Raw genomic sequence first — 88,359 nt, 5'->3', positions numbered from 1 at the left:
CCACGGATTCCCGACCGAACCCCGTGCCGCGTAGCGGCACAGCAGCAAGTCGAGAAGGCCAGAATCCTCGGGCTTCAGCCCGAGGTGCAAGTCAAGTGCTGCTCGCCGTCGTCGTCCTGACCATGAACGCCGGGGAGATCCCCGAGGTCGTGCGGATGGTCATGTCCTCGGCGTTCGGAACCGACGCCGTCTTCGGCGGCATGATCGGCGCCGCGGTGTCCGGCGCTCCCTCTACTCGAACGTCGCCGGTGTCGGCGAAGGCGGCTTCGCCGGTGCGGCGGCCTCGGTCTGCCACCCGGTCAAGCAGGGACTGGTCCAGTCGTTCTCCGTGTACGTCGACACCCTGCTGGTCTGTACGGCGACCGGTGTCATGATCCTGTCGACCGGCGCGTACAACATCCTGCCCGAGGGGCGAGAAGACGTACTCGTCGAGAACCTTCCGGGGGTGGAGGCGGGGGCGGCGTTCACGCAGACCGCCATCGACACAGGCGTCCCGGGAACGGACTTCGGCTCCGGGTTCGTGGCCGTCGCGATCTTCTTCTTCGCCTTCACCTCGCTCCTGTCGTACTTCTACTACGGCGTGACGAACATCGTGTACCTGACCGGCAGTTCCCGCGGTGTCCCGGCCCGCATCGTGCAGGCCGTGGTCCTGCTGTCGGCCTACCTCGGCACAGTACGCACCACCGAACTGGTCTGGCAGATGGGCGACATCGGGTACGGGCTCATCGCCTGGTTCAACATGATCGCCATCGCCTTGCTCCTGCCGATAGGCCTTCGAGCCCGGCGGGACTACGAGCGCCAGATGAAGGAGGGCCTCGACCCGGTCTTCGACCCCGAGAAGGCCGGCATCAAGGGAGCCTCTTTCTGGGAGTCCCAGGAGGCCCTCGTCCGGCAGTAGCGACGGACGGACGTGACGGCTCGCCGGTTCATCCGGCGGGCCGTCACGGCTTGTCGGGTGGGGTGACTCCATCGACGCGATCCGGTGCGGCACCGCGCGGCGTGCGGTGCCGCCCGGCCGCTTCCGCCGCTCCCCTAGAATGCGGTCTGACAATCTGCGGAGGATTCATGAGCGAGAACGCCGCCCAGGCCGCCGGTCCGAGGCCGGTCACCACTCAGACGCGCCGGGACGCGGTGGCGGACGAGCTCCGCCGGGCGATCATGGCCGGCGAGCTGAAGGCCGGTCAGCCGCTGCGGGAGGTCCACATCGCTCAGCAGCTGGGCGTCAGCCGCCCGACCCTGCGCGAAGCCGTCTACCAGCTGATCCACGAAGGGCTCCTGGAGCAGCAGCCCTACCGCGGAGTCGTCGTCACATCGATCGACGAGAAGTTCATCACCGACATCGCGGACGTCCGCGTCGCCCTGGAGTCGCTCGCCGCGCGGGCACTGGCCGACGACCCCGACGGCACCCGGCGGGCCAAGCTGAAGGCCGCCTGGCAGGAGTACCGCGACGCACACGGCGCGCAGGACGCCGCACGTCTCCACCAGGCCCACGTCGCCCTGCACCGCACCATCTGGGAAGCCTCCGACAACACCATGCTGAAGCGGATCTGGCCGACCGTGGAAGCGCAGATCAACGTCGCCATCACGGTCGACGAGAGCACCCGGTCCGACCCCGACCGGGCCCTGCACGTCCACGAACGGCTGATCGACGCCATCCTCGGCGGCGACCCCCAGACCATCGAGGCCGAGGTGGAACGCCACACGCGGGCGAGCGCCGAGGAACTGGTCGAGATGATCGCGGAGCGACAGCGGGCTGGGGAAGACGCCGAGTCCTGACGGCGGGGCAGGCCAGTGCCCTTCGCCGCACGGCCGGGACGTCTCCCCGCACCCGCACCACTGTCCCCGTGGAGCGCGCCGTCTAGGGTGCGAACATGATCTCGCACAGCTACCTCTCCCAACTGTTCTCGCTGGACGGCCGGGTCGCCGTGGTGACGGGCGGCAGTTCCGGCATCGGCCGGGCCATCGCCGGGGCTCTCGCGCGAGCGGGGGCGAGCGTGGTGATCGTGGCGCGCAGGGAGTCGGAACTGACCGCCACGGTCGACGAATTGGCGGCGGACGGCTGCCGGGCGGCCTGGGTGAGCGCCGACCTCAGCACCCGCGACGGGGTGCGCGCGGCGGCGGAGCAGGCGGCCGAGGCGTTCGGCGAGCCCGACATTCTCGTCAACAGCGCCGGGATCAACATACGGCCGCCCATGGGCGAGTTGGGCGAGGAGGTGTGGGACACCACGATGGCGGTGAACCTGGACGCGCCCTATCTGCTGGGCCAGCGGTTCGGGCCCGGCATGGCAGAGCGGGGCTTCGGGCGGATCATCCACATCACCTCCCAGCAGGCGCACCGGGCGTTCGTCCAGAGCGGCGCCTACGGGGTCTCCAAGGGGGCACTGGAGTCGCTGGCCCGCTCCCAGGCCGAGGCGTGGTCGCCCCACGGCGTCACCTGCAACACGCTGGTGCCCGGCTTCGTCATGACCCCGCTCAACGCGCGGCTGTCGTCCGACCCGGAGAAGGTGGCGGCGCTGGCCGCGCGCACACTGGTCGGGCGCAACGGCCTGGCCGAGGACTTCGCCGGGGCGGCGGTGTTCCTGGCCGGCTCCGCCTCCGGCTACGTCACCGGGCAGGCGATCTTCGTCGACGGCGGGTTCTCGGTTCACTGAGCCCAACGGGGCGTGAAGGCGGCACCGGTCGGGCCGTCACGAAGCGTGGAGGGCACCCGGCGGCATCCCAGCGCCGCTGCCGCTGCCGCTGCCGCTGCCGCTGCCGCTGCCTCTGCCGGAGCCTGAGGCCGGTCCGGTGACCGCCCGGTAGGCCGCCTCGTCGAAGTCGGCGGGCAGGCCACCCCCGCTCAGGTCCCAGGCCCACAGACCGACGAAGGCGCCGGTGAACCCCAGGGAGCGGATCCGGCCGTCCTCGATGTGCTCGGCGTGCTCGTCGGACAGCACGGTGGCGTCGTACGGAGTGCCGACGGGCCGCCAACCGCGCCCCGTGTCACAGCGGAAGCGCAACGTGGCCCCGTCGATGTCGAGGCCGAGCCGAAGCCGCGTCGTATCTCCGAGGTGTACCTGGCCGGCCTCGTCGACGCCGATCACGCCCCGGTCGCAGCTCGCCGAGCGCAGCACCGGGCGCCCGTCGTCGTCCGCGGTGACGTACAGGTAGTACCAGTTGTGGGTGTTGTAGTACGCCGTGATCCCGGCCAGGTGCTGGAAGGAGCGCGGCCGGAACTCCACCGTCGCTTCGAACGCGCAGCGGGACGCCGTCATCCTGCGGGCCACCAGGCTGGGCCCGATCAGGTTCTGCGGGGACCGGCCGCCGCGCAGGCGCAGGTGGGACGGGCGTTCGGTGAGGGAGAGCCAGTCGGGCGCCGGGAGCCGGCGCAGTGTCGACCAGTCGGGGCCAAGGACCGGCCGGTCGAACCCGTCGGCCCGGTCGGAACCGGCCGAGCACGGAAGGCCGTTCGCCGGGAGCGCGTCCTCGCCCTCGGCGGCCGGGCCGGGGGCGGCTACCTCCAGGGCGGGCAGGCCGGTCGAGGTGCGCGGCCATCCGTCATCCGTCCACGTGACCGGCGCGAGGGCCGTCTCCCGGCCCAGTACGCAGGGTCCTCGCCGCCCGTGCGGCCGGGCGACGAGGTAGGCCACGTACCACTGCCCGTCGCCGGTCTCCACCAGGCTGCCGTGCCCCGCCTTCTGCAACGGCAGGTCCGGGTGGTCGCGGGCCGTGAGCAGCGGGCCGCGCGGGTCACGCTCGTACGGGCCGGTCAGGGTGCGGGAGCGGGCGACCGTGATCTGGTGCTCGTAGCCGGTGCCGCCGTCCGCGGTGAGCAGGTAGTACCAGGGGCCGCGACGGTAGAGGTTGGGCCCTTCGATCCAGCCGGCCTGCGGCGGCAGGGTGATGGGGCGCGGCTCGCCCGTCAGCCGACGCGCCGTGCGGTCGTAGGGCGTCGCTTCCAGGCCCGCCGATCCGCCGTGTCCCGGCCGCCAGTCGTGAACCATGTTCAGCAGCCAGGTGTCGGCGCCGTCGTGGAAGAGAGAGGCGTCGAAACCGCGTGCGTGCAGCAGCACCGGGTCGGACCACGGACCTTCGATCGACGGAGCGGTGACCAGGTAGTTGGGGCAGTCCGTGAAACCGCCCACGTAGGTCGACACGTTGCTGTACACGAGGTGGAACAGGCCGTCCGCGTAACTGAGGTTGGGCGCCCACACCCCGCCGGAGTCCGGACACCCGGTCAGGTCCAGCAGCCGCGCATCGGCGAGCGCCCCGCCGAGCGGCCGCCAGTGCACCAGGTCCGTCGAGTGGTGCAGACGCACACCCGGGTACCACTCGAACGTCGAGGTCGCCAGGTAGAAGTCCGACCCCACGCGCAGGATCGACGGATCCGGGTGCGAGCCCGCCAGAACCGGATTACGGATCACCCGCGTGCTCTGTTCCCGCATCTGCCTCTTCCTCCGCCCTGTGTACGCCGCCGCCGAGGCGCGCACTAAATGATCACAGCGGACCGTACTGTCGAACGTGTTCGCAGGCAACGGGCACGGCCGGCCGACAGGGCAGGGCGTCACGGGGTTCGCCGGCACAGGTACGGCGGTGGTCGCGCGTCGGCCCGGCCGGCGCCCGGCGTGGAACGTCAGGTGCGCGGGCTGGGCCAGGCCCCGTCAGGAGGGGCAGGGCAGTGGTTACTGCGGCTTCCCCCGGCCGAGGACCGGGCGGGATCGGCTGCGTGGATGAGTTGCCGGAGTGCGCCGAAGTAGATCTCGTGGTCGACCGCGGCGGACAGGATCGTGGCCATGTGGCTGGTCAGTGTCGGGAACTCCTCGGGGTCGAGGGCGGCCAGGGCGCGCCGGGTGGCGGTCAGGGCCGCCTTCGGGTCGCGGTGGTCGACGAAGCTGGCGCTGCCCAGGGTGAGCAGGTACATCCGCCGGTAGGCGGTGATCGCGTCGAGTGGTGTCAGGCCGGCCGCCAGGGAGTCGGCGAGCTGTGGTTCCACCAGGCGCTTCAACAGTTGCGGGCCGAGCCACGGCCGGGGACCGCGCAGAGCGACCAGCCCGGGATGCGCCGTCAGCAGTTCGTACAGCGCGACGAACCGGGTCTCGGTGGCCGTGGCCCAGTCGGTGCCGGGAGGGACCTCGGGCAGGCGGGCGGCGAGATGGTCGGTCACCAGGTCCTGCAGCCCGGCCAGGTCGGTGCAGCGGCGCTGGAGGGAGGCGACCGAGATGTCCAGCGCGACGGCGAGGCTGCGGAAGCTGAGCGCCCCGGGGCCCTGCTGGTCCACGATCGACAGGGCGGTCTCCGCGATGCGTTCGGGAGTCGCACGGTCCAGGGAAGCGGATTGCCTAGGCATGCGAGCCATTGTGCGGTACGTCGTACCGATCAGGGATTGACGGCGGAGGCTGAGCTGTCGCCTCGGCCAAGGTCGGCGGGACGCCCCGGGCCGGGCGTGGGAGGCCAGGCCGGCCGTGGTGGTCAGCGAAAGAGTGGCTCCTCGGGCACTGGTACGGGCGGCTGCTCGGGCAGCGTTGCGGGCGGAGATTCGGTGTTCGGGCGGACAGGGGTCGCGTGGGTGGGGCAGGCGGTGCTCGATCCCTCCGCGCTCCAGCGGCCGGTGTCGGTACGGCCCGTCACGGTCACCTTCGCCGAATCGATGTCCTGGCTGGTGATGAGGTGAGCAATGGCGGCCGTGCAGATCAGCTGGTCGGTCGCGGTGCGGGAAAGGGGGCTTCTGAGGTTCTGGGGCATCTCGATCGACACCGTGTCGCCTTCCGTCCGTACTTTCATCGCGAGGGACGTCTGCGTCGGAGCGGGGGCCGCATCCGGATCCGGCGGGAGTAGTTCCACCGGAAACCCCGGCAGTTCGGTGGTCAGGCCGTCGACCAGTTCCAGGTCGGTCGGGCCGTCGAGCAGCATCGCCACGGCCTTCTCGGCATCGACCGGGTCGGTGGACGTGCGGGGGACGGCGACCAGGGAGGTGCCGTCGCCGACGAAGTAGAGCAACGTGGTCGGCGTGACACCGGTGGCGGCCTGTCCCGCTTCCACCACGCCGGTCGTGGCGATGCCGCAGGCGGACAGCGTGAACAGCGCCGCCGAGAGGAGCGAGCAGCGCAGGAGCGGCGCGGCGGCACGGCGAGCGGGTGTCATCGGGGGCCTCCCGTGGGCCGGTCGTCGTGGCGTCGCAGCGGAAGGTCCACGGTGAAGACGGCACCGCCTCCGGCGTGGTTCGCCGCACGGATGGTGCCGCCGTGCACGCGTACGTTCTCAGCGGTGATCGCGAGTCCGAGCCCGCTGCCCTCGGTGCGGGTCCTGGCCGTGTCCGACTTGTAGAAGCGCTCGAAGACATGGGGGAGGACGCTGTCGGGGATGCCGGGACCGCTGTCCCACACCTCGATGACCGCCCGCGTCTCCTGCCCGGCCCGCTGCCCGGCCGCCTGCCCGGCCGACTGCCCCGTCCCCTGCCCGGTCCCCGGTCCGTGTCCGTATCCGTATCCGTACAGACGCAGCTCCACAGGGCGTGCGCCGTGCCGCAGTGCGTTGCCGACCAGGTTCGCGACGATCACGTCGAGGCGGCGCGGATCGACCCGGCCGCGCAGTGCGCCGGGTTCGGGCAGCCGGGTCGCCACCTGCTCCGACCAGGCGCGGGAGGCGAGTGTGCGGCGTACGGACTCGGCGAGGTCGATCTCGTCGAGGTGCAGGACGGCCGCGCCCGCGTCGAAGCGGGAGATCTCCATCAGGTCGTCCACCAGGCGAGCCAGCTTCACGGTCTCCTCGCTGATCAGCCGTACGGCCGTGCCGGTGTCCGGGTCCAGCCGGGCCGCCTCCTCGTCGAGTACGTCGGTGACAGCCGACATGGCGGCCAGCGGGGTACGGAGTTCGTGCGAGACGTCGGCGGCGAAGCGGCGGGCGCGTGCCTCCATCTCGCGCAGCTCGGCCACCGACGTCTCCAGGGCGGCGGCGGTCTCGTTGAAGGTGCGCGACAGATCGGCCAGTTCGTCGGAGCCGTTGACGGCGAGCCGGGTGTCGAGGCGGCCCTCCGCGATGCTGCGGGTGGCGTGCCGCAGTGCGCGTACCGGCCGCAGCACTCCACGGGCGGCCAGCAGGGCGAGCAGGACGGCGAGGCCGAGGGCGGGTACGGTGGCCCGCTCGACGGCGCTGACCAGGGCGTCGACGTACGCCTGCTCGCTCGTCTGAGGCACCGTCAGGAAGACCTGGACGCCGGATGCGCGGGGGCTCCGTTCCGGCGAGAGCTTGAAGGCGACCGCCATACCGACGACGAGCGAGGCACGGTCGCCGTCGCGCACCCGCTGGAAGACGGTGACGGGGTTGGAGCGCACGGCCTCGCGCAGGGCGGGCGTCAGCTCCTCGAACGGGTCGCCGGGGACAGAGGTGGCGCTCAGGTCGCGGTAGGTGACGAGTACGCGCCAGGTCCGGGACTGCTCGGCGTCCGCGATGTCGGTCGCGAAGCGCTGTAGATCGGACTCGGCCGGGGGGAAGGCGAGGCCGACAGCGATCCCGTCGACCTGGCCGCGCAGCTGCTTGATCACGGTGTCCTGGCTCTGCTGGAGGATGCCGTTGCGGGCCTCACGGAAGGTCAGGGCGCCGGTGACGGTGGCGGTGAGGACGGCGACGAGGCCGAAGGCGATGATCAGACGGGCGCGGAGGCCGCGCAGCTGAGGAGTCTTGAACCTCTCCTTGACCGGGGCCTTCGGCGGAGCGGGAACCTTCGCCGGAGCGGGAGCTTTCACCCGAGCGGGAGCTTTCACCCGAGCGGGAGTATTCACCGGAGCGGGGACCTTCACCGGGACGCGAACCGATAACCGAAGCCGCGTACGGTCTGGACGTAACGAGGCCGGCCCGCCGGTTCCCCCATCTTCGAGCGCAGCCGTTTGACGCAGGCGTCCACGAGGCGCGCGTCGGCGTGATAGCTGTGCTCCCAGACCGTCTCCAGGAGCTGCTGACGGCTGAACACCTGGCCGGGCGAGGCGGACAGGGTCAGCAGCAGCCGCAGTTCGGACGGGGCGAGGGCGACCGGCACGCCCTGCCGGGCGACGGACAGCCCGGCCCGGTCGATGGACAGATCCCCGTGGGTCTCGATCTTCGGTATGCCGTCGGCGGCCGGGTCGGCGGTCGCGCCGCCGGCCGCGCGGCGCAGGACGGCGCGGATACGCGCCTGAAGCACCCGCGCCTGGACGGGTTTGACGACATAGTCGTCGGCTCCCACCTCCAGCCCGATAACGATGTCCACGTCATCCCCCCGTGCCGTCACGATGATGATCGGCATCGTCTGGTCGACGGAGCGGATCGCGCGGCACACGTCCAGGCCGGTCATCCCGGGCAGCATCAGATCGAGTACGACGACATCCGGCCGGAACGACCGCAGCTGGGCCATCCCGTCCTCCCCGCTCTCGGCGGCCGCGACTTCGTGGCCCTGGCGGCGCAGCGCGAGCCCGACTCCCTCTCGGACCGCGCGGTCGTCTTCGATCAGCAGAACACGTGGCATGGGCTCAGTATTCGCACAGGATCGGGCGGGCCAGGGGGTTGTTACAGGATGATCATACGGGTGTCGTTATCGTTTCGTGATCGGGCGGGCCAGGTACGCGCACATCGCCCACCCACTGTGAAGAAGCATGACCACGCACAAGGCAACCCGCTCCCGCTCCAGCGCCCGCTCCCGTCGTCGCAGGCCAGGCCATGCACGCGCCTCCGAGCGCGGTGGCAGGAAGGGGTCCTGGCCGGTCGGCCTGGCCGCGGCGGCCGCGCTGGTGCTCGCCGGTTCGGCGGTCACGGCGTGGACGTCGTCCTCGTCCACGACGGCAGGGGCCGCCGCCGGAGACAGCTCCGACGGCACCGCCGGCCCGGGCACCGCCGGCCCGTCTCCCACTCCTTCTCCTTCTCCTTCTCCTTCCCGAAGCCCTTCCCAGGAGCCGCCGAGCCGCGGCGCGAAGCGGACCCCCTCTGCCCCCGCCACCTCGTCGGCGCCCTCCATCCCCGCCTCCGGCCCCGGAACGTTCACCGCCGCCCCGGGCGGGAGCGCGACCGCGGGACAGGGCAACACCCTGCGCTACCGGGTCGACGTCGAGGACGGCCTCTCCCTCTCCGCCGCCGAGGTCGCCACCGAGGTCGAGCGCATACTCGCCGATCCCCGTGGCTGGACGGCGGACGGCAAGTCCGCCTTCCAACGCGTCTCCAGCGGCCCGACCGACTTCGCCGTACGCGTCGCCACTCCTGGAACCGTGGACGAGATCTGCGGACAGTACGGCCTGGACACCGGCGGTGAGGTCAACTGCAACGTGGGCAAGGACGTCATGGTCAACCTCAAGCGCTGGCTCCTGGCAACTCCCGTCTACGCGAAGGACGTCACCGCCTACCGCGCGCTGATCATCAACCACGAGGTCGGCCACTTCCTCGGCCACGGCCACGTCGGCTGCCCCGGCGAGGGCGAGCCGGCCCCGGCGATGATGCAGCAGATCAAGGGCATGAACGGCTGCGTCCCCAACGTCTGGCCGTACGACGCCGACGGCAAGTTCATCACTGGCCCCGCCGTCTCCTGACCTGTTGTGGCAACTGGTACGCAGGGCATACGCGACGACGGCGTGTCCAGGACCCGTGGGCCCTCGGACACGCCGTCGCCGTCGGGCCCTCCGGCCCCCGCTCGGCCCTCGGCCTACCGCACCGTGAGGTAGGCGCGGTCGACCGTCTGGACCAGGGTGTTCCCGTCACGGTCGGTCAGCTTGGCGCGCAGTGAGACGGTTCCGGGCTGCTCGGGGTGGTCCAGCGACAGGTGGGTACCGTCGACGGCCTCGGCCGTGGTCCAGGTCCTGCCCTCGTCGTAGGACACCTCGAAGGCCAGGTCCTCGGCCGTACGCGCGGTGGCCGCGCCCTCCACGGTGAAGGGCACCTCGAACCTCTCGCCGGCCTTCGCCGTGCTGGTCAGCGACAGCTCGGGGGCGAAGCGGACCACGGACAGCGGCAGCCGGGTCCAGCTGTCCTCGGACACGTTCGCCGACCGGAACGTCCACTGCGCCCGCACGCGGGTGCTGACCCGGTACACCTCGGGGTCCCGGGAGGCGTCGACGCTCAGTTCGTACCGGCTGTCCTCGCCGGGGACGGTGTACTCGGCGATGTCCAGCACATCGCCCTCGGTGGAGATCTCCTCACTGCCGACGCGGAGCGAACTCTCCAGCTTCGCCAGGCCGGTGCTGCTCTCATGTCCGTCGCTGTCGCCGAACAAGGGCAGGTGCGCCTTGATCGTGTTCCCGCTCCGCGCGATCCCGGGGTGCCCCCACCGCGGTTCCCCCTCGGTCGGGGGCAGGATCGGACCGAAGACACCGACGTTGAACCGCGCGGAGTAGCTCTTCTTCGGCCTGTACGCCGTGAACTCTCCCATCTGCGAGTTCTCCGAATCAAACTGGTGTACGTCATATCTCCACTTGACGCCGTTGCCGAGGACGTATTCGGTGGTCCGCAGCGGCAGTTGGAGCTCGGTGGGGGTGCTGAAGTCGGCCCCGAACTCGCCGATGGACGTCAGGGGCGTCGCGATGACCCGCGTGGTCGGGTCCGGGCCGGGCCTGCCGACCGCGAAGTCGATCTCGGCCAGCTGCTTGCGCCGGACATCGGCGGTGAAGCCGCCGAGCGAACCCGTACGGTTCCACGCGAGGCGGTAGTTCACGGTGCGCCCGTCGGCCGACTGACCTGTCCAGAAACCGCTGTACTGGGCGTATGCCGCGTCCTTCGGCGCCTTGGGGCCGATGTGTCCGACCTTGAAGCTCTGGAAATCGGGGAAGGCGAAGACGACCGGCGGGAAGCCGAAGGGCTGCCCGTCGGAGCTGGTGTAGCCCGCGATGAGCTGGGCGTGGTGGTTCTCGGCTCCCGCGTCGGGGACGGTGACGCGCGCGGCCTTGGCCTTACGGGCGTCCATGACGACCGTGGTGTCCTTGTCCAGCCGCAGGGCCGGAGCCAGGAAGAGGGAGTCGGTCGCGGCGGACTCGCCGTCGGCGCCGAGGATCCCGGTGAGCGCGTAACTGCCCTTGGGCAGACGCACCGTGACCTCGCCGTCCGTCGGGTCGGCGAAGTCCCCCGAGTAGTCGCGGTCCCGGCCCTCGATCGTCGTCCAGCCCCTGCCGGTCGGCCGGCCGTCGTCGTCCAGGTGCTTGATGGTCAGGTCGTACGACTCGACCTCGCGCTCCACGCCGAAGGCCGTGCGCACCGAGGTCCCGCCGTCGGCCGAGGCCGCGGTCACCGAGCCGCCGTACGAGCCGTGGGCCTCGCCGCCGACGCGAGTGTCGGCGGTCACCGTGGTGCTCGCCGTACCGCCCGCCGGAACGGTGAGCTGCCGCGACGGCATCTCGAACATGCCCTCCGGCGCGGGTTTGCCGTCCACCCCGAGCGCGTCGACGGCCAGGTCCAGGACGACCGGCTCGGCGCCGAGATTGCGGTACGTGATCTCCTTCGTCACCGGCTCGTCGTCGTTGTGCGGCCACTTCGGGCGGCCGAAGCTGAGTGGCCCCTGCTCGGCGACGACGGTCTGCTCGATCGCCCGGGCCACATCGGTGCTGCCGGTGCCCTGCTGGTACGCGCTGTACGGGCCGGGCTTCGTGGAAGCGGTCAGCGCCGCCTTGATCCGCTCGCCGGTCCAGTCCGGGTGCCGCTGCGCCAGGATGGCGGCGGCGCCCGCGACATGCGGAGTGGCCATCGACGTGCCGCTCAGCGTGGCGTAACCGGGCGTCCCCGAGGGGAACCACTCCTCGATGTCGCTGTCGGTGGAGGCGGCGGCCGTGATGTCGACGCCCGGCGCGGTCAGGTCCGGCTTGACCCCGCCGTCGCCGACGCGCGGGCCGCGGCTGGAGGAGTCGGCGAGCCGGTCGGCCTTGTCCACCGAGCCGACCGTCAGCGCGGACTCGGCGCTGCCGGGCGATCCGACGGTGCTCTCGCCCTGCTCGCCCGAGTTGCCCGCGGCGATGACGAACAGCGTGTCCGTCTCGGCGGAGAGACGGTTGACCGTCTCCTCCAGCGGGTCGATGCCCGGGGTGTCGGTGCCGCCCAGACTCAGGTTGACGACCTGGGCGCCCTCGGCCACCGCCCACTCCATGCCCGCGATGATGTCGGAGTCCCAGCCGCTGCCGAAGTCGTCCAGGACCTTGCCGTCCAGGATGCGCGCGCCCGGCGCGACACCCCTGTACCTGCCCTCCGTCTTGGCGCCCGTACCGGCCACCGTCGAGGCCACATGGGTGCCGTGGCCCTGCCGGTCGACGCTGTCCTCGGAGCCGGAGAAGTTCCGCTCGGCGATCTCCTGGCCCGCCAGGTCGGGGTGCGTCTGGTCGACGCCGGTGTCCAGCACGGCGACCTTGACGCCCGTACCGTCGAACCCCGCGTCCCAGGCCGCCGGCGCGCCCGTCCTGGCCACGCTCGTGTCCAGGGCGGCCTGGCGCTTGCCGTCCAGCCAGACCTTCTTCACCTTCCTCACCGCCGGTGAGCCGGACAGCCGCGCGGTGCCCTGTCCACCGTCGGCGCCGTCGGTGAAGGTCTCCCAGAACGCCGAGTGGCCACGCTTGTCGGCCCGCAGCGCCACGCCGTCGATGGTGGTCAGCCTCTGGTTCACCCGGGCCCGCGCGTCACGGAAGGCGTTCGCGGTGGGTGTCTGGTCCCCGGCGTAGGTGACGATCAGCGGCAGATCGGACCGGCTCGTGTCGTCGTACCCGTACGCGATCAGCTGCGTCACGTCGAACAGCCGCCGGTCCAGCTTGCCCTGGACCACCGGCAGCGCCGCGTCGCCCGGTATGACGAAGGTGTGCCCGTCGACCTCCCGCACCGAGAACGACGCGCCCTCGCGCCCCTCGGCCCGCTCGATTCCGACGACGGAGCCGTCCGTGGCGACCGACACCTTGTCGCCGGTGATCAGCGTCACCGTCTTCGCGGCCTTCGCAGCCGTCTGCGCGCTCTTCGACTCCGCGGCGGACAGGGCGACGGCCTGGCCCGCCCCCGGCATCCCGGTCGCGGTCAGTACGGCGGCCATGGCGAGGGCGCCCAGCGGGGCGGCGGCAGGTATTCGTCTGCTTCGTCCGCTTCGCCTGCCGGAATCCAAGGAACTTTCGGGCATGCTCATGTCATAGGACCTCTCGACTCGGTGACTCGAGTAGTGAAAAAGGGTGGAGGATCAAGGGGACGCAGGGCCCGGGCGGGACGCCGAAGGCCCCGCGCGGTGAGCGATCATGGTCATCGAAGCTATGTACGCGGTGTGATCGGACCGGGCCCGGACGATAACGGAACCGCAACAGCCGACGTCTCTGGGTAAAATTGCCGCAGAGGTGCGAAGTGTCCGCTTGAGGTGCGTTGCACCACTACATCTCCGCTTGTTCGGCAGGGTTTCCTGTCCCAGGGGTATCGCGACTGTCCCCAATCGGGGTCCAATGGTTGGTGAGAGTCAAGCCCTTCCGCACCCCCACCGGTCAGAAGAGGCACGCTATGGATCTATGGCTGATCTGGTTGATCATCGCAGCTGTGTTGGCTGTGGCGGAGATCTTCACCCTTACCGCCGCGCTCGGAATGCTGAGTGCGGCCGCGCTGGTCACGGCGGGGTCCGCTGCGGTCGGGCTGCCGCTGCCCTTCCAGTTCTTGGTGTTCACCGTCGTCGCCACGGTCACCGTGGTGTTCGTGCGCCCCATCGCGCTGCGCCACGTGCTCCAGCCCCAAAGGGCACGGTTCGGCGTGGACGCACTGGTCGGCAGGCCTGCCTACGTCGTCACGGAGGTGTCGGGCCTGGACGGCAGAGTCCGTATCGACGGCGAGGAATGGACAGCCCGTGCCTACGACGAGACGCTGGTGATTCCTCCTGGAAAGACCGTTGACGTCATAGAGATCAGCGGCGCCACCGCGATTGTCTACCCCCGGGACTGAAGCCATGGAAGCGTTCTTCGTTGCTGGCCTGATCGCCGCGCTCATCGCGGTCTTCACCGTGGTGCGGGCGGTCCGTATCGTGCCCCAGGCGCGCGCTCGTAATGTCGAGCGACTCGGCCGCTACCACCGGACCCTGAATCCCGGCCTCAACCTCGTCATCCCTTACATCGACCGCGTTCATCCGGTGATCGACCTGCGCGAACAGGTCGTCTCCTTCAAACCGCAGCCGGTCATCACCGAGGACAATCTGGTCGTCGAGATCGACACCGTCCTGTACTTCCAGGTCACCGACCCACGAGCGGCTTTCTACGAGATCGCGAATTTCCTTCAGGCGGTCGAGCAGCTGACCGTGACCACCTTGCGCAACGTCGTGGGATCGATGGACCTGGAAAAGACGCTCACCTCACGGGACACCATCAACAGCCAGCTCCGTGGCGTGCTGGACGAGGCCACCGGTAAGTGGGGGCTGAGGGTCAACCGGGTGGAGATCAAGGCCATCGACCCTCCGCAGTCCATCAAGGACGCGATGCAGAAGCAGATGCGAGCCGAGCGGGACAAGCGGGCGGCGATTCTCGGGGCCGAGGGGCAACGCCAGTCGCAGATCCTCACCGCCGAGGGCGACAAGCAGGCCGCCGTCCTGCGCGCGGAGGGCAACCGCACCGCCGCGATCCTCCAGGCCGAGGGCCAGTCCCGGGCCATCGACGAGGTCTTCCAGGCCGTGCATCGCAACGATCCCGACCCCAAGCTGCTCGCCTACCAGTACCTCCAAGTACTGCCCCAGCTCGCGCAGGGCTCGGGCAGCACCTTCTGGATGATCCCCAGCGAGGTCACCGCAGCACTCCAGGGCGTGTCCCGCGCCTTCACCGAGGCGCTGCCCCAGTCGCCGGCCACCCGCGAGAAGCCCTCGGACGACATGGCCGCCCAGGCCGCCAGCGACACGGCTCAGGCCGCGGAGGCCGCTGCCAAGGCCCTCGCCGACGCGGCCAAGGCCGATCGCGCCACCCCCGACGCCCTCCCGTCCCACACCCCTCGCTGACTGACGACGGCGACAAGTACCGGACATCCATCACGTCGCCATCGGCCGATGCCGGGCGTGATCGCCACGAAGTCGAGGACGCCGACCCGCGGCGTGCCGTGATGCCGACCCGCGGCGTGCCGTGATGCCGACCGGCCGACACATGATGTGGAGCGGTCGTCACGTGATGGGCACCGGTCGGCAGGTCGGCACCAAGACCGCGGCCTGCTTCGCTGCTGCCGCCGGGCGGGCCGACCGAGCATGCGGCCGAGACATTCGGTGCGCCCGTCATTTCTCGTCAAAACCGCCCGGGATCAACCTGTGACTGACGACGGGCCGCGTCGGTCTCGGTCGTCGGTGGCGCGTCGGTGGACCTCGGATTGGCGATCTTTGGTCTTCTTTTGACGTGACTTATGCTGCACCTTTACTTGTGGAGTGCCGGGAAGCCTGGTCGGCGGCTCGGTCTGCCATGGGCCGGTGTCCGCATGCTGTCGACCGAAGTGGGAGCTGAATGTTCCAGCGCGTCACCAAAGAAATACTTTCCGGCCTGACCGTGGCGATCGTGGCGTTGCCGTTGGCGATCGCCTTCGGCATCACCGCGACCGGCACTTCGGAGGGCGCGCTCGTCGGACTGTACGGCGCGATCTTCGCCGGATTCTTCGCGGCGCTGTTCGGCGGTACGCCCGGCCAGGTGACCGGCCCCACGGGGCCCATCACCGTCGTCGCCACCGGAGTGGTCGCCACGCACGGCCTTGAGGCCGCGTTCCTCGCGTTCATCATGGCGGGCGCCTTCCAGATTCTGTTTGGGCTGTGCAGGCTCGGATCGCTGATCCGCTACATACCCCACCCCGTGGTGTCGGGCTTCATGGGCGGGATCGCGCTGATCATCATCCTGGGCGAGATGGACCAGGTGCAGAGAAGTTTCCTGGTGGTGGCGGGCACGATCGTGCTCATGCTCGTGTCCACACGAGTGATCAAGTCGATTCCGGCAAGCCTGATCGCGCTCGTGGCCATGACCGTGGCCCTGCGGCTCGTGGACTCGCTGCTGCGGGACGTGAGTGTCGGACCGGTCTCGCTCAACTCGGCGATCGACTACATCGGCCAGATCCCGGAGTCGGTTCCCTCGATCACCGTCCCCGAGTTCAGCGGGTCACTGATCCTCACCCTCCTTCTCCCCGCGCTCAGCATCGCGCTGCTGGGCTCGATCGACTCGCTGCTGACCTCGGTCGTCATGGACAACATCACCGGCCACCGGCATCGCAGCAACAAGGAACTGATCGGCCAGGGAGTCGGCAACGCCGTCAGCGGACTGTTCGGCGGCCTGGCCAGCGCCGGAGCGACCGTCCGGTCCGTGGTCAATGTCAGAAGCGGCGGCCGTACGGCGCTGTCGGCGGCCACCGCCAGCGTCATCCTCCTCGTTCTCGTGGTCGGCCTCGGGGCCGTCGTGCAGTACATCCCGCTCGCGGTGCTGTCCGGGATCCTGATCCTCACCGCGTTCGGCATGTTCGACTGGGAGGCCCTGCGCAAGGCGCATCTCTCTCCGCGGGGTGACGTCGTCGTGATGTTCGCGACGATGATCGTCACCGTCCTCGTCGACCTGACCGTGGCGGTCGCCGTCGGCGTCGTCCTCGCGCTCATCGTCCACGCCGTACAGTCGCGCCGCCGCAAAGCCTCGGTCGTCCACGACGGCATCGACACGTACCACATCGACGGACCGCTGTCGTTCCTGTCCGTCGACCATGTCTTCTCCACACTGCGCAACGACAAGTCGGACCTGTCGCTGAACCTGAAGAACGTGAACTACATCGACGTGTCCGGAGTGAAGGCGCTGCTGACCTTCATCGACCACTCGCACAAGTCCGGCGTCGAACTCGGCATCAGAGAGCTGCCACCGCACGTCGAGAACAGACTGGTCGCACTCGCGGACGAGGGACAACGGGACAAGCTCGTGACCGCCTCGAAGACCGGCTGACCACCGAAACCACCTGCTGAGGTCGAACTCGGTAGAAGCGACGGCTCCTGGGCCGTGCCGCATCACCGGGGCATGTGGCATCCACGGGGTGGGGCCTTGCCGCGATTGAGCAAGGGGCAAGGGGCAAGGGGCAAGGGGCAAGGGGCAAGGGGCAAGGGGCAAGGGGCAAGGGGTAAGGGGCAGAAGAGCGCCGACATCGAGGTGCCGAGCGCGAACACCGCACACGCGGGCAGTGCGAGACACCGCCCCAAGCCACCCTCCGTGGTCTCACGTCCCCTGCACCGCGCGGGAGGAGGCTCGCGAGAGGTCGGCGTCCAGGTATTGCTGTGCTCCGGCCGTTTCCGTACCTCTTCCGTGTCCGTGACCCGAACCGCTCGGTCGGCCCGGACAGCTGTCCACGCGCAGGGATGCGGAACGTACACGGCCTGAGCCGGCTGCCGCGCGCACGGTTGCCCACTTCGGCAGCAGCCCGGCGATGGCACAGCGAAGGTGCGGGGGAACAGGGCTGCGTGCCATCGCCCGCCACCTCCGCCGGGGCGGCACACCGTCCAGAGGTGTGCACGCCACCCACTGGCAGGACATGATCACCGGACGCCCGCACAAGCCCCGGCCGCCTCGGGTGCACCGGTACCACCTGCGACGGCGCATCGACGAAATCGACGGCCGGACCATCGTCGTCACGCGAGAAACATGGGGCGCGTCCACCTGTCGGCACGCCCCTGTCTCGCCGAGCGGCGGCAAAGCACGGAGCATGAGGCATCCTGGTTTATCCACATTTGGTGGTATTTGGTCAGGATGTAAGGGTAATCCGTGAGTAAAACGCCCGCCGACGACCCATCGACAAGGGGTCTGCATCGTGCCCCGAAGCCGTACCCGTCAGCTCCGCTCACCGGCCCGGAGGCTCGTCCAAGTCCTCCTGGTGACCCCGGGCTGCCCGCTCGCGGCCCCTGCCGGGAACACGGCGCAGGCGCAGGACACGCCGACCGTGCGAACGAAACTCCACGCTGATCTTCCCCTTCCCCATGGAGGTCGTGCGCCTGGTCGACATGCTCCGGCCGCCCGAGGCCATGCGGAGCGGCGCCCGCGCCGCATAGCCGAACCCTGCTGAGCGCGGTCGCGCGGTCGCTCTGCGGGGAGCCCTCAGCCCCGAGGACGGAGGTGACGGTATGAACCCCTCGATGGACGACCGGCGCATCCTCGCCGAGATCGAGCGGCGTCTCGCGCGGGACGACCCCGAGCTGGTCCGGCTGATGGACGCGATCAATCACCAGTTCCCTGACGAACTGGATGACGCCGACAGCCACAGCCACGGCCACAGTCATAGCGACAGCGACAACGACAGCGGCCGGTATGACCTGTGCCGGCGGGCGATCGTGGCACTGATCATCGCTGCGATGACGGGCCTGATGCTCGCGGCGTTCTTCGCCGAGCCGCACCCGGCCGACGACAACCAGGGACCACCGGCAAACGGACTCGCACCCGCCGCAGCTGTCGATACCCCGCGCCGACGGCCCTCGGTCCCGGACCGGCACCAGGCCAGCACTGTCCGGTCACGGGAGCGCCGCCAACCGAACTCGCTGGGAAGGAGGACGAGTCATGCGTGCACGTGATCTCGCGCGGCCGTACGTCTCGGCCGGCACGGACACCGGTGCCGCAGGACGGCCGGACTGCTCGTCGGACAGGGGTTGCCCGGTCTGCTGGTCGCCGGTCCCGCCGGGCGGTCGCATGCGGAGCTGCCCGCCTGTGACGTGGCCAGGAGGCCGGTTCCCGGCTGCCTCCAGGAGGCCCCCCGTACTCGCCGCCGTGATCGACGAGCGGCACGCCGACCATCCGTGTCGTGCACCAGCAGGACGTACGGTCGCCGGCCGCCTCCCGACGGGAAGGCCCTCCCTGCCCACTGCCGCCCCCGACTGCATGGCTGTGGAACTCGCCGCGCCGATGGCCCGGGCCCGAAGTCCCCTCGTCGCCGTCGTCGAACGTGATGCCCCAGGTCCCTGCCGTTTCCTCGGCGCCGTCACGGCCGCCCACCTGCTGGAGCGGCCCCTCCAGGCGTGAGCGGCCCGTCGGCTCGGAGCGCCCGGGAACGCTCTTCTGGATCATCGAAAGGTCAGCCACATGCCCCGACGCAACGGCAATGACAGAACCTTCCTCGGCCGTGTCCCGCAGCGCGAGCGCACTTTCGTGGCGGATGCTCTGCGCACGGAGACGGTCGGTGGCATGGTGCTGCTCGCCTCGGCTGCCGTGGCGCTGGTGTGGGCCAACACACCCTTCAGCGGAGCGTACGAGGCCGTACGGGACTTCCACTTCGGCATCGACGCTCTGGGCCTGGACCTCTCGGTGGCCCACTGGACGGCCGACGGACTGCTGGCGATCTTCTTCTTCGTGGCCGGCGCCGAACTCAAACGTGAACTGGTGATCGGCGAGCTGCGCCACCGGAACACAGCGATGCTGCCCGTGATCGCCGCGGTCTGCGGCATGGGCGTGCCGGCCCTGGTCTACGGCCTTGTCGCTGTCTCCAGGGGAGGTACGTGGAACGGCTGGGCGGTGCCCATGGCCACCGACATCGCCTTCGCGTTGGGTGTGCTCGCGGTGATCGACACCCATCTGCCGTCCGCGCTGCGCGCCTTTCTGCTGACGCTTGCGATCGTCGACGACCTCGGTGCCATCCTCGTCGTCGCAGTCTTCTTCACCTCGACGATCAGCTTTCCCGCCCTCTTGGGCGCTGTACTCGGGCTGGCGCTGTTCTTCAACCTCCACACCCGACGGCGTGTGCACGGCTGGTACTGGTACCTGCCGCTCGCCCTGGTGATCTGGGGCCTGACCTACGCGAGCGGCGTCCATGCCACGGTGGCGGGAGTTGCCATGGGCCTGCTGCTGCGGGCTACGGAGGACGGTGAAAGCGGCACGCGTCCGGCCGAGCACATCGCGCACCTGGTCCGTCCCGTCTCCGCCGGAGTGGCCGTCCCGCTGTTCGCCCTCTTCGCGGCCGGCGTCAGCGTGTCCGGCGGCACCTTCCGGGATGTGGTCAGCAGTCCCGAACCGCTGGGCGTGGCGCTGGGCCTGGCCGTCGGGAAGGTGCTGGGCATCTTCGGCGGCTCCTACCTCGCCGTCCGCTTCACCGGAGCCCGGCTCAGCCGGGACCTCGCCTGGGCGGACGTGATCGGCGTGTCCATGCTGGCCGGCATCGGCTTCACCGTCTCGCTGCTGATCGGCGAACTCGCCTACCCGAACCCCGCGGACCTGGAGCACATCAAGGCAGGCGTCCTCCTCGGCTCCCTGACCTCCGCCCTCCTGGCCTGCGTGCTGCTGAGAACAAGGAACAGCAAGTACCGGCGGCTTTACGAGGAAGAGAACCTCGACGAGAACGCCGACGGTGTCCCTGACGTCTGCCGGCACGACAACGCCGCCCAGGACACCCCGAACGAGCATCGCCCCGATCAGAGCGGCAACTCCGGCTCCCCATCCGCACGCGAATGGTGATCCGCCGTGCCCAGGAGAGCCACGTCCTACGTCACCCGCCCCGGCGAGCCGGACCGCCCCACGCGGTCACGGCCAGGACGAGGGATACAGAGGTGCGGAGCACCACGCCCTGGGCGTGGGTCGGGAAAAGGCGATCCGGTCGCACGTCCCGCTCATCGTGGGCCGACATGCGGGCAACTGCTGTCCGCCTCCGCCTTCGCCTCTTCTCGGCCGTCGCACATGTGGTGTGGGCCGTGGCTGCCGACACGGCTGCTCGGGGCGGCACTGCTGCCGCGGGCTGATGCTTCGGACCGGGGCGGGACACAAGCGCCCCAACTCCTGCCGGACAAGGACGCGGTCTGGGATCTCCACCATCCGGCCGTCTCGGGTATGCCGCAGGTGTGACGTCACGCCGTGGCCGATGACTCGGTCGGCAGCATCGCCGTGATCTCCCAGCCCTGTCCGGGGCAGGGACCGGCGCGCAGTTCGCCGCCGAGGGCGGTGACGCGTTCGGTGAGGCCGACGAGGCCGAAGCCGCCGCCCCGGGCGGCGGCCGGGAGTCGGCTGCCCCCGCGTCCGTCGTTGCGCACCCTGACCACCAGGGCGTGACCGTCATGGGTCAGGTCGACGGTCACCTCGGTGGCGTCGGCCGCGTGGCGTCGTACGTTCGTGAGGGCCTCCTGGACGACGCGGTAGGCGGCGGTCTGCACCTCGTGGGGCAGATCGTCGGGCACGGCGGGATCGTGGCGCAGTACGGCCTTGGGTCCGACGGGGGCCCCGAAGTCCTCCACCAGCTTGGGGAGTGCCGCCAGGCCACCGCTCGGGCGGTGGTCGCCGGGTTCCGGACCGGCGCCGTCGCGCGGGGTCTCGCGCAGGAGGCCGACGGTGCGGCGCATGGAGGCCAGAGCCTCGGTGGAGGCGTGCTCGACGTTCTTCAGGATCGGCGGCAGCCGGTCCGGCTCGGTGGCGGCCAGCATCTGGGCCAGCTGGGTCTGGACCAGAATCCCCGTGACGTGGTGGGCGACGAAGTCGTGCAGGTCGGCGGCCATGGCGAGGCGTTCGGCGCGTCGGGTCTCGGTGACCGCGACGCCGCGGCGGTGGTCGAGGGTGCGCAGGTAGCCGCCGAGACCGGCGGTGGCACCGGCCAGCACCAGCAGTGTCAGGTCGTAGCCTGCGGTGTCTCCTCTGCTGGGCATGGCGAGGATCGCCACGCCGTTCAGTACGCCGCACACCGCCGCCCACGGTGCGGGGCAGGTGCGCACGGCGACCAGCAGGAGGCACAGCAGGAGCGCGACCTCTCCAGGGCCGTAGGCGGCCTTCCAGACGAAGAGGCCGGTTACCGTCAGTGCCAGGGAGAGGCCGGCGGGCACGCCGGTGCGCACGGCGGGGGAGAGCCACGCGGGCCGCTTCCGGGCGGGCCAGAGGACCGCCGTCAGGCCGACCGGGAGCACTACGACGACCTGGAGCCACAGCGCTTCGCCGTCCCAGATCGCTATCAGCATGTCCAAGCCGACCAACAGGAGCAGCCCGGCAACGGCCAGGGCCCTCGCCCATGCCCACGCCAGCCTGCGGCTGCGTGGCTCGGCGGGTTCGTCCATCAAGGGGGCAGGGTGCACGGCGCCACATTATGCGCCGGACGGGACGGCCGGATCGGCCGAAAGGACAGATCGCGGAGGCGGCGGCGGCCGAACACTGGCCGGTCGGCCGAGGCGGGGCGGACCGAGGCGAAGAGCCGGACGGCGATTCCGCACTTCGCGCTGTCACGGAGCTACGGCTCTATTTGAGCGCCGCGCGTCGAGGCTGAGCAGGAGCAGATCCTCAGCGACCCCGATGAGGAACCGCACAGCGCCCGCCGGTCACACGACGACCGTCAGGACGTAGTACGCGAAGCCCGTGGCCAGCACGGTGGCCACTGCCCCACGGGGTCCTCGGACGCCGGTCCAGGGCGTCTCGAACCGGTGAGTGAGGCGGCCGATGCCGAGCAGGGTGACGGCGATGAGCGGCAGCCAGGCGATCCGGGCGAGGATCCAGGCGACGGTGTCCGGAGCGGTGGTGAGCCCGGGAATCGGGATGTCGAGGAGCGAGCCGGGCACCGCCAGTGTGAGCAGGGCTGTCTGGTGCCAGCAGAAGATCGTCATCGCGGACAGGTTGACGGCCACGACCGCCGCCCACAGCACCTGCCGTCGCCGCAGCAGTGCGTCGAGCCGGTCCCGCAGCAGGATCGCGGCGCCGCACTGCGCACTGGCCAGGGCGAGCACCAGCAGGGACGGCGGGTGGGAGTTGGTGCGGGCCGTGCCGGGCACGCCGACCATGCTGGCCGGGTAGTGGAAGACGAGGAGGAGTACGGCGAACAGCGCGCCGCCGCCGAGCAGCAGCAGCCGGGCGCCGCGCCGGGCGAGCCGCCCCTCGGCCCAGCAGACGCCCAGCTGGTACGCGAACAGCCAGCCCGGGCCGAGGTTGAGCACCCCCAGCCAGGACGGCATGTCCTGCGCCCAGGGGCCGTAGCGCAGCAGGTCCACGACGGCGACCGAGCCGAGCAGCGGCACGGCGGTCCACCCGCCGAGCGCGCGGGCGGCGCGTACGCACCAGGGCGTCAGGGCGGTCACCAGCAGGTAGATGCCGACGAACCACAGCGGCTGGACGACCAGCACCGCCCCGGTGCGCAGTGTCACGGCGGGCACCCCGGCCGCGTACAGCACCGGCAGGAGCACCGCCCACACGGCGGCGACGCCGAGGACGGGGCGGCCCAGCCGGGACAGTCGCCCTCGTAGCCAGGCGCCCGTGGACGCGCCGCGTGCGGCGGAGCGGTGCAGCGACAGGGCGGAGGAGTAGCCGCCGACCAGGAAGAAGATGCCGAGCATCTGCAGCACCCAGCTCGCCGGGGCGAGGAACCCGAAGGTGGTGAGCGGGCTGGCGTTGTGCAGCGTGCCGTCGGGGTCGCGGGTGAGGCCGGCGAGCAGCCAGTGGCCGAGGGGTACCGCGAGCAGGGCGAGGGCGCGCAGCGCGTCGACGGCGCGGTCGCGGTGGGCGGGGGTGCGGGCCTCGATACGGGCGGCTGCCCCGGCCGTCGCGCGGCGGAGCCGCTCCCGGGCCGTGGCCTGCGGTGCGTCGACCATGTGGTGGCGGCTCCGCCGCCCGGCTCGCGTGGTCCCCGCGGCCTGTGCGGGGGCCGTGGGCCCGGCGGCCTGTCCGGGACAGGAGCGCGTACGCGTCGGCACGGGACGGGCGGACGCGGGACGGGTGGGCGCCGGCCGGTCGCCGACGGGCGCGGCGAGCGGGTCCGCCGGGCGGACCGGAGCGGACGGCGGCGGTGGGGCCGAGGGCAGCGGGGTCCGGGCGGGAGCCGCGGGGGCGGTCAGGTCAGACGAGGCCATGGCGGCAGTCCTCCGTGGTGTGCGAGGAGGGGTGGGCGCAGGTGACGGCGCGGTAGTCGCCGAGCGCGATGCCGGCGAAGTTGCGCAGCGAGGCGGTGCCGGGTTCGAAGTAGCCGGTGTGGCCCTCGGCGCGGTCGGAGGAGACGACGCGGGCGCCGAAGGCGGGGTCGGCCGGGTCGGTGCCGTGGCCGAGTCCGAAGAGCTCGACGGCGGGGACGCGCCGGACCCAGTCGGTCGCGTCGCGGGCGGTCGCCCACAGCCGTGTCCCGACGCGCACCCGGTCGGCGTGGTCGAGCCGCATGCCGGGCGAGGCGGCGACCACGAGGTCGGACACCTGCCGCCCGGTCAGCCGGGGGGCCGCGGCGCCGCACACCACCGAGCCGTAGCTGTGGCAGAACACGGCGGGCGGGGGCGCGTGGCGGTTCGTGGCGGCCAGGCCGTCGAGGAACCGTACGAGCCGGGGCGCGCCGTCCTCCGCGAGGCGGCCGGTGGCGGCGTCGTAGCCGACCCCGACCGGGGTCGTGTAGCCCACCCAGGCGATGACCGCCGGGCGGTCGTCGGCCGAGAGCCGGGCCATCTCGGTGCGCAGGTTCCGTGCCATCCGGGCCACGGCGTCGTACGAGCCCAGATCCGTGTCCGACCCCGGTACGACGACCGCGACCCGCCGGGCGGTCCGCAGGTCCCCGTACACCTCGGCGACCTGTCCGCGCCCTCGTGGGTCGAAGGCGAGGATCTGACGCCCCGGTGCCAGGAGCCTGCCGTACGCCGCGGCTCGTGCCCTCGCCTGCCGCCGGGAGCCCGCGGACAGTTCCGGGTCGGCGGCGCGGACCCGTGCCCGGTCCTGTTCGGCGGTGAGCGCCCGGGTGTTGGCGGCGTACCGCAGCTCGGGCGGGGTGCCGTCGAGGTTGCCCGTGACGAGTGGGTGACGGGTCACCAGCAGCGTGCGCTGACTCGCCGTCAGCCCCGCGAAGAACCCGGCGACCTGTGAGGGAGCGGCCGACGCCGGGTCGGGCAACTCCCTGCCGAGCGCGTGGTCGGCCCGCCACGCCCCGGTGCCCGGCGGCGGGCCGGTGACGGCGGTCTGCACCTCGCCCCACGCCCAGCCCACTGTTCCCGCGGCCATCGTCAGGACGAGCGCGCAAGCGGCCAGAGTGCGCTTGAAGCGCCGCATGGTGTGTCTCCCCAGCATCCGTTGAATCCGTCGGCCGCCTCGACGGCGACCTGGTGGGCGGAAGCTAGGGAGAAGGCGTACTGACCGGCGTCACCCCGGGGAGCCAATCTCCGCCTGGCACCTGGGTAGGGGGTGGTGCCCGCTGGTGGGGGTGGTGGCCGGTGTCAGCGCAGCGTGAAGAAGACCGTCAGGTTGTCCTGGCTGTCGACGGGGGGAGCGGCCCCGAGCGGGCGGGTTCCACGCCCCGGGGCCGCAGGACAGTGCAGAGGCCAGTCGCGCAGACCGGCGGTGCGCCTTCCCCGCTGGACGGAGGGTGGCAGGTGGGACGTGGCCGTGAGGCGCCGGCGTCCCTGTCGGACTCAGCTCGTCACACGGAAGGTGGCGTCGCTGCGCCCCGTCGCGGTGGTGATCGGGTCGAGCCGCAGTTGGTACGCGTAGTGCCGCACGTACCGCTTCTGGAAGCTGTACGACTGGAGCCGGTTGATCGTGGTGTTGGGCCGGCGTGCGAGCACGCGGCTCTCCTCGGTGGCCGTCAGGCTCACCAGTTGGATTAGTGATCCGTAGCGATCCCGTGACAGAACGTCACACGCACGCCCGGCGCCCAGGCGATGTCGGGCACCCTCCTCGGTGAGGTCGCGAGAGTTCACCGACCAGCGTCCGGAGGGACGTGCCACGAGGACTGACGGCTTCCGCTGTTCAGCACCAGGGCACGAAGACGACTGGCTCACATCCCTGAGCAACACGGGGGATCCCTAAGCCAATCAGAGACGCTCAGGATCGAGCCGTGGCGCTTCCTGGTCCCGCCCCTGTCGTAGCTTCCCGACGCCGGAATCCGGTAGGTGCCGGAGGGGCGGACGGGTCGGTCGTCAGGGCCGGCAGGTAACCACCCGGATGGTCACGTTCGCGGAACGGGCCAGGCCGGGGCCGTGCGCGCGAGCGCGGCCGGTCATGCCCTGAACCGGCCCTCCTGGCATGGACGGCACCGAACCACCGCCCGGTGCTGCCACTGCCGAAGGAGAACCGGCTCAGGGAATGTTTTCTGGCGGGTGTACTACGCGGGAGTACTACTGGGCGATCTGCCACTTCTGGTTGTCGCCGCCCCAGCAGGACCAGAGCTGGATCCGGGACGTGGACTGGTCCACGTCCAGGCAGAGGCCGGACTGGACGCCGCGGACCGTGCCGTCGGAGTAGAAGGTCCACTTCTGGTTGTCGCCGCCGTTGCAGTCGTAGATGCCGACCCTCGTGCCGTTGGCCGTGCCCCGTCCCAGGGCGTCCAGGCACTTGGCCCCGCCGTAGACGGTGATCCGTCCCCCGGCCGTTCTGGTCCACTGCTGGTTCGATCCGCCGTTGCAGCTGTAGACCTGGACCTGGGTGCCGTTCTGCTGAGTGACTCCGGGGACGTCGAGGCAGCCCGGGACGCCGACGTTCCGCAGCGTCGTGGTGGGCGAGCCGTCGCCGATGCCCCAGGCGTACTCCAGCCGGTCGACCATGGTGGTGTTGCGCACGCTCAGCTTCAGGTCGGTGCCGCTGCCCTGGAGGGCGTAGAGGGAGTACCAGTCGTAATCGGGCCGTACTGAGCGCTTGCCTCCGAGGGCCGGCCAGTAGACCGCGCCCATCCCCTGAGAACGGACGGTGTCGGTGGCGGCGCGCATGTAGCGGACGAAGTTGTCCGTGCTGTTCGCGTCGTTGTAGTTACGGCCGTCGTCCATCGGTGCGCCGAACTCGTCCAGGACGGTGCGGGCACCGCAGGAGCCGATCCGGGAGCTGAACAGGTTCATCCACTCGTCGTAGGACCTGGCGCTGAACTGGAACGCGTACAGGTGCAGCGACACATACGTCCCGTCCAGGCGGCTGTCGCCGCACACGGAGGTGACGTCGCCGTTGTAGCCGTGCCCGCTCACGAAGATCCGCTCCCTGGGGAGGGACGGGTAGCGTCCGATCCAGGTGGCGGCGACATTGCGCCAGTCGGTGGCGCTGTAGCCGTGGGGCTCGTTCATCGGCTCGAAGTAGACCCGGCTGTTGGATCCGTACTTGGCGATGACGGCGTCCCACATCGAGTTGAAGGCGGCCGTGTCGACGATTCTGCCGCCGGAGGACGCCCCGTCCTCCCAGTAGGACAGGATCACATTGAAGCCCTGGGCCGTCGCGGCGTCTATGGCTCCGGCGTATGCGTCACCCCACGTAGTACCGGGGACGGAGTAGGTGTTGATCGGCAGCCGTACGGTGTTGGCGCCGACGGTGCTCTCGAACCCGCTGTAGAGGGCGTCCGCCTTGGCTCTGACGGTCGCGTAGCTGTCGGAGACGCTCAGCCCCTCAAGGACGACCGGGCCGTCGACGAAGTTGTCTCCGATACGGGCCCAGTTCACGCCTTTGAACTGCGTGGGGTCCACAGCCGCCGAGGCCGGCGACGCGCCGGACAGCAGGGTGACGGGCACCGCGACCAGCGTGGTCAGCGCGGCTGCCAGCACCCGGCGGAGCGGGCGCCGCCCCGCGGGTGGTCTGCCGGAGCGGGCACCGCGCGGGGTGCGGGTGGAACGGGAGCGGAACATGGGTCTCCTCTCGGGACGGGCTGCCGTGGCAGCCGCGCTGTTCAGACGGCACGCGGTGGCCCTCGCCGGAGTGGTTCGGGCCGTGGCGAAACCCGCCTGTGGCTCGGTGAACTGAGGGATGGTCAGAGAGGGGCGGGTCGTGCCGGGGCCGACATCGCGCGGCAGTTGCGCCAGACGACGAACAGCACGCAGCCGGGCACCACGGCCAGCCCGAGCAGCGGCGCCTGGTTGACGAGCACCAGGCCGACGGCCAGCAGACCGAGGTTGGCCAGAGCGAACGGCCAGCGGCGCACCGACGCGTACGAGGCCGCCAGCACGGTGTGCCGGACGGTGGCCCGCGGGTCGTAAGCCAGCACGGCCATCGCGACGATGCCGGAACTCGCCGCGACGAGGACCACCACGGCCAGCAGCGGCACCAGCGCCGGGCCCGGTGCCGTGGTGCGCAGAAAGGCCAGGTCGGTGAGGGCGACAGCGGCCAGCAGCACGAACGGCGACCAGCTCAGCAGTGCCCGCCGGAACAAGCGCCGGTAGCAGCGGAACACCTCGGCCACCGACGCCCGCTCGTCCTCGACGGTCAGCCGGAGGTAGGCGAAGACCGCGGCGAGACAGGGCCCGGCGCCGAGCGAGAGCAGGGTGAAGAAGACGGGGTATCGCCAGGGCTGGGGCTCGGTCGACAGGGCCAGCAGCAGCGGCAGGTTGGTGACCGCCACCGCGAGGTTGACCACCAGGACCCGGTGGACGTGGGACCAGATGAGGTCCCAGGAGCCCTGGCTGACGTTGAGCGGGGTCCGACGGCCGTCGACGTGTGTGCTCATCGCCCGCCCTCACTTCATTCCGCTGGTGGCGATGCCCTGGACGAAGTGGCGCTGGCCGAGCAGGAAGACCACCAGGATCGGCAGGACGGACAGCACCGAGCCGGTCATGATCATCGCATACCGGGCGTCGTACACGCCGACGAACGACCGCAGGCCCAGCTGCACGGTCCACAGGTCGTTGCTCGTCAGGTAGATGAACGGACCCATGTAGTCGTTCCAGGTGAAGACGAAGGTCAGCAGGGCCAGACTGGCCAGCGCCGGCTTGGACAGCGGCAGCATGATCCGGGCCCAGATGCCGTACTCGCTCAGTCCGTCCAGACGCGCCGCCTCGCTCAGCTCCTCCGGGATGGTCAGGTAGTACTGGCGCATCAGGAAGACACCGAAGGCGCCGAACGCCTGCAGCAGGATCAGCGACAGGTGTGTGTCCACCAGTCCTATGCGCTGCATGATGATGTACTGCGGCACCATGTACGCCTGCCACGGCACCGCGATGGTGGCGATGTAGGCGAGGAACAGGGCGTCGCGTCCGGGGAAGCGGACCTTGGCGAAGCCGTAGGCCGCGAAGCTCCCGGTCAGCACCTGCAGGAAGGTGATGACGACGCTGAGGAACACTGAGTTCCACAGATAGGTGAGCATCGGGATCTCGGTCCAGATGTCGGCGAAGTTCTCCCAGTGGAAGGACTTCGGGATCCACTGGATCGGGACCGTGAAGACCTCCGAGTCCAGCTTCACCGAGGACACCAGCATCCAGGCGAACGGGACGAGGATCGCGGCCGACAGCATGGTCAGGACCGTGTACAGCAGGACCTGGCCGACCACCCGCCCGGCCCGGGACCGGCCCTGGCGAGGCCGGCTCCCGGCCGTGGCCGGGCCGCCGCCGCTGCTCGGCGGGGCCCCGGCCGGCGCGCTGTCCTTGCGCAGCACGGTGGTGTTCATCGCTCGTGCCTCCGCTGGAGTCTGAACTGGGTCACGGTGATGGCCAGGACGAGGAGGAACAGCACCAGGGAGATGGCCGAGGAGTAGCCGAACCTGCCCTGGGTGATGCCCTCCCGGAAGATGAGCTGCGACAGCACCAGCGTCGAGCGTCCGGGACCGCCCTCGGTCATGACCTGGATCAGGTCGAAGACCTTGAAGCTGGCGACCGTCAGCATGACCAGGACGAAGAAGGTCGTGGGCCGCAGGCCGGGCAGGGTGATGTGCCAGAACCGCTTCCACGGGCCGGCGCCGTCGACCCTGGCGGCCTCGTACAGCTCCGCCGGGATGGTCTGGAGCCCCGCCAGATACAGCACCATGTAGTAGCCCATGTCACGCCACACGCTGGTGATGATCACCGCCGGCATCGACCAGTCGGTGGAGGTGGTCCAGCCCGGCGGGTTCGCCACGCCCACTGCCTTGAGCAGCTGGTTCACCGGCCCGATGTCCGGGCTGAGCAGCATGTTCCACACCACGGCCACCGCGACCAGCGAGGTGATGTAGGGGAAGAAGAACGCGGTGCGCAGCACACCGACGCCGCGCAGCTTCTGGTTGAGCAGCACCGCCAGACCGAGGGAGGCGGCCAGGGTGAGCGGGATGTGTCCGGCCGCGTAGTACGTCGTGTTGGACAGGGCCGCCCAGAAGTTGTCGCTGTCGAGCATCCGGCGGAAGTTGTCGAGCCCGACCCATTCCGGTGTGCTGTAGGAGTTCCAGTTGGTGAACGCCAGCAGCAGTGTCGCGATCACCGGGACCAGGGTCAGGGCGGCGAAGCCGAGGAAGTTGGGCAGGATGAAGCTCCAGCCCACCAGCGTGGTACGTCGGCGTCGCCGCCTCAGAGCCGTCGTGTTGGCGGTCGAGGTCATTCGACTTCGGACTTCACACGGGAGGCCATCTCCTCGATGCCGTCACCGACGGACTTCTCACCCGACATGATCAGCTCGTGCTCCTCGTCGAGGATCTGGTTGATGTCGGAGGACTTGTCGCTGACCGGCATCTCCAGCTTGACCGTGTCCGGGCTCATGGCCTCCTTGGACAGGGCGTCGGCGGGCATCCCCTCGACGCCGAAGAAGTTCTCCATGACCGTGTCGTCGGAGTACGCCGGAACCACACCGATCTTGGCGATCGCGGCCGCTCCCTCCGGACCGGAGGCCCACAGCACGAACTTCTTGGCCGCCTCGGAGTTCTTGGCCTTCTTGTTCACGGCGAAGGCGGTCGGCGAGCCGAAGGTGACGGTCTCACCGCCGGCGGTGATCTGCGGCATCGGTGCCATGCCCCAGTCGACGTCATGCAGGCCCTGGGCCTTCTCCTGCAGCAGACGGGCGGGCCACCAGGTGCCCATGGGCACGATCGCGGCCTTGCCGGTCGTGAGCATCGAGTTGTATTCGATCTGCTGGCTCTTGGCCGTGGAGAACGGCATCGCGGTGTCGGCCTTCTGCAGGTCCACGGCCATCGTGTACTGGTCCTTGAAGAACGAGTAGTCGCCGCCCAGCAGGTCACCGTCGGTCTGCGCGGCGGCGATCGCCTGTATCACCGAGCGCCAGGTGTGCAGGTAGGTGCCGTAGACCTTGGAGTCGCCCGAGCCCGTGGTGAGCTTCTCGGCCAGCTTGGCGTACTCCGACCAGGTCAGACCGGACAGGTCCGCGCCGCTCTTCTCCACGAGTGCCTTGTTGTAGAAGAGCACCCAGAAATCCTGCCGGTAGGGCAGGGCGAAGTAGTCGCCGTCGAGGTCGAAGGCGTCGAGTCCGGAGTACTTGGCCTGGTCGAGCCCCTCCACGTCGGAGCCGACCGACTGCAGCTGGCCGCGGGTGGCGTACCGCGCGTAGTCGGTGACGTTCTTCATGGTCAGCACGTCGGTGGTGTCGCCGCCGGCGAGCATGGTGGTGACCTTGTCGGAGTAGTCGTCGGCGAGGATGTCGACCGGCTGGACGTCGATGTCCGGGTTCTCGGCCTCGAAGCCCTCGATCAGCGCCTTGAACTCGGGGGTGGACGCGTAGTTCCAGAGAGCGATCTTGACGATGGTCCTGCCGTCGGCGGTCGTGGCGGGTCCGTCGTCGGCGCCGCAGGCGGTGGTGAGCAGGGACAGCGCGGCGAGAGCGGTGACGGCTCTGAGGGGGTATCTCATGGTGCGGCTCCTGTAGTCCGGAATGGGGCAGATGTGGGGGGAGGCTCAGGGGTGGGGTGGGCGGCTGGGGGCGCTCAGGCGTGGCGGCCGGAGGCCCAGTCCTCCGCGGTGATCTCGTGGTGCAGGGGCTGTCGCGCGGTCCACCGGGCCAGCTCGTCCAGGGCGTGGTCGGTGAGGCGATGGATCTCCGTGCCGAGCGAGCCCGCGATGTGCGGGGTGATCATCACGCCGGGCAGGTTCCGGAGCGGCGAGTCGGCGGGCAGCGGCTCGGGGTCGGTGACGTCGAGGATGGCGAAGAGGCGGCCGGAGGCGCACTCGGCGGCCAGCGCCTCGGAGTCGACGAGGCTGCCGCGCGCGGTGTTGACCACCGTCGCGTGGTCGGACAGCAGGCTCAGCTCCTTGGCGCCGATCATGTGCCGGGTCTCCGGCGTTTCGGGTGCGTGCAGGGACAGGACATCGGATCGGAGCAGCAGGTCGTCCAGCCCGATGAGGGTGGCGCCCGCCTTCTCCACCTCGGCCGGGTCCGCGTAGGGGTCCGCGACCAGGCAGGTGGTGCCTTCGAGGGTCCTGAGGAGGTCGACCACCTTGCGGCCGATCCGGGAGAAGCCGACGATCCCCACGGTGCGGCCGAAGTTCGACAGGTCGCCGTAGCCCGTCACCGTTCCCCAGCCCTGATAGGCACGCTCTTCGTCGGCGGCGAGGAACGGAGCCTTCTTGCCCGCGAGGATGATGGCCGCCAGGGTGTACTGCGCCACGGGGACCGCGTTGGCCTCCGCCGCACTGGTCACCCGGATCCCCCGGCGCCACACCTCCTCGCCCACCAGGCCCCGCACGCTGCCGGCGCAGTGCAGCACCGCCCGCAGTCCGGGAACCCAGGCGAGCCGCTCGGGCGTGAGCCGGGGAGCGCCCCAGGACGTGATCAGGACCTCCACGTCCACCAGGCGCGCCCGCACCCGCGGGTCGTCGAGGCCGTCGGCGAACAGCGGGTCACCCAGGGCCACCAGGTCGGCCAGACGTGCGAGCCGGGCGGTGTCGAAGTGCGCGTCGAAGCTCTGTCTGCTCATGACGACCAGAGCGTGGGGCTTCGTCTGCATCGGACGTGAGTCCTTCCCTGTGAGCGGTCTGCGCCGGACCAGTGGCTTGCCCTGGCCGGAACGTGCCGACCAGCGGCTCGTTTTGGCCGAAACGCGCTGGAACAGGAATAGTGGTCACCGGCACAGATTCACTACGCCTCGAACACGAACGAAACAAAACGTTCACAGTCGAACAGGGCGTCTTGCTGAGAGGGCGCACATGACCGAAGACCGGCCCTTCGCTCTGCAGCGCAGGGAACGGCTCATGGACGAGCTGCGTCGGCACGGCGCCGTGCGCGTCCGCGACCTCGCTCAGCTGCTCGGAGTCAGCGAACTGACCGTACGGCGCGACATCAACGCCCTGGCCGCCCGCGGCCTGCTCACCAAGGTGCACGGGGGCGCCACACTGCCGACGGATCTCGCCCCGGCCCCGGCGCGCCGGTCCCGCCCCGCCGCGGCGCCTCTGACGATCGGCATGGTCGTGCCGTCCCTGGACTACTACTGGCCGCAGGTCGTCAGCGGCGCCCGCGCGGCCGCCGCCGCACTCGGTGTCCAGTTCCAACTGCGCGGCTCCAGCTACGACCAGGCCGAGGACCGCCGCCAGATCGGCCGGCTGATCGAGGCCAAGCAGGTGCAGGGGCTGCTGCTGGCCCCCAACCTCGACGGCGAGGGCGTCGACGAGATGATCGACTGGATCGGCAACCTTCCGGTGCCGACCATCCTGGTGGAACGGCAGATCCCCTACTGGACACCGACTCCGCGCCAGCTGGAATGGGTACGCAGCGATCACGCGCTCGGCCTGGAGATGGCCGTACGCCACCTCCACGAGCACGGGCACCGCCGGATCGGGCTGGTGCTGGCCAAGGGCAGCCCGACCTCGGCCCACCTCGCCCAGGGCTGGCTCAAGGCATGCGCGGAACTCGACCTGCCCAACGATTTCGTGGTCCGGCAGGGCGTGGCTCTCTACGAGCCGGGCCACCGGCAGAACATCGAGGACATCCTGGACGGGTGCCGCAGGTCCAGGATCACCGCACTGATCGTGCACAGCGATCCTGACGCCATCTCCATCGCCCAGTACCTCACCGAGCAGGGGGTCGCGATCCCCGACGACATCGCGCTGATCGGCTACGACGACGAGGTCGCCCATCTCGCGCAGCCGGCGATCACGGCCGTCCGTCCACCCAAGGCCCGCGTCGGCCGGACCGCGGTCGAGATGATGGTCGCAAGGCTCATGGAGGGCAAGCGCCGCCCGGGGCAGCGCGTGCTCGTCCTGCCGGAGCTGATCCTGCGCGACTCGTCGGTCAAGAGGGCGCAGTCGCTGTGACGCCGTGACAGGCCGCGGCCGGAGGCTGGCCGGTCGGCCGCGAGGAAGGCGTCGGGAGAGGTGCCCCGTGCGTGTCTGCCCGCTGCGGTCACGGTGGAATTCGCTGGGGTTGCGCGGGCAGGCCGGTCTGGTCACGGGCCGTCGGGGGGATGGCGGGCAGGTCGATCTCGATCGTGTGGCCGCCCCGCCGTGACAGGCCGCGGCCGGAGGCTGCCCGGTCGGCCGCGGGAGAGGTGCCCCGCGCGTGTCTGCCGCCGCGGCCACGGCGGAACTCGCCGGGGCCGCGCGGGCAGGCGGGCCCGGTCACCGGGCCGTCGGGGGGACGGCGGGCAGGCCGACCTCGGTGGTGTGGCCGTCCGGCCAGGTGAGTACGGCCCGGTGGCCGCTGTCGGGACCGGGGTGAACGGCCAGGGCGGGGGCGGGCGCGTCCGGGCCGCCCCGGTCGAGGAGCACCACGGCGGCGAGGACGTCGCCGTACGGAACGCCGTCCGTGGCCAGCCACGGCGTCGCGGTGCGGGCGCCGAGGGCGCTGTCGTCCTTCCCGGTGGCGACTCCGCCATGGTGCAGCCCTCGCAGTCCGCGCAGTCGGGACCGCAGGGACGCGGTGCGTGCCTCGGCGTACGGGCTGCCCGAGTCGTGGGTGCCCGACCGGGTCCGGGGCAGGAGGCCGTCGGCCACCGGCCAGCCGCCGATGCGCACCGAGCGCCAGGCGGGGTCCGGTTGCGCGGGCGGGGCATCGACTTGCGTGGGTGGGGCGTCGACCCGGACCAGGCGGACCTCCGTCCCCGCCCGCAGCACCGAGGCGACGGTGACCACCGGACCGGGCGTCGTCGGGCCCTTCCGGCCGGAGCCGTGGTCGGGTGAGTCGTCGGCGCCGGTGTCGACCCAGCGCACCGGCCCCCGGGAGGCAGCGGCGAGCACCCCGCGGGGGAGCTCGCGGGCGAACAGGGTCTCGAACCCGCTGCGGTGACTGGCCCGGCCGGTGTCGTCGAGCACGACGACCGTGTTGTCGACCGGGTCCGCCGTCGACGCGGAGGACAGGGGCGGGACGGTGGCGGTGGAGTAGCCGAGCCGCGCGTACAGCGGTGAGTCCGCACATCGGTCGCCCGGGTGCGCGTGGTCGGTGCCGTGGTTGAGCACCACCGCGATGCCGTCGCTGCGCCGCGCGCCGACCAGCCAGCCGGGAGCGGCGATCACCCGCGAGACGTCCCCGGTCTCCACCGGCAGCGGCAGTTCCGGCACCGTCCAGACCGGGTGGTCCTCGGGCAGCATCAGGCCGAGCATGCCCTTGACCGCCCAGTACGGGGACCCGGGTCCGGAGTAGGACTGCCGCATGGCCGGCCAGGCGGCGTGCCAGCCGAGGTTGAGCAGTCCGTCCCGGTCGGGGGCACCATGGTCGGTGAAGTGCCGGACGATGCCGCCGGCCACCCGGCGCACCAGTCCGGGCGGCTGTCCACCGGCCCCGGTGACCGCGCCGACCCAGAAGGGCGCCGCAGCGGCGAAGCGGTACGTCAGGCTGCGCCCCTGCAGCAGCGGCGAACCGTCGGCGCCGACCAGCCGTACCGCGTCGTCGAGGTACCGTGCGAGGTCCTCGGCCCACACCTCGCGCAGCGCCGGCGGACACAAGGTGCCGTTGACGTCGAACAGGTGGGTCCACAGCAGCGGGTACAGGTGCAGCGCCCAGCCGGTGTAGTGGTCGTAGGCCCGTTCCTGCCCGTCGCTCAGCCAGCCGCCGGGCCGGCGCAGCGCGGCGTGGACGGCGAGATCCTCCTCGATGTCCCCGGCCGACCACGGCCCGCCGACCTCACGAAGGAACGACTCGACGACGATCCTGAACCAGACCCAGTTGATCGGCGGGTACGGCTGCCCGACGACCGTCCCCAGCCAGGCGGTGATCCGCTCACGCACTCCGTCGTCGAGCCGGTCCCACAGCCAGGGCCTGGTCAGCTGGAGCACCAGGGCGATGCTGGCGGCCTCGACCTTGGCCTGGCCGAGTTCGTCCGGGCGGGGCCATGCCTCCGGCGAGTTCGGGTCCGTGCCCGCGGCCAGACCCTCGGCGTACCGCCCCAGCAGGCCCGTGGGATCCGCGCCCCGTTGCCCCGCGACGCGGAAACCGGCGAGCAGGAAGGTGCGGGCGAAGCCCTCCAGGCCGTCGGACACCGGGCCGTTGCGGCTCGCCGGGCCGGGCAGGTCGATCCGGGCCCCGGCGGGGGAGCGGTACGGGCCGACAGCCGTGAGCATCCGGTCGGCGAGATCGGTCCAGTGCTGCCTGGTCCATCCGGTGTACGGCGACAGGACCCGGTCCTCGCTGGGCGACATGACTTCCTCCGTGACGTGCGGGGATTGCCACCTCATCCGTGACTCGGTTCGCAGTCAACGATTCAGATCGCACTCGATCACAAACGAACTCGACCGAACGGGTCCGAATCAACCGTCTGCTGTGGCCCGCCCACGCCGTGAGACGAAGCGCTGTGGAGAGAAGGGGCGGGCCGTGCGGGCCGTGTCGGCTCGCTGTCGGCCTCCGGCGACCTCCGCGGCGATGACGTCCGCGGTCACCGGCGCGAGGGTGACCCCGAGCATGCTGTGACCGCTCGCGACCAGCACGTTGTCCTTGCCCGGCAGCGGCCCGACGACCGGCAGCCCGTCGGGCGTCATCGGACGCAGCCCCGTCCAGCCCTGCGGCTCGGTCTCCAGGGGGAAGCCCGGCAGGTAGGTGTGGGCGGAGTGGGCGATGCCCCGGAGCCGATGCGGATCGATGGTCGCGTCGGAGCTGCCGAACTCCATCGTTCCGGCGAACCGGAGCCGGTCCGACAGGGGTGTGACGGCGACCTTCGCCTCGCCGAGATACACCGAGTGCCGCAGTGTCACCGAGCCGCTGGTGTCGTCGAACCCGTATCCCTTGCCCGGCTGGATGGGCAGAGGCTGTCCGGCCAGCCGCGACAGCCGGCCGGTGTGCACTCCGGCCGCGAGGACGAACAGGTCGCCGTGGACCTCCACGCCCCCGGCGAGCACCGAGGCCACCGTGCGGCCCCGGGACCGGATGTCGGTGACCCGGCTGTCGCGCAGGAACCGGACGCCGAGTTCCCGGCAGCGGTCCTCCAGGCCCCTGACCAGGCTCGCGGGGTCCACGTGTCGTTCCTGCGGGCAGCGCAGGCCGGTCAGCTCCTGCTTGCCGAGAGCCGGTTCCAGGTCCCGGAGTTCATCGCCCGAGAGGGGGACGGCGGTGTGGCCGATCCGCTCCATGGGGGCCGCCGCCGACCGGTATCCGTCCATGGCCTGCCGGGTGGTGAAGACCAGGAGCTGGCCCGTGCGGTGCTGCTCGAAGCGCACGCCGTCCTTCTCGTACTCGTCGAACAACTGCATCGTGCGTTCGTTGAGGGAGGTGAGCGCCTCGGTGCCGTGCTCGAAGTCCCGGGGATTGCAGTGGCGCAGCATGCCGAGCATGAAGCGCACGTGCTCGGGACGGGGGGAGGGGCGGACGTACAGGGGGCTGTCCTTGCGGGCCATCCACCGCAGGGCCTTTCCGACCATCCCGGGTGCGGGCACGGGAGTCGACATGATCGGAACGATCCACCCGGCGTTGTGGGCGGAGGCTCCGGCCGCCCCGTCGGGTGCCGCGTCCACGACGGTGACGGCGAGGCCGTCCTGTGCGAGCCGGTGGGCGGTGGCCAGTCCGATCACGCCCGCACCGACGATCACTGCGCTGTCTGTCATCGTTGTCCTTCCGCGGATCGCAGACCGGTTTTCCCGCCGGGTCAGGGGAGGAGCTTGTCGGCCAGGAGGCGGGCGATGGCCCAGTCCTGTACGGCGACGCCGACGGACTTGAACACGGTCCGCTTGCCGTAGTCGGCGTCGGGGGCGGTCAGCGCGGTGCCCAGCTCGGTGAGGGCGTCCCTGGTGATGGCGCCGGCTTCGAGGGCGTGGATGATCTCGCCGGACTCCTCCAGGATCGCGTCGAGTTCGTCGACGACGACGGTGCTGTCGGCGAGCAGCTCGTCGGGCAGCTCGCGCATGGTGGGGCGGTACGCGCCGATGGCGTTGACGTGTACCCGCGCGGGAAGCGCCGAGTCCGGGAAGAGCGGGCTGGTCGCGTTGGTCGCACAGCAGACGATCTCGGCCGTACGGACGGCGGCCTCCGCGTCGGTCGCGGTGAGAAGTTCCACGCCCGGAAGCTCGGGTTCCAGTGCCCCGACGAGGGCCTGTGCGCGGCTCAGGTCGGCGTCCACCACGGTCAGCCGGCGCAGGGGCCGGACCGCGTGGACGGCGCGGACCTGGTCGGGGGCCTGTCCACCGGCGCCGATCAGGGTGAGCCGGCCGGCCTCGGGAGGGGCGAGGAGGTCGGTGGCGACGCCGACGACCGCACCGGTGCGCAGGGCGGTCACCGCTCCGGCGTCGGCGACCAGGTGGTCCAGGCGGCCGGTCTCGCTCCAGACCACGGTGCCCGCGATGGCGGGCTTGCGCTCGAAGTTCACGCTCAGCGTCTTGAACATGGCGGACGCGGTCGACCGGTGATGAGCCGACATCACCAGGAACTGCCCGTCCCGGAGCGCGGTGCGGGTGGGCATCTCGAACTCCCCGCCGGCGAGATCGACGAAGCCGCGTCGTACGGCCTCGATCGCCTCGTTCATCGTCACGGCCTCGCGGATCTCACGCTCACCGACAGTGATCGTCTTCATGGCACCCCACTTCGTTGAATACGCCTTCCTCCAACGCCTCTTACGGGAGGAAAGCCTCGGTAAGGTATTACACCTTACGTCTTGCGGCAAGGAGTCCAGCTCGTACGGCCCAGGTGTTCCGTGTTATGCATAGGGCATGACTACCTCTCGGCCGGCGGCAGCGCTTGAGCGCGGCACGCAGCTCAAGTCGGTCAGCCTCCGCCAGCAGGCGCGGGAGGCGCTGCGCACCCGGATCGTGCTGGGGCAGATCGAACCCGGACAGGTCGAGAGCGTCATCAACGTGGCCTCCGAACTGGGAGTCTCCATCACGCCGGTCCGCGAGGCCGTCATGGATCTGGCCAATCTCGGCATGGTGGAGATCATCCGCAACCGGGGTTTCAGGGTTCCGGTGCTCACCGACCACGACCTCGAAGAGATCTTCCGCCTGCGCACGATGCTGGAGGTCCCGGCCATGGTCGAGCTCGCCGAGCGCGCCGACCGGGCGCCCGTGGCCGGGTTCCGGCAGCTCGCCGAGCAGCTCACCGACTCCGCGCGCGAGGGAGACCTCGTCCCCTTCCTGGACCTGGACCGCCAGTTCCACCTCGGCATGCTGGAACTGCTGGGCAACCGCCGCCTCGTGGCGATGGTCGGCCAGCTGCGCGACCAGGCACGTATGGAAGGCCTGCAGAAGCTGGCCGACCAGGGTGAGCTGACCCAGTCCGGCGAGGAGCACATCGCCATCGTGGAGGCCATCACCGCGGGTGACGCGGAGCTGACCGCGGAACTCATGCGCAAGCACCTCACCCACAGCCGCGGCATCTGGGCCGGCCGGACGGAAGGCAACGCCTGACACCGCCGGGAGCCGGTCGGGGAGCCCCGCTCGGCCGGTGAATCGGATGCGGACGGCCTTGCTCGTGGTGGCCAGGGGTGTCGGCCGATGATGGCAGAAACCGTGCGTCCGGTCCGGACTCCGCTGCCCGATTCGGCCGAGCGACAGAGTCGGCCCGACGGGCGAGCCGGTCCAGGAAGCCGGTGAGGGTCTGCGCGGTGAAGGCGCCCCCGTGACCGGTGAGGTCGTCGCCGGGTCCGAGCGTTCCACGGCCTGCGGCGGTGCCCCCCTGACGTGAACGGATGCGGGCTCCGGCAGCCGGGAGGAGTATTCCTGCACGGCTCTTGCGCCCATGCAGGTGAGGTGTAATACATTACCCGCCACGCGTTAAGGAACACGAGCTGTTCCCGGCGTCGCGGGGAGGGCGACCACGAGGTGCGGCGCTGACCTGCCAGGGCGCGGTAGTCCCAACCGGCTGAACGGAGTGAAGCTGATCATGGCGCGTCAGACATCCGGCGCGAAGCGAGAGGTGTTTTCCAGCCGCTTCGCGTTCGTGGCCGCCGCCATCGGGATGGCGGTGGGTACCGGCAACATTTGGCGATTCCCCCGCGACGTCGGAGCGGGCGGTGGCGGCGTGTTCATCATCGCCCTCGTGCTCGCCAACCTGGTCTGGGCAGTCCCGCTGCTGATGGCGGAATCGCTGCTCGGGTCCCGCAGCAGACTCGGCACCATCGGTGCGTTCCGTGAGTTCATGGGCCGCAGATTCGCCTGGATGGGCGGATTCATGGCCGTGGTCACGATCGGCATCCTCTTCTATTACACGGTGATCTGCGGCTGGGCGATCCGCTACTTCGTCTACGCGGTGAGCGGCAAGTTCTCCTCGGGCTCCGGCAGGGAGCAGACACAGCAACTCTGGGACGGCTTCATCGCGAGTCCGGCGCAGACGATCCTGTTCCACGTGATCGCGGCCTTCCTCGTCGGTTTCGTGGTGATCCGCGGCCTGAGGGGCGGTCTGGAGGCCGTTCTCAAGTTCACCGTGCCCGCGCTGTTCGTCATCCTGGTGCTGCTCGCGGTCCGTGCCATGACCCTGTCCGGGGCCGGCGAGGGGCTGCGCTACCTGTTCGTGCCCGACTGGAGCCGGATGCTCGACGGTGAGATGTGGCTCGGCGCGTTCGTGCAGATGGCCTTCTCCACCGGTGCCGGCTGGGGTCTCTACCTGACCTACTCGGTGTACATGCGCAAGAAGGAGGACTTCGCGCTCAACGCGGGCATCGTGGTCGCGGGTAACCATCTGGCCTCGCTGCTTGCCGGGATCGCGGTCATCTGCACGGTCTTCGCGGTGCAGTCGCCGCAGTACGCGCAGGAGGCGGTCTCCGCCGGCGACCAGGGCCTGATGTTCGTCTACCTTGCCGCGCTCTTCGGCCAGCTGCCGGGTGGCACCTGGTTCTTCGCGCCGCTGTTCTTCCTCGTGCTCGTGCTCGCCGGCCTGTCCAGCCTGATTTCCATGATGGAACTCGCCGTGCGCAACGTGATCGACTTCGGTATCAAGCGCAAGACGGCCGTTACGGCGATCGTCCTCGTCACGCTCGTCGGGGGCATCCCGTCCGCGCTCAACCTGGACGTCCTGACCAACCAGGACAACGTCTGGGGCGTCGGGCTGCTGATCAGCGGGCTGTTCGCGGCCATCGCCATGATGCGCTACGGCCTGGAGCGCGCCCGCCGCACACTCGACCTCGCGAGCGACTTCAAGGTCGGTGCGTGGTGGAAGGTGCTGATCGGACTGTTCCCGCTGATGTTCGCCACGGTGTTCGGCTGGTTCATGTACCTCTCCGTCACCGATGACTCGCAGACCTGGTACGACCCGTTCCAGACGTTCAGCATCGGCACCATGGTGCTCCAGTGGACGGTCCTCCTGGTCGTGATGCTGCTGCTCAACAACCTGTTCGCGCGGAGGATCGGCCGCGGCGCAACGGCCACCGACGACGAACAGTCGCCCGCTCATCAGGGAGAGGAGGTCTGACCCATGGATGCGGAAACCCTGATCTGGACGCTGATTCTCTTCGGCGGGACCGTGCTGGCCGTGGTCTGGCTGAGCTACGCCGCGTGGCGCAAGGACAAGGCGAAGGCCGACGGTATCGAGCAGAACACCGAGTGAGCCGACCCGGACCTCCCCGGGCACGAAGTCGGCCCGGATGTCCGTGAGTTCGGCTATCAGTACGGCGCTCCCCTCCTGCCTCCCCTCCGGAGGGGAGCGCCAGGCTGCCTTGTGGGGCGGCCTGACCGCAGACCCTGAGTGCTTCCTTCGGCGTCTGCGGGGATGGTCACGGAGCGTATCCGTGATCTGCGGATTTGGGCTCTTGACAGTCGCTGGCGAGCCCCTAATGCTCGGTGAGGTATTACACCTCAGGCCTGATATAGGTCGGCCTGTCCGCCTAGCCCGCACACAGTGCCGGGCCGGCCGCCGGTCAACGGATGGCCCACATCGGAGATAAGAACCTTGGCAAGCAAGAAGAAGGTCATCGAACTCGACGATGTCGTGAAGAAGTTCGGTGACCACACCGTGGTCGACCATGTGTCGATGTCCGTGGCCCAGGGCGAGGTCGCCGCCATCATCGGGCCGAGCGGCGCAGGGAAGAGCACGCTGCTGCGCTGCGTCAACCTGCTCGAACGGCCCGACAGCGGCACCATCGCCGTCGCCGGCACGAGCATCGACGCGGGCAGCCAGATCAAGTCCAAGGACCTCGCGAAGCTGCGCAGTGTCGTCGGCATGGTCTTCCAGTCGTTCAACCTCTTCCCGCACCTGACCGTGCTGCGCAACATCACCCTCCCCCAGGAGCAGGTGCTCGGCCGCAGCCCGGCACAGGCCCGCGAACGCGGTCTCGCGCTGCTGGAGCGCGTGGGGCTCGCGGACAAGGCCGACCAGTACCCGAACCGCTGCTCAGGAGGCCAGCAGCAGCGCATCGCCATCGCGCGCGCCCTGGCACTCGACCCCGAGGTGATGCTCTTCGACGAGCCCACCTCCGCCCTCGACCCCGAGCTGGGCCTTGAGGTGCTGACGGTGATGCGGGAACTCGCCGACGACGGCATGACCATGGTCGTGGTCACCCACGAGATGGAGTTCGCCCGCGACGTCTCCGACCACCTCGTCGTGATGGCCGACGGGGCCGTCATCGAAGAGGGCAAGCCGGCCGACATCTTCGCGGCACCCTCGCACGCGCGGACCCGGCAGTTCCTCAGGGCGGTGGACCGCGATGGGGTCTGATCTGGTTCTCACCGTGCTCAGGGGCGTGCCGACGACGCTGCTGCTGACCGGCGCGAGTCTCGGGATCGGCATCGTGGGCGGCCTCCCGTTCGTCGCGGCCCGCGTCTCGGACCGAAAGCTGCTCCGCTTCCTGTCCCGTTCCGTGATCGAGGTCTTCCGGGGCATCCCACCACTGGTGTGGCTGTTCATCATCTACTTCGGCCTGGGCACCACACTGCCCTGGATCGAGCCGCTGGAGGCGTCGATCATCGGCATGGGACTGATCTCCTGCGCCTACATGGCCGAGATCTACCGCGGCGGGCTCGCCGCGGTGCACCACGGCCAGTGGGAGGCCGGCAGGGCCCTGGGCATGAGCAGCCTGGCGATCGTCCGCAAGATCATCGCCCCGCAGGTCTTCCGTATCTCCGTGCCCGCGACGGCCAACTACGGCATCGGCCTGTTCAAGGATTCGTCGATCGCCTTCACCCTCGGGGTCACCGACATCCTCTACTTCGCGAACCAGCAGTCGCGCACGACCGGTGACGCGATCAAGCCGTTCCTGGTCGCGGCCGTCCTCTACATCGTCCTGTCGGCGGTCAGCGCGGCGCTGTCCCGCTCCCTCGACAAGCGCCTGCAGCGAAGGGTGGCCCGATGAGCTTCCTCACCGACTGGACGGATGCCTTCCCCCAGCTCCTGGACGGGCTCAAGATCAGCGCCCAGCTGGTCGCGGGCAGTCTCGCCCTCGGCATGCCGCTGGGGCTCCTGCTGGCACTCGGCTCGGCGTCGCGCATCGTGCCGCTGCGCTACCTGGTCATCGCGCTCGTGGAGATCGGACGCGGCACACCGGCCCTGGTGATGCTGCAGATCGTCTACTTCGGCCTGCCCGAGCAGGGACTGTCACTGAGCTCCTTCGTCTCCGCGACCCTCGCCCTCGCCCTGACGACCGGCGCCTACGCGAGCGAGATCATCCGTGGCGGCCTGCAGTCCGTTCCGCAGGGCCAGCTGGAAGCGGCGGACGCCCTCGGCATGAGCCGACTGCGCACCCTGCGCTTCATCGTGGTCCCCCAGGGACTGCGCGTCGCCATCCCCGCTCTCATGGGCCTGTCCATCCTGATCTTCCAGGCCACCTCGCTCGCTTACTCGATCGCGGTCCCGGAACTGCTGGCAGCCGCCTACTCGTACGGCTCCTCCACGTTCAAGTACCTGACCGTCCTCTCCCTCGCGGGCCTCATGTACCTCTCCATCACCATCCCCGCCAGCTGGCTCTCCGAGCGCGTCGAGCGCCGCCTCGCCCGGCATGTCTGAGAACCCCGAAGCGCCGGCTGCCGTCGGCCGGGCCCGCGCAAGGGCGGACACGCGCCGCCGGCGGGCGGCGTATCCACGATTACCCGCGGCACGGCGCCTTCGGCCGCGCTGAACGCGATCAGCGGCCCGGCCTTTCACTGATCGACACAACCGGAGCCTCACCCCCGACGCCGGGACAGGAACGCGAAGCCGTTCACCCGGACACAGAAACACCAGGGAGAAACATGAACATCAAGTTCCCCGCAGCCATGGCCGCCGTCACGCTCCTGTCCGTGGCCACGCTCTCGGCCTGTGGAGGCGAATCCTCCACGGCGGCGGCCGTCAGCGACGACTGCACGCCCAAGCACGAGTTCAAGACGATGAAAGCCGGCACTCTCTCCGTGGTGAGCTTCGACATCCCGCCGTTCACCAAGGTCGAGGGGAACGACCTCAAGGGCGTCGACGGGGACATCCTCAAGGCGATCGCCAAGATGGAATGCCTCACCCTCTCCGTCAAGGCCGCCGGCGCCGCCGCCGTCATTCCGACCGCGCAGGCCGGACGGGCCGATCTGGCGGCCGGAGACTGGTACCGCACCGCCGAGCGGGCGAAGGTGCTCGACCTGTCCGACCCGCTCTACCTCGACGACATGGCGCTCGTGTCGGAGGAGGGCGTGTCGGCCATCCCGGACCTCAAGTCCAAGGGATTCACGGTCGGGACGGTGGAGGGCTACCTGTGGGTCGCCGACCTCAAGGACTACCTCGGCAGCAAGCTGAAGACGTACCCCTCAGGCGTGAACTGCTACCAGGACCTTCAGGCCGGCCGCGTCGACGTGTGCGTCGACGCCTATGGCGCCGCCGTGTACACGACCAAGGGGAAGGACCTGAAGGTCGAGAAGGCCGAGCCCTTCGACAAGGTCGCCGCTTCCGTCGAGGCCGCCCAGTCCACCTTCCCGATGCCCAAGGGGCACGAGGACATGCTGAAGGCCATCAACGAGGACATCGCGGAACTGCGCAGCAGCGGCGAACTCGCGAAGATCCTGACCGACAACGGCCTGGAGGCCTCCGCGGCCGAGGTCGGTGACCCGCGCCTGATCGGCTGACCAGAAACTCCGGACGCGGGGTCCGGTAGGACAGCCGGAGAGGCGACGACCTCTCCGGCTGTCGCCCTCCCGGCATGACACACATCCATGCGAAGAGGCACATCCACGCGAAGAGAAGGGGTGACGGGATGAAGGTGGTCGGCATCGACTGCTTCGGCTACAACCTGCGCTACGCCCACGGCGAGTACGTCATGTCGGGCGGCCGAGCGGCGACGTCCGAGATCGGCACGCTGGTCCGCCTGCGCACCGACGAGGGGCTTGAGGGGTGGGGTGAGATCACGCCTCTCGGCAACCGGTACCTGCCCACCCACTGGGCCGAGGTACGCGCGGCTCTGCACACGATGGCCCCGGCGCTCCTCGGCCAGGACCCGACCAACGTGTCCGCGATCCGCCGCACCCTGGACGGCGTCCTCCTCGGCGGCGGCTACGCCAAGGCCGCCATCGACGTCGCCTGCTGGGACCTGCTCGGCAAGGCCTGCGGGAAGCCGGTCGCCGCTCTGCTCGGCGGTGTGCTGCAGCAGGACTTCCCGCTCTACGAGGCGGTTCCCCTGACGTCTGCCGAGGAGATGGCCGACTTCGTGGTCCGCCGTGAAGAGGCCGGCATCAAGCGCTTCCAGCTCAAGGTCGGCAACGATCCCCTGGAGGACGCCGGCCGCACGCGCGCCGTCGTGGCCGCGGCCGCGCCCGACACCCTGGTGGTGGCCGACTCGAACGGCGGCTGGAACCTGCGAGCGGCCCAGATCGCCGTGCGGGCCATGGCCGACCTTCCGGTGTTCATCGAGCAGCCCTGCCGCGAGACCGACGACTGCGTCTTCGCGATGCGCCACTCCAGCCTGCCGCTGGTGCTCGACGAGTCCATCCTCACCGCGACCGATGTCTTCCGCGCCAAGTCCGACGCGGGAGCCGTGTCCATCAACATCAAGATCAGCCGGGTGGGAGGGCTGACCCAGGCGGCACGCATGCGCGACCTCATGCAGGACCTCGACCTGATGGTCTCCGTCGAGGACACCTGGGGCGGCGACATCGTCAGCGCGGCAGTGAGCCATCTGGCGGCGAGCACCAAGCCGGAGAACTTCCAGAACGCCTCGTTCATGAACGACTGGACCGACGGACACGTCGCCGGACACCAGCCGCGCTCCCGGCACGGGCGCGGTGCGGCGCCGACCGGCCCCGGTCTGGGCATCACCGTGCGGACCGACGGACTTGAGTCCGTTTTCCACATCGCCTGACGCTCTGGGGAGGCAGAGCTGCTCGACCCGCTCGGTGAGGGCACCGGACCGCGGCCGCCACTCGGAAAGCCGGTTTCCGGTCCACCGCTGTGGCGGTGCGTCGGCCCGCCCGGCTGCGAGGCGGGCCGGATGCCGCGTCGCGCTATCAGGGCTGCTGGCTGCGGAAGAAGCTCTCGAAGAACGCGGCCTGCGCCGGTTCGGCGACCTGGATGGGCCGCCAGGCGTCACCGAGCTCCATGGCGGTCGGCGTGCGGCCCAGGAGGGAGCCCAGGTGGGCAGACCGGAGCCGTTCGGGTCGCCGTGCGTGTGCATGACAGTGTGACACTCGGCGGCCACCCTGCAGTGCCCGCACGCGTGATCCACGACGGCGGCGCCACGCTTTTTCTCCGGGCGGCCCGTGAGGCTGTTCATCGGCGGGGTCTGTCAGCTGAGCCAGACGGTGATCTTGAGAGTCATGTTGCTGTAGCGTCCGAGAATGCAGACGTTACTGTTTAGTTACTATTTATATGGATTTCTACACGAGCCTGGGTATCGGGCCCGGACATCAAACCTAATAATCAAGCCTTGATACAGCGCATTACCGACGAAGCGCAGGAGCGGCCGATGCGCGACATCACCTTCTGGGACGACACCGGCGAACTCCCCGAGCCCGCCGGCGAGGCGGACGCTCTGGTGGATGTCCACGGCCTCGTGATGGGCTGGAGTCCGGGGGCCCGGCGCATGCTCGGCCACACGGCGGACGAAGTGATCGGACGCAGCGGAGCCGGTCTGCTGCACAGCCGCGCGGACGTAGAGGACCTCGTGCGGCGGTGCGTCGCGGACGGCGGTGTCCGGTCGGAGCCCGTGGTGCTGCGCCACCGCAGCGGGGAGCCGCTGGAGGCCGAAGTCTGGGCGCGTCCCCTCGTGTCGGCGACCGGTGAACGCCAGTGGCTGGTCCAGGCAGCGGGCGCCGAGATGGCCCGGACGTACAAGTTCGGCCGCGCGCTCCTGAAGGGACTGTTCACCGACTCCCCCTTCTACATCGACGTCTTCGACACGAAGCTGCGTTTCGTGGCGCAGAACATGAGGGCGCAGCGTCGCGCCGGGATGTTCTGGGCAACGGAGAACGCCGGACACACCATGCGCGAGAAGGCTCCTCCCGGCATCATGGACATGGACGCCTTCGAGGCCCGGCAGCGACAGGTGCTGGAGAGTGGCGAGGCCCTCATCGACACGGAGGTGAGGGGCCACATCGTGCCCGGCTCCGCGCCCCGCGAGTACGTCTGGTCCGAGTCGATCCTCCCCCTCAGGGACCCCTCCGGGGAGGTGATCGCGCTGGCCCACACGGTCTCCGATGTGACCCAGCGGGCCCGGTCGCGTGAACGGCTGGCGCTGGTGAACGACGCCAGTACACGGATCGGCACCACTCTGGACGTTGGACACACCGCTCGGGAACTGACCGACGTCGCGGTGCCGCAGTTCGCCGACGTCTGCTACGTCGACCTGCTGGACACCGTATTCGATGGCAACGAGCCGGTGAGCGGGCGCCCGCCGATGCCCGTGGTGCTGCGCCGGGTCGCGCATCGCAGGGGCGGGGGCGGTGGCGGTGGCGGGGACGGCGACAGGAACCTGGACGCGGACGGGCTCGGCGCGGTGGCGGTGGGGGATGTCGACGCGTTCGCGACGGCGCCCGGCTCGCCGTTCATCGAGGCTCTGACACACGGCGAACCCGTGCTGCTGACGGGGGACGAACTGCTCGCCGTCGCCGCCGTCGATCCACGGCACTGGGCCCCGTCGACGCGGGGGCCGCACGTTCATTCCTGGCTGCTCGTACCCATGTTCGCGCGCGGCATCGCCCTGGGCACGGCGGTGTTCGTGCGTTCCCGCAATCCCTTCCCGTTCGAGGCCGACGATGTGCTGCTGGCCCAGGAGTTCGTGACCCGCGCGGCGGTGTGCGTGGACAACGCGAGCCGTTACAGTCGGCAGCGGACGACCGCGTTGACCCTGCAACGCAGCCTGCTCCCCCAGCACCTTCCGACACCTTCAGCGGTGCGGGCCGCCTCCCGGTACCTGCCGGCGAGTGGGCACACGGGACTCGGAGGCGACTGGTTCGATGTGATCCCCCTGTCGGGTGCGCGGGTGGCGCTCGTGGTGGGCGACGTGGTCGGGCACGACCTGCAGTCCGCCGTGACCATGGGCCGTCTGCGGACCGCGGTACGCACACTCGCGGACCTCGATCTGGCTCCCGACGAACTGCTTGCCCATCTCGACGACCAGATGAACCGGTTCCTCGACGAGCGTGGCGACGAAGGGGCCAGGTCGGGTGAGGCGTCGGGAGCGACATGCCTGTACGCGGTCTACGACCCGGTGTCGCGCCACTGCGTCATGGCGCGGGCGGCCCATCCCCCGCCCGCGGTGATGTCGGTGGACGGCAGAGTGGAGTTCGTCGACCTGCCCGGTGGCCCGCCCCTGGGTCTGGGCGGCGTCGTTTTCGAAGCGAGGGAGATCAAAGTCGAGGACGGGGACCTCTTCGTCCTCTACACCGACGGCCTTGTGGGGTCCCGGGAGCAGAGCCTTGACGACGGGCTTGAGCGGATGTGCGACATCCTCTTGCGCACGCCCGCCTCGGCCGACCCGGAAGACGTGTGCAGCGCCCTGGTCCGCGACCTGCTGCCCGCGCGCCCCCAGGACGACGTGGCTCTTCTCGTAGCGCGCATGCGCGGCTTCGCCCCGGACCGCCACGTCACGTGGCACATCGAGGCGGATGTGGAACAGGTGTCCTGTGCAAGGGAGCTGACAGAAAGCCAGCTGGCGCAGTGGGGGCTGGAGGAGGAAGTGTTCGCCGCGGAGCTGGTCGTCAGCGAGCTGGTGACCAACGCGATCCGCTACGGCAAGGCACCGATCACCATGCGGCTGATCCGTGCCGGCAACCTGATCTGCGAGGTCTCGGACGCCAGCAGCACCTCACCGCACGTCAGGCAGGCACAGGAGACCGACGAAGGGGGGCGCGGCCTCTACCTCGTCGCACAGCTGGCCCGGAGCTGGGGCACCCGGTACGGCGTACGAGGCAAGACCATCTGGGCCGAGCTGGCACTGTCTCACTGACCTGTACGGGGTGGGTCGGCCCGGACGACGCCCGGTTTTCCGGGTCCTTCTTCGTCGCCAGTGCCGTCACTGCCGTGCTGTGCGCGGTCGCGGCAGGGGTGCCGGCGCCGGAGCGAACCCCGCGGGGACGGTAGAGGTCGAAGCAGAGGCAGCCGTCACTGACCGCTCGCTCCTCGCGCACGCCGGAGGACTGTAACTGCAGACAGGCGGGTGCCTGGCGGTCCGCCTGCCGGATTCCCTTCCAGGACGCCGGGGCGGCGGGCGGCGCGAACCTCAACTCCCGTACGGGCGGCGTCGCGTACCGCAGACCGAGGAACGCGTCGGCGTGGCCGCTCGTGACGCCATGGACGAGACCGCACGCAGAACGGTCGACAATATGCGTGCCGAGCATATCCTCCTCCGCGAGGAAAAGGTGATAACTATCGCTGATAAGTGGAGTAGGAACTGTGGACTTCTCGGGGGTGCCGGCGCCGACCTAGCCTGGCGAAAACCTGATGACCAGAGGGTGTCGCCACGTGGCCGCGAGCGGCTGCGTCCAGCATTTCGGAAGGAAGTGCAGGTCATATGCCCCACACCGTCGACTGGTCGGTCGCGATTGCCGGCGAGTGCATGGTGACCCGGCCGTTCTCGATGCACTCCGAGAGTGAATTCCTGGGTATTCGCGAGCTGTTCGACAGGGCCGATGTCGCGTATGCGCATCTGGAGATGAACTTCGGGCGCTTTTCGGAAGTCCACCCGGGCCGCGGCGACTGGTTCGGCAGTTACATGCTGGCCGATCCCGGCATCGCACGGGAATTGCGCTGGCTCGGCGTGGATGTGATGTCGACGGCGAACAACCACAGTCTGGACTTCGGCGCGCGAGGTCTGTTGTCGACGACGGAGGCCCTTCGGGGCGCGGGCCTGGCGGGCGCGGGCACGGGCCGGGACCTGGACGAGGCGCGGACTCCCGCCTTCGTCGAGACTCCCCGGGGCCGGATGGCGCTGATCTCGACGACTTCTGGCAATCGGCCGCACGAGTGGGCGGGCCGCCCCAAGGAGACCATGCCTGGCCGGCCGGGCATCAACCCGCTCCGGGTCACGACGACCTACCTGGTACCGCCGGACGCCGCGCGGCACCTGAGGTCGGTGGCGGACCGGCTGAACATCCTGCGGACGAGCAAGGACTGCAAGCCGGGCAGGACAGGCCGGACGCTCACGGCGGACGAGTTCCAGTACAACCTGCCGGGCGGACAGTCGGCCGCCGGCGAGATGGTCTTCCGCGAGGGCGACACGTACGGGATCCTCACCGAGTGCCACCGCGGCGACCTGGAGGGGAACCTGCGGTCGATCCGGTCGGCGGCCGCGATGGCCGACCTGGTCATGGTCGCCCATCACTTCAACATCTCCGAGGGGCCGCGCGGCGACCGCCCGCCGCGCTTCGTCCGGGAGTTCGCCCATCGCGCCATCGAGGCCGGGGCGGACATCTTCCTCGGCCACGGCTGGCACAAGACGCTGGGCGTCGAGATCTACCGCGGCAAGCCCATCTTCTACGGTCTGGGCAACTTCTTCGCCCAGTCGGAGTTCCTGGAGCGTGTCCCGTACGACAGCTATGAGACCTGGGGGCATGACGTCGACGCCCTGCCGACCCTCACCCCCGACGTCCACCCCCTGCACCCGGGGCTCGACACCCCCTCCACCACGTGGTGGAGTTCGGCCGTCATCGACGTGCAGTTCACCGATCACCGGCTCACCGACGTCACGCTCCACCCCGTCGAACTCGGCCGCGAGGTCTCCAAGGAAGCGAAGATCACCCGTGGCACCGGGAAGTCGGCGCAGCACCCCCTGACCGAAGGCCGGCCACTGATCGCGGACCAGGTCAACGGCGCCCGCGTGCTGGAGCGGTACCAGCATCTGTCCGCCGAGTACGACACGACGCTTGAGATCGACGGGCGCGTGGGCAGACTGCGGCTCGGGGACTGACACCGCACGATCACGGACCCGGAGGTTCCGCGGATGAGGCGCACGTTGTGCCGGTGGTCGGTCGCGAGCCCACGCCATCGGCGACGGACATCCCCGAGGGAGGAGGTGCGAGCACATGGTGACGCTGACTCAGCCGGACACCTCCCGGCCCCGTGAGACCAGGACACCGGCCAAGGCTCAGTGGGGTCCTCGGGCTCTCATGGCTCTCGTCATCCTGCTCCTCGCCGTCCTGGTCTTTCTTCCCACCGCGCTGGTGTTCGTTCGCGCCGTTTCGGAAGACCCCCGCAACCCGTTGTCCACCTTCACGCTCGACGCCCTGGCCAACTCGTACGGCTCCGCCCGGATCTGGCGGGTCCTGGCCGAGACCATGGCCATGTCGGTGGCGTGCGGCGTCCTCGCCACGGCCCTGGGCGGCGCGCTGGCCTGGGTCCTGGCCCGCACCGACGTGCCGATGAGACGGTTCTTCGAGGTCGTCGTGATCGCGCCGCTGTTCCTGTCGCCGTTCATCGGCGCGCTGGCCTTCCTGGAACTGGGCGCACCGCGCACCGGCCTGCTGAACCAGCTCGCGCGGGACATCGGCCTGCCGGGCTGGATGTCGGTCAACGTCATGACGTTCGAATGGCTGATCATCATCCTGGCACTGCACTACGTGCCGTACGGCTACCTGCTGGTGTCCGGAAGCCTGCAGAACATGGACGCGAGCCTGGAGGAGGCGTCACAGATCAACGGGCGGGGCACCCTGCAGACGGCGCTGCGCATCTCCCTGCCGGCCGTCCGCCACGCGACGCTCTCGTCGGTCATGTTCGTCACCATCAGCGCCACCGGCATGTTCTCCGTTCCGGCGCTCCTGGGCGCAAAGATGTCCTTCCAGCCCCTGGCCGTGACGGTCTACCGCGCCACGAACGGCTACCCGAGCGACTACGCCCTCGCCGCCGCCCTGGGCACGATGCTGGTGCTGCTCAGCGTGCTCGGCCTGTGGCTGTACCAGCGCGGTCTGCGGCAGTCGTCGAAGTACGTCACCGTCACGGGCAAGTCGCAGAACAGGAAGCGGATACGCCTGGGCAGGACCAAGTACGCCGTGGTTCTCCTCCTCGTCCTGTACGCCCTCGTCACCACCGTGCTGCCGTACGCCGCCCTGTCCCTGCGCGCCTTCAGCACCTCGACCAATCTGGACGAGATCCACCCCACCACCCAGGTCGTCAGGGACGTGCTGACCACACCCGAACTGAAGAACGCGCTGGGCAACACGGTGGTGGTGTCCGTCGCGACGGCCCTCGGGGCGGTGGCCGTGGGCATCCTGACCTCGTACGTGACGGAGCGGGTCCGGCACAGGGGTTCCGGCCTGCTGAACTCCGTCGCCATGTCGCCGCTGGCCGTTCCGGGGATCGTCTTCGCCACCGGAGTGTTCGCCCTGTACCTCGGCACGCCGCTCTACGGCTCGCTCACGATCATGGTGGTGGCCTATGTGGCGTCGTACCTGCCGCACGCGACCCGAGTGACGGGCAACGGCTTCGCGCAGATCGACAAGTCCCTGGAGGAGGCGTCGCGGATGTGCGGGGCGGGTCAGACCCGCATGCTGCGCACCATCCTGCTGCCACTGATGCGGCCGTCGATAGCCGCCGGCGTGATCATGGTCTTCCTCTTCACGGTCCGTGAGATCAACACCGCGATCCTGCTCTACACGCCGGACACCATGCTGCTGTCCATCCTGTCCTTCAACTACGCCCAGCAGGCGTCGTTGCCCGCCGCCGCCGTCGTCGGGCTCCTGGAGACCGCTCTCATGATCGCGTGGATCGTCGTCATGCGGGCCCTGCTCCGGCCCGGCAAGCTGCACCACCGCGCCTGACCGGTGCGGACAACGCCGCAGAGAGACACGAACGAGGTGAACAGATCGATGGACGCGCCGCACCGGAACCCGTCGCCGGACCACGGCCTGGCGGTGAAGGGGCTCTTCGCCGACTACGGCAGCACGACGGCGGTTTCGGACGTCAGCCTGGAGATCGGCCGGTCCGAGTTCGTCACCCTCCTGGGTCCCAGCGGATGCGGGAAGACGACGACGCTGCGCTGTGTCGCCGGCCTGCACACCCCGAAATCCGGGCACATAGCCCTGGGCGGCAGGCGGCTGTACTCCTCGGACGTCAACATTCCGCCGCACAAGCGGGACATCAACATGGTCTTCCAGTCCTACGCCGTGTGGCCGCACATGACGACTCTGGAGAACGTCATGTACGGCCTCAGGGCGAAGAAGGTGCCGAGGGCTCAGGCGCGTGCCAGGGCCCGGCAGATGCTGGAGCTGGTCGGGCTGGCGGAGTTCACCGGTCGCCACGCGACCGACCTCAGCGGCGGACAACAACAACGCGTCGCCCTCGCACGCGCGTTGGCGACCGAGCCCAGCCTGGTCCTCATGGACGAGCCGCTGAGCAATCTCGACGCCCGGCTCCGGGCCCGGATGCGTGACGAGATCCGGCAGATCCAGCGCAGGACCGGTGTCACGGTGCTCTACGTGACGCACGACCAGTCCGAAGCGCTGTCGATGTCCGATCGCGTGGTCGTGATGAACCACGGTGTCATCCAGCAGGTCGGCGACCCCTGGGAGCTCTACCACCGGCCCGCCAACGGGTTCGTGGCGACGTTCGTCGGCGAGGCCAACGTCGTCCCGGGTGTCGTCGCCGGAGTTGGAACCCGCACCTTCTCGGTACGGGTCCCCACGCTCGGGCCGGACACGGTGCTCGATGTCGCCCGCGTCACGGCGGCCGACTGCCCTGCCGCGGGTGACGCGATCTCTGTCGTCTTCCGCCCGGAATGGGCGCGGGTGTCGAGGGAAACGGGTCCGATTCCGACGACACTCGACGGCAACGAGTTCAGGGCCCGCCTCGTCTCCAGTGAGTTCCTCGGCGACCATTTCGAGCGTACCTACGAAGCCGGACAGCACCGGCTGCGCGTCCAGGCCGTCACCGGACCGACCTCCCGGCCCCCGCGGATCGGAGCCGAGCAGACCCTGCTCGTGACGCCGGAGAACCTGACCTGGTTCCCCGCCGACGACGCCGGGCCGCGCGGGGACGGCGACGGGGAGGCGGCCACGGACGCAGGTGTCTCCGCCGGAGTGCCGACCGAGGTGCTCGGCGGCTGACCCCGGCAGGTCCGGTCCGGTTCAGACGAGGGACGGCGCCGCGGTGCGGGACGCCGGGTTCAGTGAGGACCCGACCTTGGCCGGCAGCATGCCGAGGAACACCCGGGCGGCCTGGGGAACCTCACGATCGGGCGGGGTCAGGATGACCGCGCCCCGCAGGAGGGGAAGACCCGGTGCGGCCACGGCCCGCAGGAGTCCGGCGCGCAGGTCCTCCCGCACGCAGAACTCCGGGAGGACGGCCAGGGCCAGCCCCGATGTGACGTAGGTACGCATCGCCTCCAGGCCGCGTGATTCGAGAACGACGTGCAGCGAGACGCCGACCTTCTCGGCCCAGCGTTCCACCAGCTGACGCGTGCGCATCCCGTCCGCGAAGGTCGCGAAGTCCGCGTGTGCGAGACAGTCGATCCGATCGGACTCCGGCAGCGAGTGGATACGGTCCTCAGGCCGGGCGTAGAGGTACATCCGCTCCTCTATCGTTCCGAGAGCCGGAAACTCGCTCGGCGCCGGATGGCGGCAGATGCCCAGGTCGGCGCGGCCGTCGGACAGGACTTGTGTGCACGCCTGCCGCGACGGCTCGTGCTTGATGACGACGCGGACGGACGGTGCCGTCTCTTTCATGGCCATGACGGCCTCGACGAGCAGGTGCTTGATGTGGTCGGAGTCGCTGACGACCGTGAGGGTCGAGTTCTCCGGGAGGTCCTTCATCCGCTCCAGCCGGTGGTGGAACCGGTCGGTGCGCGTCAGCACCTCCTCCGCGAAGCCGAGCAGCTCCCGCCCGGCGGCCGTCAGCTCGGACCGCGCCCCGTGCCGGCGTTCGAGCAGGGTGCAGCCCAGCAGGCGTTCGAGGTGGCGTATCCGCTGGGACACGGCGGGCTGGGTGAGCGCCAGCTCAGCGGCCGCGGCCCGGAAGGACCCGGCGCGAGCGAGGGTCTGGAAGGTGAACAGCTGGTCGAACGTCAGGCCCGCGATGAGCCTCTGGCGGCTGGTGTGGCGCCAGTTGCCATTCGGGAACGCCATGTCTTCCTCCTGTCGCCGGGAAGGCCGCGGCTGATCACCTGCCGAGGGTGGCGTTGACCTCGCTGACGAAGTCGGCGAAACCGTCGCCCTGCAACTCGGGTTGGGTGGCCATGCCATACCAGATCTCGGGCTTCGCGTACCACGGTTCCTTGGCTATGTCGCGCTGGTCCACCCATCCGGTCCGGGTGCCGGTGCCCGAGCCGTAGGTGGCCATGAGGTCGTGGCCCTCGTCGGACGTCGCCCATTCCATGAACAGGCGGGCGGCGTACGGGTGGGGTGTCGTCGTCGGCAGCCCGATCATCCAGAGGGCGGCGTTGGTGGGCTCGGGGTATGCGTATTCGATGGGAGCACCGTCGGCGATGTAGGCGTTGTACAGGGTGTCGGTGCCGAACGTCGCCGCGTACTCGCCCTTCACCAGTTGCTCGGCGATGGGGATCTGACTCTCGAAGAGAGCCGGATCGTTGCCGGCGACGCCTTCCAGCCACTTCCACCCGTAGGTGTCGGCCTGGTGGAGGACGACGTTGGCGTAGTTGCCCGCCGTGGTCGCGCCGCCGGTGTCGCCGAGCGCGATCCGGCCCTTGAACGCGGGATCGGCCAGAGCCGCCACGGGGTCCTGGCGCAGCAGTGTCCGCTGCTCGGGCGTGGTGACCTCCGTGTTCCATGCCACCGCCCCGATGCTCTGGTGCAAGGGGTAGACGAACCCCGCGAGCCCGGTGCCCGGCAGGACCTCGGCGAAGTCGTAACCGCTGTAGTTCTCGGTCTTGTAGTCCGTGATCCAGCCCTCGTCCTTGGCGTCCTGCCAGAGCTGGTACACGTTCTGGATGACGATGTCGGCGTTGTCGACACCGCCGTTCACTTCCTGGGCCCATTTCTGGAAGAGGGTGGTGCTGCCGTCCCGGTAGAGCTTGACCTGTATGCCGTACTTCTTCTCGAAATGCTTCACCCAGGCGGTGGTCGACTTTTCCGTGGTGGCGGCGTACAGACTGACCTCGCCCTCCTCCTTCGCCTTCGCCACCAAGGCGTCCATTCCGTCCGCTTCGGCCGCGTTCTTCGGCAGGTTCTCGGCGCTGCCGCTCCCGGAGCCGCCGCAGCCCGCCAACAGGAGGGAACTCGCGGCCGCGATCCCGATGAGTACGCTTCTGAGTTTCATGCTGACCAGCCTCCAACTCCGGGTTATAGCCAGGGGGAAAGCCGCAGGTGCCCGTAACCCGCCAGAAACAGTAGGGCTGTGCGTCGGGGCCGGTAAGCGTCGGGTTTCTACTCGACTGATAAGGCTGGTCTTATCGTCCGAGCGGGGGCGGACGGTCCGTGCCCTCTGGTCGACTCCAGAGATCGTCGACAATATTGTCCGCAGTCATCGACGTGAGGGACAGTACACGTAAGTACCGCGCGTGCGGAACGGTGCGGACGCGACGACCTGTACCGCACTCGCATCCCTCCTCAGAGGAGCCCGATGGACGCGCCACGGCCGACCGTTCCCTGGCGGGATCTGCTGCCGACCGCGCTGATCCCCAACGTCCTCCACGGCGCCGGTCAGGGTGCGGCGGTGCCCGTCACCCTGCTGGCGGGGATGCGGCTGACCGAGTCCTCGGCCGCCGCGGCCGTGGTCGCCGCCATGCTCACCGTCGGGCAGCTGGTGCTGGCGTTGCCGGCCGGATGGCTCGTCTCCCGGTTCGGGGAGCGGTCCGTCATGCTCGGGTCCACGGCGGTCACGGGCGCCGGCGGCCTGGTGGCCCACCTCGCCTCATCCCTGTGGGCCCTTGCGTCCGGTGCCCTGCTGATCGGGAGCGGTGTGGCCGTCTTCATCACGGCCCGCCATACGTGGGTCACCGTGGCGGTACCCGTCGAGGTGCGGGGGCGCTCGCTCTCCGCCCTGGCCGGGGCCACTCGGCTGGGGCTGTTCGCCGGCCCGCTCCTCGCGGCCGGCGCCATCCGGCTCACGGGCGACGTCCGGGGCGGCTTCCTCGTCGTCGTGGCGACGTCCGCCCTCCTGGCCGTCATCGTCGCCCTGGCCCCCTTTCCCGAGGGTGAGACGGGCGAGGACGACATCGGGGCGCGTCCGAGGGTCCTCCACACCATCTGGGAGCGCCGGAACGTTCTGCTGACGCTCGGTCTGACCGTCTCGGTCGTCAGTACGATGCGCGCCACCAGGCGCATCCTCGTCCCGCTCGTCGGTGCCGCCGTGGGCCTGGACGAGGTGACCATCACCCTCGTCGTGGGCATCGCCGCCGGGCTCGACTTCTCCCTGTTCTACCTGGGCGGAGTCGTGACCGACCGCTGGGGACGGCTCGCGGTCGCCGTACCGGCCCTCATGGCCTTCGCGGTCTCCCATCTCGGCCTCGCGCTGGCCCCCCAACTGCCCGCCGGCCTGTGGTGGTTCCTGGCCTGCACCACGCTGATGGCCATGGCCAACGGCTGGAGCGGTGGCGTCGTCGCCACCATGGGGTCGGATCTCGCCGACCCGCGAGCACCCGCCCCCTTCCTCGGCTCATGGCGGCTGACGACGGAACTCGGGCCCTCCGTGGCGCCGTTCGTCATCGCCGCGCTGGCCGGTGCGCTCTCGCTGTCCGCGGCGTGCGTGGCACTCGCCGTCCTCGCGGGGGCGGCCGCCGCCATGCTGCCGCCTCATGTACGCAGATATCTGCCACGCGGACGGCGTTGACCTTATCGGCCGATCACGAATGCTTTCGCGCGCGGCATTGCACTTCTTCCCCCGCGCTTCCGACCATGGCGGGAAGCCGGAAGGAGTGAGGCATTGAGACCGACAGGGCAGAGAAAAGTCGTCAGGAAACGGACCGCCGCGGCATCGCTGGCCGGAATTCTCGTCGTGATGTCCCTGGGCGCGGCATCTCCGCCGAGCGCAAGTCCTGAACAGGATATTTCCGTTGTCCGCGCTGCTCGGGACACGAACGGCACCGTGCTGCGTCTTCGAGTGCACGCGAAGTCGCTGGAAGGGAACCTGGCGGGGGACTCACCGGACCGTGACGTCTCGGTCTACCTGCCTCCCTCCTACAAGTCGAACCCCCATCGGCGATACCCGGTCCTGTACATGCTGCACGGGTTCACGAACACCGATCTGAGCTACTTCGGCGCCGGGGCGTCGACACACATCCCCACCATCGCCGATCGCACGATCAGGGCCGGCACCGCACGAGAGATGATCGTCGTCACCCCGAACGCGATGACCGTGTACGGCGGCAGCAACTACTCCAGCGGGGCGACCACCGGGGACTGGGAGAGCTTCATCTCGCGTGAGTTGGTGTCGTATGTCGACAAGCGTTTCCGCACCATTCCGCGGGCGAAGGCACGAGGGCTCGCGGGCCACTCCATGGGCGGCTACGGCGCGATGAGGATCGGCATGAAGCACCCCGACGTCTTCTCGGCCCTCTACATCCTGAGTTCGTGCTGCATTTCCCCCACGAGCAACATCCCGGACACTCCGGAGGAGATGGCGGCGTTCGAAGCCTTCAAGGAGCGTCCCGACGACTACACCCAGATTCCCGCCAACATCAGGACCGCGGTCGCCGCGGCGGCATCCTGGGCGCCCAACCCCGCCAACCCGCCCCTCTATTACGACTCTCCGGTCAAGAACGGTGAACTCCAGGCGTCGGTGATCGCGCGGATGACCGCCAACCGGCCACTGGCCATGGTCGACCAGTACATCAACAACCTGAGGAAGCAGCGCATCGCGTTCGACGTCGGTGATCAGGACACGAACATCGCCGCCAATCTCACCGAGTTCGACCGCATCCTGACCTCGTACGGCGTGCCGCACACGTTCGAGGTGTATCCAGGGAATCACGGCAATCGTATCCCCGAGCGGTTCGAGGAAAAGGTCCTCCCCTTCTTCTCGGAGCATTCGCTGCGGACTTCCGGACCGCGGAAGGAGTCTTCTTGAGCGAGGCGAACGAGTCCGCCGGAACCGAAGTCCGCACCCATGCCCAGGAGTTCGCCGACGCCGTGGCGCTGACCGGGTGCACGCATGTCTTCGGACTCATGGGCGACGGCAACATGCACCTGTCCATCGCGCTCGAAGACCGGGGCGTTCGTGTGGTCGAGGTACGGCACGAGAGCGCCGCGGTGGCGATGGCCGAAGGATACGGCTGGTCCTCGGGCCGCACCGGCATCTGCTCGGTCACCCATGGTCCGGGTCTCAGCCATGTGGCGACCTCGCTGCTGGTGGCGGCCCGCAACCGGTCGCCGCTCGTCGTCTTCGCGGCCGAGACACCGACCGGCTACCAAGGGGCCCAGACCTTCGACCAGGCGTCCTTCGTCGCCTCGTGCGAGGCGGTCTACCGCACCATGACACCGGGGGAGCACCCGGCGGACGTCCTCGCCGAGGTCATCGCCCTCGCGCAGGCCGAGTCGAGGCCGGTCGTCCTCGGCGTGGGGGCCGACCTTCTCACCTCTCCCGTAACCGGACGGGCCGAGAAAGACTCGGCGTACCGGCCGCGCGCGGCACCCACGGCCGGTGACGACCTCGCCGCGGCCGAACGGCTCGGCCAACTCCTGACCGATGCGGCACGGCCCGTACTGATCGCGGGCCGAGGCGCGAGGGACGGCGCCGCGCCGGATCTGATGCGGGCGCTCGCGGACCACTTCGGCGCCGGGCTGGCGACGACACTGCCCGCCAAGGGGCTGTTCGACGGGCACCTTCTGGATCTGGGCATCGCCGGAGGTCTGGCCCACCCGGCGGCCGAACGCGTGCTGCGCCGCGCGGATCTGGTCGTGGCCGTCGGTGCCTCCATGGGCCGCAGCACCACGCAGTCGACGCGCCTGTTCGCGGACGCGCACATCGTCAAGGTCGTCGACGACGTACCCGGGACGGGAAAGGACGCACCTGAGGCGGGCAAGACGGAGACGCTCCGCGGAGACGCGGCGGGTACGCTGAAGCACGTGCTGTCCCTGACCAGGCCCGCGACCGGCACTCGGCAGCAGTGGTTCGATCCGGTCGGCCCGTCCGCCGACTGCTGGTTGGAGGACCTGCGCGACTTCTCCCCTCCCGTCCCCGACGGCACCGTCGATCCCCGGCGTACGGTCGCGGAGATCAGCGAGCACATCCCCGAGGACACCACCGTGGTCATCAGCAACGGGCACTGCTCGGGCTTCGCCGCGGCGTTCCTCACCGTGCCCGCACGGGGCCGTTTCTTCGCCGCGCAGGGCTTCGGGTCCATCGGACAGGCGCTCACGACGGCCGTCGGCGTGGCTCTGGGTTCCCCGGACCGCAAAACCGTCGTCTTCGAGGGGGACGCCGCGTTCATGATGCACATCCAGGAGCTGGACACGGCGGCGCGGGCCGGAGCGGATCTGACCGTGTTCGTCCTCAACGACCAGGCCCTCGGCACCGAGTACCAGCGGCTCAGGAGAGAAGGCGGCGACGCCGGGGCCGCCATCGTGCCGCCGCCCGGTCTCGCCACGCTCGCGGCCGCGTTCGGCGCCCGCTCCTCGACCGTCGACACTCCCCACGCCCACACCCTCGCGGAGGCGGCGCTGCGCCCGGGCCTCGCCGTCGTCGACGTACGCACGGCCCGTTCGGTGCTCAGCCGGCACATGAGGCTGCCGCACCCGCGGCCTACGCCGGACGAAGGGGCCCGACGATGACGGACGAAGCCACGGCGGACGTCTACGACAGGCTGGAGGGCACGGCCCGCACCTGCACGGTCCCCCTGCACACCTACGGCGGCCGGGTCCGGTTCGGCGGGGTGATCGACACCGTGCGCTGCTGTGAGGACAACGTGCTCGTGCGCACGGCACTGTCGCGGCCCGGGCACGGCCGGGTGTTGGTGATCGACGGTGCGGCCTCGCTGCGCACCGCCCTCCTCGGCGATGTCCTGGCATGCCTGGCGAGGGACAACGGCTGGTCCGGTGTCATCGTCCACGGCGCGGTGCGTGACGTGGCCCGGCTGCGCGAGACCGACTTCGGAGTGGCCGCCCTGGGGTCGAACCCGCGCCGCAGCGGCAAGGCCGGTACCGGCACATCGGGAGAGCCGGTGTGTTTCGGCGAGGTCGTGTTCACGCCCGGGGACACGGTTCATGTGGACGAGGACGGTGTGGTGCTGGTGCCCCGCGAGGCGAGCTGAGGATGGGCGGAACACTCCAGTTCGCGATGCAGTTCACGGTCGTCGAACCCGTCTTCACCCGCCGGCACGCCCATCGACTGATCGAGCTGGCCCGGATGGCGGACGACTTCGGCCTGCACTCGATCGGAGTCGGTGACACCGGCTTCCGCCTGAACGAGGCGGCGGCCCGGGTCACCCTCCTGGCGCTCGGCACCACACGGACGTATGTCGGCATGCGCCCGACCAACCCCTGGACCCGCGACCCGCAGATCACTGCGGCGTTCCTCGCCACGATCGACGCCATGACCGAGGGCCACGCCTTCATGGAGATCGCCACGGGCGACTCCGCCGTGCGCAGTGTCGGCCGCGGCCCGGCGACCCGGGCCCGGCTGGAAGAGTACGTCACCTGCGTCCGCGATGTCCTGGCGACCGGGCACGGACGCTTCGGGGGACGCGACATCCGCGCCTTCGGGGACAAACGCCGTCCCGTGCGCATCTCGGTCGGCGCCGAGGGCCCGCGCATGCTGGAACTCGCCGGAGCGATCGGTGACGCGGTCTCCATCGGGACCGGACTCACGCCCGAGGTCGTCACGTGGTCGCTGGAGCAGGTCGAGCGTGGCGCACGCCGACGCGGCCGGGACACCGCCGGTGCCGAGCCGTGGTTCACCGTCCGCAGCGTCCTCGACATCGACCGGGAGGCCGCTTGGAACCGGGTACGCCCTTCGCTCGCCTCGATCCTGCACCACAGCATGCGAAGGGGTGTCGAGGGTCGGCTGGTTCCCGAACGCCACCACGACGCCGTCCGGGAATACGTACGGCAGTACGCCCTCGCCGATCACCAGCGGCCCGGCGGGACCAACGAACTCCTCATGGAACGCCTCGGGCTCACCGAGTTCGCCATGACCCGATGGGGAATGGCGGGGAATCCGGCGGACTGGATCCGGCGCATCTCGGATCTCGCGGACTCGGGCGTCCGCCGGATGTGGCTGGCCAACCGTGGCAGCCTCCCGCAACTCGAATGCGCGCTGAGGACCTTCGGAGAACAGGTGTTGCCCCGAGTCCGTTGAACTCGCCCGAGCTCGTCAGGACTTCTACGTGCTTTCTGCGTGCGGGAGTGCGGGAGTGCGGGCGTGCCGGGAAGGGTGGGCCGGGCGAACCGGTGTCAGCCGAGCCAGAAGTCGCAGTGGTGGTCGGCCGCGTACGTGGTGATCACCTTGCTGGCTCCGGCGGTGCGCAGTTGCAGGACCGGCCAGTCGGAGCCGCCGTTGTAGCGCGGCCAGTCGGGCTCACCTTTGGTCTTCGGGGCGCCGCTGTGGGCGAAGGCACCCCAGTAGCGCATCATCTGGTCGGACAGCTTCTCCTGCCGGGCGGTCAGGGGGCGCTCGCCGAGGGTGAAGTCGAAGAGGTAGGCGAGTTCGGCGCTGTGCGCGTTGGACATGTCCTTGCCGGGGATGGTGAAGCCGTACAGCGTCGGCGAGGTGGGGTCGTTGAACTCGTAGCGGTAGACGGTGCCCTTGCTGGAGATCAGCTGCGCGGCCCGCTGGTTGGGGCAGGCGCGCTGGGCGTCCGTCCGTACCTGGGTGATGGCGTTCCACGGGCTCGTGAACTTCTCCAGTGGGTACAACCGCAGGACGCGCTCGGCCCGGTCGCCGTAGGTCTCACGGACCAGCTTCTCGTAGCCCTCGGCGGTGAGGTCGGCGAGCGAGTCGGAGGCGAGACGGTTCTCGGAGCGGGTGTTGCCGGTCATCACCGGTACGGCGTTCCAGCTGCCGTCCGTGAAGGCCTCCTCGAAGGACTTCGGCATCAAGGAGCCACCGACCTTGGAGCCGCCCAGGTAGTCGCTCTGGTGCGCGATCAGTGTGCCCGGCCATGCCTTGCGGAGGCAGGAGACGACGTCGGCCTCGTCCGTGCAGCCGACGGACTCGGCGAACCCGACACCGCTCTGCTCGCCCTCGGCGAGTGTCGTGGGGGACTGGAGGCACTGGGAACTCTGCACCACGGCCTTGTCGAACAGGCCGCGCGCGGACGGCATGGCCATCAGGCCGCACACGGCGCCGCCGCCGGCCGACTGGCCGTAGACGGTGACGTTGCCGGGATCGCCGCCGAAACGGGCGATGTTGTCCCGGACCCACTGCAGGGACGCCACCTGGTCCATCCGGGCGTAGTTGCCGGATCCGCCCGGGGTGACGGCGCTCAGCGCCGGGTGGGCGAGGAAACCGAGCGCGCCCAGGCGGTAGTTGACGGAGACGACGATGACGCCGGTCTTGGCCGCCATGGTGCCGCCGCCGTAGATGACGCCGGTGCCCTGGGTGTTGGCTCCGCCGTGGAACCACACCATCACGGGCAGCCGGGCGCCGGACCGGGTGCCGCTCGGGCGGTAGAGGTCGAGGTAGAGGCAGTCCTCGCTGACCGCCTGCTCCTCGCGCACGCCGGAGGGCTGGAACTGCGGACAGGCGGGTGACTGGCGGTCCGCCTGCCGGACGCCCTTCCAGGACGCCGGCTCGGCGGGCGGGGCGAACCTCAACTCCCGTACGGGTGGTGCCGCGTACGGCAGACCCAGGAACCGGTCGGCCCGGTCGGCCGTGACCCCGCGGACCGGGCCGCTGTCCGTCCGGACGACAGGGGCCGCGCGGCCCCGGCCGGGCTCACCGGCGGAATCCGCCGTGGGGCCGGAGGCTCCCAGGGCCACGGCGGGAACGAGGAGGGCCGCTGCCAGAGCGGCCAGGCGTTGTTTCAGGGCACGTCCGAGCACACGAACCTCCAGAAGAAGGGGCCACGCCGGGGCCGACGGGGTGAGTCGGTTGGGCGCGGGTGGGCTGTGCCGACTGCGAACGTAACCGCGCGGCAATATTGTCAGCAATATGCGTGACGAAAATTTCTTCATCCTTTGAAGCTGATCCGGGTGCTGCGGACCAGGACGTGACCTGCGCATACGAAGACAGTTCGGAAACTGAAAACGTGGGTGTCGAGAGCTCGGGCGTCGCTTGAAGTGTTGACCGCTGGGCTTCTCACGTCGACACTCGGTCCGCATCCGTCCGATGCCCGAGCCGGTGTGACCCGGTGTCAGCCGGCCCTGTGTCAGGGGGCGTCGGGCGGTGCGCCGATGACGTGCACCGCAGGGAAGGGACACCCGCATTGCACCAGCCCCGCAACGCCATCCCGTCCGCTCACAGCCCCTCACACCGCACCGCTCACAGCCGCCGCGAGGTGCTGAGGCTCTTCGGTCGTACGGCGTCCGCCGTCGCCTTCCTCGCCCTGCTGGAGCCGGTGGCGACGGCGAGACCCGCCGCCGCGGCGACTTCCGCGAGCGACCGCCGCCGGGTCCGCGCCCTGCTGGCCCGGCTCACCCTCGACGAGAAGATCTCCTGGTCCACGGGGCCACCGACCCCGAACGGCTCGGCCAGGCCGGATACCTGCCCGGCGTGCCCCGTCTCGGCATACCGGAGCTGAGACTGAGCGACGGTCCGGCCGGCATCAACGTCGCGGCCTCGGCCACCGGCCTGCCCCCGGTGTCCACGCTGGCCGCCTCCTTCAACCGCGAACTCGCCCGCGAGTACGGCGAGGTGATGGGCCGCGAGGGCCGCGCCCTGCGCATGGACGTGCTGCTGGCCCCGCAGATCGAGCTGTCCCGTGCCCCCTTCTTCAGCCGCGACAAGGACCAGACCGGCGAGGACCCCCACCTCAACGCACAGCTCGCCGCCGCGCAGATCGAGGGCGTCCAGGCGCAGGGCATGCTCGCCATGGCCAAGCACTACCTGGCCAACAACCAGCGCAACGGCGAGTTCAACCGCGCAGACCCCACCGACCCGGCGACCAACTTCGACTTCCGCGTCGACGACCGCACCCTGCACGAGATCTATCTGCCGGCCTGGGAGGCGGCGGTACGCGCCGGGGTCGCGGCGGTGATGGCTGCGTACAACCACCTCAACGGCGAGTGGAACGCCGAGAACCGGACGACCCTGACGGACGTCCTCCGCGGTGAACTGGGCTTCACCGGGTTCGTCACCTCCGACTGGAGTGCCACCCACAGCGTTTCCGTCGAGGACGGCCTCGACATGGAGATGCCGGGCGGCTCCTACTTCGGTGACCCGCTCAAGCAGGCCGTCCAGGACGGCACCATCCCCGAATCCGCGCTCGATACGGCGGTCTCCCGCGTCCTCGGCCAGTACGACCGCTTCGGCCTCCTGGACGGCAGTCGCACACCGGCCCGCCGAACCGTCGACATCGCCGCCGGCGCCCGCACCGCGCGCAAGGTCGCCACCCAGGGCGCGGTCCTGCTCGCCAACGACGGCGGACTGCCGCTCGGCCGTACCGCGCTGCGCTCCCTGGCCCTGATCGGCCCGACCGCCGCCCAGGTCGCGGTGTCCGTCTGGGGGGAGCGGGCGTACGGCTTCGAGGACCGCATGGTCTCCCCGCTCGACGCGCTGCGGCGCACCGTGCACGTCGAGCCGCGCCACGCCGTGGGTGTGGACCTCACCGGCACCGTCGTACCGTCCGAGGTACTCACCCCGGCCGACGGCACCGGGCACGGGCTGACCCGCGTCCCTGCCGCGGGCGGCGGTCAAGTGACCGACGCCACCGTGGACTTCACCGGCGACAGCGCCTTCCCGGTCGGTTCCTCGTACGTGTGGACCGGCACCCTGACCCCGCCGAGCGGCGGCGAGTACCGGCTGATGATCCAGGCGTGGCGGGGGAGTGCCGAACTTCACGTCGACGGCACCCGCATCGCCCGGGCCGCGGCCCCCCGCGACGACTTCGCCCGCAAGTGGTCGAGCATCGTCCCGACCACCGACGGGCTCGACAACGGACTGGCGACGGCGACGCTCACCGGCGGCAGGGCGTACCAGGTGCGGATCGCCCTCACCGGCTGGGCGGCGACCGTCCACGACCGAGGTCCGGTGCAGGTGCGGTTCGCCTGGAGCACCCCGGAGCAGCGCGCGGCCGACATCAGGGCTGCCGCCCGCCTGGCGCGGAAGGTGCACACGCCGGTCGTGTTCGCCTTCAACGGCTCCGCCGGTCCCACCGGCGGAGGCGGCGACCGCACCAGCCTCGCCCTGCCCGCCCACCAGGACGAGCTGATCGACGCGGTGGCCGGGGCCAACCGCCGTACGATCGTCGTCCTCAACGTCGGCGACCCGGTCACCATGCCCTGGCGGGACAAGGTCGGCACCATCCTGCTGTCCGGATACGCCGGCCAGGAGGGCGGCTGGGCCACCGCCGATCTGCTGCTCGGCCGTGCCAACCCGAGCGGCAGACTCACCATGACCTACCCGAAGCGGGAGGCCGACCACCCGGTGCTCGACCCCGCCCACCCGGAGCGGTACCACGGCGTGGACGGTGTGGTCACCTACAGCGAGGGCGTCTTCACCGGCTACCGGCACTTCGACCGGGCGGGCATCGAGCCGCTCTTCTGCTTCGGCCACGGCCTGTCCTACACTCGGTTCGGTTACGAGCGGCTGTCGGTGCGACCGGCCCGCGGCGGCGGTCTCGACGTCACCTTCACCCTCACCAACCGCGGCCGGCGCAGCGGGGCCGAGGTCCCGCAGGTCTACGTCGGCCCGGCGCCGGACACGCCCGTCGAGATGCCGGTCAGGACCCTGGCCGCCTTCGACCGCGTGGAGCTGCGCCCCGGCGAGTCACGCCGCGTCACCTTGCACGTCGACGAACGCCGGCTCTCCTACTGGTCGACCGGCGACCGGCGGTGGGTCCTCCCCGCCGGTCGCCGCACGGTCCAGGTCGGCGCCTCGTCCCGCGACATCCGCCTCACCGGAACCGGCCGGCCACGCTGAGCCGACCGGACCGGTGTCCGCCGTGACTCACTTGTGCTGCCGGAAGATCCATTCGCGGATGCCTTCGATGTTGTAGGCGATCTTCCAGGTGTTGAGGTGGTTGTTGAGGGAGTTGTCCTCCTGGTCGCTGGGCACGACGGTGCCCTGCTCGAAGGCGACGTAGTTGATGTCGGTCCTCTTGGCGACCACCTTCCGGACTTCGGTGGCGAACTCCTTCCGCGTGGAGGTGCCGTCCCATACCGCGCGGGTGACCTTCGCGCCCTCCGCTTCCAGGGCTTCGGTGATGGCGTTCTGGCCGGGGTAGGCGTTCTCGTCGCCCTGGGACACCGTGATCCACAGCTTGTCGTTGGCCATCGGGGCGACCAGGCTGGTGTCCCACTGCCCGGCGACGATGTAGGAGGCGGCGAACAGGTCCGGGTACTCGATGTCCATGACGATCGACATGATGGCGCCCATGGACTGCCCGGTGGTGTAAAGGCGCTTCTTGTCGATGCTGTGGGTGTCGGCGACCTCGGTCACCAGCTTGACCGTGGTGTCGAGCATGTCCGTCACCGTGTAGCCGCCGTGGTCGTCGACGACGGCGCTGGGGTACTGCGGCGCGAGCACGAACGCCGGGCGCCTGGCCTGGTCCTCGGGGCTGGCCCAGCAGATCGCTCCGTTGCCCTGGATGAGGGTGGTGGTGGTCTCCGAGCTGAGTACGGCGGCGTCGTGCATGAACAGCACCAGCGGGTAGGACTTGCTCTCGTCGTAGTCCCTGGGCGTGAACAGGTTGTACTCGAGGGTCTCGCCGGTGTCCGGGTCGGTGAAGGACAACTGCTCGAAGTCGTCGACGATCAGGTTCTTCACGGCGGTTGTCGTGAACCCGGTGGAGCTCGCCGCGTAGACGGTGCCGCGGGTGGTGGTGACGTCTCCCGCCTGCACCACCGTCGCCACCGCCTCCTTGACCGTCGGGCCCGAGCCGCCGCCGCCGGGGCCGCCGCTGGGCGCGCCGCTCGGGGCACCGCTCGGGGCACCGCTCGGCGGGGTCCCGCCGCTGGGGCCGCTGCTCTCGAGCAGGGAGGCGGCCTCGTCGTCGGGGGACATCTCGACGATGACGTACCGGCAGTTGCGGCCCTCCTTGCGGCCCTTCGTGTGACCCTTTGTCACCGGGGTGGGCGAAGTGGTGGCGTACACCCTGGTGATGGTGCGGTCGGCGACGGAGAACGTCTGCGTGGAGAGCTTGGAGCTCTTGATCGCCGTGTCGTACTCCAGCGCGACGGCGGTGAGCTTCAGGCCGTCACCGAAGACCTCGGTGATGGCGGTGGCGCTCTTGACATGCTCGCTGCTTCCGGATTCCTCGGCGGCCGAGGCGGAGCCATAGGCCGCCACGCCTCCGATAACGGCCAGGGAGGCCCCTGCCGAGCTTGCTATGAAAGAGCGCCTGTCCATTGTTCTTTTCCTCCTGGTCGATCGGCTGTTATGTCGTACAGCCAATAGCGATGTTCTGTGAGATTCCTGAGCGTTTTCTTAACGCGGGTTGTGATTTTCAGCGGCGCAGGGAGTCGAGCATGTCGCCGATCTTCGCGGCGACCTTTTCCGCCGATCCTTGGGCATATGTGGAGTCCACTGCCTCATAGGTGATCCGGGCGTAGCTGCGGGCATCCGCCATGTTCTTCGCGCCGCCGTCGAGCATCGACAGCACCGCGGTGTGCGGGAAGGGGGAGTGCTTCTTGATGCTCAGGCCGGTGCCGGCGGAGAGTTCCGGTGCCACCCCGGCGAACACTCCGTCCCCGATCTGGAGCACCCAGATGGGCACTTCGGCCGTGCCGTTGGGGGTGAAGGTGTAGCTCTTCGTGGGAGCGGTGGGGTGTCCCATCATGATCGCGTCCACGGTGACGGAGTCGGTGACCAGCTTCAGCGCCGCGCGGGAGCTGGTCTTGATGGTCTGGCCGACCCGGACGGCCTCGGTGCCCAGCCGCTCGCCCTGCGCCGTCAGCAGTAGCCAGCCGGCGTCGGCGGCGTCGGTCTGGGACCACTTCTTGTCCTTGTCGATGGTGTACCGCTTGGACCGGAAGGCCGGTGACTGGTCCCCACAGGCACCGACCAGGAAGAACCCGACGACGTCATCGCCGTACTGCTTCTCCACGTGCGCCACCGTCGCGCCCGCCAGATCGGCTGTGACCGGATGGTCGCCGCCCGCCATGACCGAGTCCAGCATCACCGAGGACTGCACGGCGTAGTTGACCAGGACGGCGACCGGGTTGCCGTCGGTGTCGTCGAAACGGGTGACGCCGACGCTCTTGTCGGACGTGCCCGCCTCGCCGGTGCCCAGCCACCAGCCGTCGGCGGTGAGGACGTCGCGGTTGACGTTGACGTCGCACTTGCCGGTGCCGAAGCCGACCCGGGCGGGCTGCAGTGCCGTGACCGCCGCCGTGACCGCGGTCGTGGCGGCCTGCGAGACCAGCTTCATGAACGGGGACGAGACCCCGCTGCCGGGCCGGATGTGCGGGGTGGAGAACGTGTGCGTGACGGTCACGACGATGTCGGCCGGCGCGACACCGGCCGCGTCGGAGACGATCGTCCGCAGCGCGGCGACCGCCTCCGGGCTGATCGACGTCAGGTCCAGGACCACCAGGGCGACGCGGCGCGAGTCGTTCTGCAGCAGCAGGATGCGTATGTACAGGTCGTCGTGGACCGTGGTGAAGCCGTCCAGCGGCAGCATCGAGGACGGAATGTCGATCACGGCCTTTCCGGCCCCCGCCTTCAGACCCGACGCCCAGGTGCCCGCGGCGTCCGCCGCCGCTGCCTGGGTGCCGGCCGCCACGGACGCGGCCGCCATCGCCGTGGCGACGGAGCCGCCCAGGAATGACCGCCGGTGCAACAGTCCACTTCCATGCCGGGCTTTCTCGCTCTCGTTCTTCGCCGTCACAGGGGTTTCCTCCGAATCGGAATTCCGTGGTTAATGGTCTATTTTTTTGCGCGAATATTTCCCGCCTTGCTTCCAGAATGGGAATAGTCGGGAATGGGAAGAGTCGGGAAATGTGGCGTGTGGATCGTTGCAGTGCGCGCCCTTCGGGACGTCTACGACTGAGCTCGTCGGTCCGGTGAGTCCCCGGCCGCGACCTGGTCGGTCTGCTTGTGCTGCCGGAAGATCCATTCGCGGATGCCTTCGATGTTGTAGGCGATCTTCCAGGTGTTGAGGTGGTTGTTGAGGGAGTTGTCCCATGGCATTCGTCTGTGAGGTGGTTGTGGTGACGCCTTGATCCGCGATTGCTCTCAGCCGGACAGGGGACGCGAATCGGCGCTGCGACTGTCCGGGGAAGACTCGGCCGCCACCTGCGGTGTCCGCGGTGTGATCCGGTGGGCGACCACGGCCAGCGCGGCGACCGTGGCGGCGACGAGCAGCGGATGCCCCACCAGCCGGGTCTGGATGCCCTCGAAGGGGTCGAAGGGGGTGAGCGTGGCGCGTTCGAGCATCCAGGACACCGAGAACACCAGCCCGACGACTGCCACGCCGATGCGGAACGCGGGGTAGAAGGCGGTGCGGGCCAGGGCGATCAGCGACGGCATCATCAGCGCCACGACGAGCAGCTGTGTCAGCTCGATACCCAGGTTGAAGCCCAGCAGCGTGGTCACCAGCGACCCCCGGTCGAGGCCGAGTTCGCCGATGAGTGAGGCGAACGCCAACCCGTGGACGAGTCCGAACCCGGCGGCGATGAGCACCTCGCCGCGGGCCACCAGCGGCCGGATGGCGTGGATGGCGGAGACCGCGATCGAGAGGGCGATCAGTGTTTCGACGGGCCTCGTCGGCAGGTTGATCACTCCGGCTCCCGCGAGCGCGAGCGTGAGCGAGTGGCCGACGGCGAACGCCGTGACGACGTGCACGACGCGGACGACGCCGCGTCGTGCCGACGGGGCCGCGCGCCATCGGCCCCCGACGGCCACCAAGGGGGCGGGGATGAGCAGCATCAACAGGAACAGCAGGTGGTCGGCGCCCTCGCCGACGTGCTCGATGCCCAGGCCGGCGGTGGTGGCGAAGCCTCGTACCCATGAGCCCTCGCCCGCGGGGACTTCGAGGCTCTTGGTGGTGAAGTCGAAGATCCCGAGGGTTTCGGCGTCGTCGGTCTTGAGGATGCCGCGGCCGAAGTCGTACCGGACGGTGGCGATGACCTTGTGGGTGAGCAGTTCCTCGACGATGACGTCGTAACGCAGGTCGAAGTCGGTGACGTTCCCGTCGGGTGGCCGGATCGTGAGCGGGTGGACGAGGTGTGCCGTCCCGTCGATCGTCCGGACCGTACCCGTGCCGAGCGTGACCGGCCAGGAGCGGCCGTCCTCGCCCACGGCGCTGATGTGCCGGGCCGTGTAGCGCTTGAGGAAGGTCCGGTCGGTGCCGAGGACGCTGTCACGGGTGAGGTCGCGGTGTACGGCGACGGCGAGGCGGTCGACGGGCAGTTGCACCTCCCCCTCCACCCGGTCGTCGCGGATGTCGAGGAGGACGGCCGAGGTGCTCATCGGATGGGCGCCGGCCGACGGCACGGGGCCGACGGCCGGCACGAGTGCCGCGAGAAGGAGGGCGAGCAGGAGACGGCGCACTGGAAGCAGTTCCCGCCCTGTCAGTTCCAGCCGTAGTCGGCGGTCTGGTCGCGGAAGATGGTGTGCTGGTGGACCCCCTCGACCACGATGCCGCCCTGATTGGAGAACTCGATCCAGACGGAGGGGCCGTCGACCCGCACATAGGTGTTCTCGTCGTCGATGGCCGTCGCGTCGCTCCAGCCCAGGTACGTCTCGTCGTACTCGGAGACGTACGTGGCGATGAGCGCCTCGGCGGCCTCCTCGTCCAGGTCGTCCACCCAGGTGCGGATCATCGCGGTGACCTTGTCCTGCTGCTCCTGGGTGAGGTCGCCGACGACGACGCCCTCCGGGTCTGGGAAGGGGCCGTCGCTGCCGGGGCCGAGCAGCAGGTCGTCGAAGCTGCCGCTGATCTCGGCCTGCTCCAGCTCGCTGTCGCTGAGCGAGGCGATGGCCGCCATGGTGGTGTCCCGCTTGTCCTTCAGGGGAGCGTACGACGTGCCGTCCAGCTCGAACTCCGACGGCTCGACGGCGGTCAGGGTGGGCGAGAGGCTCACGTCATCACCGGAGTAGGTGATGTTGTACGCCGCGTGATGGCCGCCGAACTCGACCATGAACTGCTCGGTCTCGCTGGGCTCGCCGAAGAAGGCCAGGTAGTACTTGTCCACGCCGAATTCGTCACCGTTGCCGGGTCCGCCTCCGTTGCCGGACTCCTGCACCTCCTTGAGATAGACGTCGGCCTGGCGTATTTCCTCCAGCTCCTCGTAGCCCTGTTCGCTGAGGGCGGTCTCCATGACCTTCAGGGCCGCGGCCTTCTGGTCGTCGTCGAGGTCCTCCAGGGGGATGCCGTTGCGCTCCACGAACGTGGTCGGGAAGTTCGACCAGCCCGTCGTCTTGGCGTCGTCGTCGAAGTCGTAGAGCGCGGTGTCCTTCTCGTCGTCGGAGAGCGTCTCCAGGAAGGTGTCGGCGGCGGCCACGACCTCGGCGGTGTTCGCCTTTCCGGCGCCGGTGCTCGCGGCCGTGCTCTGCCCGGAGGCCGTCGTCTCGGACGAGGAGGATCCGGAGTCGCCGGAGCCGCAGCCGGTGATGCCGAGGCCGAGGCACGCGACCAGGGCGATGGCGTGGCGCACGCGTGTCCGCTTCCTGCCCTCTCGGTCTGCCGGCGATGTGGGGGTGGTGGAAGCGGCGGGGGGAAGGGGGGCGGTGGACATGGATCTCCTGGAGCGGTTCAGATGGGGACCTCATCGTGAGCGAAGCGCCTGTGACGTCCATCGGAAAACCATGGAAGTTGGGCAAAGTCCGGGCCTCTGTGCCGGGTGAGAGCCGAGAGGCGCAGGTCGGCCAGGCGGAACTGATAATCATTACTCGCAAGTTTGTCTGAGATCGGCGCGAGCGGTGGGTCATCATGTGGGCGTGCCGAACCATGTCCTCATCGCCGACGACGATCGTGCGATCCGCGAGTCCCTTGCGCGGGCACTGGAGTTGGAGGGGTACGATGTCGTCACCGCCGTCGACGGGGTGGAGGCGTTGAGCCGAGCCCGTCGGGGCTCCTTCAGCGCACTCGTGATCGACGTGGTGATGCCGCATGTCGACGGCATGGCCGTGTGCCGCGTGCTGCGCGCCGACGGTGACCGGACCCCGATACTGATGCTCACCGCCCGGGCCGAGACCCAGGATCGGGTCGACGGACTGGACGCGGGCGCCGACGACTACCTGCCCAAGCCTTTCCTGGTCCCCGAACTGCTCGCTCGGCTGCGGGCGTTGCAGCGCCGGGCCGCGCTGGCACCGGCGGGCCAGAGGGCCGAGCCGGCCGATGCCGTTCTGTGGATCGCGTCGCTGCGCATCGAGCCGGACGCGCGGCGCGCCTGGTGGGCCGACGGGGAACTGGACCTGTCGAAGACCGAGTTCGACCTGCTGGAGCTGATGGTGCGCAACGAGGGGATCGTGTTGGACCACTCGACGATCTACCACCGCATATGGGGCCACGACTGCGGGCCGCACACGAACAACCTGGCGTGCTACGTCAGTTATCTGCGGCGCAAGCTCGCCGCCGCCGGCGCGCCCGAGCTGATCCACACGGTGCGTGGCGTGGGCTACGCGGTGCGGCGGCCATGAGTCTGCGCTCGCGGTTCACGCTCTCCTTCGCCGTGGCCGGCACCCTGGTGGCGGCGTTTGTCGGTGTGCTCAACTACCGGGCTGCCTCCGAGCATGTCATCGCGCAGGCCAATCGCACGCTGCAGCTGGTCACGATGGCCGTGGCGCACGACCAGACCAGGCAACAGGCCCTCAGCGACGCGGACACGCGGGGACAGGCCCCCGCCCCGGGGCCGGACCGGCTCGGCACGGCCGGTGCGGCGGAGCAGGCGATCGTGCAGGTCGTGGCCCCTGACGGCACAGTCACCCATCTGGGCGGCCCGGACGTGGCGCTACCGGTGTCCGACTCCGTACGCGCCCTCGCCGCCTCCGGTGTCCCCGGGCAGGGGAAGGAGACCATCGAGATCGTCGTGGACGGCGACGTCTACTGTCAGCGGATCGTCGCGCTGGGCGGGGACCGCGGGGCTCTGCAGGCGGCCATCCCGATCGGCCCGACACGCGACGGGCTGGAGAGTATGGCCAGGGAGATCGCGGGGGGCGCACTCGCGGTCGTGCTCGCCGCGGCCGTCGCGGGCTGGCTGCTCTCACGACGCATCACGCGGCGCCTGGTGCGGCTGGCCGGGGCCGCCGAAGAGGTCAGCGGTGACTGCCGTGTCGCCTGGGAGGTCTCGGTGGACGGACGCGACGAAGTCAGCCGGCTCGCGGCGTCGTTCAACAGGATGCTCGGCCGGCTCGCCGCCTACCGGCAGGCACAGGAGAGGCTGGTGCAGGACGCCGCCCACGAGCTTCGGACCCCGCTGACCAGCCTGAGTACCAACGCAGGCGTGCTGCGCCGCGTCGGCGAACTCTCCCCGGACGCCCGTCAACGGCTCCTCGACGACGTCGAGGGTGAGACGCGCGAGCTGAGTCACCTGGTCGACGAACTCGTCGAACTCGCCCTCTCCCGGAGCCGCGACGAAGCCGAAGAGCCCGTCGAACTGGCCTCGGTGGCGGGCCGTGCCGCACGGTGCGTGTACCGGCGCACCGGCCGACTGGTGCACATCGACGCCGACGACTCGGTGGTCCACGGCCGCCGCCTCGGCCTCGAACGCGCAGTGGGCAACCTGCTGGAGAACGCCGCCAAGTTCGACAGCGACACCGTGGAGCCCATCACGGTGCACATCCGCCGGGGCAGGATCACCGTCTCCGACCGAGGACCGGGCATCGCCGACGCCGACGCTGCCCGGGTGTTCGACCGCTTCTACCGTTCCGACGCCTCTCGCAGCCTGCCCGGGTCCGGGCTCGGCCTGGCCATCGTCCGCGATGTCGCCGAGACCCACGGCGGCACCGTCTTCGCGGGAACCCGGCCCGGCGGAGGGGCCGCGGTCGGGTTCACCGTGAACAGCTCCCGGCTGCTGCCGGACGGCGCACCGGACCCCGCCGAGCCACTGGGCCGTCCGGGGCCGGGGTGAGGGCCGCACGCGCGGTCGGCTCGGCAGGCTTGGGTTGTCCGGGTGCCGGTGGGCACGCCGGCCCCGCTTACCGCACCGCGGCCCAGGGGGCCGACGGCCGGTTCGGCCGGCTTCCCGCGCCGGTGCGGGGAGAGCCGACGGTGCGAGATCTCGACGCCGCGTCGGGCGCGTGGGAGGATCTTGCCGCTACGGGCAGTCGGCGGTGAGAGCCTCTCCGCGCGGCCGCCGCTTCCGAGCAGCACAGCCGACAAGTCGCCCCCTGACCACCTGGATCTGTAGATTTGTACAGCCGGGGCATGCAGCCGCCAGGTGCGCCGACGGTGGCGCCGGTGCTCATGAGCCTCGCAGGCGAGGACCGTATGTTCGAATTGAGTGCGCCGATCATGACCACGTTTTTGGTGTACGTGGCCGCCATGATCGGAACAGGCGTCTGGGCGTACACCCGCACTCGCACGTTCACCGACTTCGCCCTTGGAGGCCGCCGGCTCAGCGCGCCGGTCGCCGCCCTGTCCGCAGGGGCGAGCGACATGTCCGGCTGGTTGTTCCTGGCGCTTCCCGGAGCGGTGTACGCGGCCGGCATCGGCGCCGGCTGGATCGCCGTCGGACTGGTGGTCGGCACCTACCTCAACTGGCTGTTCGTCGCTCCGAGGCTGCGCACCTACACCGAGCGCGCCGGGAACGCCGTAAGCCTTTCGGCCTATCTGGAGGAGCGGTTCGAGGACCGCACCCGGGCGCTCAGGATGGTCTCGGCCTCGGTCACCCTCGTGTTCTTCACCGTCTATGTCGCCAGTGGTCTGGTGGCCGGCGGGCTGCTGTTCGAGCATGTCTTCGACGTCCGTTTCGGGCTCGGAGTGACCCTGACGGCCCTGTTGATCGTCATCTACTCGTGCTTGGGCGGCTTCCTCGCCGTGAGCCTGACACATGTGATGCAGGGCACGCTGATGTTCCTCGCCCTGCTCGTGCTCCCCGTGATCGGTGTCGGGGCGCTCGGCGGCTTCGGGGCACTGCGCGACGCCCTCGACAACAAGGCGCCGGGCGTGCTGGACGTGGGGGCCGAGGTCGACTTCGCGGACGGCCGGTGGTCGGCGGGCGGGTCGCTCGGCGCCGTAGCGATCGTCTCGCTGCTCGCCTGGGGCCTCGGCTACTTCGGTCAGCCGCACATCCTGGCCCGCTTCATGAGTGTCCGCAGCATCCGTGCCATCCCCGCGGCCCGCCGTATCGGAACGGGGTGGGTCATCGTCGTACTCGGCGGTGCCACGCTCGTCGGCCTCGTCGGGATCGGGCGAATCGGCGTGCCGCTCCACGACCCGGACACGGTGTACATCGTCCTGAGCCGGACACTGCTCGATCCCTGGGTCGCCGGGGTGACGCTGATCGCCGTACTGGCCGCGATCATGTCGACCGCGGACAGCCAGCTTCTGGTGTCGTCCGTCGCCCTCACCGAGGACTTCTACCGCGCGCTCCTCAACCGGCGGGCCTCGGACAGGGCGCTGGTGTGGGTCGGCCGCGGCGCCGTCGTCGCGGTGATCCTGGTCGCCTTCGTGATCTCGCTCAGAGCCGACGGGCTGCTGAGCATCGTCGCCTACGCCTGGGCGGGCTTCGGGGCGGCCTTCGGGCCGGTCGTCCTCCTCTCGCTGTACTGGCCGCGCATGACCTGGGCGGGGGCCATGGCCGGCATCGTGTCGGGGGCGGCCACGGTGCTTCTCTGGGAGGAGATCAATCCACTGCTCGGGCCGCTTCGGTCGGGCATCTACGAAATGGTCCCGGGCGTGCTGGTCGCCACGGTCGCCGCACTGGTCTTCGGCCGATTCGTCGGCCGGCCGCCGAAGAGGGCGTTCTGGCGGATGCCGGGCGGCGGGGTGAACCAGCTGATGCTCACACCGTTCCTCACCGAGGCACCGGTCGGCATCGCCGTCCTGGACACGGACCTGCGCTACGTCTGGGTGAACGAGCCGCTGGACCGACTCATCCCCCTCGGGCAACGGCTCGGGCGGCAGGTGAAGGACGTGCTGCCGACGCTGGAGGCGGAGGCGTTCGAGCAGAGGATGCGGACGGTCCTGGAGACCGGGGCTCCGGTGATGGACTACGAGTTCCGCGGCCCCAGTTACACGGACCCCGACCGGGAGCGCGCGTCCTCCGCCTCCTTCTTCGCCATGAAGGACCGCCAGGGCCGGCAGGTGGGCATCTGGTACATGGTCATCGACGTCACCGAGCGCTGGCGGGCCCAGGAACGCCTGGCCCTGCTGAACGACGCCGGTGCCCGGATCGGCAGCACGCTGGGGGTGACGCAGACCGCGCAGGAACTGGCCGACGAGGCCGTGCCGTCCCTCGCCGACTTCGTCGCCGTCGACCTGTTGGACTCGGTCATGAGAGGCGAGGAACCGGCCCCCGGACCGGTCGGCATGACGCCCGTCATCCGCCGCGCGGGGCAGCAGTCGGTGCGCGAGGGCTGTCCGGAGGCGACGCTGGACGTGGGGGAAACGGTCCGGCGTGCCCTCTCGTCGCCCGTGACCCGCTGCCTGCTGGAGAGCAGGACCCTGGTGGAGCGGATGCTGGACCGCTCCACCAGCGCGTGGGTGACCGAGGACGAGTCACTGGGCGCCGCCATCCGCACGTTCGGCATCCACTCGCTGATGGTGGTTCCGGTGCGGGCGCGCGGCGTCACCCTGGGCGTGGCGACGTTCGCGCGGTCCCGGCGCCACGGTCCCTTCGAGGAGGACGACGTACGCCTCGCCCAGGAACTCGTCTCCCGCGCGGCGGTGTGCGTCGACAACGCGCGCCGCTTCACCCGCGAGCGTACCGCGGCCCGTTCCATGCAGCGTTCGCTGCTGCCGCAGGGGCTGACGGGAGGGTCCGCACTGGACGTGGCGTCCTGGTACCTGCCGGCGGACGCCCCCAGCGGTGTCGGCGGCGACTGGTTCGACGTGATACCGCTCTCCGGAGCCCGGGTCGCGCTGGTCGTCGGGGACGTGGTCGGACACGGCATGAACGCGGCGACCACCATGGGGCGCCTGCGCACCGCGGTCCGTACGCTCGCCAACCTGGACCTCCCCCCGGACGAACTGCTGGCCCACCTGGACGACCTGGTCATCGGCCTCATGGGGGCGCACGACAGCAACGAGCCGACGGCCGAGGACGAGACCGACGGCGCCGGCTTCATGGGGGCCACCTGCCTGTACGCCGTGTACGACCCGGTCAGCAGGCGGTGCACGCTGGCCCGGGCCGGTCATCTCCCGCCCGTGCTCGTCGGCCCCGACGGCCGCGCCGACGTCCTGGACCTGCCCGCCGGACCGCCCCTCGGCCTCGGCTATCTCCCCTTCGAGTCCATCGAACGGGAGCTGGCCGAGGGCAGTCTCATCGCGCTCTACACCGACGGCCTCATCGAGTCCTTCGACCGGGACATCGACGTCGGGCTCTCCCGGCTCGGCGACGCCCTCATGCTGCCGGGACCGACGCTGGAGGAGATCGGCGGCAAGGCGGTCGACATCCTGCTGACGGGCCCCCCGTCCGACGACGCGGCCCTGCTCCTCGCCCGGACCCACGTCCTGGCTCCGGACCAGGTCGTCTCCTGGGACCTGCCGAGCGACCCGGCCGCTGTCGGGCACGCCCGCGCCCTCGCCGGCCGGCAACTGGCGGAGTGGGGCATGGACGAGCTGACGTTCACCACGGAGCTCATCGTCAGCGAGCTGGTCACCAACGCCATCCGTCATGCGGCGGGACCGATCTGTCTGCGCCTGATCCGGGACCGCGGCCTGATCTGCGAGGTCTCCGACGCCAGCAGCACTTCGCCACGCCTGCGCCATGCCCGGACCACCGACGAGGGAGGGCGGGGCCTGCTGATCGTGGCCCAGCTCGCCCGGCGCTGGGGCACCCGCTACACGGCGAACGGCAAGATCATCTGGACGGAGCAGGTGATTCCCACCGAACCGGTCACCTGAGCGCTCCGCGAGAAGCGCGGTGGTGAACCCGAGGGCCGGTGGGGGCTGGTCGCGCCCACGCGGCGGAGCCGCATGTCGATATGGTCCGGACCCGGCCAGTTGACGGCGTGGGCGCTGCCGTAGCAGCCCATCTGGATGAAGTTGCCGCTCTCGCCGACGGACGCCCTGAAAGACCGGCAGACACACCACGCCAGCAACCGCCCAGACCCCCCGCTCACCAGAACACGGCGGCAGCCGACCACTGCTGCGGAAGGTGACGGCCGGCCCCGGCCAGACCGCGGACTGACGCCGGCTCGGCCGGGCCGCACGAACCGCGCCTCGCGGCCTCGGAGTGTGGCGGGGAGCGGCGGTGGTTGTGGCCGGGCGTTCAGGCGAGCGTGACCTCGACCGGCAGCTTCTTGATGCCGTTGACGAAGTTGGAGCGGACGCGCGGGACGTCGCCGGCCAGGCGGATGTCCGCCAGTCGCGGGATGAGCTCCTCGAACATGATGCGGATCTCGGTGCGGGCGAGCAGGTTGCCCAGGCACAGGTGGGGACTGCCCTTGCCGAAGGTGACGTGGTCGTTGTCGGCGCGGGCGACGTCGAAGTCGTACGGGTTGCCGAAGACCTCCTCGTCACGGTTGCCGGAGGCGAACCACATCACCACCTTGTCGCCCGCCTTGACGTGCTTGCCGCCGAGCTCGACGTCCCGGGTCGCCGTACGCCGGAAGTGGTAGACGGGGGAGGCCCAGCGCAGGAACTCCTCGACCGCCGTAGGGATGAGCGAGGGGTCGTCCTTGAGCCGGGCGAGCTGCTCGGGGTGCTGGAGGAGGGCCAGCATGGAGTGGGAGATGGTGTGACGGGTCGTCTCGTTGCCCGCCACGACCAGCAGCAGGAAGTAGTTGTCGAAGTCCTGCGGGGAGAGCGGGACTCCGTCGCGCGGGGTCGTGTTGACCAGTCGCGAGATCAGGTCCGTACCGTCGCCGCCGCGCCGCTGCCGCGCCAACTCCCGTCCGTACTCGAAGACTTCGACGGAGGCGGGGGAGCGGAAGGGCAGATCGCGGTACTGCTCGCTCTCCTCGCTGTCCAGCAGCACGTCCGCGTAGTCGGGGTCGGTGTTGCCGATGATGCGGTTGCCCCAGTCGATGAGCCGCTGGTTGTCCTGAGGCGGTACGTCGAGCAGGCGGGCGAGGACGTTGATGGGGAAGTCCGCGGAGACGTCGGCGACGAAGTCGAAGGTGCCCTTGGCCAGGGCCGCGTCCAGGGTGGTCGCGGTCAGGCCGCGCAGGAAGTCGCCGTAACTGTTGATGACACTGGCGCCGAACTGGCGCTGGATCACGCTGCGCAGCGCACGGTGGCGGACGCCGTCCAGCTCCAGGATGGAGGCGCGCTTCTTGATCTGGTCGTCGTCGACCTCTTCGAGATTGACGAACCTGGTGGAGGTGAAGGTCTCCGGATCGCGGTCGACGCGGGCGATGTCGGTGTGCCGGGTGACGGCCCAGAAGCCGGAGTTGGGGGCCTCCTCGGGCTGCCAGTGGACCGGGTCCTCGTGGCGCAGGGTGTGGAACATCCGCCAGGGGGTGACCCCGTCGGTGAAGCTGTCCAGGTTCGTGAGATCGACGTCCGCGAGGGGCATCGGCTCGTTGACGGCGAGGGTCAGGGTCGTCTCGGTCATGGGTGGCTCCTCGGCATCAAAAGGGGGTGTCACAAGGGGGCATCGCGAGGGGGCACCGCAAGGGGGTGCCGCAGTGGGCGTCACAGGTGGTAGGCGTACTCGGTGAACTCCCAGTCGGTGACGTGCCGCCCGAAGCGTTCGACCTCGTTGCGCTTGTAGGTGAGGAAGGACGTGGTGAAGCCCTTGCCGAGCAGCTCTGTCAGGGCGGTGTCCGCCTCCAGCGCGTCCAGCGCGGCGGACAGGTTCGCCGGCAGCACGGCCGCCTTGGCGGTGTCGTAGCCGTAGCCCTCCAGCGGGGCGGGCGGCTCCTCGCCGGCCCGGACGCCGAGCAGCGCGGCGGCGACCGTACCCGCGATGAGGAGATACGGGTTGGCGCTGGCGTCGCCGAGGCGGAGTTCGAGGCGGGCGCCGGAGCCGCGCTCCGGCGGGATGCGGACCATGGCGCTGCGATTGTCCAGCCCCCAGTCGATCAGCCAGGGCGCGAGCGTGTCGGGGCCGAAGCGCTTGTACGAGTTGACCGTCGGGTTGGCCAGGGCGGCGAGCGCGGGTGCGTGGGCGATGACGCCCGCGACGGCGTGCCGGGCGATGGCGGAGAGGCCGTACGTGCCCGTGGGGTCGTCGAAGGCGTTGCGGGCACCTTCCTCGTCGGAGGTCTCGCAGGACAGGTGGAGGTGGAAGCCCGAGCCGCCCGCGTCGCCGAAGGGCTTGGCCATGAAGGTGGCGAGCCTGCCTTCCTTGCGGGCCAGTTCCTTGACGGCGGCCTTGAAGCGGAAGGAGCGGTCGGCGGCGTCCAGGGCGTCGGAGTGGGTCAGGTTGATCTCGTACTGGCCGCCGTCGAACTCGTGGTTCCCGGCGACGACGCCGATGCCCAGGTCGCGCAGGTGCCGCAGGGTGCGCAGCAGGTGGTTCCCGGGGTCGGCGCGCAGACCGGCGGTGTAGACGGCGCCCGTGGTCTCCGGGGCGCGGCGCCAGCCGGTGGGGGTGCCGGGGGCGGGCTCCAGCAGGAAGTACTCCAGCTCCGGGCCGACGACGGGCCGCAGCCCGTGCTCGGCGCACCGGGCCAGGACGGCGCGCAGCAGGTCGCGCGGTGACTCGGCGGCCGGGGCCCCCGTCACCGGGTCGGTGACCTCGCCGAGGCAGGTGGCGACGCCGGGTTCCCAGGGCAGCGCGGTCAGCGTGGACAGGTCGGGGCGTACGGTCACGTCGGGCAGGCCCGCGTCCAGGCCGCCCGCGACCGGGACCACGTCGCCCTGCGGGCTGGTGTGGTAGACGGCCTTGCAGAAGGCCAGGCCGTGGTCGCAGGCCGACGGCAGGTGGTCCAGCAGGACGTCACGGGCGCGGTCGGTGCCGATGAGGTCGGGATACGTCACCCGGACCACGTCGATGCCCTCGGCGGCGAGCCGTTCCATGTGCCGGCGGATGTCTGGGCTGTCGTGAGCGCTCACCGCGAAGTCTCCTCGGGCGGATGGGCGGGGCCCCAGACCCTCGGGGCCAATCATTTGAACCCGAACGTTATGGAGGGGGTCGCCGTCCCGCAAGGGGGTGGTTCAAAAAACTTATCCATCTGGACAGGTATTGACCAGGGCCTGGTGGCTTCCTATCTTGTTTGAAGCCAAACGAGTAAGAGGTGCGGCTCCTCGCACCTCTTTGGCCAGGGGCCCGGCCGGACGGCCGGGCCCTTCATCCCCGCTTCGACGCCCTCACATTCAGGAGGACCGGCCATGAAGGTCGTCGTCGACATGACCAGGTGCCAGGACCACGGCCAGTGCGTCTTCGCCGCCCCCGACGTCTTCCGGATGGACGACGAAGGGCACCTGGCCTACGTCCCCGACCCGGACGACGCGCTGCGCGACGAGGTCGAGGAGGCCGCGGACGTGTGTCCGCTGCAGGCCATCCGGATCGAGGACTGACGTGAACGCCCGCATCATCGTGGCCGGCGCCTCCTTGGGCGGCCTGCGCGCGGCCGAACAGCTCCGGGCCGCCGGCTGGACCGGCGGGATCACCGTCGTCGGCGACGAACCCCATATGCCCTACAACCGTCCTCCGCTGTCCAAGGAGGTCCTGGCCGGCAAGGCCACGTTCGAGTCGCTGGCCTTCACTCCGAAGGCTTCCGCGGCGGATGTGGAGTGGCGGCTGGGTACGAAGGCCGTCGCGGCCCGCCTCGACGAGCGGACGGTCGCACTCGACGACGGCTCGACGCTGTCGTACGACGGACTCGTCGTCGCGACCGGCATGCGCCCCCGGCGCCTGCGCTGCCCCGGTCCGCTCGCCGGCCGCCACACGGTCCGCACGATCGACGACGCCCGGAGCCTGCGTGACGAGCTGACCCGGCCCGGCGCCCGGGTGGTCGTGGTCGGCGCCGGCTTCATCGGCTGCGAGGTGGCCGCCACGGCGGTCGGTCTCGGTGCTGCCGAGGTGACGGTCGTCGATCCGCTGCCCCAGCCGATGGCCGGCCCGCTCGGCGAACTCCTCGCCCGTGCGCTGCTGAAGCGGCACGAGGAACGCGGCGTGCGCTTCGCGCTCGGCTCAGGGGTCACCGGGTTCGAGGGTTCGGCGGACCGGGTCACCGGGGTCGTACTGAGCGACGGCACCGTTCTTCCCGCCGACGTGGTCGTGGAATCGGTCGGTTCCCTCGCCAACACCGAGTGGCTCGACGGCAACGGCCTCGATCTGTCCGACGGGGTGCTCACCGACGAGCACCTGCGCGTCGGAGGTCGCCCGGAGGTGGTGGCGGTCGGCGACGTGGCCCGCTTCCCCAACGCCCGCTATGACGGCGTACCCCGCCGGGTGGAGCACTGGTCCGTCCCGGCCGACACCGCCAAGCACGCCGCGAAGTCGCTGGCCGCTCATCTGGCCGGGGGTGACGTGGAGTTGGCCTCCTTCGCGCCGCTGCCCACCTTCTGGAGCGATCAGCACGACTTCCGGCTCCAGTCCTTCGGGGCGCCCGGCCTCGGCCTCGATGACGTACGGGTGCTGGGCGGCGAGCCGGACGGTGACGTCCTCGTCGGCTATCACACCGAGGGCCGTCTGGTCGGTGTCGTCGCGCTCGGTGGCCAAGCGGCCGCGATGGGCGCCGCCAAGTACCGCGCCCAGCTGCTGAAGCAGCCCGCCCTCACTGCGTAAGGAGCTCCAAGTGACCAGTCTCCGTGGTTACTTCCATCCCAAGACGACGAGCGGTGCCTCGTCGCTGATTCCGTCTCCGCCGTGGCATTACTCCGGTGACCTGCTCACCGTCGAGTACCGCACGGATCCCTCGCGGGTGCGTGAACTTCTGCCCGAGCCATTGGAGTTGGCGGACGAGGATCCGGGTGCGGTCGCGCTGATCTGGGCCGACTGGCAGTCGTGCGCGGAGTCGGGAGCCGAACTGCTCGATCCCGTGCTGTCCCAGTACAAGGAGGCCTTCGCGGTTGTCCGGTGCAAGTACAAGGGGCAGACGTACTCGCGGTGCGTCTACATCTGGGTCGACAAGGACTTCGCGATCGCTCGCGGGCTGCACCAGGGGTATCCGAAGAAGCTCGGGTCCATCCATCAGACGCGGCCGCATCCGTACGGACCCGCTCCGCGGATCGAGGCGGGGGCGCGGTTCGGGGCGACGCTGGCTGCGGCCGACCGGCGTATCGCGCAGGCCGTGGTGACGTTGCGGGAGCCGTCCGAGACCAACGGTTTCGTCAACGGGCATCCCATGGTCCATCACCGGTGGCTGCCGTCCATCGAGAAGGGCAAGGGGCTCGCTCTCGATGAGCTGGTCGAGTCCGGTGCGGATTCCTTCCAGGGGGGTCAGCCGTGGGTCGGCGAAGCTGAGCTCAAGCTGTTCGAGGCGCCCACCGAGGAGTTGGCCCGGCTGGAGGTTCGGGAGCCGATCGCCGCGTACTACCGCCAGGTGGGGGTCGTGTGGGACGGGGGGCGGCTGTTGGAGTCCGGGACGTCCGGAGCGACTGCCGAGTGATGCCGGTGGTCGGCTGCGGGTTTCGTCGTGGCTGGTCGCGCCCACGCGGCGGAGCCGCATATCGATACCGCCCCGCCCCTTTGGGGCGCTCCCTTACCTCTAGTACATATGGAGCCCTTCCCATGTCTGACAAGATCACTGTCGCCGGGGTCGCCGTCGACACCCGGCACTGGATCGGCGGTCGGCGCGTCGCCTCCTCCGACTCCTTCTCCGACCTCTCGCCCATCGACGGCAGCACCCTCGGCGAGATCGCCCGCGGCACACCCAAGGAGGCCGCCGCTGCGGTCGCCGCCGCCGAGGCCGCCTTCCCCACCTGGGCCGCCACCTCCCGCTCCGAACGCGCCCGTATCCTGCACGCCATCGCCGACGGCGTCGAGAAGCGGCTCGAAGAACTCGCGATCGTCGAGACCACCGACAACGGCGCGCTCCTGCGCTCGCACCGCCGGGGCGTCATGCCCCGCGTGGCCCACAACTTCCGCTTCTTCGCGGACTGGCTGCTGGGGCTGGAGCACGAGGACTTCGAGACCCGCGGCCACACGAACCACGTCGCGTGGGACCCGGCGGGCCCCTGCGTGCTGATCACGCCGTGGAACGCGCCGTTGCTGCTGGCCACGTGGAAGGTCGCGCCGGCACTGGCCGCCGGGAACACGGTGGTCCTCAAGCCCGCCGAGTGGTCCCCGCTGACCGCCTCGCTGCTGGCCGACATCGCCGCGGAGGCGGGGCTCCCGGCCGGTGTGCTCAATGTCGTCCAGGGGTACGGCGCCGAGATCGGGGACACGCTCACCTCGCATCCCGATGTGCGCCGGATCAGCTTCACGGGCTCGGTGCCGACCGCGCAGCACATCGCCGCGTCGGCCGCGGCGAACCTGACCCCGCTGAGTCTCGAACTCGGGGGCAAGTCACCGCTGTTGGTCTTCGCCGACGCGGACCTCGACCTGGCCGTCGACCTCGCGGTGGAGCAGTACGACAACGCCGGGCAGGTCTGTCTGGCGGCGACCCGCATCCTGGTCGAGGAGCCGGTCGCCGAGGAGTTCACGCGCCGCTTCGTGGAGAAGGCCTCTCAGCTGAGGCAGGGCGACCCGCGGGACGAGGCCACCGACGTCGGGCCCAACATCCACCTCCGCCAGCTGGAGAAGATCGACGGCTTCGTGCAGCGGGCGATCGCCGCCGGCGCCCGCGCGGTCATCGGCGGGCACCGCGAGGACGGGCAGTACTACGCGCCCACGCTCCTCACGGACGTCGCCCAGGACTCGGAGATCGTCCAGGAGGAGGTCTTCGGGCCGGTCCTGACACTCCAGACCTTCACCGACGAGGACGAGGCGATCCGCCTTGCCAACGACACCCGCTTCGGACTCGCCGCCACCCTCGCCGCCGGCGACCGCGAGCGCGCCGCACGGGTCACCGCCCGACTCGTCGCGGGCACGGTCTGGGTCAACTGCTTCTTCGTCCGCGACCTCCAGGCCCCCTTCGGCGGCTCCCGCCAGTCCGGTGTCGGCCGCGAGGGCGGCACCTGGAGCTTCGACTTCTACTGCGACCTGAAGAACACGGTGACCGCCCCGAAGGGATGGACGGACCATGGGTGAGATCGTCGGGGCGGGCCTGCTGGCCCACGTCCCCACCATCGTGCTGCCGGAGGCCGAACGGCTGGAGCTGAACGAGGGCAAGGAGATCACGCTCGTCACCGGCCTTCAGCAGCTCCGCGAGGACGTCTTCGAGTCCGACGACTACGACACCGTCGTCGTCCTCGACTCCCACTGGGCGACCACCGTCGAGTTCGTTGTCACCGCGCAGGCGCGCCGCGCGGGCCTGTTCACCTCCGAGGAACTGCCGCGCGGCATGAGCAGGATGCCGTACGACTTCCCGGGCGACCCCGAACTCGCCGACAACACAGCCAAGTTCGCCGAGAAACACGGCACCTGGATCACGCCCATCGATGACGCGTACCTGCCGGTCTACTACGCCACCATCAACCTCTGGAAGTTCCTGGGGGAGGGCCTGCCGGACAAGCGCTGGGTGACCATCGGCGTGTGCCAGACCGGTGACATGGAGGACCACCTGCGGCTCGGGCGTGCCCTGGCCGACGGCATCGCCGCCACCCCGGGCCGCCGGGTCCTGCTGATCGCCTCCGGTGCCCTCTCGCACACCTTCTGGCCGCTGCGCGAACTGCGCGACCACGAGGCCAGCGACCCGGCTCACATCTTCACGCCGGAGGCGCGTGAGGCCGACTACGAGCGCATCGCCTGGTTCAAGGAGGGCCGTCACGACAAGGTCCTCGACACCATGGACGAGTTCTGGAAGTACAGGCCCGAGGCCAAGTTCTTCCACTACTTGATGATGGCGGGCGCGCTCGGCGAGCAGCGTTGCGTCGCCAAGGCCCGCCAGTACGGCGAGTACGAGAACTCCATCGGCACCGGCCAGGTCCACCTCTGGTTCGACCGCCCCGCCGACGGCTGGACCGCACCCCTCACCCCCGCACAGGAGCCCGCCCATGCCTGAGTACCGCCGCATCCTCCTCGACGGCGCCGCCGTCCAGGTCACCGTCGACGGCGACGAACTCGTCGCCGGGGACGGCCGCCGCGTCAAGACCGACGAGGCGCACCATCTGCCTCCGGTGGTCCCCTCCAAGGTGATCGCCGTCCACCTCAACCACCGCAGCCGCGTCGACGAGTTCCGGATCGAACTCCCGGACACCCCCACCTACTTCCACAAGCCGACCTCCGCCCTCAACGCCCACCGGGGCGCCGTCGTCCGGCCCGAGGGCTGCAAGTGGCTCAACTACGAGGGCGAGGTCGCCATCGTCATCGGGAGGACGGCACGCAACATCTCCCCGGCCGAGGCGGGGGAGTACATCGCCGGTTACACCGTCGCCAACGACTACGGCCTGCACGACTTCCGCGACACCGACGCCGGCTCCATGCTCCGGGTCAAGGGCTCCGACACCCTCTGCCCGCTCGGCCCCGGCCTGGTCACCGACTGGGACTTCCACGGCAAGCGGCTGCGGACGTACGTCAACGGCCAGGTGGTGCAGGACGGTTCGACCGACGAGATGAAATGGGACATGCACTACCTCGTCGCCGACATCGCCCGCACCATCACCCTCCACCCGGGCGACGTGCTGCTGTCCGGCACGCCGGCCAACTCCCGCCCCGTGCGGCCCGGTGACGTCGTCGAGGTGGAGGTCGAGGGCCTCGGCCGGCTGACCAACCACATCGTCACCGGACCGACCCCCATCCGTACGGACGTCGGCGCCCAGCCCACCGAGTCCGAGGAGGTCCTGTCCACCGCGCTCGGCGGCGACTGGGAGTTCCGCGGCATCAGGCCGCCGAAGCGCTGAACGACGGTGAGACCGCGCCGTACTCACGAGCGGTCGGGACCGGGTTCAGGGGCGGGTAGGGTCGCAGCCATGACCGACTCCGCGGACGCCTCCAACGGCCGACGGCCGCGCAAGCGCCTGCAGTACGGGGAGGGGCGGGAGGCCCTGCTGAACGCCGCGGTGCGCGTGGTGGCGCGGGGCGGGTTGCGCAAGCTGACCTATCGCGCGGTCGCCGAGGAGGCCGGGGTCACCCACGGGCTGGTCGTGCACCACTTCGGTTCACGCGACGCGCTGATCGAGGAGGCCCTCGCCCACACGATCCGC

At 70.0% G+C, this 88,359-nt stretch carries 67 protein-coding genes and 3 pseudogenes (1 of these 70 running past the window's edge); 40 read left to right on the top strand and 30 right to left on the bottom strand.

The genetic code is table 11. The features are described from left to right. The first annotated feature begins 122 nt into the window (after window positions 1-122). The 3 genes and pseudogenes from ACWD3C_RS07520 (at window position 123) to ACWD3C_RS07510 (ending at window position 2,651) form a co-directional block, all read left to right on the top strand. Window positions 123-898: pseudogene (locus tag ACWD3C_RS07520) on the top strand (alanine:cation symporter family protein). A 167-nt stretch (window positions 899-1,065) separates the two neighbouring features. Beyond that, on the top strand, window positions 1,066-1,776 hold the full coding sequence (locus ACWD3C_RS07515; protein WP_451141090.1) for a GntR family transcriptional regulator: 711 nt from the start codon (window positions 1,066-1,068) through the stop codon (window positions 1,774-1,776). Window positions 1,777-1,871: 95 nt separating this feature from the next. Continuing rightward, entirely contained in the window at window positions 1,872-2,651 is a 780-nt protein-coding gene (locus tag ACWD3C_RS07510) for an SDR family NAD(P)-dependent oxidoreductase (protein WP_451141088.1), read from the top strand. Window positions 2,652-2,687: 36 nt separating this feature from the next. Here ACWD3C_RS07510 and ACWD3C_RS07505 read toward each other — a convergent pair whose 3' ends face one another. The 5 genes from ACWD3C_RS07505 to ACWD3C_RS07485 form a co-directional block, all read right to left on the bottom strand. Then, window positions 2,688-4,424 (bottom strand): glycoside hydrolase family 43 protein, encoded by a 1,737-nt coding sequence (locus ACWD3C_RS07505; protein WP_451141086.1) that lies wholly within the window; start codon window positions 4,422-4,424, stop codon window positions 2,688-2,690. Between the two features lie 188 nt (window positions 4,425-4,612). Then, window positions 4,613-5,326 carry a TetR/AcrR family transcriptional regulator gene (locus ACWD3C_RS07500; RefSeq protein ID WP_451141084.1) on the bottom strand — a complete coding sequence of 238 codons (714 nt, stop codon included), beginning with the start codon at window positions 5,324-5,326 and terminating at the stop codon, window positions 4,613-4,615. A gap of 122 nt (window positions 5,327-5,448) precedes the next feature. After that, a complete protein-coding gene (locus tag ACWD3C_RS07495; RefSeq protein WP_451141082.1) occupies window positions 5,449-6,120 on the bottom strand; it encodes a hypothetical protein in 672 nt (223 codons plus the stop codon). After that, window positions 6,117-7,622, bottom strand: a complete 1,506-nt coding sequence (locus ACWD3C_RS07490; protein ID WP_451141104.1) for an ATP-binding protein — start codon at window positions 7,620-7,622, stop codon at window positions 6,117-6,119. Before ACWD3C_RS07490 ends, ACWD3C_RS07495 begins: the two co-directional genes overlap by 4 nt. Before the next feature lie 149 nt (window positions 7,623-7,771). Beyond that, the gene (locus ACWD3C_RS07485; RefSeq protein WP_451141080.1) at window positions 7,772-8,476 is read right to left on the bottom strand and encodes a response regulator; all 705 of its coding nucleotides are present in this window, start codon (window positions 8,474-8,476) and stop codon (window positions 7,772-7,774) included. Between the two features lie 127 nt (window positions 8,477-8,603). On the opposite strand from ACWD3C_RS07485, the gene ACWD3C_RS07480 reads away from it, so the two are divergent. Further along, window positions 8,604-9,527, top strand: coding sequence for a DUF3152 domain-containing protein (locus ACWD3C_RS07480; RefSeq protein ID WP_451141078.1), 924 nt, complete (start codon window positions 8,604-8,606; stop codon window positions 9,525-9,527). A gap of 113 nt (window positions 9,528-9,640) precedes the next feature. Here ACWD3C_RS07480 and ACWD3C_RS07475 read toward each other — a convergent pair whose 3' ends face one another. Then, window positions 9,641-13,072: a S8 family serine peptidase gene (locus tag ACWD3C_RS07475; protein ID WP_451141076.1), complete on the bottom strand. Its 3,432-nt coding sequence runs from the start codon at window positions 13,070-13,072 to the stop codon at window positions 9,641-9,643. A 365-nt stretch (window positions 13,073-13,437) separates the two neighbouring features. On the opposite strand from ACWD3C_RS07475, the gene ACWD3C_RS07470 reads away from it, so the two are divergent. From ACWD3C_RS07470 to nhaA, 6 genes are all read left to right on the top strand, one after another. Continuing rightward, window positions 13,438-13,869 (top strand): NfeD family protein, encoded by a 432-nt coding sequence (locus ACWD3C_RS07470; protein WP_451141074.1) that lies wholly within the window; start codon window positions 13,438-13,440, stop codon window positions 13,867-13,869. A gap of 4 nt (window positions 13,870-13,873) precedes the next feature. Further along, window positions 13,874-14,905 (top strand): SPFH domain-containing protein, encoded by a 1,032-nt coding sequence (locus tag ACWD3C_RS07465; RefSeq protein ID WP_451141072.1) that lies wholly within the window; start codon window positions 13,874-13,876, stop codon window positions 14,903-14,905. 490 nt (window positions 14,906-15,395) lie between these two features. Next, window positions 15,396-16,856 carry a SulP family inorganic anion transporter gene (locus tag ACWD3C_RS07460; RefSeq protein ID WP_451141070.1) on the top strand — a complete coding sequence of 487 codons (1,461 nt, stop codon included), beginning with the start codon at window positions 15,396-15,398 and terminating at the stop codon, window positions 16,854-16,856. Between the two features lie 1,166 nt (window positions 16,857-18,022). After that, the gene (locus ACWD3C_RS07455; protein ID WP_451141068.1) at window positions 18,023-18,466 is read left to right on the top strand and encodes a hypothetical protein; all 444 of its coding nucleotides are present in this window, start codon (window positions 18,023-18,025) and stop codon (window positions 18,464-18,466) included. A gap of 304 nt (window positions 18,467-18,770) precedes the next feature. Continuing rightward, window positions 18,771-18,911, top strand: coding sequence for a hypothetical protein (locus ACWD3C_RS07450; RefSeq protein WP_451141066.1), 141 nt, complete (start codon window positions 18,771-18,773; stop codon window positions 18,909-18,911). Window positions 18,912-18,971: 60 nt separating this feature from the next. Then, complete coding sequence (gene nhaA, locus ACWD3C_RS07445; protein WP_451141064.1) at window positions 18,972-20,336, top strand: Na+/H+ antiporter NhaA; 1,365 nt, start codon at window positions 18,972-18,974, stop codon at window positions 20,334-20,336. A gap of 386 nt (window positions 20,337-20,722) precedes the next feature. On the opposite strand, the gene ACWD3C_RS07440 is transcribed toward nhaA, so the two are convergent. The 10 genes and pseudogenes from ACWD3C_RS07440 to ACWD3C_RS07395 form a co-directional block, all read right to left on the bottom strand. Next, on the bottom strand, window positions 20,723-21,913 hold the full coding sequence (locus ACWD3C_RS07440; protein ID WP_451141102.1) for a sensor histidine kinase: 1,191 nt from the start codon (window positions 21,911-21,913) through the stop codon (window positions 20,723-20,725). 258 nt (window positions 21,914-22,171) lie between these two features. Further along, window positions 22,172-23,431 carry an acyltransferase family protein gene (locus tag ACWD3C_RS07435; RefSeq protein WP_451141100.1) on the bottom strand — a complete coding sequence of 420 codons (1,260 nt, stop codon included), beginning with the start codon at window positions 23,429-23,431 and terminating at the stop codon, window positions 22,172-22,174. A gap of 244 nt (window positions 23,432-23,675) precedes the next feature. Continuing rightward, the gene (locus ACWD3C_RS07430) at window positions 23,676-24,860 is read right to left on the bottom strand and encodes an alpha/beta hydrolase (protein WP_451141062.1); all 1,185 of its coding nucleotides are present in this window, start codon (window positions 24,858-24,860) and stop codon (window positions 23,676-23,678) included. Between the two features lie 359 nt (window positions 24,861-25,219). Continuing rightward, a pseudogene (locus tag ACWD3C_RS07425) lies at window positions 25,220-25,336 on the bottom strand (AbfB domain-containing protein); the annotation flags it as partial. A gap of 588 nt (window positions 25,337-25,924) precedes the next feature. Further along, window positions 25,925-27,409 carry a ricin-type beta-trefoil lectin domain protein gene (locus ACWD3C_RS07420; protein WP_451141060.1) on the bottom strand — a complete coding sequence of 495 codons (1,485 nt, stop codon included), beginning with the start codon at window positions 27,407-27,409 and terminating at the stop codon, window positions 25,925-25,927. Window positions 27,410-27,531: 122 nt separating this feature from the next. Beyond that, a complete protein-coding gene (locus ACWD3C_RS07415) occupies window positions 27,532-28,224 on the bottom strand; it encodes a hypothetical protein (protein WP_451141058.1) in 693 nt (230 codons plus the stop codon). Between the two features lie 9 nt (window positions 28,225-28,233). After that, window positions 28,234-29,160 carry a carbohydrate ABC transporter permease gene (locus ACWD3C_RS07410; protein WP_451141056.1) on the bottom strand — a complete coding sequence of 309 codons (927 nt, stop codon included), beginning with the start codon at window positions 29,158-29,160 and terminating at the stop codon, window positions 28,234-28,236. Then, on the bottom strand, window positions 29,157-30,059 hold the full coding sequence (locus ACWD3C_RS07405; protein ID WP_451141054.1) for a carbohydrate ABC transporter permease: 903 nt from the start codon (window positions 30,057-30,059) through the stop codon (window positions 29,157-29,159). Before ACWD3C_RS07405 ends, ACWD3C_RS07410 begins: the two co-directional genes overlap by 4 nt. Beyond that, complete coding sequence (locus ACWD3C_RS07400) at window positions 30,056-31,318, bottom strand: ABC transporter substrate-binding protein (protein ID WP_451141052.1); 1,263 nt, start codon at window positions 31,316-31,318, stop codon at window positions 30,056-30,058. Before ACWD3C_RS07400 ends, ACWD3C_RS07405 begins: the two co-directional genes overlap by 4 nt. Window positions 31,319-31,392: 74 nt before the next feature. Continuing rightward, the gene (locus ACWD3C_RS07395; RefSeq protein ID WP_451141050.1) at window positions 31,393-32,412 is read right to left on the bottom strand and encodes a hydroxyacid dehydrogenase; all 1,020 of its coding nucleotides are present in this window, start codon (window positions 32,410-32,412) and stop codon (window positions 31,393-31,395) included. Between the two features lie 199 nt (window positions 32,413-32,611). Here ACWD3C_RS07395 and ACWD3C_RS07390 point away from each other — a divergent pair, with 199 nt between their 5' ends. Continuing rightward, window positions 32,612-33,715: a LacI family DNA-binding transcriptional regulator gene (locus ACWD3C_RS07390; RefSeq protein WP_451141048.1), complete on the top strand. Its 1,104-nt coding sequence runs from the start codon at window positions 32,612-32,614 to the stop codon at window positions 33,713-33,715. Window positions 33,716-34,018: 303 nt separating this feature from the next. Here the strand turns inward: ACWD3C_RS07390 and ACWD3C_RS07385 are convergent, their stop codons facing one another. From ACWD3C_RS07385 to ACWD3C_RS07375, 3 genes are all read right to left on the bottom strand, one after another. Continuing rightward, window positions 34,019-36,034: a DUF2264 domain-containing protein gene (locus ACWD3C_RS07385; RefSeq protein ID WP_451141046.1), complete on the bottom strand. Its 2,016-nt coding sequence runs from the start codon at window positions 36,032-36,034 to the stop codon at window positions 34,019-34,021. Window positions 36,035-36,142: 108 nt separating this feature from the next. Beyond that, complete coding sequence (locus ACWD3C_RS07380) at window positions 36,143-37,429, bottom strand: NAD(P)/FAD-dependent oxidoreductase (protein WP_451141044.1); 1,287 nt, start codon at window positions 37,427-37,429, stop codon at window positions 36,143-36,145. Window positions 37,430-37,470: 41 nt separating this feature from the next. Next, window positions 37,471-38,391 (bottom strand): ornithine cyclodeaminase family protein, encoded by a 921-nt coding sequence (locus ACWD3C_RS07375; RefSeq protein WP_451141042.1) that lies wholly within the window; start codon window positions 38,389-38,391, stop codon window positions 37,471-37,473. A gap of 136 nt (window positions 38,392-38,527) precedes the next feature. Here ACWD3C_RS07375 and ACWD3C_RS07370 point away from each other — a divergent pair, with 136 nt between their 5' ends. The 9 genes from ACWD3C_RS07370 to ACWD3C_RS07330 all read left to right on the top strand — a co-directional run bounded on the left by ACWD3C_RS07370 (window position 38,528) and on the right by ACWD3C_RS07330 (window position 49,137). Next, entirely contained in the window at window positions 38,528-39,220 is a 693-nt protein-coding gene (locus ACWD3C_RS07370) for a GntR family transcriptional regulator (protein WP_451141040.1), read from the top strand. Window positions 39,221-39,695: 475 nt separating this feature from the next. Beyond that, window positions 39,696-41,219 carry a sodium-dependent transporter gene (locus ACWD3C_RS07365; RefSeq protein ID WP_451141038.1) on the top strand — a complete coding sequence of 508 codons (1,524 nt, stop codon included), beginning with the start codon at window positions 39,696-39,698 and terminating at the stop codon, window positions 41,217-41,219. Between the two features lie 3 nt (window positions 41,220-41,222). Continuing rightward, complete coding sequence (locus tag ACWD3C_RS07360) at window positions 41,223-41,354, top strand: hypothetical protein (RefSeq protein ID WP_451141036.1); 132 nt, start codon at window positions 41,223-41,225, stop codon at window positions 41,352-41,354. A 342-nt stretch (window positions 41,355-41,696) separates the two neighbouring features. Beyond that, window positions 41,697-42,461, top strand: coding sequence for an amino acid ABC transporter ATP-binding protein (locus ACWD3C_RS07355; protein ID WP_451141034.1), 765 nt, complete (start codon window positions 41,697-41,699; stop codon window positions 42,459-42,461). Then, window positions 42,451-43,095, top strand: coding sequence for an amino acid ABC transporter permease (locus ACWD3C_RS07350; RefSeq protein ID WP_451141032.1), 645 nt, complete (start codon window positions 42,451-42,453; stop codon window positions 43,093-43,095). Before ACWD3C_RS07355 ends, ACWD3C_RS07350 begins: the two co-directional genes overlap by 11 nt. Further along, window positions 43,092-43,745, top strand: coding sequence for an amino acid ABC transporter permease (locus tag ACWD3C_RS07345; protein WP_451141030.1), 654 nt, complete (start codon window positions 43,092-43,094; stop codon window positions 43,743-43,745). Before ACWD3C_RS07350 ends, ACWD3C_RS07345 begins: the two co-directional genes overlap by 4 nt. A gap of 224 nt (window positions 43,746-43,969) precedes the next feature. Continuing rightward, window positions 43,970-44,824 (top strand): substrate-binding periplasmic protein, encoded by an 855-nt coding sequence (locus tag ACWD3C_RS07340; protein ID WP_451141028.1) that lies wholly within the window; start codon window positions 43,970-43,972, stop codon window positions 44,822-44,824. A 74-nt stretch (window positions 44,825-44,898) separates the two neighbouring features. Further along, on the top strand, window positions 44,899-46,053 hold the full coding sequence (locus ACWD3C_RS07335; protein WP_451141026.1) for a mandelate racemase/muconate lactonizing enzyme family protein: 1,155 nt from the start codon (window positions 44,899-44,901) through the stop codon (window positions 46,051-46,053). A gap of 564 nt (window positions 46,054-46,617) precedes the next feature. After that, window positions 46,618-49,137, top strand: a complete 2,520-nt coding sequence (locus ACWD3C_RS07330) for a SpoIIE family protein phosphatase (RefSeq protein WP_451141024.1) — start codon at window positions 46,618-46,620, stop codon at window positions 49,135-49,137. A gap of 127 nt (window positions 49,138-49,264) precedes the next feature. On the opposite strand, the pseudogene ACWD3C_RS07325 reads toward ACWD3C_RS07330, so the two are convergent. After that, a pseudogene (locus ACWD3C_RS07325) lies at window positions 49,265-49,528 on the bottom strand (carboxylesterase family protein); the annotation flags it as partial. A 173-nt stretch (window positions 49,529-49,701) separates the two neighbouring features. Here ACWD3C_RS07325 and ACWD3C_RS07320 point away from each other — a divergent pair. From ACWD3C_RS07320 to ACWD3C_RS07310, 3 genes are all read left to right on the top strand, one after another. Beyond that, the gene (locus tag ACWD3C_RS07320; protein ID WP_451141022.1) at window positions 49,702-51,096 is read left to right on the top strand and encodes a CapA family protein; all 1,395 of its coding nucleotides are present in this window, start codon (window positions 49,702-49,704) and stop codon (window positions 51,094-51,096) included. A gap of 115 nt (window positions 51,097-51,211) precedes the next feature. Beyond that, complete coding sequence (locus tag ACWD3C_RS07315; protein ID WP_451141020.1) at window positions 51,212-52,942, top strand: ABC transporter permease; 1,731 nt, start codon at window positions 51,212-51,214, stop codon at window positions 52,940-52,942. A gap of 48 nt (window positions 52,943-52,990) precedes the next feature. Next, window positions 52,991-54,226 (top strand): ABC transporter ATP-binding protein, encoded by a 1,236-nt coding sequence (locus ACWD3C_RS07310; RefSeq protein ID WP_451141018.1) that lies wholly within the window; start codon window positions 52,991-52,993, stop codon window positions 54,224-54,226. Window positions 54,227-54,247: 21 nt separating this feature from the next. Here the strand turns inward: ACWD3C_RS07310 and ACWD3C_RS07305 are convergent, their stop codons facing one another. Beyond that, window positions 54,248-55,243, bottom strand: coding sequence for a LysR family transcriptional regulator (locus ACWD3C_RS07305; protein WP_451141016.1), 996 nt, complete (start codon window positions 55,241-55,243; stop codon window positions 54,248-54,250). Between the two features lie 34 nt (window positions 55,244-55,277). After that, the gene (locus ACWD3C_RS07300; RefSeq protein WP_451141014.1) at window positions 55,278-56,393 is read right to left on the bottom strand and encodes an ABC transporter substrate-binding protein; all 1,116 of its coding nucleotides are present in this window, start codon (window positions 56,391-56,393) and stop codon (window positions 55,278-55,280) included. Between the two features lie 303 nt (window positions 56,394-56,696). Between ACWD3C_RS07300 and ACWD3C_RS07295 the strand changes: the two genes are divergently transcribed. The 5 genes from ACWD3C_RS07295 to ACWD3C_RS07275 all read left to right on the top strand — a co-directional run bounded on the left by ACWD3C_RS07295 (window position 56,697) and on the right by ACWD3C_RS07275 (window position 62,369). Then, the gene (locus ACWD3C_RS07295; protein WP_451141012.1) at window positions 56,697-57,905 is read left to right on the top strand and encodes an MFS transporter; all 1,209 of its coding nucleotides are present in this window, start codon (window positions 56,697-56,699) and stop codon (window positions 57,903-57,905) included. A 255-nt stretch (window positions 57,906-58,160) separates the two neighbouring features. Beyond that, on the top strand, window positions 58,161-59,141 hold the full coding sequence (locus ACWD3C_RS07290) for an alpha/beta hydrolase (protein WP_451141010.1): 981 nt from the start codon (window positions 58,161-58,163) through the stop codon (window positions 59,139-59,141). Further along, entirely contained in the window at window positions 59,138-60,844 is a 1,707-nt protein-coding gene (locus ACWD3C_RS07285) for a thiamine pyrophosphate-binding protein (protein ID WP_451141008.1), read from the top strand. Before ACWD3C_RS07290 ends, ACWD3C_RS07285 begins: the two co-directional genes overlap by 4 nt. Beyond that, window positions 60,841-61,323: a ribonuclease E activity regulator RraA gene (gene rraA, locus ACWD3C_RS07280; protein ID WP_451141006.1), complete on the top strand. Its 483-nt coding sequence runs from the start codon at window positions 60,841-60,843 to the stop codon at window positions 61,321-61,323. The genes ACWD3C_RS07285 and rraA overlap by 4 nt, the downstream gene beginning before the upstream one ends. Window positions 61,324-61,325: 2 nt before the next feature. Further along, window positions 61,326-62,369 carry an LLM class flavin-dependent oxidoreductase gene (locus ACWD3C_RS07275; RefSeq protein ID WP_451141004.1) on the top strand — a complete coding sequence of 348 codons (1,044 nt, stop codon included), beginning with the start codon at window positions 61,326-61,328 and terminating at the stop codon, window positions 62,367-62,369. A 95-nt stretch (window positions 62,370-62,464) separates the two neighbouring features. Here the strand turns inward: ACWD3C_RS07275 and ACWD3C_RS07270 are convergent, their stop codons facing one another. Continuing rightward, window positions 62,465-64,054 carry a carboxylesterase/lipase family protein gene (locus tag ACWD3C_RS07270; protein ID WP_451141002.1) on the bottom strand — a complete coding sequence of 530 codons (1,590 nt, stop codon included), beginning with the start codon at window positions 64,052-64,054 and terminating at the stop codon, window positions 62,465-62,467. A gap of 383 nt (window positions 64,055-64,437) precedes the next feature. On the opposite strand from ACWD3C_RS07270, the gene ACWD3C_RS07265 reads away from it, so the two are divergent. Together ACWD3C_RS07265 and ACWD3C_RS07260 are read left to right on the top strand one after the other, a co-directional pair. Continuing rightward, a complete protein-coding gene (locus ACWD3C_RS07265; protein WP_451141000.1) occupies window positions 64,438-64,752 on the top strand; it encodes a hypothetical protein in 315 nt (104 codons plus the stop codon). Next, on the top strand, window positions 64,725-67,091 hold the full coding sequence (locus ACWD3C_RS07260) for a glycoside hydrolase family 3 protein (RefSeq protein WP_451140998.1): 2,367 nt from the start codon (window positions 64,725-64,727) through the stop codon (window positions 67,089-67,091). Before ACWD3C_RS07265 ends, ACWD3C_RS07260 begins: the two co-directional genes overlap by 28 nt. A 27-nt stretch (window positions 67,092-67,118) precedes the next feature. Here the strand turns inward: ACWD3C_RS07260 and ACWD3C_RS07255 are convergent, their stop codons facing one another. The 5 genes from ACWD3C_RS07255 to ACWD3C_RS07235 form a co-directional block, all read right to left on the bottom strand. Continuing rightward, window positions 67,119-68,459 (bottom strand): hypothetical protein, encoded by a 1,341-nt coding sequence (locus ACWD3C_RS07255; RefSeq protein ID WP_451140996.1) that lies wholly within the window; start codon window positions 68,457-68,459, stop codon window positions 67,119-67,121. A gap of 157 nt (window positions 68,460-68,616) precedes the next feature. Continuing rightward, window positions 68,617-69,999 carry a hypothetical protein gene (locus ACWD3C_RS07250; RefSeq protein WP_451140994.1) on the bottom strand — a complete coding sequence of 461 codons (1,383 nt, stop codon included), beginning with the start codon at window positions 69,997-69,999 and terminating at the stop codon, window positions 68,617-68,619. A 152-nt stretch (window positions 70,000-70,151) separates the two neighbouring features. Further along, window positions 70,152-70,301: a hypothetical protein gene (locus ACWD3C_RS07245; protein WP_451140992.1), complete on the bottom strand. Its 150-nt coding sequence runs from the start codon at window positions 70,299-70,301 to the stop codon at window positions 70,152-70,154. Window positions 70,302-70,346: 45 nt separating this feature from the next. Then, window positions 70,347-71,663 (bottom strand): HupE/UreJ family protein, encoded by a 1,317-nt coding sequence (locus ACWD3C_RS07240; RefSeq protein ID WP_451140990.1) that lies wholly within the window; start codon window positions 71,661-71,663, stop codon window positions 70,347-70,349. A 20-nt stretch (window positions 71,664-71,683) separates the two neighbouring features. Next, window positions 71,684-72,769 carry a DUF3500 domain-containing protein gene (locus ACWD3C_RS07235; protein ID WP_451140988.1) on the bottom strand — a complete coding sequence of 362 codons (1,086 nt, stop codon included), beginning with the start codon at window positions 72,767-72,769 and terminating at the stop codon, window positions 71,684-71,686. A gap of 283 nt (window positions 72,770-73,052) precedes the next feature. Here ACWD3C_RS07235 and ACWD3C_RS07230 point away from each other — a divergent pair, with 283 nt between their 5' ends. The 3 genes from ACWD3C_RS07230 (at window position 73,053) to putP (ending at window position 79,122) form a co-directional block, all read left to right on the top strand. Continuing rightward, the gene (locus ACWD3C_RS07230; protein WP_451140986.1) at window positions 73,053-73,754 is read left to right on the top strand and encodes a response regulator transcription factor; all 702 of its coding nucleotides are present in this window, start codon (window positions 73,053-73,055) and stop codon (window positions 73,752-73,754) included. Continuing rightward, complete coding sequence (locus ACWD3C_RS07225) at window positions 73,751-75,184, top strand: ATP-binding protein (RefSeq protein ID WP_451140984.1); 1,434 nt, start codon at window positions 73,751-73,753, stop codon at window positions 75,182-75,184. Before ACWD3C_RS07230 ends, ACWD3C_RS07225 begins: the two co-directional genes overlap by 4 nt. A 359-nt stretch (window positions 75,185-75,543) precedes the next feature. Next, window positions 75,544-79,122, top strand: coding sequence for a sodium/proline symporter PutP (gene putP / locus ACWD3C_RS07220; RefSeq protein WP_451141098.1), 3,579 nt, complete (start codon window positions 75,544-75,546; stop codon window positions 79,120-79,122). Window positions 79,123-79,489: 367 nt separating this feature from the next. On the opposite strand, the gene ACWD3C_RS07215 is transcribed toward putP, so the two are convergent. Both ACWD3C_RS07215 and ACWD3C_RS07210 read right to left on the bottom strand, forming a co-directional pair. Then, window positions 79,490-80,776: a cytochrome P450 gene (locus ACWD3C_RS07215; RefSeq protein ID WP_451140982.1), complete on the bottom strand. Its 1,287-nt coding sequence runs from the start codon at window positions 80,774-80,776 to the stop codon at window positions 79,490-79,492. Window positions 80,777-80,856: 80 nt separating this feature from the next. Then, window positions 80,857-82,185 carry a glutamine synthetase family protein gene (locus ACWD3C_RS07210; RefSeq protein WP_451141096.1) on the bottom strand — a complete coding sequence of 443 codons (1,329 nt, stop codon included), beginning with the start codon at window positions 82,183-82,185 and terminating at the stop codon, window positions 80,857-80,859. A 312-nt stretch (window positions 82,186-82,497) separates the two neighbouring features. Here ACWD3C_RS07210 and ACWD3C_RS07205 point away from each other — a divergent pair, with 312 nt between their 5' ends. The 7 genes from ACWD3C_RS07205 to ACWD3C_RS07175 form a co-directional block, all read left to right on the top strand. Then, window positions 82,498-82,686: a ferredoxin gene (locus ACWD3C_RS07205; protein ID WP_451140980.1), complete on the top strand. Its 189-nt coding sequence runs from the start codon at window positions 82,498-82,500 to the stop codon at window positions 82,684-82,686. Between the two features lies 1 nt (window position 82,687). Further along, window positions 82,688-83,899 (top strand): NAD(P)/FAD-dependent oxidoreductase, encoded by a 1,212-nt coding sequence (locus ACWD3C_RS07200; protein WP_451140978.1) that lies wholly within the window; start codon window positions 82,688-82,690, stop codon window positions 83,897-83,899. Window positions 83,900-83,909: 10 nt separating this feature from the next. Further along, complete coding sequence (locus ACWD3C_RS07195) at window positions 83,910-84,722, top strand: acetoacetate decarboxylase family protein (protein ID WP_451140976.1); 813 nt, start codon at window positions 83,910-83,912, stop codon at window positions 84,720-84,722. 122 nt (window positions 84,723-84,844) lie between these two features. Further along, window positions 84,845-86,305: an aldehyde dehydrogenase gene (locus ACWD3C_RS07190; RefSeq protein WP_451140974.1), complete on the top strand. Its 1,461-nt coding sequence runs from the start codon at window positions 84,845-84,847 to the stop codon at window positions 86,303-86,305. After that, complete coding sequence (locus ACWD3C_RS07185) at window positions 86,298-87,218, top strand: 3,4-dihydroxyphenylacetate 2,3-dioxygenase (protein WP_451140972.1); 921 nt, start codon at window positions 86,298-86,300, stop codon at window positions 87,216-87,218. The genes ACWD3C_RS07190 and ACWD3C_RS07185 overlap by 8 nt, the downstream gene beginning before the upstream one ends. Further along, complete coding sequence (locus ACWD3C_RS07180; protein ID WP_451140970.1) at window positions 87,211-88,056, top strand: fumarylacetoacetate hydrolase family protein; 846 nt, start codon at window positions 87,211-87,213, stop codon at window positions 88,054-88,056. Before ACWD3C_RS07185 ends, ACWD3C_RS07180 begins: the two co-directional genes overlap by 8 nt. Before the next feature lie 69 nt (window positions 88,057-88,125). Further along, window positions 88,126-88,359, top strand: partial view of a TetR/AcrR family transcriptional regulator gene (locus ACWD3C_RS07175; protein ID WP_451140968.1) — the start only. The gene runs 426 nt beyond the window's last position; the window shows 234 of its 660 coding nt (coding positions 1-234); its start codon is at window positions 88,126-88,128; its stop codon lies off the right edge, out of view.

This window comes from Streptomyces sp. NPDC002845, assembly GCF_053591955.1.
The sequence above is the reverse complement of the archived record's forward strand: the minus strand, read 5'-3'. Positions and strand labels throughout refer to the sequence as shown.

Excerpts from the sequence above, each read along its gene's own strand:
- ACWD3C_RS07515 (WP_451141090.1), top strand. The coding sequence starts at position 1,066 with ATGAGCGAGAACGCCGCCCAGGCCGCCGGTCCGAGGCCGGTCACCACT.
- ACWD3C_RS07510 (WP_451141088.1), top strand. The coding sequence starts at position 1,872 with ATGATCTCGCACAGCTACCTCTCCCAACTGTTCTCGCTGGACGGCCGG.
- ACWD3C_RS07505 (WP_451141086.1), bottom strand. The coding sequence starts at position 4,424 with ATGCGGGAACAGAGCACGCGGGTGATCCGTAATCCGGTTCTGGCGGGC.
- ACWD3C_RS07500 (WP_451141084.1), bottom strand. The coding sequence starts at position 5,326 with ATGCCTAGGCAATCCGCTTCCCTGGACCGTGCGACTCCCGAACGCATC.
- ACWD3C_RS07495 (WP_451141082.1), bottom strand. The coding sequence starts at position 6,120 with ATGACACCCGCTCGCCGTGCCGCCGCGCCGCTCCTGCGCTGCTCGCTC.
- ACWD3C_RS07485 (WP_451141080.1), bottom strand. The coding sequence starts at position 8,476 with ATGCCACGTGTTCTGCTGATCGAAGACGACCGCGCGGTCCGAGAGGGA.
- ACWD3C_RS07480 (WP_451141078.1), top strand. The coding sequence starts at position 8,604 with ATGACCACGCACAAGGCAACCCGCTCCCGCTCCAGCGCCCGCTCCCGT.
- ACWD3C_RS07475 (WP_451141076.1), bottom strand. The coding sequence starts at position 13,072 with ATGCCCGAAAGTTCCTTGGATTCCGGCAGGCGAAGCGGACGAAGCAGA.
- ACWD3C_RS07470 (WP_451141074.1), top strand. The coding sequence starts at position 13,438 with ATGGATCTATGGCTGATCTGGTTGATCATCGCAGCTGTGTTGGCTGTG.
- ACWD3C_RS07465 (WP_451141072.1), top strand. The coding sequence starts at position 13,874 with ATGGAAGCGTTCTTCGTTGCTGGCCTGATCGCCGCGCTCATCGCGGTC.
- ACWD3C_RS07460 (WP_451141070.1), top strand. The coding sequence starts at position 15,396 with ATGTTCCAGCGCGTCACCAAAGAAATACTTTCCGGCCTGACCGTGGCG.
- ACWD3C_RS07455 (WP_451141068.1), top strand. The coding sequence starts at position 18,023 with ATGAACCCCTCGATGGACGACCGGCGCATCCTCGCCGAGATCGAGCGG.
- ACWD3C_RS07450 (WP_451141066.1), top strand. The coding sequence starts at position 18,771 with ATGGCTGTGGAACTCGCCGCGCCGATGGCCCGGGCCCGAAGTCCCCTC.
- nhaA (WP_451141064.1), top strand. The coding sequence starts at position 18,972 with ATGCCCCGACGCAACGGCAATGACAGAACCTTCCTCGGCCGTGTCCCG.
- ACWD3C_RS07440 (WP_451141102.1), bottom strand. The coding sequence starts at position 21,913 with ATGGACGAACCCGCCGAGCCACGCAGCCGCAGGCTGGCGTGGGCATGG.
- ACWD3C_RS07435 (WP_451141100.1), bottom strand. The coding sequence starts at position 23,431 with ATGGTCGACGCACCGCAGGCCACGGCCCGGGAGCGGCTCCGCCGCGCG.
- ACWD3C_RS07430 (WP_451141062.1), bottom strand. The coding sequence starts at position 24,860 with ATGCGGCGCTTCAAGCGCACTCTGGCCGCTTGCGCGCTCGTCCTGACG.
- ACWD3C_RS07420 (WP_451141060.1), bottom strand. The coding sequence starts at position 27,409 with ATGTTCCGCTCCCGTTCCACCCGCACCCCGCGCGGTGCCCGCTCCGGC.
- ACWD3C_RS07415 (WP_451141058.1), bottom strand. The coding sequence starts at position 28,224 with ATGAGCACACACGTCGACGGCCGTCGGACCCCGCTCAACGTCAGCCAG.
- ACWD3C_RS07410 (WP_451141056.1), bottom strand. The coding sequence starts at position 29,160 with ATGAACACCACCGTGCTGCGCAAGGACAGCGCGCCGGCCGGGGCCCCG.
- ACWD3C_RS07405 (WP_451141054.1), bottom strand. The coding sequence starts at position 30,059 with ATGACCTCGACCGCCAACACGACGGCTCTGAGGCGGCGACGCCGACGT.
- ACWD3C_RS07400 (WP_451141052.1), bottom strand. The coding sequence starts at position 31,318 with ATGAGATACCCCCTCAGAGCCGTCACCGCTCTCGCCGCGCTGTCCCTG.
- ACWD3C_RS07395 (WP_451141050.1), bottom strand. The coding sequence starts at position 32,412 with ATGCAGACGAAGCCCCACGCTCTGGTCGTCATGAGCAGACAGAGCTTC.
- ACWD3C_RS07390 (WP_451141048.1), top strand. The coding sequence starts at position 32,612 with ATGACCGAAGACCGGCCCTTCGCTCTGCAGCGCAGGGAACGGCTCATG.
- ACWD3C_RS07385 (WP_451141046.1), bottom strand. The coding sequence starts at position 36,034 with ATGTCGCCCAGCGAGGACCGGGTCCTGTCGCCGTACACCGGATGGACC.
- ACWD3C_RS07380 (WP_451141044.1), bottom strand. The coding sequence starts at position 37,429 with ATGACAGACAGCGCAGTGATCGTCGGTGCGGGCGTGATCGGACTGGCC.
- ACWD3C_RS07375 (WP_451141042.1), bottom strand. The coding sequence starts at position 38,391 with ATGAAGACGATCACTGTCGGTGAGCGTGAGATCCGCGAGGCCGTGACG.
- ACWD3C_RS07370 (WP_451141040.1), top strand. The coding sequence starts at position 38,528 with ATGACTACCTCTCGGCCGGCGGCAGCGCTTGAGCGCGGCACGCAGCTC.
- ACWD3C_RS07365 (WP_451141038.1), top strand. The coding sequence starts at position 39,696 with ATGGCGCGTCAGACATCCGGCGCGAAGCGAGAGGTGTTTTCCAGCCGC.
- ACWD3C_RS07360 (WP_451141036.1), top strand. The coding sequence starts at position 41,223 with ATGGATGCGGAAACCCTGATCTGGACGCTGATTCTCTTCGGCGGGACC.
- ACWD3C_RS07350 (WP_451141032.1), top strand. The coding sequence starts at position 42,451 with ATGGGGTCTGATCTGGTTCTCACCGTGCTCAGGGGCGTGCCGACGACG.
- ACWD3C_RS07345 (WP_451141030.1), top strand. The coding sequence starts at position 43,092 with ATGAGCTTCCTCACCGACTGGACGGATGCCTTCCCCCAGCTCCTGGAC.
- ACWD3C_RS07340 (WP_451141028.1), top strand. The coding sequence starts at position 43,970 with ATGAACATCAAGTTCCCCGCAGCCATGGCCGCCGTCACGCTCCTGTCC.
- ACWD3C_RS07335 (WP_451141026.1), top strand. The coding sequence starts at position 44,899 with ATGACACACATCCATGCGAAGAGGCACATCCACGCGAAGAGAAGGGGT.
- ACWD3C_RS07320 (WP_451141022.1), top strand. The coding sequence starts at position 49,702 with ATGCCCCACACCGTCGACTGGTCGGTCGCGATTGCCGGCGAGTGCATG.
- ACWD3C_RS07315 (WP_451141020.1), top strand. The coding sequence starts at position 51,212 with ATGGTGACGCTGACTCAGCCGGACACCTCCCGGCCCCGTGAGACCAGG.
- ACWD3C_RS07310 (WP_451141018.1), top strand. The coding sequence starts at position 52,991 with ATGGACGCGCCGCACCGGAACCCGTCGCCGGACCACGGCCTGGCGGTG.
- ACWD3C_RS07305 (WP_451141016.1), bottom strand. The coding sequence starts at position 55,243 with ATGGCGTTCCCGAATGGCAACTGGCGCCACACCAGCCGCCAGAGGCTC.
- ACWD3C_RS07300 (WP_451141014.1), bottom strand. The coding sequence starts at position 56,393 with ATGAAACTCAGAAGCGTACTCATCGGGATCGCGGCCGCGAGTTCCCTC.
- ACWD3C_RS07295 (WP_451141012.1), top strand. The coding sequence starts at position 56,697 with ATGGACGCGCCACGGCCGACCGTTCCCTGGCGGGATCTGCTGCCGACC.
- rraA (WP_451141006.1), top strand. The coding sequence starts at position 60,841 with ATGACGGACGAAGCCACGGCGGACGTCTACGACAGGCTGGAGGGCACG.
- ACWD3C_RS07275 (WP_451141004.1), top strand. The coding sequence starts at position 61,326 with ATGGGCGGAACACTCCAGTTCGCGATGCAGTTCACGGTCGTCGAACCC.
- ACWD3C_RS07245 (WP_451140992.1), bottom strand. The coding sequence starts at position 70,301 with ATGCCATGGGACAACTCCCTCAACAACCACCTCAACACCTGGAAGATC.
- ACWD3C_RS07225 (WP_451140984.1), top strand. The coding sequence starts at position 73,751 with ATGAGTCTGCGCTCGCGGTTCACGCTCTCCTTCGCCGTGGCCGGCACC.
- putP (WP_451141098.1), top strand. The coding sequence starts at position 75,544 with ATGTTCGAATTGAGTGCGCCGATCATGACCACGTTTTTGGTGTACGTG.
- ACWD3C_RS07215 (WP_451140982.1), bottom strand. The coding sequence starts at position 80,776 with ATGACCGAGACGACCCTGACCCTCGCCGTCAACGAGCCGATGCCCCTC.
- ACWD3C_RS07210 (WP_451141096.1), bottom strand. The coding sequence starts at position 82,185 with ATGGAACGGCTCGCCGCCGAGGGCATCGACGTGGTCCGGGTGACGTAT.
- ACWD3C_RS07205 (WP_451140980.1), top strand. The coding sequence starts at position 82,498 with ATGAAGGTCGTCGTCGACATGACCAGGTGCCAGGACCACGGCCAGTGC.
- ACWD3C_RS07190 (WP_451140974.1), top strand. The coding sequence starts at position 84,845 with ATGTCTGACAAGATCACTGTCGCCGGGGTCGCCGTCGACACCCGGCAC.
- ACWD3C_RS07185 (WP_451140972.1), top strand. The coding sequence starts at position 86,298 with ATGGGTGAGATCGTCGGGGCGGGCCTGCTGGCCCACGTCCCCACCATC.
- ACWD3C_RS07180 (WP_451140970.1), top strand. The coding sequence starts at position 87,211 with ATGCCTGAGTACCGCCGCATCCTCCTCGACGGCGCCGCCGTCCAGGTC.